At 61.4% G+C, this 88,685-nt stretch carries 84 protein-coding genes and 3 pseudogenes; 35 read left to right on the top strand and 52 right to left on the bottom strand.

Going from position 1 to position 88,685, the window contains the following annotated elements; all coding sequences use genetic code 11:
- Nucleotides 1–66 precede the first annotated feature (66 nt).
- On the bottom strand, nucleotides 67–408 hold the full coding sequence (locus AZSI13_RS13965) for a LysR family transcriptional regulator (protein ID WP_201262397.1): 342 nt from the start codon (nucleotides 406–408) through the stop codon (nucleotides 67–69).
- 98 nt (nucleotides 409–506) lie between these two features.
- On the opposite strand from AZSI13_RS13965, the gene AZSI13_RS13970 reads away from it, so the two are divergent.
- Nucleotides 507–1,319, top strand: a complete 813-nt coding sequence (locus tag AZSI13_RS13970; RefSeq protein WP_109041794.1) for an NAD(P)H-dependent oxidoreductase — start codon at nucleotides 507–509, stop codon at nucleotides 1,317–1,319.
- A gap of 66 nt (nucleotides 1,320–1,385) precedes the next feature.
- On the opposite strand, the gene AZSI13_RS13975 is transcribed toward AZSI13_RS13970, so the two are convergent.
- Nucleotides 1,386–2,414, bottom strand: a complete 1,029-nt coding sequence (locus AZSI13_RS13975; protein WP_109041795.1) for a LysR family transcriptional regulator — start codon at nucleotides 2,412–2,414, stop codon at nucleotides 1,386–1,388.
- A 172-nt stretch (nucleotides 2,415–2,586) separates the two neighbouring features.
- Between AZSI13_RS13975 and AZSI13_RS13980 the strand changes: the two genes are divergently transcribed.
- On the top strand, nucleotides 2,587–3,012 hold the full coding sequence (locus AZSI13_RS13980) for an alpha/beta hydrolase (RefSeq protein ID WP_109041796.1): 426 nt from the start codon (nucleotides 2,587–2,589) through the stop codon (nucleotides 3,010–3,012).
- A gap of 77 nt (nucleotides 3,013–3,089) precedes the next feature.
- On the opposite strand, the gene AZSI13_RS13985 is transcribed toward AZSI13_RS13980, so the two are convergent.
- The 11 genes from AZSI13_RS13985 to AZSI13_RS14030 all read right to left on the bottom strand — a co-directional run bounded on the left by AZSI13_RS13985 (nucleotide 3,090) and on the right by AZSI13_RS14030 (nucleotide 16,716).
- Nucleotides 3,090–3,917 (bottom strand): hypothetical protein, encoded by an 828-nt coding sequence (locus tag AZSI13_RS13985; RefSeq protein ID WP_109041797.1) that lies wholly within the window; start codon nucleotides 3,915–3,917, stop codon nucleotides 3,090–3,092.
- A 90-nt stretch (nucleotides 3,918–4,007) separates the two neighbouring features.
- Nucleotides 4,008–4,439 (bottom strand): hypothetical protein, encoded by a 432-nt coding sequence (locus tag AZSI13_RS13990; protein WP_109041798.1) that lies wholly within the window; start codon nucleotides 4,437–4,439, stop codon nucleotides 4,008–4,010.
- On the bottom strand, nucleotides 4,423–5,310 hold the full coding sequence (locus AZSI13_RS13995; protein ID WP_109041799.1) for a DUF6731 family protein: 888 nt from the start codon (nucleotides 5,308–5,310) through the stop codon (nucleotides 4,423–4,425). The genes AZSI13_RS13990 and AZSI13_RS13995 overlap by 17 nt, the downstream gene beginning before the upstream one ends.
- A 442-nt stretch (nucleotides 5,311–5,752) precedes the next feature.
- Nucleotides 5,753–6,817, bottom strand: a complete 1,065-nt coding sequence (locus AZSI13_RS14000; RefSeq protein ID WP_109041800.1) for a DNA-binding protein — start codon at nucleotides 6,815–6,817, stop codon at nucleotides 5,753–5,755.
- 337 nt (nucleotides 6,818–7,154) lie between these two features.
- Nucleotides 7,155–8,204 (bottom strand): DMT family transporter, encoded by a 1,050-nt coding sequence (locus AZSI13_RS14005; RefSeq protein WP_109041801.1) that lies wholly within the window; start codon nucleotides 8,202–8,204, stop codon nucleotides 7,155–7,157.
- Between the two features lie 374 nt (nucleotides 8,205–8,578).
- Nucleotides 8,579–9,196: a flagellar basal body rod protein FlgB gene (gene flgB / locus AZSI13_RS14010; RefSeq protein WP_235609783.1), complete on the bottom strand. Its 618-nt coding sequence runs from the start codon at nucleotides 9,194–9,196 to the stop codon at nucleotides 8,579–8,581.
- A gap of 406 nt (nucleotides 9,197–9,602) precedes the next feature.
- The gene (locus AZSI13_RS14015) at nucleotides 9,603–12,785 is read right to left on the bottom strand and encodes a CusA/CzcA family heavy metal efflux RND transporter (RefSeq protein WP_109041803.1); all 3,183 of its coding nucleotides are present in this window, start codon (nucleotides 12,783–12,785) and stop codon (nucleotides 9,603–9,605) included.
- A 16-nt stretch (nucleotides 12,786–12,801) separates the two neighbouring features.
- Entirely contained in the window at nucleotides 12,802–14,406 is a 1,605-nt protein-coding gene (locus AZSI13_RS14020; RefSeq protein ID WP_109041804.1) for an efflux RND transporter periplasmic adaptor subunit, read from the bottom strand.
- Nucleotides 14,407–14,415: 9 nt separating this feature from the next.
- Nucleotides 14,416–15,633 (bottom strand): TolC family protein, encoded by a 1,218-nt coding sequence (locus AZSI13_RS14025; protein WP_201262398.1) that lies wholly within the window; start codon nucleotides 15,631–15,633, stop codon nucleotides 14,416–14,418.
- A gap of 228 nt (nucleotides 15,634–15,861) precedes the next feature.
- Nucleotides 15,862–16,209 carry a cation efflux protein, CzcI family gene (czcI, locus tag AZSI13_RS17335; RefSeq protein WP_133247321.1) on the bottom strand — a complete coding sequence of 116 codons (348 nt, stop codon included), beginning with the start codon at nucleotides 16,207–16,209 and terminating at the stop codon, nucleotides 15,862–15,864.
- Between the two features lie 132 nt (nucleotides 16,210–16,341).
- The gene (locus AZSI13_RS14030; RefSeq protein ID WP_109041805.1) at nucleotides 16,342–16,716 is read right to left on the bottom strand and encodes a DUF4148 domain-containing protein; all 375 of its coding nucleotides are present in this window, start codon (nucleotides 16,714–16,716) and stop codon (nucleotides 16,342–16,344) included.
- A gap of 145 nt (nucleotides 16,717–16,861) precedes the next feature.
- Between AZSI13_RS14030 and AZSI13_RS14035 the strand changes: the two genes are divergently transcribed.
- The gene (locus AZSI13_RS14035; protein WP_109041806.1) at nucleotides 16,862–17,545 is read left to right on the top strand and encodes a heavy metal response regulator transcription factor; all 684 of its coding nucleotides are present in this window, start codon (nucleotides 16,862–16,864) and stop codon (nucleotides 17,543–17,545) included.
- Nucleotides 17,546–17,556: 11 nt separating this feature from the next.
- Entirely contained in the window at nucleotides 17,557–18,873 is a 1,317-nt protein-coding gene (locus tag AZSI13_RS14040; RefSeq protein ID WP_165833535.1) for a heavy metal sensor histidine kinase, read from the top strand.
- Nucleotides 18,874–18,905: 32 nt separating this feature from the next.
- Here AZSI13_RS14040 and AZSI13_RS14045 read toward each other — a convergent pair whose 3' ends face one another.
- Nucleotides 18,906–21,053 (bottom strand): cation-translocating P-type ATPase, encoded by a 2,148-nt coding sequence (locus AZSI13_RS14045; protein ID WP_201262404.1) that lies wholly within the window; start codon nucleotides 21,051–21,053, stop codon nucleotides 18,906–18,908.
- A gap of 181 nt (nucleotides 21,054–21,234) precedes the next feature.
- Here AZSI13_RS14045 and AZSI13_RS14050 point away from each other — a divergent pair, with 181 nt between their 5' ends.
- From AZSI13_RS14050 to AZSI13_RS14085, 9 genes are all read left to right on the top strand, one after another.
- Nucleotides 21,235–21,570 (top strand): YnfA family protein, encoded by a 336-nt coding sequence (locus AZSI13_RS14050; RefSeq protein WP_109041809.1) that lies wholly within the window; start codon nucleotides 21,235–21,237, stop codon nucleotides 21,568–21,570.
- A gap of 22 nt (nucleotides 21,571–21,592) precedes the next feature.
- A complete protein-coding gene (cadR, locus tag AZSI13_RS14055) occupies nucleotides 21,593–22,057 on the top strand; it encodes a Cd(II)/Pb(II)-responsive transcriptional regulator (protein WP_109041810.1) in 465 nt (154 codons plus the stop codon).
- A gap of 4 nt (nucleotides 22,058–22,061) precedes the next feature.
- Nucleotides 22,062–23,345, top strand: coding sequence for a site-specific integrase (locus tag AZSI13_RS14060; RefSeq protein WP_109041811.1), 1,284 nt, complete (start codon nucleotides 22,062–22,064; stop codon nucleotides 23,343–23,345).
- A 6-nt stretch (nucleotides 23,346–23,351) separates the two neighbouring features.
- Nucleotides 23,352–26,354 carry a Tn3 family transposase gene (locus AZSI13_RS14065; RefSeq protein WP_109041812.1) on the top strand — a complete coding sequence of 1,001 codons (3,003 nt, stop codon included), beginning with the start codon at nucleotides 23,352–23,354 and terminating at the stop codon, nucleotides 26,352–26,354.
- Between the two features lie 75 nt (nucleotides 26,355–26,429).
- Nucleotides 26,430–26,762: a hypothetical protein gene (locus AZSI13_RS17340; protein WP_133247322.1), complete on the top strand. Its 333-nt coding sequence runs from the start codon at nucleotides 26,430–26,432 to the stop codon at nucleotides 26,760–26,762.
- Nucleotides 26,763–26,904: 142 nt separating this feature from the next.
- Complete coding sequence (locus AZSI13_RS14070) at nucleotides 26,905–27,303, top strand: alpha/beta hydrolase fold domain-containing protein (RefSeq protein ID WP_268807536.1); 399 nt, start codon at nucleotides 26,905–26,907, stop codon at nucleotides 27,301–27,303.
- A gap of 60 nt (nucleotides 27,304–27,363) precedes the next feature.
- Nucleotides 27,364–28,626, top strand: a complete 1,263-nt coding sequence (locus AZSI13_RS14075; protein WP_109041814.1) for an efflux RND transporter periplasmic adaptor subunit — start codon at nucleotides 27,364–27,366, stop codon at nucleotides 28,624–28,626.
- A 25-nt stretch (nucleotides 28,627–28,651) separates the two neighbouring features.
- Complete coding sequence (locus AZSI13_RS14080) at nucleotides 28,652–31,855, top strand: efflux RND transporter permease subunit (RefSeq protein ID WP_109041815.1); 3,204 nt, start codon at nucleotides 28,652–28,654, stop codon at nucleotides 31,853–31,855.
- Nucleotides 31,856–31,859: 4 nt separating this feature from the next.
- Nucleotides 31,860–33,326, top strand: a complete 1,467-nt coding sequence (locus AZSI13_RS14085) for an efflux transporter outer membrane subunit (RefSeq protein ID WP_109041816.1) — start codon at nucleotides 31,860–31,862, stop codon at nucleotides 33,324–33,326.
- A 98-nt stretch (nucleotides 33,327–33,424) separates the two neighbouring features.
- Here the strand turns inward: AZSI13_RS14085 and guaA are convergent, their stop codons facing one another.
- Both guaA and guaB read right to left on the bottom strand, forming a co-directional pair.
- A complete protein-coding gene (guaA, locus tag AZSI13_RS14090; protein ID WP_109041817.1) occupies nucleotides 33,425–35,059 on the bottom strand; it encodes a glutamine-hydrolyzing GMP synthase in 1,635 nt (544 codons plus the stop codon).
- Nucleotides 35,060–35,155: 96 nt separating this feature from the next.
- Entirely contained in the window at nucleotides 35,156–36,616 is a 1,461-nt protein-coding gene (gene guaB / locus AZSI13_RS14095; RefSeq protein ID WP_109041818.1) for an IMP dehydrogenase, read from the bottom strand.
- Nucleotides 36,617–36,682: 66 nt separating this feature from the next.
- On the opposite strand from guaB, the gene AZSI13_RS14100 reads away from it, so the two are divergent.
- Entirely contained in the window at nucleotides 36,683–37,162 is a 480-nt protein-coding gene (locus tag AZSI13_RS14100; protein WP_109041819.1) for a DUF4124 domain-containing protein, read from the top strand.
- Nucleotides 37,163–37,234: 72 nt separating this feature from the next.
- Here AZSI13_RS14100 and AZSI13_RS14105 read toward each other — a convergent pair whose 3' ends face one another.
- The 11 genes and pseudogenes from AZSI13_RS14105 to mnmH all read right to left on the bottom strand — a co-directional run bounded on the left by AZSI13_RS14105 (nucleotide 37,235) and on the right by mnmH (nucleotide 45,702).
- Entirely contained in the window at nucleotides 37,235–37,558 is a 324-nt protein-coding gene (locus AZSI13_RS14105) for an RnfH family protein (protein WP_109041820.1), read from the bottom strand.
- Nucleotides 37,551–37,982: a type II toxin-antitoxin system RatA family toxin gene (locus AZSI13_RS14110; RefSeq protein WP_109041821.1), complete on the bottom strand. Its 432-nt coding sequence runs from the start codon at nucleotides 37,980–37,982 to the stop codon at nucleotides 37,551–37,553. Before AZSI13_RS14110 ends, AZSI13_RS14105 begins: the two co-directional genes overlap by 8 nt.
- A gap of 146 nt (nucleotides 37,983–38,128) precedes the next feature.
- A pseudogene (gene ftsB / locus AZSI13_RS14115) lies at nucleotides 38,129–38,410 on the bottom strand (cell division protein FtsB); the annotation flags it as partial.
- A gap of 70 nt (nucleotides 38,411–38,480) precedes the next feature.
- Nucleotides 38,481–39,764 (bottom strand): phosphopyruvate hydratase, encoded by a 1,284-nt coding sequence (gene eno / locus AZSI13_RS14120; RefSeq protein ID WP_109041823.1) that lies wholly within the window; start codon nucleotides 39,762–39,764, stop codon nucleotides 38,481–38,483.
- 46 nt (nucleotides 39,765–39,810) lie between these two features.
- On the bottom strand, nucleotides 39,811–40,101 hold the full coding sequence (locus tag AZSI13_RS14125; RefSeq protein WP_109041824.1) for a DUF1330 domain-containing protein: 291 nt from the start codon (nucleotides 40,099–40,101) through the stop codon (nucleotides 39,811–39,813).
- 8 nt (nucleotides 40,102–40,109) lie between these two features.
- On the bottom strand, nucleotides 40,110–40,403 hold the full coding sequence (locus tag AZSI13_RS14130) for a Dabb family protein (protein WP_109041825.1): 294 nt from the start codon (nucleotides 40,401–40,403) through the stop codon (nucleotides 40,110–40,112).
- Nucleotides 40,403–41,242 carry a 3-deoxy-8-phosphooctulonate synthase gene (kdsA, locus tag AZSI13_RS14135; RefSeq protein WP_109041826.1) on the bottom strand — a complete coding sequence of 280 codons (840 nt, stop codon included), beginning with the start codon at nucleotides 41,240–41,242 and terminating at the stop codon, nucleotides 40,403–40,405. The genes AZSI13_RS14130 and kdsA overlap by 1 nt, the downstream gene beginning before the upstream one ends.
- Nucleotides 41,243–41,252: 10 nt before the next feature.
- A complete protein-coding gene (locus tag AZSI13_RS14140; RefSeq protein ID WP_109041827.1) occupies nucleotides 41,253–42,893 on the bottom strand; it encodes a CTP synthase in 1,641 nt (546 codons plus the stop codon).
- A gap of 161 nt (nucleotides 42,894–43,054) precedes the next feature.
- On the bottom strand, nucleotides 43,055–43,837 hold the full coding sequence (locus AZSI13_RS14145) for a 3-hydroxybutyrate dehydrogenase (protein WP_109041828.1): 783 nt from the start codon (nucleotides 43,835–43,837) through the stop codon (nucleotides 43,055–43,057).
- 217 nt (nucleotides 43,838–44,054) lie between these two features.
- Nucleotides 44,055–44,597: a hydrolase gene (locus AZSI13_RS14150; RefSeq protein WP_109041829.1), complete on the bottom strand. Its 543-nt coding sequence runs from the start codon at nucleotides 44,595–44,597 to the stop codon at nucleotides 44,055–44,057.
- Between the two features lie 49 nt (nucleotides 44,598–44,646).
- Complete coding sequence (gene mnmH / locus AZSI13_RS14155; protein WP_109041830.1) at nucleotides 44,647–45,702, bottom strand: tRNA 2-selenouridine(34) synthase MnmH; 1,056 nt, start codon at nucleotides 45,700–45,702, stop codon at nucleotides 44,647–44,649.
- Between the two features lie 89 nt (nucleotides 45,703–45,791).
- Between mnmH and selD the strand changes: the two genes are divergently transcribed.
- Complete coding sequence (selD, locus tag AZSI13_RS14160; protein WP_109041831.1) at nucleotides 45,792–46,832, top strand: selenide, water dikinase SelD; 1,041 nt, start codon at nucleotides 45,792–45,794, stop codon at nucleotides 46,830–46,832.
- Here selD and AZSI13_RS14165 read toward each other — a convergent pair.
- Entirely contained in the window at nucleotides 46,819–47,457 is a 639-nt protein-coding gene (locus AZSI13_RS14165; RefSeq protein ID WP_109041832.1) for an arylesterase, read from the bottom strand. The two genes, selD and AZSI13_RS14165, sit on opposite strands and share 14 nt — an antisense overlap.
- Between AZSI13_RS14165 and AZSI13_RS14170 the strand changes: the two genes are divergently transcribed.
- Nucleotides 47,456–48,133, top strand: a complete 678-nt coding sequence (locus AZSI13_RS14170) for an ABC transporter ATP-binding protein (protein ID WP_109041833.1) — start codon at nucleotides 47,456–47,458, stop codon at nucleotides 48,131–48,133. The two genes, AZSI13_RS14165 and AZSI13_RS14170, sit on opposite strands and share 2 nt — an antisense overlap.
- A 3-nt stretch (nucleotides 48,134–48,136) precedes the next feature.
- Here AZSI13_RS14170 and AZSI13_RS14175 read toward each other — a convergent pair whose 3' ends face one another.
- Nucleotides 48,137–48,736: a TetR/AcrR family transcriptional regulator gene (locus AZSI13_RS14175; RefSeq protein WP_109041834.1), complete on the bottom strand. Its 600-nt coding sequence runs from the start codon at nucleotides 48,734–48,736 to the stop codon at nucleotides 48,137–48,139.
- A gap of 190 nt (nucleotides 48,737–48,926) precedes the next feature.
- Here AZSI13_RS14175 and AZSI13_RS14180 point away from each other — a divergent pair, with 190 nt between their 5' ends.
- Genes AZSI13_RS14180 through AZSI13_RS14195 form a run of 4 tightly spaced genes read left to right on the top strand, consistent with a single transcriptional unit; the run spans nucleotide 48,927 to nucleotide 53,123 of the window.
- Entirely contained in the window at nucleotides 48,927–49,676 is a 750-nt protein-coding gene (locus AZSI13_RS14180; RefSeq protein ID WP_109041835.1) for an electron transfer flavoprotein subunit beta/FixA family protein, read from the top strand.
- On the top strand, nucleotides 49,676–50,605 hold the full coding sequence (locus tag AZSI13_RS14185) for an electron transfer flavoprotein subunit alpha/FixB family protein (RefSeq protein ID WP_109041836.1): 930 nt from the start codon (nucleotides 49,676–49,678) through the stop codon (nucleotides 50,603–50,605). The genes AZSI13_RS14180 and AZSI13_RS14185 overlap by 1 nt, the downstream gene beginning before the upstream one ends.
- A gap of 21 nt (nucleotides 50,606–50,626) precedes the next feature.
- Nucleotides 50,627–51,292, top strand: coding sequence for an energy-coupling factor ABC transporter permease (locus AZSI13_RS14190; protein WP_109041837.1), 666 nt, complete (start codon nucleotides 50,627–50,629; stop codon nucleotides 51,290–51,292).
- A 37-nt stretch (nucleotides 51,293–51,329) separates the two neighbouring features.
- Nucleotides 51,330–53,123, top strand: a complete 1,794-nt coding sequence (locus tag AZSI13_RS14195; RefSeq protein ID WP_109041838.1) for an acyl-CoA dehydrogenase — start codon at nucleotides 51,330–51,332, stop codon at nucleotides 53,121–53,123.
- Between the two features lie 63 nt (nucleotides 53,124–53,186).
- Here AZSI13_RS14195 and AZSI13_RS14200 read toward each other — a convergent pair whose 3' ends face one another.
- The 4 genes from AZSI13_RS14200 to AZSI13_RS14215 all read right to left on the bottom strand — a co-directional run bounded on the left by AZSI13_RS14200 (nucleotide 53,187) and on the right by AZSI13_RS14215 (nucleotide 59,637).
- Nucleotides 53,187–55,601, bottom strand: coding sequence for an EAL domain-containing protein (locus AZSI13_RS14200; protein ID WP_109041839.1), 2,415 nt, complete (start codon nucleotides 55,599–55,601; stop codon nucleotides 53,187–53,189).
- A 185-nt stretch (nucleotides 55,602–55,786) separates the two neighbouring features.
- The gene (locus tag AZSI13_RS14205) at nucleotides 55,787–57,064 is read right to left on the bottom strand and encodes a carbohydrate porin (RefSeq protein ID WP_201262399.1); all 1,278 of its coding nucleotides are present in this window, start codon (nucleotides 57,062–57,064) and stop codon (nucleotides 55,787–55,789) included.
- A 161-nt stretch (nucleotides 57,065–57,225) separates the two neighbouring features.
- Nucleotides 57,226–57,930, bottom strand: a complete 705-nt coding sequence (locus tag AZSI13_RS14210) for a hypothetical protein (protein ID WP_109041841.1) — start codon at nucleotides 57,928–57,930, stop codon at nucleotides 57,226–57,228.
- A gap of 60 nt (nucleotides 57,931–57,990) precedes the next feature.
- The gene (locus AZSI13_RS14215) at nucleotides 57,991–59,637 is read right to left on the bottom strand and encodes an electron transfer flavoprotein-ubiquinone oxidoreductase (protein WP_109041842.1); all 1,647 of its coding nucleotides are present in this window, start codon (nucleotides 59,635–59,637) and stop codon (nucleotides 57,991–57,993) included.
- Nucleotides 59,638–59,771: 134 nt separating this feature from the next.
- On the opposite strand from AZSI13_RS14215, the gene AZSI13_RS14220 reads away from it, so the two are divergent.
- From AZSI13_RS14220 to AZSI13_RS14245, 6 genes are all read left to right on the top strand, one after another.
- Complete coding sequence (locus AZSI13_RS14220) at nucleotides 59,772–60,182, top strand: thioesterase family protein (RefSeq protein WP_109041843.1); 411 nt, start codon at nucleotides 59,772–59,774, stop codon at nucleotides 60,180–60,182.
- A 71-nt stretch (nucleotides 60,183–60,253) separates the two neighbouring features.
- Complete coding sequence (locus AZSI13_RS14225) at nucleotides 60,254–62,224, top strand: acetoacetate--CoA ligase (RefSeq protein ID WP_109041844.1); 1,971 nt, start codon at nucleotides 60,254–60,256, stop codon at nucleotides 62,222–62,224.
- A gap of 165 nt (nucleotides 62,225–62,389) precedes the next feature.
- Nucleotides 62,390–63,064 carry a paraquat-inducible protein A gene (locus AZSI13_RS14230; RefSeq protein ID WP_109041845.1) on the top strand — a complete coding sequence of 225 codons (675 nt, stop codon included), beginning with the start codon at nucleotides 62,390–62,392 and terminating at the stop codon, nucleotides 63,062–63,064.
- Entirely contained in the window at nucleotides 63,061–63,720 is a 660-nt protein-coding gene (locus AZSI13_RS14235; RefSeq protein ID WP_109041846.1) for a paraquat-inducible protein A, read from the top strand. Before AZSI13_RS14230 ends, AZSI13_RS14235 begins: the two co-directional genes overlap by 4 nt.
- Entirely contained in the window at nucleotides 63,713–65,284 is a 1,572-nt protein-coding gene (locus AZSI13_RS14240; protein WP_109041847.1) for an intermembrane transport protein PqiB, read from the top strand. Before AZSI13_RS14235 ends, AZSI13_RS14240 begins: the two co-directional genes overlap by 8 nt.
- 2 nt (nucleotides 65,285–65,286) lie before the next feature.
- Entirely contained in the window at nucleotides 65,287–65,886 is a 600-nt protein-coding gene (locus AZSI13_RS14245; protein ID WP_109041848.1) for a membrane integrity-associated transporter subunit PqiC, read from the top strand.
- A gap of 120 nt (nucleotides 65,887–66,006) precedes the next feature.
- Here the strand turns inward: AZSI13_RS14245 and AZSI13_RS14250 are convergent, their stop codons facing one another.
- Both AZSI13_RS14250 and AZSI13_RS14255 read right to left on the bottom strand, forming a co-directional pair.
- Nucleotides 66,007–66,612 (bottom strand): chemotaxis protein CheD, encoded by a 606-nt coding sequence (locus AZSI13_RS14250; protein ID WP_109041849.1) that lies wholly within the window; start codon nucleotides 66,610–66,612, stop codon nucleotides 66,007–66,009.
- A gap of 62 nt (nucleotides 66,613–66,674) precedes the next feature.
- The gene (locus AZSI13_RS14255) at nucleotides 66,675–67,142 is read right to left on the bottom strand and encodes an Rrf2 family transcriptional regulator (RefSeq protein WP_109041850.1); all 468 of its coding nucleotides are present in this window, start codon (nucleotides 67,140–67,142) and stop codon (nucleotides 66,675–66,677) included.
- Nucleotides 67,143–67,279: 137 nt separating this feature from the next.
- Here AZSI13_RS14255 and ccoG point away from each other — a divergent pair, with 137 nt between their 5' ends.
- The gene (gene ccoG / locus AZSI13_RS14260) at nucleotides 67,280–68,695 is read left to right on the top strand and encodes a cytochrome c oxidase accessory protein CcoG (RefSeq protein WP_109041851.1); all 1,416 of its coding nucleotides are present in this window, start codon (nucleotides 67,280–67,282) and stop codon (nucleotides 68,693–68,695) included.
- A gap of 173 nt (nucleotides 68,696–68,868) precedes the next feature.
- Here the strand turns inward: ccoG and AZSI13_RS14265 are convergent, their stop codons facing one another.
- From AZSI13_RS14265 to mltG, 9 genes are all read right to left on the bottom strand, one after another.
- Nucleotides 68,869–69,321, bottom strand: coding sequence for a ribonuclease HI family protein (locus tag AZSI13_RS14265; RefSeq protein ID WP_201262400.1), 453 nt, complete (start codon nucleotides 69,319–69,321; stop codon nucleotides 68,869–68,871).
- Nucleotide 69,322: 1 nt separating this feature from the next.
- A complete protein-coding gene (locus AZSI13_RS14270; protein WP_109041982.1) occupies nucleotides 69,323–70,099 on the bottom strand; it encodes a hypothetical protein in 777 nt (258 codons plus the stop codon).
- Nucleotides 70,100–70,107: 8 nt separating this feature from the next.
- Complete coding sequence (locus AZSI13_RS14275) at nucleotides 70,108–71,193, bottom strand: TRAP transporter substrate-binding protein (RefSeq protein ID WP_109041853.1); 1,086 nt, start codon at nucleotides 71,191–71,193, stop codon at nucleotides 70,108–70,110.
- A 104-nt stretch (nucleotides 71,194–71,297) separates the two neighbouring features.
- On the bottom strand, nucleotides 71,298–71,936 hold the full coding sequence (locus AZSI13_RS14280) for an ankyrin repeat domain-containing protein (RefSeq protein ID WP_109041854.1): 639 nt from the start codon (nucleotides 71,934–71,936) through the stop codon (nucleotides 71,298–71,300).
- Between the two features lie 49 nt (nucleotides 71,937–71,985).
- Nucleotides 71,986–72,768, bottom strand: coding sequence for a TatD family hydrolase (locus AZSI13_RS14285; protein WP_109041855.1), 783 nt, complete (start codon nucleotides 72,766–72,768; stop codon nucleotides 71,986–71,988).
- 21 nt (nucleotides 72,769–72,789) lie between these two features.
- On the bottom strand, nucleotides 72,790–73,176 hold the full coding sequence (locus tag AZSI13_RS14290; protein WP_109041856.1) for a PilZ domain-containing protein: 387 nt from the start codon (nucleotides 73,174–73,176) through the stop codon (nucleotides 72,790–72,792).
- Between the two features lie 21 nt (nucleotides 73,177–73,197).
- Nucleotides 73,198–74,226 carry a DNA polymerase III subunit delta' gene (holB, locus tag AZSI13_RS14295; RefSeq protein WP_109041857.1) on the bottom strand — a complete coding sequence of 343 codons (1,029 nt, stop codon included), beginning with the start codon at nucleotides 74,224–74,226 and terminating at the stop codon, nucleotides 73,198–73,200.
- Nucleotides 74,223–74,834, bottom strand: a complete 612-nt coding sequence (gene tmk / locus AZSI13_RS14300) for a dTMP kinase (RefSeq protein WP_109041984.1) — start codon at nucleotides 74,832–74,834, stop codon at nucleotides 74,223–74,225. Before tmk ends, holB begins: the two co-directional genes overlap by 4 nt.
- A 13-nt stretch (nucleotides 74,835–74,847) precedes the next feature.
- Nucleotides 74,848–75,843, bottom strand: coding sequence for an endolytic transglycosylase MltG (gene mltG, locus AZSI13_RS14305; RefSeq protein ID WP_109041858.1), 996 nt, complete (start codon nucleotides 75,841–75,843; stop codon nucleotides 74,848–74,850).
- A 322-nt stretch (nucleotides 75,844–76,165) separates the two neighbouring features.
- Here mltG and AZSI13_RS14310 point away from each other — a divergent pair, with 322 nt between their 5' ends.
- Nucleotides 76,166–77,185 carry a folate-binding protein YgfZ gene (locus AZSI13_RS14310; protein WP_109041859.1) on the top strand — a complete coding sequence of 340 codons (1,020 nt, stop codon included), beginning with the start codon at nucleotides 76,166–76,168 and terminating at the stop codon, nucleotides 77,183–77,185.
- A gap of 151 nt (nucleotides 77,186–77,336) precedes the next feature.
- On the top strand, nucleotides 77,337–78,095 hold the full coding sequence (locus tag AZSI13_RS14315; protein WP_109041860.1) for an NRDE family protein: 759 nt from the start codon (nucleotides 77,337–77,339) through the stop codon (nucleotides 78,093–78,095).
- A gap of 203 nt (nucleotides 78,096–78,298) precedes the next feature.
- Here AZSI13_RS14315 and AZSI13_RS14320 read toward each other — a convergent pair whose 3' ends face one another.
- Together AZSI13_RS14320 and tadA are read right to left on the bottom strand one after the other, a co-directional pair.
- Nucleotides 78,299–78,781, bottom strand: coding sequence for a L,D-transpeptidase (locus tag AZSI13_RS14320; protein ID WP_109041861.1), 483 nt, complete (start codon nucleotides 78,779–78,781; stop codon nucleotides 78,299–78,301).
- Nucleotides 78,778–79,251 (bottom strand): tRNA adenosine(34) deaminase TadA, encoded by a 474-nt coding sequence (gene tadA / locus AZSI13_RS14325; RefSeq protein ID WP_109041862.1) that lies wholly within the window; start codon nucleotides 79,249–79,251, stop codon nucleotides 78,778–78,780. The genes AZSI13_RS14320 and tadA overlap by 4 nt, the downstream gene beginning before the upstream one ends.
- Nucleotides 79,252–79,369: 118 nt before the next feature.
- Between tadA and AZSI13_RS14330 the strand changes: the two genes are divergently transcribed.
- Both AZSI13_RS14330 and AZSI13_RS14335 read left to right on the top strand, forming a co-directional pair.
- Nucleotides 79,370–80,248, top strand: coding sequence for an SAM-dependent methyltransferase (locus AZSI13_RS14330; RefSeq protein WP_109041986.1), 879 nt, complete (start codon nucleotides 79,370–79,372; stop codon nucleotides 80,246–80,248).
- Nucleotides 80,249–80,330: 82 nt separating this feature from the next.
- On the top strand, nucleotides 80,331–80,489 hold the full coding sequence (locus tag AZSI13_RS14335) for a hypothetical protein (RefSeq protein ID WP_235609784.1): 159 nt from the start codon (nucleotides 80,331–80,333) through the stop codon (nucleotides 80,487–80,489).
- A gap of 89 nt (nucleotides 80,490–80,578) precedes the next feature.
- Here AZSI13_RS14335 and AZSI13_RS14340 read toward each other — a convergent pair whose 3' ends face one another.
- The 3 genes and pseudogenes from AZSI13_RS14340 to AZSI13_RS18415 form a co-directional block, all read right to left on the bottom strand.
- A complete protein-coding gene (locus tag AZSI13_RS14340) occupies nucleotides 80,579–81,679 on the bottom strand; it encodes a response regulator (RefSeq protein ID WP_109041864.1) in 1,101 nt (366 codons plus the stop codon).
- Nucleotides 81,680–81,730: 51 nt separating this feature from the next.
- Nucleotides 81,731–82,282 carry a response regulator gene (locus AZSI13_RS18410; protein WP_369406674.1) on the bottom strand — a complete coding sequence of 184 codons (552 nt, stop codon included), beginning with the start codon at nucleotides 82,280–82,282 and terminating at the stop codon, nucleotides 81,731–81,733.
- A gap of 75 nt (nucleotides 82,283–82,357) precedes the next feature.
- Nucleotides 82,358–82,585: pseudogene (locus tag AZSI13_RS18415) on the bottom strand (response regulator); the annotation flags it as partial.
- A gap of 153 nt (nucleotides 82,586–82,738) precedes the next feature.
- Here AZSI13_RS18415 and AZSI13_RS14350 point away from each other — a divergent pair.
- Nucleotides 82,739–83,236, top strand: coding sequence for a GNAT family N-acetyltransferase (locus tag AZSI13_RS14350; protein WP_165833537.1), 498 nt, complete (start codon nucleotides 82,739–82,741; stop codon nucleotides 83,234–83,236).
- A gap of 22 nt (nucleotides 83,237–83,258) precedes the next feature.
- On the opposite strand, the gene AZSI13_RS14355 is transcribed toward AZSI13_RS14350, so the two are convergent.
- Complete coding sequence (locus tag AZSI13_RS14355) at nucleotides 83,259–85,214, bottom strand: PhoX family phosphatase (RefSeq protein ID WP_109041867.1); 1,956 nt, start codon at nucleotides 85,212–85,214, stop codon at nucleotides 83,259–83,261.
- A 169-nt stretch (nucleotides 85,215–85,383) separates the two neighbouring features.
- Here AZSI13_RS14355 and AZSI13_RS14360 point away from each other — a divergent pair, with 169 nt between their 5' ends.
- From AZSI13_RS14360 to AZSI13_RS14370, 3 genes and pseudogenes are all read left to right on the top strand, one after another.
- Entirely contained in the window at nucleotides 85,384–86,091 is a 708-nt protein-coding gene (locus AZSI13_RS14360; protein ID WP_109041868.1) for an ankyrin repeat domain-containing protein, read from the top strand.
- 237 nt (nucleotides 86,092–86,328) lie between these two features.
- The gene (locus AZSI13_RS14365) at nucleotides 86,329–86,646 is read left to right on the top strand and encodes an antibiotic biosynthesis monooxygenase (protein ID WP_109041988.1); all 318 of its coding nucleotides are present in this window, start codon (nucleotides 86,329–86,331) and stop codon (nucleotides 86,644–86,646) included.
- A gap of 62 nt (nucleotides 86,647–86,708) precedes the next feature.
- Nucleotides 86,709–87,449, top strand: a pseudogene (locus AZSI13_RS14370) (23S rRNA (adenine(2030)-N(6))-methyltransferase RlmJ); the annotation flags it as partial.
- 109 nt (nucleotides 87,450–87,558) lie between these two features.
- Here AZSI13_RS14370 and AZSI13_RS14375 read toward each other — a convergent pair.
- Nucleotides 87,559–88,191 carry an ACP phosphodiesterase gene (locus tag AZSI13_RS14375; RefSeq protein WP_109041869.1) on the bottom strand — a complete coding sequence of 211 codons (633 nt, stop codon included), beginning with the start codon at nucleotides 88,189–88,191 and terminating at the stop codon, nucleotides 87,559–87,561.
- A 7-nt stretch (nucleotides 88,192–88,198) separates the two neighbouring features.
- Entirely contained in the window at nucleotides 88,199–88,591 is a 393-nt protein-coding gene (locus tag AZSI13_RS14380) for a nucleotide pyrophosphohydrolase (RefSeq protein ID WP_109041870.1), read from the bottom strand.
- Between the last annotated feature and the right edge of the window lie 94 nt (nucleotides 88,592–88,685).

The raw sequence follows: 88,685 nt of genomic DNA on the forward strand, positions 1-88,685 counted from the left end.
ACGATGCGTCAACCACCCCATGTGGGTCAATTTTATGTTGATGGGTGTTGTCTTAGCGGGTCAGTTTTAGGTTGTTGTTGACAGCGTGATGTAGCGCACGCCCAATGCAGCCGTGCATGAGACCCGAACCGTTCCCGACAATTGACCTCTGGCCACCGCAACATCCTCACACGACTGCTCAACCATTTGCAGGACCTGATAGGTACTGTCGTAGAAGCGCCGGCCTTCGTCGGTCAAGGTGACCCGTCGGGTCGTACGTGAGAAAAGCTGAACCCCTAACGCCTCTTCCAATTCGCGCACGTGCCGCGTAATGGTGGGCTGACCTGTATCCAGCTCTCGCGCAACCGCCGAAAAATTTCCCCGCTCTGCAACCCGTGCAAAGGTCCGCAAGCGTTCAAGGGTGACCATCGATTTATCCATACTCGGAATATATCTTATCGTTTGATGCTAGATATGAAGATTGTCCCGATCAAACTACGCTGCCTCCTATTCAAACGGAGGACTCCATGAACGTAGTGATCGTCTTTACCCATCCTGACCCACACTCACTCAACGCCTCAATGCTGAATGTCTGCGTTGATGAACTGAAGCAGCTGGGCCATGCTGTACAGGTTTCCGATTTATATGCGATGAACTTCAACCCGGTGGTCGCACGCAGCGACTTTCCCCTGCTGCAACCAGATGAGCGGCTGAAGGTCGCGCAAGCATCAAAGACCGGGTACGCCAGTAGCAACCTGACCGATGACGTGCAGGCTGAAATTGCCAAACTGAAATGGGCCGACGCGATCATCTTCCACTTCCCCCTGTGGTGGTACTCGATGCCCGCGATTCTCAAGGGTTGGGTAGACAGGGTCTTTGCCTGTGGATTTGCCTATGGCGTCGGAGAGCACAGCGACGCCAAGTGGGGGGATCGTTTCGGTGGAGGTTCTCTGGCAGGCAAGCGGGGCATGGTCATCACCACGACAGGAGGCTGGAAGGAGCATTACTCGCCTCGAGGCATCAATGGCCCCATGGACGACATTCTCTTCCCCATCAATCACAACGTCCTTTTCTACACCGGGGCCGCCGTCCTGCCGCAATTCGTCGTCCATTCAGCCGACCGCCTCCAGATGGGGGACTTTCCGGTAATCGAGGACGCACTGCGCACGCGAATGAGAGGCCTCTTTACGGACCCAACGATCGCTTATCGCCAGCAAAACACCGGCGACTACGACATTCCGAGCTGTGAATTGCGCACCGCGCTGGGAGCCCCCGGGGCTTCTGGATTTTCCCTGCATCTGAAGGACAACAGCCCGGACAAAGCCCCCCGCTTCGACTGACGGCAAGGCGCCCTGCCCCTTGGGCTGGTATCGCGTATCACCTTGCCGCAACCAGCCCAGACCCGATTAGCCAACGCCTGAAAAGCCGCATTCCGCCAGGTTGCGTTGTTCGATCATGTCGCGCACCGACAAGTTGCTGTCACCCTGGTCCGGGATGACCGAGGCTTCCACGTGGCAATCACCATCGGCGCCGTTGAGAAGCGGGCACTGGGAGAACAGTTCGGCCGCCCAGTCCGAAAATGCGCGGACCTTCGGCGACAGATGGCGATTCTGGGGATACAGCACCGACAACGGGAGCTTTGCCGGCCGCCACTGGGGCAACACCTCAATCAGCTCCTGCCGTTCCAGGTGCGGTAGCGCCATAAAACGAGCGGCCTGGACCAGGCCAAAGCCCTGCAAGGCCAGGGCCATATAGGCTTCCGCATCATTGACGGCAACGGAACCCTTGACCTTGAAATGGGTGACGGAACCGTCGATGACGTAATCCCAGTCGATGATGCGGCCGGTACGGTTGGAAAAATAATGGACGGCCTGATGATGCTCCAGGTCACCCAGCGACCGGGGCGTGCCGTAACGCTCCAGATACGCAGGTGCCGCGCAGGTCATGAAGCTGAGGCTGCCGATACGGCGGGCCACCAGGGAAGAATCCAGCAGCTCCCCGCCGCGGATGACGCAATCCACCGCCTCCTGCACCAGATCCACCGGCCGGTCGCTCATGCCGATGACCAGTTCGATGTCCGGATACCGGTTGCGGAAATCGCAGAGCCTTGGCACCAGCACCCGGCGCCCGATGGTGGTCGGCACATCGATGCGCAAGCGGCCCTGGGGACGCTGGGCCACATCGCGAAAGGCCGCTTCCATCTCCTCCAGTTCCCCCAGGATACGGGCGCAACGCTCGTAATAAGCCGCACCATCCGGTGTCAGGCTGACGCTACGGGTGGTGCGATTGAGCAAGCGGACCTTGAGGAAATTCTCCAGCCCCTGCACCGTCGTGGTGACGGTAGCCCGGGGCAGATTCAGATTGTCAGCCGCCCGGCTGAAGCTGCGGGCATCCACCACGGCCATGTACACCCGCATGGCTTGAAATTTATCCATGGATCATCCTTCCGCAATCAAGGCTGCGCCGGGAGAGCCAGCCCACGGTGAGCTCATTCACCGGCAACTATTCGTTACTGGCGAATAGTATTGTTAATTTATCAATATTTATTCTCCAAAATTAAACACCGAGAATGCGCCCACTGTAAACAAGTTCCCTACGGGGTTCCCCATGGACGCATCCCCTCCCCTGCCTTCAGCCCTCCCCGGAAAGCTGAGTATCCGCCAGCAACAACTGCCCGGCCCCCTGGGGCCCCTGACGGTGCGCATCTATCAGTCTCTGGATGGCGCCAGCCCGGCCCCTGGAATCCTCTACCTGCATGGTGGTGGTTTCGTCGCGGGCGGCCTGGAGGAAGCGGATTTCCCCGCCCGCCAGATTGCCGAACAGACTGGGGCCCTGGTGCTGTCCCTCGCCTATTCCCTGGCCCCCGGCAAGCCGTTTCCCGCCGCGCCGGAAGATGCCTACGCCGCCCTGTGCTGGCTGCACCGCATGGCGCCAGCCCTCAACGTGGATCCGGCCCGGCTGGCCGTGGTGGGCGATGATGCGGGTGGGAACCTGGGGGCAGCCCTGGCCCTGATTGCCCGGGACCGTAATTGAGGGTCGGCCGGGATTCATGCGAAATCCTCGACAAACTCTGCTAACCATCTGGTTTAGCGTAAAAAATCTGGCGTCGATTATTTCAACTGATGGCGCCAACCAGCCTTGTGGCTCAACAGTGGCGGATCAAACAACGTACCGCACACCACGTTGAATAAGTGATTCGAGTTTATTAACCCGCCACAGAATTCTGGCTCAGTCGCGATGGTCATACCCGTCATTCTCGGGAAAATCCACGACATGAACGGACTTTCTGGATCAAGGCATGCCTGGATTTCGTCTTGGCCAACCAGTTGAAGCTTGTCGCCTCCTCCGCATGGGTCCGGACTTTCGGTGAAATAATCCAAGTCGATATCGAGGATAACTGAATCGTGCTCTTGCCCAATAATCGCCTCGGTTAGTTGCTCCACGGAGTCATAACAGCGGACCAGATGCTTCCGCCCTTCGATATCCACGAAATCCTCCGGGCATTCATCACGTTGCTTTTGCACAACGTGGATGTCTCCAATCAGATTGAGGTAAGCCGCAGCCAGGATGTGGCCATCGTTTAAGGCATGTAACTTATCCCAGCAAAAAAAACCGACAGCCTTGTAGTCGGCTGTATTAAGCATGCTGAGCCACTCGCATTCGAGCTCGCAGGGTTGAGCAAGATCTTGATGCCAATCTAGAGAAATCAGTGTTGGTGGATTGTGCTGCTCAGATTGCTTGTTGCGCCACTTGAGCCAATAGAAGAATGCAAAACGATGATCCTGAACGATCGCTACTTCGATTGCACGCCCCCTATCGATCGGATGTGCAACGATGTCGTAGTAGGTTCCAGGTGGACGAATGTACTCGTTGGACTCCATGTATCCCTCTATTCTGATAAGCATGGTGGCGTTGAAACCATGCAACCAGATGCTCACGCTTGGGTAGCTTGAGTATTCTCATCAATACTTCCGCTTAGGGTCGAGTGGTGAAGGCTGCGCTCAGGGACTACGTTAGTATGCTTCCCGCTATTGGCCGATCTCTGTTAGAACCAGCCAAAAGCGCCATCCAACATCGCAAAGTAGCAAGCACGAAAACACGAATATTCCAGAGGCAAATATGGCCCCGTCAGCGATACGAGCATTTAACATGCTGGCGGCGATGGCAATTACCATCGAAATCCCGAATGCGGTGGTGTTCATGAAGAAGCGGTTGAGCAGTACGACGAAGTGCCCCGTCTTCTGCATGTTCCGTATCAGGCGAGTGCCAGAGATAGATGCCAGAATCGCCATGGCTGCGAGCAGAAAGCCAAGCATAGTTGCCGAGACCTGCGCCAATAGACCTAGCAGTGTTCGTAGGTCCTGAACCGCCATTCGGGGGGCCGAAAATAGCCCCCATCGCCAGACGAAATAGGCGAATACAACAGCGAGCAGGAAAGCAAGCTTAGTCGAGTGCTTCATCACCGGTTGCCAAGTATGGCGCCAGTCCGGTGCACGCCCGTTTGGCAGCAATCATTTCGCCAAATAGCTGGTCCGAATTGGGGCGACCTTCATTTATGTCTAACGTGACGCGGTCAAATACCCGGTCGGCAAATAGGTCAATAGGGTGGTCAACGTCAGAAACTCTGACGCGCAGGCTCTTGGTTTGGGACGATTGGAGCATCAGGCGGATCTGGTCCTTCACATTGGCGATAAGCCCCGTGTTTTTTGATCTTGTGAGGAATTTGGCCTTGAATCGGGTTGCGCCAGTGCTATTCATGAAATTGATGCTGTCTCTCGTCCAGGTGTCCTCTGGATTGGGCGCGTAGGCTCTACCCCGAGGCCGCGCAATTTCGTATTCCACTGACTTGATGACCCCCCCTTGGAGCAGCGCCAACGCATCGGGCGTTACTACCTCATCGAACGAAACGGTGTGTTGGCCGCCGCTAAGGTGCGTGAAGTACCTTGCCAGCGCGAATACGTCCGAACCTTCCATCGATACTTGGTATGAGATGACTTCGAGCCCTGAATCCTCTACGAACAGGAGGAAATGATTTTTTTCGATAACTTCATCGTCCGGGCCAAGTGCGGGAGGATGCTCAACTGCAGAGGTTCGTTGCCCAACAAGAGGAAGCTCATCCCTGAAGCGAACGAAATAGGCGGAATAACACTGGTTCGAAACGACTTGGTGCACTCGTACTTGGTGAACTGTGCTGCCTGCCTCCCTGATCTGGCCCATTTTTTCTGGGGATTGCGCAATTAGGTCCAGAAGTGAAGCGATCGTTCCTTGCTTTCCATCAGCGCCAACGCGGGGAATGTAATACCTGACGGTGTAGGTTTTTGTCTTCGACATGTAGTTCAAGTTGTCAATAAGCTGATGGCATGGAACGATATATTAAAGGCATGGTGAATGCCAAGGTGAATTGCCCCTGAATTTGTAGACACCCTTGAGTCCAGGCTGATCGGGATAAAGGCCATGGGAACCTCCCAATTGCTGCTATATAGTCGATAGCATATCCATGCATTGGGCATGGTCCGATGGCCGCAGAGGGTCGGAAGCCGCCGTAAAGAAATGGCCGGTATGTAACCAAAACCGGCCATTTTTCGTTAGGTACGCTACCGAAACCACTGACTTGGTTGAGGGGCTGTGCGACTGCCCTCATGCCACTGAGTGGCAGAGGTTGGGAACGCGACTAGGTGGCCGCCCTTTGATGCAATTAAATGGCAACATTCATGCGAGCTGGCAAGCAGCGTCCAGGCTGGTTAAAAAAACCGAGCGACGCTGATCCCCCTCATTACTTTTCCTGGTCAAAGAGCGATTCTTGCTTCTCGGCACGGCCCTTGTGCTGTCCGCTGCCTTTCATTGCGACGGTGAGCCTTTGCAGGATTTGTTCGTGGCTGGCTAACACTGCTTTCGCTGCGGTCAATTCTGCCTCCAGGCGGAGTCCGATCTGATTCGCTTCCTGTAACTTCTCTGCACAGCCTTGGTTTTCTGCGACCAGTTCATCTATATGTACAGCGCTCTGCGCCAAACGCTCTTCCATCTGTTGATTCTTCAGTTCGAAGACCGCCAATTGTTCCCGGGCGGTACGTAGCGGTCGAATTTCGGTTTCCAGACGATGCAACTCGCTACGAAAATGGGTCTGCTCGCTGGAAAGACGGGCATTGTCCTCATGGCTGCGGATGAGTTCCTGCTGTTTCGCATTCACCGTTTCCTTGGCTCCACGCAGTTCCCCCTGCAAGAACTGAATCTGCTGTTCGAACTGCCGCTGATCCTGCTCACGTTGCTCCTTCGCCGCTGTGCGGAAATGCTCCAGCGCCTCCCGGGCATGCTGATGCTTTTCTTCCAGCGATATGCGGTGCGTTTCTTCCTTTGCCAGTTGCCCCTCCATGTCCTCGATACGCTGCGTCATTTGCGCCCGAACGATTCTCTCTTCCTGAAGCGTGCTCTGGGTTTCGCTGTGGGTGGTCTTCTCTGCCGACAACTCCAATACCTGACGCTCAGACTGGCTGCGGAAGGAATCGACTTCATTACGTAACGCGATGATGGTGTCGTTCAGCGCCGAAATTTCCGCCTTGTGCTTATCGGTCAGCGCCGCCATGCGCTGATCGGCTTCCAAATGCAGACGTTCGGCCAGCCTGGCTGACAGGTCTTGAATGGCATCACTGACCGCAACCTGGGTACCGGTATTCCCGCCTTCCTCTTCCTCGATCTCCTTGAGGTAGCGGTGAATCGTACCTTTGGAGCCCGTGTTGCCCAGCTCGCTACGGATGGCGTCAATCGATGGATAACGCCCCATCGCCAGCAGGTTGTTACGCGCTCTGATAACTTCTGATTTGTAGATTCCGGCTCTGGCCATGGCATCCTCGAATTTCGTACTGTATTACGTACTACGATAGTACATACTGAATTTCGATAGCGCAAGGTGAGAAATTGACGAAATATATGAAGTGATAATGGTTTGTTATTTGGTGTGATGGTATTTTTTAGGAAATCATGACTCGGAAGCCGTACGAAGCAGAGGAAGCAGCCGCTATTCAGGCCCTCTCGCTCTCGAGTGGCTTAGGCCTAGAAATTCGCTCAGGCTGTGCCTGCGACTGCTTAGGGAGGTGAACAAGTCCTCGGGGCTGAGACAAAAGCCCATAAGTACAGGAACCGCAAGTTTGTGGAGCGAGGTGTGCCACATGCACTCCGGCTCAGTGACGGTGGCCGTGGTGCATGTCAGGAAAATGCGGGTGGCTGTGCTGCAACGCCATATGGACATGGCTGTGACGATGGCGGGTACCGGCCGCCACAGGCGGGTCATGGGGATGGTCGTGATGGGGATCGTCGCCATGGTAGTGGGGGTGCTCGTGGCTGCCAGACTCGTGCACATGGGTGTGCTCGTGGCGCTCGGTCAGGTGCAGCCACACCCCCAGCAGCATCAGGGCACCGGCCAGGGCGAGTTGGGGAGTGACGGGCTCCTGCAGCAGGGAGATTGCCAGCAGCGTGCCGAGAAAGGGGGCCACCGAGAAATAGGCACCGGTACGTGCCGTCCCTAGGTGGCGCAGGGCCACCACGAACAGGGTGAGGCTGGCGCCGTAGCTGGCTAGCCCCAGGAACAGGGCTCCCGTGATAATGCCAGGAGCTGGCCACGGAGCATGGAGCGCCAGGGCTAGCGCTAGGTTGGTGGCACCTGCTGTCAGCCCTTTGGTCATGGCGATGAAGGAAGCATCGGTCAGGGACACCTTGCGCGTCAGGTTGTTATCCACCGCCCAGGCCAGGCAGGCCCCCAAGACCAGCAAGGCGGCCTGGCTGCCGGCGAAGCTGGCCTCCCCCGGCCAGGACAGGACCAGGGCGCCGGCAACGATGGCCACCATACCGAGGGCGACCCGACGGTCAAAGTTCTCATGGAAGACAAACCAGGCCAGGAGGGCGGTGATTACCCCTTCGGCATTGAGCAGCAGGGAAGCACCGGAGGCCGGCATCCGCGCTAAGCCGAGTAGCAGCAGGACCGGGGCCACTACGCCGCCAGCCAGGGTGGCTCCGGCCAGCCAGCCCCGCTCAAGTACTGGAAGGGACACCGCCGGCACCCGCCAGAGGCGGCGAAGCAAAAGGAGACCAAGACCTGAGCCCAGGTACAGCAGGGCCGCCAGTAGCCAGGGGTTGGTATGGACTAACAGCAGCTTGGCTAAAGGGGGGTTGGCACCGAAAAGGAGCGCCGCGATCAGAGCTGCGGCGATACCACCCATGTCGGCCCGCTTCATCAGGATTGCTCCCGGTCAGTGGTCTTCAGATGGCAGGTGCAGGTCCCTGAGGAGTAGCCTATATCCGCTGTCATCGACTCCCCCCCCAAAAAAATCTTGCCCTCTACTTTAAGATAGATTTAAAAACTAAAAAACACATCTATTAATTCCAATTTTTTATAACCGAAATAACGAGTTAAGAAACTTTACAATACGAATCCATCGCCTTTCCTGCCAAGTAGCAAAAATCAATAACAACAAAAATATGAACAGTGCTAGAACCCCTACGACAATCAGCAAAAAAACATCATCCTGCCGCATATGGTTGAGCATGTGATAAATACTTCGATGCAATCGATTGACACCTTTTAGCCAGAAATTAATTTACAAAATTTTTATTTTAAATTCCTAAGCAACTCAGCCATATCCTTGAACTCGCCTCCAACACGATCCAAGGTGAATTGGTACATCACAGCATTTTCAGCAAAGTGCTGTCGCTCAATATCCATTTCAACAGTATTGCCATCAGCACTACTTTGATATGGGGTGCGATATTTCAAATTAAATGCATTAACCTTGCCTAAGGCAACTCCCGACATGTGGCTAGAGTTTGATTTTGCCAATATCATCGGCTCACGATTCATTACACCGATTGATTCATCAATTTCAATATCTTGAGCCTTGTATCCAGGAGTATCGGAATTGGCAATATTTGAAGCAATCAACTGTTGCCGATAGGCTCGTATATTCAGCATATTCTCCTGAAATTCAGATCTTCCGCCACGTACACTATTATTGGTTGGAAAGTGCATGGAGCTAGGAGTGTTGTTTTGGAAATTTGATTTGATACCAGAGTTGTTTATTGAATAACCCTGCTCTGCTTTTCTAGAAGAAATTTGTTCTAGGGTTTTTGAAAAGCCTTCTTGATTATGATCTTTGTCATTGCTGAGTACTCCCCTGGAAGTTGTAGCTCCAAGAGAGAGCTGAAAATTTAAACCAGGAATGTCAGTCATGCCCAACCTTTCTTCCTAGATATTTATTCTTAACATGCCGGCCATGTCATGCCCCATTCTCACTGCTAGGAATTTCTCTGTTTCCCTGGACGCTTTGCCAATCGGCCAGACAGGATTTTTGCACATGGCTTTTTTTATATTTCTTCTTTAAGTGCCATTCTATTAAGAAGCGGCTACCTAAAAATATAAGCACCAGCGCTACAAAAACAAAAGGGCCGTCATGAAATAGTTCAGAGTGAGAATTGTGAGGCATCGTATGTTCGGCCCAATCCTATCGATCAAAACTTTAGACGCCTTTGCTCTTCATGCTTTAGCACTACGTCTTTGCATATAAAGATTGATTAGATGGAATAGTGTCCAGCTAGTCACATGACGAACCAGACACAGATTCCACTAGAATCAATGGTTAACTTTTCGAATCGTCAGGAACAGATGTGAAGTCAATTTCTTCAGCATCTTTTCCATGGACGAGGCGATAGAGGAGAGGCAGCACAAGAAGCGTCAAAGCAGTCGACGAAAGAATCCCACCAATCACTACTGTTGCAAGCGGACGCTGGACCTCTGCACCAGTTCCTGTGGCAATTGCCATTGGGACAAAGCCAAGAGAGGCAACCAAGGCTGTCATCAATACAGGACGCAAGCGGGTCAGTGCGCCTTCATGAATTGCTTCATCTAAAGTTCGCCCCTCCTCTCGCAGGTTTCGAATAAAAGAAATCATTACTAGGCCGTTCAATACCGCCACACCGGACAGCGCAATGAAGCCGATTCCTGCAGAGATCGAAAGTGGAATATCCCTCAACCACAGCGCCACAACCCCGCCAGTTAGCGCGAATGGAATGCCAGTAAACACCAGTAGTCCATCCTTCACATTGCCAAACATGGCGAACAACAGTGTGAAAACCAGCAGCAATGCGACAGGGACCACAATTTTTAGGCGTTGGGAGGCCGATTCCAGTTGTTCGAAGGTTCCACCCCAAACGGTCCAATAGCCAGCCGGTATTTTTACCTCGGACAAACGGCTCTGTGCCTCGGAAACAAATGAGCCGATATCTCGTCCCCGAACGTTGGCACTGACGACCACTCGGCGCTTGCCATTCTCGCGACTAACCTGATTGGGGCCCGGAGCCAAATCCAAGCTAGCTACCTCCCCCAAGGGGATATACGTCGTTCGCCCTTCCATTCCACTTACACCAACATTCGCTCTCGGTAAGGCAATCGGAAGGCGTTTCAACGATTCGAGGTCTGAGCGCAGTGTGTCGGGCAAACGAACAACGATATCGAAGCGACGGTCTCCTTCGAACATCGTTCCTGCTTCTCGACCACCTATGGCGGTAGAAATTGCATCTTGGACATCACCGATGTTGAGTCCATAGCGAGCGGTCTTGTCCCGATCAATATTCACCGTCAACATAGGCAATCCCGTCGTCTGTTCCACCTTGACTTCGGATGCACCGGGAAGCTTTTCGAGGATGGCGGCAATTTTTCCTGCCGTATCGTTCATGACCTCCATATCGTCGCCAAAGACCTTGATGGCAACGTCACTGCGGACCCCTGAGATCAATTCGTTAAAACGCAACTGGATGGGCTGAGAAAACTCATAGGTATTGCCTGGCAACTGGCCTACGCTCTTTTGAATGGCTGCCAGCAGTTCATCTCTGGTTTTTTTGGGTTCTGGCCACTGAGCTTCAGGCTTCAACATGATGTAGCCATCTGAGATATTAGGTGGCATTGGGTCAGAGGCAATTTCCGCCGTCCCGGATCGAGCAAATACACGCTCAATTTCCGGGAAATCTGTCTTTAGCCGCTTTTCCAGTTGCTGTTGCATTGCAACTGATTGAGATAGGCTGGTTCCCGGGATGCGTAGTGCCTGAATTGCAAAGTCGCCTTCATTAAGGCTGGGAACAAATTCACTCCCCATGCGGGTTGCAAGCAGACTGGAGAGAATCACCATTACGGTGGTGAAGACCAAAACAACCGGCTTGTTTTCCATGACATAGGCCAGAGCAGGCTCATACCAACGCTTGGCCATCCGCATCAGGATGTTCTCCTTCTCTGCGACCTTCGTGCCGATGAACAATGCAACCGCTGCCGGAATGAATGTGACGGATAGGATCATGGCACCAACCAGAGCAGTCACTACGGTGAACGCCATAGGATGGAACATCTTTCCTTCGACACCGGTGAGTGCAAATATCGGCAGATATACGATCATGATGATGAGCTGGCCAAATAACAGCGCCCGGCGTGCTTCCTGAGATGCGGCAAAGACCTCATGGAAGCGCTCCGTCCGAGTTAGCGGCCGCCCGTGACGTTCCTGTGCATGAGCTAGGCGACGAACGCAGTTTTCCACGATCACAACTGCGCCATCGATGATGATCCCGAAGTCGAGAGCCCCTAGGCTCATCAGATTGGCACTGACGTGGTAGGACACCATGCCTGAAAAGGTGAACAGCATGGAGAGTGGAATCACCATTGCTGTGATCACTGCCGCCCTAATGTTCCCCAAGAACAGGAACAGGATGGCGATAACCAGGATTGCTCCCTCCAGAAGGTTCTTCTTGACGGTATTGATCGCTTTGTCTACCAGAACAGTCCGGTCATAGACGGTTACCGCATGGACACCTTCAGGCAAGCTGCGGTTGATTTCAGCCATCTTCTGATCGACAGCTCGTGATACCGTCCGGCTGTTCTCACCAATCAGCATGAATACGGTGCCAAGTACAATTTCCCGGCCGTTATCCGTTGCTGCACCTGTACGGAGCTCTCGGCCGATACCGACTTCCGCTACATCACGAATGCGGATCGGGACTCCCTGAACATTGCCGAGAATGACGTTCCGGATATCCTCAATGGTTCGTACTTGTCCTGGTGCTCGAATCAAGTATTGCTCACCACGCTTCTCTATATAGCCAGCCCCGACGTTGCCGTTGTTGCGGTCAAGAGCTGTAACTACGTCTTGAAACGTCAGCCCATAGGAAGCCAGCTTCTCTGGGCTGGGGGCAACCTGGTATTCCTTGGCGAAACCGCCAATCGAGTTGATTTCGGTAACCCCTGGAACATTGCGCAATTGCGGCTTGATGATCCAGTCTTGGATTTCGCGCAAATCAGTCGGCGTATAAGGCGTGCCATCTGCTTTCTTTGCAGCATCTTCGGCTTCAACAGTCCAAAGATAGATTTCCCCAAGGCCAGTTGAGATGGGCCCCATGGCTGGAGCAATTCCAGCCGGCAACTTCTCCTTGGCCTCTTGAATGCGCTGATTGACCAGTTGGCGGGCAAAATAGATATCCGTCCCATCTTTAAAGATCACGGTTACTTGAGACAATCCATAACGTGACATGGAACGGGTCTGCTCCAGATGAGGCAACCCGGCCATGACGGTCTCGACCGGGTAGGTCACCCGTTGCTCCACCTCCAGCGGCGAATAACCGGGAGCAGAAGTGTTGATCTGAACCTGGACGTTGGTGATGTCCGGTACCGCATCGATTGGGAGACGCTGATAGTTGTAGATTCCAAGTCCAGCTATCCCAAGCACGGCTAAGAGGACCAGCCACCGGTTCTCAATGGCAAGTCGAATGATGCGTTCAAACATGTTGTCTTCTCCCGGCTCAGTGGCTATGTTCGGCACTGCCCTTGCCGAGTTCAGACTTCAATACAAAGCTACCGGATCCTGCATATGGGGTCCCCGCCTTTAGGCCACTAAGCACCTCCACCAACTTGCCGTCAGAGCGTCCCAAGGTGACAGGTTGTGCAATAAAGCCATCCGCAACTCTGGTGAAGATGATGGATTTGTCTCCGATCATCTGAACCGCATCAGCCAGAACACTCACCGGAACATCCGCCTCACCTGAAACGACTTCCACATTGACAAATAGGCCTGGGCGCCACGCCATATTTGGATTGGACAGGGTCACACGCGCCTTGGCTGTACGGGTATCCTGCCCAAGTAGAGCTCCCACATAGGAGATGCTGCCTTCGGCTTTTGAGTCGAAGGCAGTGGCCTTAACTATGACCTTTTCACCAACACGAACTATGTTCAGATCCTTGGCCGGAACCACGATTTCTGCCCAGACGGAAGATAGGTCAGAGACCGTAAAAATACTGGCATCTTCCTTGACGGCCTCGCCGAGTGCGATGTGCTTCTCGACGACCATGCCATCAAAAGGAGCCCGGATTTCATAGCGGTTGAGGCTCCCCGATACGCTTGAGCCGGCTCCCAGGGCAACCAGCTTCTGCTGGCTGTTCGCGACGGAAATTTCAGCTTCCCGCAGTACCTGCTGTGCTTGAAGGTAGTCTTGCTCCGCCGAAATTTTTTCCTCCCAGAGCTTCTTTTCCCGCTCATAGGTGGACTTAGCCAGAGTTAGGCGTTTCTGAGCAGCTAACAACTCGCTACGTTGCTCGGAGAGTCCCGTGCTTGCGATTACGGCTAGTACTTGTCCACGCTTGACTGGTTGCCCAAGATTGGCAGGAACGCTCTCTACAACACCGGCTAACCGCGGTACGACGTGCGCGGTCCTATCTTCATTGAAGCGAATCTCTCCCGGCAATTTCGCAGAGGTTCTAATTTTTGCAGGGGCTGCCTTCTGAATAGAAATACCGGCAGATTTAACCTGCTCTTCCGTCAGTTCGATTTTTCCTTCTTCCTGTGTATACATAAACAGGAACGGAGCATTTCCTAGCCTAGCAACAATCGCTGCCTCAAATACATGAGGTTCTGCGATCGGGCTTGTGCTTTTCAGGTAGTCCTTTTCTGACTGGAAAGTGATCTCCTGCTTTTCCCCATCTGGCCGTGTCAGAGTCACTGAAACGTTAGCGGCAGTTGGTACCAACGGCTTGTCTTGTTTGAACAGCCAAACCCGGAAATGCGGCTCTCCCCCCTCTTCAGCCAATAGCAATTCCAAACCGAATCCATCCTCGGTAAACAACTTACCCCCATGGACTCCAGTTTTTGGGCTGCCTTCATGATGTTCTGCATCGCCGTGCTCCTTGGCGTGGTCATGGCTATCGCCAGCCTTTTCACCATGGTGCTCGGCATCGGCATGCCCCTTGGATTCCTCATGGTTGTTATGCTCATGCTGTTCTCCGGCCGGCTTGGACGGACCGGATACCAGGATCCATCCACCGGTAATCAAGCCCAGGGCCACAATCACAGCAATGGTGACACCCTGCTTTTTAGGGATATTCAACGCGTTCTTTTTAAAATTGATCTTCACAACTGGCTCCTACGGACGGCTAGGTACGACGGGCGATATTGAATTGGTGGAACCAAGGACACGCTCCAGCTCTGCGGCAGTCCGGTGGGCCTCGGATAAGCTTCTCAGGTACTGAGCTCTCGCCTGGAAAAAGGTCCGTTGAGCATCCAGGACTTCCAGAAAGCTAAATTTCCCAAGCTCGAAACCCTTGCTGGCAGCCTCATAAGCACTGCGAGCACCAGGTAGGATTTCGCTTTGCAGGGTTTGCGCTTCGACGACGAGTGCCTTTAGACGCTCCTGGTTTTGCGCAATCGCGGTGCTTAAGCGGATTTCTGTAGCACTGAGGTCGTCTCGTGCCTTGTCGGCTCGCCGAAGCGCTTCGAGCAGGTTGCCCTGATTGCGATCAAATATCGGGAATGGGATTGAAACGCCAACAATAGTCTGATCACGCCCAAGATCTTCAGCTCGCTTTGAGCCCACGCTAATAGTGACATTGGGTATCTGGCGGGATCGCTCAACGTCGGCAAGTGCCGCGAAGCGATCAGCCTCATGGCGGGCTCTGACAAGTACGGGAGAATTATTCAGACGCTGCCCGATCTCTTCGGCTGGAAATACTTCCGGCAAGATGTCAGTTTTCCCTTCAGCCTGCTCAAAGCGCGGTGCTGTGCTTCCCCATGTTGCTGCTAAGCGGTTGCGCGCAGTGATCAGGTCACCTTTGGCTTGATTCATCTCAACCCGAGCGGCTGCCTCTGCAACACGGGCCTTGGTTTCTTCTACCGGAGAGATTTTCCCAGCGATAACCCGTCGTGATGCAGCCTGAGTAGCTCGCTGAGCGAGATTGAGCAAATCCTCAACTTGTCGAACTCGCTCTTGTGCTACCAAGACGTCAAAGAATGATCCAACCACGGTCGCTCTGACATCCAAGCGCTTGGCAGCTAAGTCAGCTGTCGCCACATCCCTTCCCCGTTCGGCAGAGGCAATTCGAGCTGCACGCTTGCCACCCAATTCAATCAATTGGTTGATCTGAACAGTAGTGGTACGGGTTGCCTTGTTTTGGGTATCTTCAACTAAGGTTGAAATATCCGGGTTTGGCAGTATGCCGGCTTGAACCACAGTTCCTTCTACGGCACGCAATTCGTTGGCCGCTGCGGATAATTCGGGATTGAATGCCAGGGCAAGATTAATTGCAGCAGCGAGATTCAAGGTACCTGTTGGTTCCTTGAGAGGAGTTGGCGTGGCGGCACTCAACGACGGTGATTTCTCCGCCTGAGCCCAGAGATGGGTGCTAGTAAGCACCATAACTCCGAAAAGGCCTCGGACCAGTAATGCGGTAATTGTGACTCTTGGGTGCATCCGATTCTCCAGTGACGAAAGACACATAGGGAATCGGCGGGGCGCCATCCGGTAAGCGGCATGGCGAAAGTAGCAGCTGATGCTGCTACAGACAGGTGGGCAACAACAACCCAGCCCCGCCGATTAGGCGGGGATGAACCAGTTGGGACGTTCGGGTTGGTCGCCGTATAGCGACACCTGGTAATGAAGGGGCTGCAGATGTTCAGCCACAATCTCAGCTATCGGCACGACCTTGGTCGTACTCGTCATGGCTGCAAGACAACCTGCATGGCACACTGCACAATCACTGTCGACGCTGGCAAGTGACCCCTTGGCATCTTTTGCACCGTCATCAGTCTGATGTTTGTGCTCATGGTGACCAAGGTGCTGAGCCGCAGGATCGGTTTCATGCGAACAATAAGCAGCCGCCATCGCCCAAGTAAATTGGAGTGGTAGGAACACCAGGAGAAAGATGGAAAGCCAGCGACGCATGAAATCAATCTTAGCAGAAGTAGTACTACCCCTGAAGCGAAGTATCGAAGGGAATTTGATGGTATGCCATCAGCAATTAAGCGATGGCCAAGATCGTCTCTTTGCCATCGCTTGAGTGCAAACCCTGATATTTTAGGGGCGATACAACTCGTCACGCTGCTTCCGCTCTTCAGGGGTCATCTCCAGGGAAGGCTTCGGCGTCTTGTGGTCGAGTTTGTCAGCATCTTGCCATTTACCATCACGATAGGCATATTCGTGCTGGACTAGTGCCCACCCCTGGTCGCCACCCACATAGCGGTATTGGCCATCGGCGCTGACAGGATTGCGTTTGAACTCTTCCAATTCCTTCTGGACTTGTTGCGTCGTTTTGCCACCGGTACTGTGCGACGGGTAAATCGCCGTAGCACCACCGGCACCACTGTGGATCACGGACTCCGCAGATGCCATCCCCGATGCGACAAAGCCGGCGCAAAGAATGGTGATGGAAAGTACTTGTTTGGTTTTCATGTCAGGGCTCCTTGTAGCAAATGTCGTTTCAATAGTTTTTTGAAATGCCAGTCAGTTAGCTGGCATGGCTCAACTATATGAAATGGCCTCTGACAGAACGCCAACAGGAAGTTTACAAAATTGACATCATTCGATTCGTGAAGAAATGAAACTATTGGTTATCGAAGATGAGAAAAAGCTTTCCCAGTATCTACAGAAGGGATTGAGTACCGCCGGCTTCGTCGTGGACCTTGCTCACGATGGCATCACTGGGCTTCACATGAGCCTAGAGTTCGATTACGCGGCCATCATCCTCGACTCCATGCTACCCGGCATGGATGGGCTTTCGATATTGGCCGCTTTGCGCACCAAGAAACAAACACCGGTCTTGATGCTGACCGCACTGGGTAAAGTGGAGGACCGGGTTACCGGTTTGCAGGCCGGCGCCGATGATTATCTGGTTAAGCCATTTGCCTTTTCTGAGCTGATTGCCCGAATCCAGGGACTGCTACGCCGGTCGGCGCCGCAGCAGCCGGAAGCCCCGTCGAACCGTCTGACATTGCACGATCTTGAAATGGACCTGGTTCGTCGTAAGGTTCTCAGGAACGGTCAACGTATCGATCTGAGCGCCAAGGAGTTTCTGCTGCTTTCTCTATTTCTCAGGAAACAAGGCGAGGTGCTGTCGCGAACCGAGATTGCCGAGCAGGTTTGGGATATGAATTTCGACAGCAACACCAACGTAGTTGAAGTTTCAATCAAGCGACTTCGCGCCAAAATGGATACACCTTTCGAGACACCGTTGCTACACACCGTACGCGGCATGGGCTACATCCTCGAACTACGCGAATGAGACCCAAAAGGATGAGCAACCCAACGCTGAGTGGTCGCCTCATACGCTGGCTCGCTTCGCTGAGTTTGGGGGTCCTGGGATGTTTGTGCCTCGGAGTTTATTTCTCGGTCAAAGCCAACCTTGAAGCACAACAGGATCTGCGTCTTGAAAAGCTAAGTACGGCGATTCATCACCTGTTTGAAGAAACACCGGCACACCGGCAACCAGGGGCGCTTGAGCACGACCTGGAAGATCTTCTGAAAATCAATCGGGACTCCCATCTCAAGTTAATCGATCGGCAGGGTGGGGCACGCTTCATTTCGACGCCGAGTGCATGGCCATCAAAAGCTCGTTTTTATTCGCTTGCGCTCCCCGACAAAGCCCAGAGGACAAATTTCTCTATTGCCGAGTTGGCGCTCGATATCGCACCCGATGAGGCGATTCTGGCTCGCCTCGCAGTCATCCTCTGGGGCGCTGCATTAATCGGAAGTACCGCAATCACACTAGGTGGCTACCTGATCGTTTATTTTGGACTGGCTCCCATTCGGACGCTAGCTGAGCAAACGCACAGCCTCGTGGTCCTTTCCCTCGACAAGCGGTTAGAGACAGAAGGGATTCCTGCCGAGCTACAAGTTCTCGTCGATCAATTCAACGATTTGCTGAACCGATTGGAAAGAGCTTATCAACAGCTCGAAGGGTTCAATGCTGATGTGGCGCACGAACTGAGAACCCCATTGGCAAACATCATCGCCAGTAGCGAGTTGGCCTTGCGTGGTAACGACAAGGACGAGCACCTGCGCGATTGTATCGGTTCGAATCTCGAAGAAATGCACAGGCTGTCGGGCATCATCAATGACATGCTATTCCTGTCACATGCCGACCGGGGTGCCAAAGCCCGGCGGATTCCCGTCCCAAGCCTTGCCCAGCTTTGTGCCGAAGTAGCCGACTACTACGAAGCGGTACTGCTCGATTCCGACCTCCAATGGTCTATCGAAGGTGATGCATCAGGACAGTACGATGCAGCACTGCTGCGGCGAGTTCTATCCAATCTTCTGAATAATGCGGCCCGGCATGCCGATCACGGAAGTTCAATCGTGATTCGTATTGCTATGGAAAATAACGGACAGGTCAAGCTCTCGGTGATCAACCGAGGTGAACCGATTCCTGCTATGAGCCTGGCTCATATCTTTGATCGCTTTTTCCGCGTAGATGCATCGCGTAGCCAAGGCCATCAGAATCATGGACTGGGCCTCTCCATCGTTAGCGCGATTGCCCGGATGCATGATGGAAAAGCCTTTGCAGAATCCGCCCACGGCAAGACTGAAATAGGCGTACGGCTGGCCTGCTGATGGGGCCCCGCTGTCGACCACCAAAGGTGGTTTTAGTCTTTGGTTTGCGGTACTGAGACTCGTAACATACGTAGGCCGTTCGCAACGACCAGCAGGCTGGCTCCCATGTCGGCAAATACAGCCATCCACATGGTTGCGCTACCAAACAGCGCCAATCCCAAAAATACGACCTTGATCCCCAACGCCAAGGAGATGTTCTGCCAGAGTACGGCATGCGTACGTCGCGACAACCGAATTGTTTCCGGAATCCGCCGCAAATCGTCATTCATGATCACCACATCGGCAGCTTCCATGGCCGTATCCGTACCGGCGGCCCCCATGGCAACACCGATATCGGCTCGTGCCAAGGCGGGCGCATCGTTGATACCGTCGCCGGTCATCGCAGTCGGGCCAAGACGGACCTGTAGTTCCTCAATCGCGGCCAGCTTGTCTTCCGGAAGCAGATTGCCTCGTGCATCATCGATGCCAGCCTGGCGAGCAATACTGGCCGCAGTCGCCACGTTGTCACCGGTGAGCATGACCGATGTGACACCAAGGCGATGCAGATCAGTGATCGCTTCCCGAGAACTCTCCTTGATGGTGTCGGCTACCGCAAAGATGGCCAGGACCCGATCCTCGGTAGCCAGCAGGGTAGCCGTTCGCCCTTGGTTTTCATGAACGGCTAGACGCGCCTCAATCTCCGGGCTGCACAACCCCCGATCCTCGATAAGACGGTGGTTGCCCAGTATCAAGGTATGTCCATCCAGGCGGGCTTCTATGCCGCGCCCTGGAAGAGCAGTGAAGTCGGTAAGGCCGTTTTCGGGCAGCTTTAGGCCGGCAGCGATAGCCTTTGACACAGGATGATCCGAATGACCAGCCAAGCTGGCGGCCCAGGAAAGAACCTTCATCTCCGGTTCAGAGGGGGTCAGCACCTCCTTAGCCACTAGCCGAGGCTTGCCTTCAGTGATCGTGCCTGTCTTGTCGAGAGCGATTGCGCGCAGTTTGCGGGCCTCTTCCAGATAGACGCCACCTTTGATCAGGATACCGCGCTGAGCGGCTGCGGCTAGTCCGCCGACAACTGTAACCGGCGTAGCGATGACCAGCGCACAGGGACAGGCAATCACCAGGAGAACCAGCGCTTTGTAGAGCGCCTGTGTCCACGTCCAGTCGAGCAACCAGGGACCTCCGGTGGCCACTGCTACGGCTATCACAAAGATTGTCGGCGTATAGATGGCGGCAAAGCGATCAACAAATCTCTGGGTGGGGGCCCGCGTGCCCTGAGCTGCCTCCACGGCATGGATGATGCGTGCCAATGTTGTGTTATTGGCGGCAGCCGTCACCTCAAATTCCAGCGTGCCGGTCTCGTTGATGGTGCCGGCAAAAACAGGATCACCGGTGGATTTGTCTACCGGAATGCTCTCGCCGGTAACCGGCGCCTGATTGACTGCGCTACTGCCTCCCGTTACCCGTCCATCCAGCGGAATGCGGGTACCAGGCTTTACCCGTGCCTGCGCTCCGATGACAACCTTGTCGGCCAGAGTTTCCAGCCAGGAGCCGTCGTTCTGGCGAATCTCAGCGGTTTCCGGGGTCAAGGCGAGCAACCCTGTGATGGCATTGCGTGCCCGATCAACGGAACGGGCCTCAATTAATTCGGCGATAGAGTAGAGCGCCATGACCATGGCAGCCTCCGGCCATTGACCGATTAGGAATGCACCGGTCACAGCGACACCCATCAGGGCGTTCATGTTCAACTGACCCCGGCGCAATGCGGCCAGTCCTTTGCGATAGGTGGAAAATCCGGAGAAAGCTATGGCAGCCGCGGCCAACGCCATCCCCAGCCCTTTGAACGGCAGGGTATCGGGTGCAAAGAAATCCAACGCCTCGGCACCGATGGCCAATGCCAAGGCGATGAGCGCCTTACTGATCTCGCCGAGGCCCGTTGGTGTTTCAGCCTTCTGTTCCATTCCGATGGGCTGCACTTCAAAACCAAGCTGGCGAATGGCCTGTAGGGCGCTTTCCAGGGGAGGCTGCTCTCCGTCGATGGTCAGGGTCCGGGCCGCCAGTTCGAAGCGTAGTGACCGAATCCCCTCGATTCCTGCTAATACCTTACGGATATCGCTTTCTTCGTTCGGGCAGTCCATGGCGGGAATCCGAAAAGCTCGCGTATTCCCCAAGGAGGTGGATATGGCGACATCCGACATATCCTGAATGGAGGTTGTGCCGGCCGCACAGTTACCTGAACATGTGCAACGTTCAGATTCATTGGATCGGTGTTTTTCAGCATGGGTGAGCATGACAATCTCCTAGTTGTTGATGCCATTAAAAACCCTTGAGTCACTTCAAGGTCAAGCGGCTACAATAAAAAGAGCCAAGGAGAAGGGCATGTTGGAGTTCCTGAAGATATTGAGTCTTTTCATCGTCACCGCGCTGGCTGAAATCGTCGGTTGCTACTTGCCCTGGTTGGTGCTGACGCAGGGGCGACAGCGTTGGCTTCTGATCCCGGCTGCCGTGTCACTGGCTTTATTTGCTTGGCTCCTTACATTGCATCCAGGCGCCGCTGGTCGCATCTACGCTGCTTATGGCGGCGTCTATGTTGCGATCGCCTTGCTGTGGCTATGGCGGGTTGATGGAATCCCCCTGACACGTTGGGACCTGCTGGGCAGTGCCATATGCCTCGGCGGCATGGCTATCATCGCGCTACAGCCGAGCAGGGCTTGATAGGCGAACTAGGGAGGCTGCAATGAAAATTGGCGAACTGGCGCGTTTGGCGAGAAGTAATGTGGACACAATCCGCTACTATGAGCGCGAAGGATTGTTGCCGGAGCCTGGGCGGAGCGAGGGGAATTACCGTATCTATGGGTCAATGCACCTGGAGCGACTGACGTTCATTCGGCATTGTCGTGGCTTGGACATGACACTTGATGAGATTCGAACACTGCTGCACTTCAAGGAATCGCCAGAAGAAAACTGTGGTGAGGTAAACCGCTTACTGGATGAGCATATCGGGCATGTCGTCCGTCGAATTGGTGAACTCCAAGTGCTGGAAAAGCAGCTTCTTGAGCTGCGCAGCCGTTGTCCCGACGACCGTCGCCCCTCAACTTGCGGGATTCTTGAAGGACTGTCTCAATCAGGAATCGGCGTGGAGCCGACGGGAAATCACATTTCCGGCGTACACGGCACCGCATTAAAGTCCCCCAAGGTATAGAGGGATGAGTCAGGTCGATCTCTACCTTGGCGCGGCCGAACGGGCCAATACCCGGCGCAGCTATGCATCAGCCATCCAGCACTTCGAGATTGAGTGGGGAGGCTTGTTACCGGCAACTATCGACTCGATTGCCCGCTACCTGGCTGCGTATGCCGAATCACTGTCACTGAACACACTGAAGCACCGCCTTGCGGCGCTGTCCCGCTGGCACCAGGATCATGGCTTTCCGGACCCGACCAAGGCTCCGAAGATTCGGCAACTCTTGAAGGGCATTCGGACCCTGCATCCGGCCCAGGAAAAGCGGGCCAAGCCGCTGGAACTGGAAATCCTCCACGGTGTTACCGACTGGCTGACGACGGCCACGGCTGCAGCTGTCCGCCAAGGAGATACTGCCGGCACCCTGCGACTTAAGCGGGATCGGGCCCTGGTTCTCCTCGGGTTCTGGCGCGGGTTCCGCTCCGATGAACTGGCCAACCTTCGCATTGAATTCATCGAAATCAAACCCGGTGAGGGGCTGACCTGCTTTTTGCCCCGCAGCAAGGGGGATCGCAACCTGGAAGGCCGGAGCTACTCTTGCCCAGCCTTGTCCCGGCTGTGTCCAGTCGAGGCGGTCGAAGACTGGCTGGCCTTGTCCCAACTGACAGCAGGGCCGCTATTCCGCAAGATTGATCGCTGGGGGCACCTATCCGAGGCCGAACTGACCCCGAGCAGCATCATTCCTATACTTCGAAGGTTATTGAGCCAGGCAGGTGTGGCCGATGCCGACGCCTTCAGCAGCCACTCGCTGCGCCGTGGCTTCGCCCAGTGGGCGGGCATGAGCGGCTGGGACCTCCGGGAGCTGATGAATTACGTGGGCTGGCGTGATGTGAAGGCTGCCATGCGCTATCTGGATGGGGTCAGCACCGATCAGAAGGCGCGTTTCGAGCAGGGCTTGGATCGGGTGCTCCCAGAAAAGCAGCCTGTTTTGCCCCCGCAACTGCCAAGCCTGCCCAAGGTCACCCTCACAACGATCGAGGTTTCCATCGATCTGTCCGCCTTCAACGGCGGTCGACGCGGTGTCGCCAATGCCTTACGGGACATGGCGAGTACCTGCCTTGCCCGATTTCAGGCGCAACCGCTGGACCAGGATGGTCGTCGATATCAAATCTCCGTCCCGACCCCATCGACAGATGTCCTGGACGATCATCTCTACGCATTGCTCGATGAACTCCATCGTATTGCCGACACCCGTGAGTGCTTTCTGGAGGTAGTCTGCCGCGATCCGGCCACTGGCAGGCACTGGGATTGATGCTACATGACCCAGCTTCACGAGACCGCATATCCCCGCTTGAAAGCTGATCCATCGGCACAGGATCTCGCCGAGATTTATACCCTGACGCCCGATGAAATCGCTTTCATCGACAAGACCGTAAAGCGGCCCGTTGCCCGCGCAGCAGTCTTCATCTACCTGAAACTGTTTCAGCGCCTTGGGTACTTTGTCCATATCAAGGATGTGCCGGCGGCGATTCGCCAGCATATTGTGGCCCAAACGGGGCACCGACCAGCAAGGTTTGACGAACTCCGACAGTTCGACCGTACGACAACGCGCACGGCATTGATCGCAGCACTTCGACGCTACCTGAATGTTCGTCCTCTGGACGACCAAGGGCGTGCCTGGTTGCGACATATCGCTGAAACAGCAGCAGACAGCCGGCATGTTGTAGCAGACATCGTCAACGTAATGCTTGAAGAACTGGTTCATCATCGCTACGAATTACCTGGTTTCTCCACGCTTGATCGGCTAGCCATCCAGGCCCGGGAGAAAATCCACGATGTCCATTTTGCGAGTATTACCGATCAACTTGATGCCAAGGTAAAAGCCTTGATCGACAGCCTGTTCAAGGTCAAGTCGGGCGATACCAGCAGCACCTGGAATCTACTCAAGCGAGAACCGAAGAAACCGACCAATAAGGAAACCCGCTCCTACCTTCAGCATATCCGTCGGCTCCAGCTACTGGTCGACCAACTGCCAAAACCGGATATCCCCGTCCCAAAGCTCAAGCAGTATCGCTATATCGCCCGCTCGTTGGATGCGACGGAAATGGCGGAACTGAGGCCACAGAAACGCTACGCACTGGCCGTCATCTATATCCGTTCGCAATTTGCCCAGACGCTCGACGATGCTGCCGACCTATTCGTCCGTATGCTTCAGAACCTGGATAACCAGGCACGCAACAAGCTAGGCGAATACCAGCAGGAACACCAGCAGCGGACCGACCGCCTGATCGGGCAATTGAAAGAGATGTTGCTGGCCTATCGGATCGACGGTACGGATCATCAACGCGTGGAGGCCATCGGTGGCAGCCTGATAGCCAATGTCGATGACCTGGTAGCCATCTGTGATGAGCACATGGCTTATGCGGGGCGTAATCATCTGCCGTTCCTCGTCCAACCCTATAAGGTTGTTCGTGCCCAGTTGCTAAACTGCATCGAGATCGTCAATCCCCAGAGCAGCAGCGAGGATGACACCTTGATCCGGATGATGGCAGCGTTGCAGGCGCTGCGTGGCACCCGCCATGAAATCGTCCCACTGTCCTTAGTTGGGCTGAATGCTGAGGAAGATTTCCTATGGCTACCTACGGCTTGGCGAAAACTGGTCGTCTCTGAACGTGCCGATGGGCAGATCGTTGCCCTCAACCGCCGTTACTTTGAGCTGGCGGTCCTGTATGCGATCCGTGATGAATTGAAATCGGGTGATCTGTTCATCCAGCATGGCGAGCGCTACGACGACTACCGGGAGCAACTGGTTGACGACGATACTCTGAATTCTGAGTTGGCCCAGTACGGCGAAGTGACCGGTGTCGAAACCGACCCCAGAGCCTTTACGGAGACCTTGAAGGCGGCTTTGTTGGAGACCGCCGAAGCCGTCGATGCAGAGTTTCCGGACAACGCCTATGCCGAAATCGTCGATGGTCGGCTAATCCTGAAGAAGCCACCAGCCAGCGAACTACCGCCTGGCATCAGGACAATCGACCTGCTGATCACTGAGCATCTGGAGAACATCAGCATTGTTGACGTACTGATCGACACGGAGCGCTGGCTGCAACTGCACAAGCTATTCCGTCCCTTGATGGGAACAGAGAGTCGGATCGAGGAATTGCGTCCAAGAGTAATCAGTACCTTGTTCTGTTATGGCTGTAACCTTGGGCCCACTCAGACAGCACGTTCAATTCGAGGGATGAGCCGCAAGCAGATTGCCTGGCTCAACATCAAGTACATCACGGAAGAGGTACTGGAAAAGGCCATCGTCAAGGTTATCAACGCCTATAACAAGTTCGAATTGCCCAGCTACTGGGGTTCAGGCAAGCATGCCTCGGCCGACGGCACGAAATGGAACCTCTACGAGCAGAACCTGATTTCCGAGCACCACATCCGCTACGGCGGCTATGGCGGCATCGGCTACTACCATGTCTCCGACAAGTTCATCGCGCTGTTCAGTCACTTCATTTCCTGCGGCACCTACGAGGGTACGCACATCCTCGATGGGTTGATGACCAACACCTCAGATGTCCGGCCGGATACCATCCATGGCGACACCCAGGCCCAGAGCTACACGGTGTTTGCGCTTTCCCATCTCTTAGGCATTAAGCTGATGCCGCGCATCCGTGGCATCAAGGATCTGGTGTTTCATCGGCCCGAGAGTAACAAGAGGTTCGTCCATATCGATCGTCTTTTCAGCGACGACATCAACTGGCAGATGATCGAAACCCATCTGCCAGATATGCTGCGCGTGGCTGTCTCGATCAAGCTTGGAAAGATTTCAGCATCGGCTATCCTGCGCCGCCTCGGTACTTACAGCCGAAAGAACAAGCTGTATTTCGCCTTTAAGGAACTCGGCAAGGTAGTCCGAACCATGTTCCTGCTGAAATATGTTGGTGACGTTGAACTGCGCCGGCTCATCCACGCAGAAACCAACAAGTCGGAGCAATTCAATGGCTTTGCGAAAAAACTCTTCTTCGGTGGAGAAGGGGAGATCGCCGAAAACCTGCGCCACGAACAGCGCAAGGTCATCAAATACAACCATCTGATCGCCAACATGGTCATCTTGCACAATGTGGTGGGGATGAGTCGGGTCCTAAAGCAACTACGAGCCGAAGGTTCTCTGATCAACCAGGAAGTGTTGGCTGGGCTGGCGCCATACCGGCTGGAGCACATCAATCGTTTTGGTGACTACGTGCTGGATTTCCGACGTAAGGCCGCGGTGCTAGATGATGGGTTCCGAATTTTGGAGGCTGAATCAGCAAACCAAGGTCAATGACTATTGATTTCTTCAGGAAAAATCCCAATATCATGAATTGCCATGCACGTGCGTGGTTACTTTTGGGAGATGCTCATGAGCAAGACACTGACCACCAATGGTTCCGTTACGATGAAGAATCTTAATGGGACCTCGGACAAGGACTGTAAGTGCGGATCTTGGTTGGACCACTGGAAGGTCTTCACCAAGGTTTCCTCAACGCCAACATGTCATGTAGCGGGGTGCAATTCACTGGCGGAGGTAGGGGCGCACGTAATACTGCCGAAGCTTGATAATGAAGCACTTCGAAAACTCAACTACATTGCACCGATGTGCAAGTCGCACAACGGCCAGCCAGACACAGAGTTCAGATCCAAGCCCGACAGCATTTTCGTCAGCGCAAATAAGGCGCTGACCTGCGGAACCTAAGCCTCAATTGATGAGAAGAGGGTAAGGCCAGTCAAAACCAGCCTTACCCAAAACCAAGTTATTTTCCTTTTACGAACAATAAATTAAGTTGTTTTTTTGAGGATTTCGCGCGATTCCCGGCCGACCCTCTAATTGTGATGCTCTGGCCGCCCAGGTGCTCCTCGGCCCCATGCTGGATCCCAGCATGACCCTGCTGGGGGATGCCGAGCGTCTGCGCTCCGACCTCCAGCCCCAGACCTGCGCCCAGCGTTACGCCCAATACCTGCCAGGTTCCGTGGAGCGACTTCACCCCTACGCCGCTCCCCTCGCCTGCCGTCGCCTCCAGGGCCTGCCCCCGGCCTACATCGCCACGGCCAAATGCGACGTTCTGCACCGGGAAGCCGAACAGTACGCCGCTGCCCTGATCGCCGCTGGCGTACCCACCCAGATCACCCGTTTTGACGTCAAGCACGAGGAATTGCCCCGGCATGCCCCCTTGCTGGCTGAAGTCTCGGCCTTCCTCCGTTACCGCCTGGCGTCCCAGGCGACCGCTCGGGGCTGATGCCCTGGCTGCGCCCTTCCGCATTTCATTTTCCAGCTTTCACATTCCGAAAGGTCCGCCATGTTCCCCTCCAAGCGCCTCACCCTCCCCCCCTACTCCCGGCGTACCGCCATCAGCCTTGCCCTGGCCGGGATCGTCACCGTTACTGCCGCTGCCTGGGGACTCAGCAGTGGTAACGAAGCGCACGCCAATACGCCCCCCACTGCCGCCACCGTGGATGTTGCCGCCGTGCTCAGCCGCAGCATTGTGGATTGGCAGCAGTTTTCCGGCCGCCTGGAGGCGGTGGACCGGGTGGACATCCGCCCCCAGGTCTCCGGCATTCTCACCGCCGTACATTTCAAGGATGGCGCCGTGGTGCGCAAGGGCGACCTGCTGTTCACCATCGACCCGCGCCCCTTTGCCGCCGAGGTGGCCCGGGCCCAGGCCCAGGTGGCTGCAGCGGAATCCCGGGCCGCCTATACGGCGACGGAACTGGCCCGGGCCGAACGACTTTTGGCCGACAACGCCATCGCCAAGCGGGATTTCGAAGAAAAGCAGAACCAGGCCCGGGATGGCGCCGCCAGCCTGCAAGCGGCCCAGGCCGCCTTGAAGGTGGCCCGGCTGAACCTGGAATACTGCGAAATCCGCGCCCCCATCGATGGCCGCCTGTCCCGGGCGGAGGTCACTCCGGGCAACCTCGTCACAGCCAATGCTGGCGCGCCCCTCAGCAGCATCGTGGCGGCAGCGCGCATCTACGCAGCCTTCGAGGTGGATGAACAGAGCTTCCTCAAGTACATCAATGCAGCCAGCAGCGGCCAGACACCGGACCTACCGGTCAGCCTGGGGCTGGCCAACGAAGTCGGCTACTCCCGGGAAGGCCGCATCCACTCGGTGGACAACCGCCTCGATACCGCCTCCGGCACCATTCGGGTGCGCGCCCTCTTCGACAACCCGGATGGCCGCCTGATCCCCGGCCTCTACGCCCGCATCCGCCTGGGGGGCAGCCAGGAGCGCAATGCCCTGTTGATCAACGAAAAGGCCGTCGGCACTGACCAGGATAAGCGTTTTGTCCTGGTGGTGGGGGCCGACAACAAAGCCGAATACCGGGAAGTACGGACTGGCGCCACTCAGCACGGCCTGCTGGTGGTCGAGCAGGGGCTGCAGGCGGGTGAGCGCATCGTCGTCAATGGCCTGCAACGCATCCGCCCGGGTGACCTGATCAATCCACAGACCACCCCCATGCCAGGGGGGGATGCAAACGACGGGGGGCAGGAAGCGGCCAAGGTCCCGGCTGCCGCCCAGACCCCAACCGACTCCCCCGCCGCTACGGGCAAGGCCGGTTGAGCCCAGGCCCCAACAGGAAAACCCCATGAATATTTCCAAGTTCTTCATCGATCGGCCCATCTTCGCCGGCGTGATCTCGGTCCTCATCCTGCTGGCCGGGATTCTGGCCGTTTTCAATCTGCCCATTTCCGAGTACCCGGAAGTGGTGCCGCCTTCCGTGGTGGTACGGGCCCAGTACCCGGGGGCCAACCCCAAGGTGATCGCCGAAACGGTGGCCGCACCCCTGGAAGAATCCATCAACGGCGTGGAAAACATGCTGTACATGCAGTCCCAGGCCAACAGCGATGGCAACCTCACGGTGACCGTCAATTTCAAGCTGGGGGTGGACCCGGATAAAGCCCAGCAACTGGTGCAGAACCGGGTTTCCCAGGCCCTGCCCCGCCTGCCGGAAGACGTGCAGCGCCTCGGCGTGACCACCCTGAAAAGCTCCCCCACCCTGACCATGGTGGTGCACCTCACCTCGCCGGACGGGCGCTACGACATGACCTATCTGCGCAACTACGCGCTGATCAACGTCAAGGACCGGCTGGCCCGCATCCAGGGCGTCGGCGAGGTGGGTCTGTTCGGCTCCGGCAACTACGCCATGCGGGTCTGGTTGGACCCGGGCAAGGTAGCCCAGCGTGGCATGACCGCAACCGAGGTGGTGCGCGCCATCCGGGAGCAGAACATCCAGGTGGCGGCCGGCACCCTGGGCGCTTCCCCCAGCCTGCCGGACGTGCAGATGCAGCTCAATGTGAACGCCCAGGGCCGTCTGAAAACGGCGGAGGAATTCGCCGACATCATCGTCAAGACCTCCCCCGACGGCGGCATCACCCGCCTGGGCGATGTGGCCCGGGTGGAGCTGGCGGCGGCCGAGTACGGCCTGCGGGCCTTGCTGGACAACCAGCAGGCGGTGGCCATTCCCATCTTCCAGGCACCGGGGGCCAATGCCCTGCAGATTTCCAGCGCCGTGCGGGAAGCCATGCAGGAACTGTCCCGGGATTTCCCGGACTCGGTGCAGTACGACATCGTCTATGACCCCACCCAGTTCGTGCGGGCCTCCATCGAGGCGGTGGTGCATACCCTGCTGGAAGCCATCGCCCTGGTGGTGCTGGTGGTCATTGTCTTCCTGCAGACCTGGCGCGCCTCCATCATCCCCTTGCTGGCGGTGCCGGTCTCCATCGTCGGTACCTTCTCCCTGATGCTGGGCTTCGGCTATTCCATCAACGCCCTCTCCCTGTTCGGCATGGTGCTGGCCATCGGCATCGTGGTGGACGACGCCATCGTCGTGGTGGAGAACGTGGAACGCAACATCGAGGCCGGGCTGACGCCCCGGGAGGCGACCTATCGGGCCATGCGGGAGGTTTCCGGCCCCATCATCGCCATTGCCCTGACCCTGGTGGCCGTGTTTGTCCCCCTCGCCTTCATGACCGGGCTGACCGGCCAGTTCTACAAGCAGTTCGCCATGACCATCGCCATTTCCACGGTGATTTCGGCCATCAACTCCCTGACCCTCTCCCCGGCCCTGGCCGCCCTGCTGCTGAAGGGCCACGGCGAGCGGCCGGACTGGCTAACGCGGCAGATGGACCGCTGGCTGGGCGGCTTCTTCCGCCGCTTCAACCAGTTCTTCAACCGTTCCTCCGACCGATACGGCCATGGCGTTACCCATGTCATCTCCCACAAGGCCGGCGCCATCGGTGTCTATCTGGCCCTGCTGGCCGGGGCGGTGGGGCTTTCCTACCTGGTGCCGGGAGGCTTTGTGCCCGGGCAGGACAAGCAATACCTAGTCAGCTTCACCCAGTTGCCCAACGGCGCCTCCTTGGACCGCACCGAAGCGGTGATCCGCAAGATGAGTGAAATCGCCCTGGCGCAACCCGGGGTGGAACACGCCATCGCCTTCCCCGGCCTTTCCATCAACGGTTTTACCAATAGCTCCAGCGCCGGTATCGTCTTCGTCGGCCTCAAGCCCTTTGATGAACGCAAGGGCAAGGAGCTCTCGGCCGGTGCTATCGCCGCCGCCCTCAACGAGAAGTACGCAGCGATTCCCGATAGTTTCATCGCCGTCTTTCCGCCGCCGCCGGTCATGGGGCTGGGCACCGTGGGCGGCTTCAAGATGCAGATCGAAGACCGGGGCGCCCTGGGCTATGCCGAACTGAACAAGGCAGCCAACGACTTCATGGCCGCAGCCCGCCAGGAGCCGGCCCTGGGGCCCATGTTCTCCAGCTACCAGATCAACGTGCCCCAGATCGACGTGGATCTGGACCGGGCCAGGGCCAAGCAGTTGGGGGTTTCGGTAACCGACGTCTTCGACACCATGCAGATTTACCTGGGCTCCCAGTACGTCAATGACTTCAACCGTTTCGGCCGGGTTTATCAGGTGCGGGCCCAGGCCGATGCTCCCTTCCGGGCTCACCCGGAGGATATCGGCCAGTTGAAGACCCGTAACCAGGCTGGGGAAATGGTTCCCCTCTCCTCCCTGGTCAAGGTCCGCCACACCTTTGGCCCGGAAATGGTAGTGCGCTACAACGGCTACACCGCCGCTGACATCAACGGCGGCCCCGCCCCCGGCTATTCCTCGGCCCAGGCCGAAGCCGCCGCGGAACGGGTGGCCGCCGCCACCCTGCCCCGGGGTATCAAGTTCGAGTGGACCGACCTCACCTACCAGAAAATTCTGGCCGGCAATGCGGGCTTCTGGGTCTTTCCCATCAGCGTGCTGCTGGTCTTCCTGGTGCTGGCGGCCCAGTACGAAAGCCTGACCTTGCCCCTGGCGGTGATCCTGATCGTGCCCATGAGCCTCTTTGCCGCCCTGGCCGGGGTCTGGCTGACCGGTGGCGACAACAACATCTTCACCCAGATCGGGCTGATGGTGCTGGTGGGGCTGGCCTGCAAAAACGCCATCCTCATCGTTGAATTCGCCCGGGAACTGGAGATGCAGGGCAGTACGCCGATCCAGGCCGCCATCGACGCCAGCCGGTTGCGGCTGCGGCCCATCCTGATGACCTCCATCGCCTTCATCATGGGGGTGGTACCCCTGGTGCTATCCAGCGGTGCCGGCGCCGAGATGCGCCACGCCATGGGCATCGCCGTGTTCTTTGGCATGTTGGGCGTCACCCTGTTCGGCCTCTTCCTCACACCGGTGTTCTACGTGGTGCTGCGCACCCTGGACAAGAAGCACAAGCTCCATTCCGCCACCCATCACGATGCCCCGCTGGTGGCCGGCCCCTCTGCCTACCATGCTTCCCAGGAGTAAGGTCATGACGACACCCACTTCATCTTCCCTTCCCGTCGCCGGATTGCTGGCATCCCTCCTGCTGCTGGCAGGCTGCTCGGTGGCACCGCCCTACCAACGGCCGGTCGCTCCGGTGCCCGAGGCCTATAAGGAAGCCACGGTCAACACCGCTGAGACACCCCACGCCGACGGATCATGGAAGCTGGCCCGGCCAGCGGATGAAGCTAGCCGCGGTGCCTGGTGGGAGGTCTTCCAGGACGAACGCCTCAATGCCCTGGAAGCGGAAGCCCAGGCCGCCAACCAGGATCTCAAGGCCGCCGCCGCCCGCCTCGGCCAGGCCCGGGCCCTGGAGCAGAATACCCGGGCAGCCCGCTATCCCCAGGTCAATGTGGGTCTGGGCCCGACCCGCCAGCTTGCATCGCCAGCGGCCCAGGGCTTGCCTGCCGATGCGGACACCTCCCCAGTCACCCTGTGGCGAGGCCAGGCCACCTTCGCCTATGAGGCCGACCTGTTCGGGCGTATCGGCACGACTGTGGACGCGGCCCGTTTCGACAGTGAACGCCAAGGCGCCCTCTTCCACAGCACCCTGCTGGCCCTGCAGGCCGATGTGGCCCAAGCCTATTTCATGGTACGGGAGCTGGACGCCCTGCACGCCCTCTACCGGGACACCATGAAGCTGCGGGAGGAAACCCTTGCCCTCTTCCAGCGCCGCTTCGACGCCGGCGACATCAGCGACATGGAACTGGCCCGGGCACAAACCGAGCTGGCAGCGGCCCAGGCGGAAGCGGACGGGGTCGTCCGCCAGCGGGCAGTGGCCGAACATGCCCTGGCCATCCTGCTGGGCAAGACACCGGCGGAGTTTTCCCTAGAAGCTCTCCCCTTGGGACGCATTGCCATCCAGCTACCCGCTGGCCTGCCCTCCTCCCTGCTGGAACGGCGCCCCGACATCGCTGCTGCCGAGCGGGCCATGGCAGCCGCCAATGCCCGCATCGGTGCGGCTCAGGCGGCTTTTTTCCCCAGCCTCAATCTGACCGGCAGCATCGGTTATGAGGCCCATCGGGCCGGTGACCTGTTCAAGAGTGCCAGCCGGGCCTTCGTCCTGGGGCCTCTGGTGGGCACCCTGCTCAGCCTGCCGGTGTTCGATGGCGGCGCCCGGGCTGCCGGGGTGGATCGAGCCAACGCCGTCTATGACGAGGAAGTGGCCCGTTATCGACAAACCGTATTGCAGGCCTTCAAGGAGGTGGAGGATGGCCTAATCAATCTGCGCCTGCTGGAAAGCCAGCAACAGGCCCAATCCCGGGCCGTTTCGGCCGCCGAACGGGCCGCCCGGCTCTCCCACATCCAGTACCGGGAAGGCGCCATCAGCTACCTGGGGGTCATCGACGCCGACCGCAGCGCCCTGCAACAGCGACGCGCCAGCGTCACCCTGGATGGCGAACGGGCCCGGGCTACCGTCAGCCTCATCCGCGCCCTTGGCGGGGGTTGGGGTTAGTCCCGAGACCTGAAGGCCCCATTAGCAGGCAAATCCCAAAGAAAAAGGCCCCGCGACTGCGGGGCCTTTCTTTTCCGGGGAAGGATGGTGCCGCCGGATCATTCCCACTCGATGGTGGCGGGCGGCTTGCCGGAAACGTCGTACACCACCCGGTTGAGGCCGCGCACTTCGTTGATGATGCGATTGGAAACCTTGCCCAGCAGCTCGTAGGGCAGATGGGCCCAGTGGGCGGTCATGAAGTCACTGGTAACCACAGCGCGCAGGGCCACCACGTTTTCGTAGGTGCGGCCGTCGCCCATGACGCCCACGCTCTTCACCGGCAGGAAGACGGCAAAGGCCTGGCTGGTCAGGTCGTACCAGCTCTTGCCGATATCGGCCTCGGTGCAGGCACCGGCAGCCACGTCGCGCTCGGTGGCCAGAGTGGCACGCAGTTCGTCGATGAAAATGGCGTCGGCCCGCTGCAGCAGATGGGCAGCCTTCAGGGTGACCTCGCCCAGGATACGCACCCCCAGGCCGGGGCCGGGGAAGGGATGGCGATAGACCATCTCCCGGGGCAGGCCCAGGGCCACGCCCAGTTCCCGCACTTCGTCCTTGAACAGTTCGCGCAGGGGCTCCAGCAGCTTGAGGTGCATGTCTTCCGGCAGACCGCCCACATTGTGGTGGCTCTTGATGGTGTGGGCGCCCTTCTTGCCTTTGCCGGCGGATTCGATCACGTCCGGGTAGATGGTGCCCTGGGCCAGCCACTTGGCGGCGGAGAGCTTCTTCGATTCGGCCTGGAAGACCTCGACGAATTCCTTGCCGATGATCTTGCGCTTCTGTTCCGGATCGGAGACGCCGGCCAGCTTGCCCATGAAATCGTCCACCGCGTCCACGCGGATGACCTTGACGCCCAGGTTGCGGGCGAACATGTCCATCACCATGTCGCCTTCGTTAAGGCGCAGCAGGCCGTGGTCCACGAAAACACAGGTGAGCTGGTCGCCGATGGCCTTGTGGATCAGGGCCGCAGCCACGCTGGAGTCGACACCGCCGGAGAGGCCCAGGATCACTTCTTCCGTACCCACCTGGGCGCGAATCGCGGCCACGGCCTCGGCAATGTAGTCGCCCATGACCCAGTCGGTACCGCAGCCGCAGACGCCGTGCACGAAGCTTTCCAGGATGGCCCGGCCCTTCAGGGTGTGGGTCACCTCCGGGTGGAACTGAACGGCGTAGAACTTGCGCTCCTCGTCGGCCATGCCGGCGATGGGACAGGAGGGGGTGGAGGCCATGAGCTTGAAGCCCGGGGGCAGTTCCATGACGGAGTCGCCGTGGCTCATCCACACCTTGAGCATGCCTTGGCCTTCTGGGGTGGTGAAGTCGGCGATATCCTTCAGCAGGGCGGTATGGCCGTGGGCGCGGACTTCGGAATAGCCGAATTCCCGGGCCTTGCCCGCGGCTTCGGCGGTCATCACGGTGCCGCCCAGCTGCTGAGCCATGGTCTGCATGCCGTAGCAGATACCGAGGACGGGAATACCCAACTCGAACACCACCTTGGGAGCCCGGGGGGTGTCGCCCTCGGTGACGGAGCTGGGGCCGCCGGAGAGGATGATGCCCTGGGCGCCGTAGCTGCGGATGAACTCATCCGAGACGTCGTAGGGGTGGATTTCGCAGAAAACCTTGGCCTCCCGCACCCGGCGGGCAATGAGCTGGGTGACCTGGGAACCGAAGTCGAGGATGAGGATTTTCTGGTGGGCCATGATGGGTCTGCTATGTAGACGATTGGACGATGTGGTCTGAAATTAAAAAAGGGCGGCCTAGCTTGACACTGGCCGCCCTTGCTTGGTCCCGGAGGATCAGTCCTGGTGGTAGTTCGGTGCTTCCTTGGTGATCTGCACGTCATGGACGTGGGATTCACGGACGCCGGCAGCGGTGATCTCGACGAACTCGGCGGTTTCCCGCATCTGGTCAATGGTGCCGCAGCCCACATAACCCATGGAGGCGCGCAGGCCGCCCATCAGCTGGTGGATTACGGCCAGCACGGAACCCTTGTAGGGCACGCGGCCTTCGACGCCTTCAGGCACCAGCTTGTCCACGTTGGCAGTGTTGTCCTGGAAGTAGCGATCAGAAGAACCGGCCTGCATGGCACCGAGGGAACCCATACCGCGGTAGGACTTGTAGGAACGGCCCTGGAACAGCTCCACTTCACCCGGGGCCTCTTCGGTGCCGGCGAACAGACCGCCCAGCATGACGCAGTTGGCGCCAGCCGCGATGGCCTTGGAAATATCGCCGGAGAAGCGGATGCCGCCGTCGGCAATCATGGGCACGCCGGTGCCCTTGAGGGCTTCGGCCACATTGGTGATGGCGGTAATCTGGGGCACGCCCACACCAGCAACGATGCGAGTGGTACAGATGGAGCCGGGGCCGATACCGACCTTGACGCCGTCGGCGCCATGATCAACCAAGGCCAGGGCGGCAGCGGCGGTGGCGATATTGCCGCCGATCACTTCGACGTGGGGGAAATTCTTCTTGACCCAGCGCACGCGGTCCAGCACGCCCTGGGAGTGGCCGTGGGCGGTGTCGACGATCAGCACGTCCACACCGGCGGCGGCCAGCAATTCAGCCCGTTCCTCGGTACCGGCACCGACGCCGATGGCCGCACCGACACGCAGGCGGCCGGCTTCATCCTTGTTGGCCAGGGGATGCTCGGAGGTCTTGAGGATGTCCTTGACGGTGATCAGGCCCTTCAGTTCGAAGTCGTCATTGACGACCAGCACGCGCTCAATGCGGTGCTCGCGGATCAGTTCCTTGGCCTCCTCGATGCTGGCACCTTCTTTAACGGTAACCAGACGCTCCTTGGGGGTCATGATCTTGGTCACCGGCTGATCCAGCTTGCCTTCGAAACGCAGATCCCGGTTGGTGACGATACCCACCACCTTCTTGCCATCCAGCACCGGCAGGCCGGAAATCTTGTGCAGACGGGTCAGGGCCACCACTTCGCCGATGGTCATGCTCGGCGTAATGGTGATCGGGTCCTTGAGGATACCGGCTTCGTGGCGCTTGACCTTGGCCACCTCAATGGCCTGGGCCTTGGGGGAGAGGTTCTTATGCACGATACCGATGCCGCCTTCCTGGGCAATCGCAATGGCCAGGCGAGCTTCGGTCACGGTATCCATGGCGGCGGATACCAGCGGCAGGTTCAGGGAGATGTTGCGGGTCAGCTTGGTAGCCAGACTGACGTCGCGGGGGAGGATGTTGGAGTGGGCGGGGACAAGCAGGACGTCGTCGAACGTCAAGGCCTTCTGGATAACACGCATGGCTTTGATCCGGAGTCTCAAAAACGTATTATACGGGACTGGGTAACCCTCGAAAAGAGTCTCCGCATGTCAGTCTTCAAATCCCGTCGATTTTCTGCCGCAGTCTGGTTTGCCGGTATGGCTGCGTTTGGTCTTTCCACTTCCGCTGCCATGGCCGGAGGCCTGTATACCTGGAAAGATGAAAACGGCCTGACCGTCATGTCCGACAAACCTCCTGTTGGTAAAAACCAACAGAAGCGGGTCATCAACGTCCCCGAACCCACCTCCCCGGCGGCGCCCCCCAAGACCTTTGCCGACCGGGAAATGGAATTCCGGCGAGACCAGCAGGCACGCCAGGAAAAAGCCAAGAAGGCCGATGAAGAAAAGGCCCAGGCCGCCAAAAACAAGGAAGGCTGCGAATCCGCCCGCCGCAACCTGCAACTCTACCAATCCGGTGAACGCATCGCCCGCCGTACCGACAGCGGCGAACGGGAATTTCTCGACGAAGATCAGCGGGCAGCCGAAGCGGCCAAGGCACAAAAGGCCGTCAACGAGTGGTGCCGCTGAATCCTCCAACCCTCCTGTGAGCAGGCGTAAAAAAGGCGGCCAAGGCCGCCTTTTTTCATGGACAGGGCGTTGTTACTCCCCGCCCCCTTCGTCCCCCGCCCCCTTCTTCATCACTTTGCCTTCGGCAGCACGCTGCTTGCGCACCTCTTTCGGGTCGGCAATGAGGGGGCGATAAATCTCCACCCGGTCCCGGTCCCGCAGCACGGCATCGGGCTTGGCCAGCTTGGCGAAGATGCCAAGCTTGTTCTTGGCCAGATCGATCTCGGGATATTTTTCCAGCAGTCCGGAAGCTTCGATAGCCTGGCGCACCGTGGCGCCCTCCTCCAGCTTGACGGCAACAAGCGCCTGTTTCTGCTGCAGGGCGTAGACCACTTCGACGTTGATTTTTTCAGCCATAGATTTGGGCCGCACGTTTGACGAAAGCGTCCACGAACGTATTGGCAATGTGGTTGAAGACGGGGCCGATGACTTTTTCAAATAGCTTGCTGGAGAATTCGTAGCTCAGGGTGAATTCGATCTTGCAGGCTTTTTCAGCCAGGGGCTTGAAGTGCCAGCGCCCTTCGAGACGACGAAAAGGCCCGTCCACCAGACGAATATTCATCCACGACGGCACTTCCTTGTCATTTTCGGTCGTGAAATGGGATTTGACGCTGTGGTAATTGATGAACAGGGTAGCCGCCGTCTTCTTGGCATCACGAAATTTCAGTTCCGTGGAACTGCACCAAGGGAGGAACTGCGGGTAATCCTCGACCCTATCCACCAGATCGAACATCTGCTGGGCCGAAAACTCGATCAAGACTGATTTTTCCACCAGAGCCATGGGCGGCCAACTTCCAAAATCCTTGCGGGAGGGGCGATTCTAACAAAAGCACGCCCGGACTGCGGTGCCTAACGGGCCGTCTTTTCCGGCTTCGCCAGCGTCTTGCCGGGTCTGGGCAGGGGCAAGGGTGGCACATCGTCGGCCGACTTCTCGGGGGGGCGCTCGGGCAATTGCAGGAAGACCTCATCCTGACGAATCATGCCCAGTTCAAAGCGGGCCCGTTCCTCGATGGCGTCATAGCCTTGCTTCAAATCCCGTACTTCGGCGTCAAGGCCGCCGTTGCGCACTTCCAGCTTGCGGTTGGCTTCCTTCTGCTGCTGCAACTGCCGGTCCACATCCCAGACTTTCAGCCAGCCGCCTTTACCCAGCCACAAGGGGTATTGGAGGAAGGCAATCAGGGAGAGGAGTCCGATGGTCAGCCAGCGCATGGGGAGACAGGGGCAGATAATAAAAGGGCCGGGAGTTTCGACTTCCCGGCCCACATTGCCTTTTGCAGCCTTACTTCAGGTTGTAGAAGGCTTCACGACCGGGGTAGGAAGCGGTATCACCCAGATCCTCTTCGATACGCAGCAACTGGTTGTACTTGGAGATGCGGTCGGAGCGGGACAGGGAACCGGTCTTGATCTGGCCGGCGTTGAGACCCACGGCGATATCGGCGATGGTGCTGTCTTCGGTCTCACCGGAGCGGTGGGAGATGACGGCGGTGTAGCCGGCGCGCTTGGCCATTTCCACGGCAGCGAAGGTCTCGGACAGGGTGCCGATCTGGTTGATCTTGATCAGGATGGAATTGGCGATGCCCTTGTCGATGCCTTCCTTGAGGATCTTGGTGTTGGTGACGAAGAGGTCGTCGCCGACGATCTGCACCTTCTGGCCCAGACGCTCGGTGAGCAGCTTCCAGCCGTCCCAGTCGCCTTCGGCCATGCCGTCTTCAATGGAAACGATGGGGAACTGGTCGGCCAGGTTGGCCAGGTAGTCCACGAACTGGGCGGAGGTCAGCTGCAGGCCTTCACCGGAGAGGTGGTACTTGCCGTCCTTGTAGAACTCGGAAGCAGCGCAGTCCAGGGCGATCAGCACATCCTGGCCGGGGGTGTAGCCGGCGTTTTCGATAGCCTGCATGCACAGCTGGATGGCTTCGGCATGGCTGCCCAGGTTGGGGGCAAAGCCGCCTTCGTCGCCCACGGCGGTGGAGAAGCCCTTCTTGTCCAGCAGCTTCTTCAGGGCGTGGAAGATTTCGGCGCCACAACGCAGGGCTTCGCGGAAGGAGGTCGCGCCCACGGGCATGACCATGAATTCCTGAATGTCCAGGCTGTTGTTGGCGTGGGCGCCGCCGTTGATGATGTTCATCATCGGCACCGGCATCTGCATGGGAGCCATGCCGCCGAAGTAGCGGTACAGGGGCAGGCCGGCCTCTTCAGCAGCGGCCTTGGCCACGGCCATGGAGACGGCCAGCATGGCGTTGGCGCCCAGGCGGGACTTGTTCTCGGTGCCGTCCAGGTCGATCAGGGTCTTGTCGATGAAGGCCTGTTCCTGGGCGTCCAGGCCGATGATGGCCTCGGAGATTTCGGTATTGACGTTCTCCACGGCCTTCAGCACGCCCTTACCCAGATAGCGGCCGGCTTCGCCGTCGCGCAGTTCGATGGCTTCGCGGGAACCGGTGGAGGCGCCGGACGGCACCGCAGCGCGGCCCATGACGCCGGATTCCAGCAGAACGTCCACTTCAACGGTGGGATTGCCACGGGAATCCAGGATTTCGCGGGCAACGACATCAACGACAGAGCTCATGTTTCTCCCTTTGCTCTTAAAAGTTACAAACTGAAAACGGTGGGAATCAAATGCCCTGGACCACCAGCATGTTCATGCTGGCGGCGTCCTTGCGGACATCCCGGGCGGCCCTGTATTCGGGCGAATCATAAAATCGTTTGGCCTGCTCGGCGCTCTCGAACTCGACGATGACCAGCCGGGGCGGCTTGCTCCAACCGCCTTCCAGCACTTCGCTGGCACCGCCACGCACCAGGTAACGGCCGCCGTACTGGGCGATAGCCGTCTGGGCAAGCTGCTTGTAGGTCTCGTAGGCCACCGGATCGGTGACGCTGGCTTCGGCAAGAAGATAGGCGGCCATGACGGGGCTCAGAGTTTCACGTCAGAGAAGAGCAACATGCCAATCTCTTCCCAGCGCCGCACGATACCGGCGTGGACATCGTTCTCGTAATAGGCCTGGAGGGCGCTGGCAGTTTCAAATTCAGCGTAGACGGCATAATCCCAGGCCTGGGGATCCGGGGTGATGTTTGGGCCATGCTTCCAGGTGACGATGCCCGGCACCACCTTGGGCAACTGGTCCAGTTCGCTGAGCAGGGCCAGCACCCGGGGATCGTTGGTGGCGATGCCCGGCTTGGTCTTGAACAGGACGACGTGGGCCAGCATCAGAGGCTCTGCTCTTCCAGGGGGCCAGCCTTCACCAGGCGGTCGATATCCACCAGCACCTTGAGCAACGAGGCCATGCGGTCCAGGGGCCAGGCATTGGGGCCGTCGGACATGGCACAGGCTGGGTTCGGATGGGTTTCCATGAATAGGCCAGCCACGCCCACGGCCACGGCAGCCCGGGCCAGCACCGGCACGAACTCGCGCTGGCCGCCGGATGCCGTACCCTGCCCGCCGGGCAGCTGCACGCTGTGGGTGGCGTCGAACACCACCGGGCAGGCGGTGTCGCGCATGATGGCCAGGGAGCGCATGTCCGAGACCAGATTATTGTAGCCAAAGGAAGCACCGCGCTCGCAGACCATGATGGTGTCGGCACCGCCATTGGCTTCCTTGGCCTTGTCCACCACGTTCTTCATGTCGCCGGGGGCCAGAAACTGGCCCTTTTTGATGTTCACCGGCTTGCCGGAAGCGGCCACGGCGTGGATGAAATCCGTCTGGCGGCAAAGGAAGGCCGGGGTCTGCAGCACGTCCACCACGGCGGCCACTTCCGGCACTTCGGCTTCGGTGTGCACATCGGTCAGCACCGGCACGCCAATCTGCTGGCGCACGGTTTCCAGGATCTTCAGACCGGCATCCAGCCCCAGGCCGCGGAAGCTCTTGCCGGAGCTGCGGTTGGCCTTGTCGTAGGAAGCTTTGAAGATGTAGGGGATGCCCAACTGGCCGCAGACTTCCTTCAACTGGCCGGCCACGTCCAGGCACAGCTGCTCGGACTCGGCGACGCAGGGGCCGGCGATGAGGAAGATGGGCTGGTCGAGGCCGACCTCGAAGTCACACAGTTTCATGCACGAACCTTCACTTGCCGCCGGACTGGCGCTGGGTCAGGGCCGCCTCGACAAAGGACTTGAACAGGGGATGGCCGTTACGCGGGGTGGACGTGAATTCCGGGTGGAACTGGCAGCCGACGAACCAGGGGTGAACATCGGCGGGCAGTTCGACCATTTCGCACAGGTCGGTACCGGGGGCGCGACCGGCGACGATCAGGCCCTTGGCTTCCAGCTGGGCCAGCAAGGTGTTGTTCACTTCGTAGCGGTGGCGATGGCGCTCGACGATCTCGGGAGCACCGTAGATCTGGCGGGCCCGGGTGCCGTCGGCCAGCTGGCACAGCTGACCGCCCAGGCGCATGGTGCCACCCAGGTCGGAGTTTTCATCACGCTTTTCCACCTTGCCGGAGGCATCCTGCCATTCGGTGATCAGGCCGATCACCGGGAAGGGGCTGCTCTGGTCGAATTCGGTGGAGTGGGCACCGGCCAGGCCGGCCACATCCCGGGCGAATTCAACCACGGCCAGCTGCATGCCCAGACAGATACCCAGGTAGGGCACCTTGTTTTCCCGGGCGTAGCGAATGGCCGCAATCTTGCCCTCGGTGCCGCGCTTGCCGAAGCCGCCGGGCACCAGGATGGCGTCCATGTCCTTCAGGGCACCGCAACCGTTCTTCTCGATGTCTTCGGAATCCAGGTAGTGGATATTGACCTTGGAGCGGGTGTGAATGCCGGCGTGCTTCAGGGCCTCGATGAGAGACTTGTAGGACTCGGTCAGATCCACGTACTTGCCGACGAAGGCGATATCCACCTGATGGTCGGGATGCTCCAGGGCTTCCACCAGACGGCCCCAGACGGAAAGGTCGGCGGCCTTGGCCAGGATGTCCAGCTTGTGGCAGACGATCTCGTCCAGCATTTGGTCGTGCAGCATGGCCGGGATCTTGTAGATGGAATCGGCGTCCAGCACCTCGATCACAGCTTCGCGCTGGACGTTGCAGAACAGGGCGATCTTGCCCTTTTCATCTTCCGGGATTTCCCGGTCGGCACGGCACAGCAGCACATCGGGCTGAATACCGATTTCCCGCAGTTCCTTGACGGAATGCTGGGTCGGCTTGGTCTTCAGCTCGCCAGCGGTGGGAATGTAGGGCAGCAGGGTCAGGTGCAGAAAACAGGTGTTATTGCGGCCTTCCTCGAAACCCATCTGGCGGATGGCTTCCAGGAACGGCAGGGACTCGATGTCGCCTACGGTGCCGCCCACCTCGACGATGGCCACGTCGGCCCCTTCAGCACCACGCTTGATGTGGGCCTTGATCTCGTCGGTGATGTGGGGGATGACCTGCACGGTCTTGCCCAGATACTCGCCGCGGCGCTCTTTTTTGAGCACCGTGTCGTAGATCTGGCCGGTGGTGAAGTTGTTGCGCTTGCCCATCTTGGCGCTGGTAAAGCGCTCGTAGTGGCCCAGGTCCAGGTCGGTCTCGGCGCCGTCTTCGGTGACGAACACCTCGCCGTGCTGGAAGGGGCTCATGGTGCCCGGGTCGACGTTGATGTAGGGATCAAGCTTGAGGTGGGTGACGGTGATTCCACGGGATTCGAGAATCGCACCCAGGGAGGCAGCGGCAATTCCCTTACCCAGGGAAGAAACCACGCCGCCAGTGACAAAGACGTATTTGGTCATGACGATATAGCTGCGGGAAAGCCGAATTGTAGCCGATAACCCCGACGCCTTCCAAACCTGCCGCCATCATGCGGAAAACGGCGGGGAACGCACGGGTATCCGGGCAAATAAGGGCGAGCCCGGACAAAACCGCCGCCTCGCCCTCCCCGCCCGGCCCGGTCTCAGCGGGCCGTCCAGGCGCCATCCATGGGCAAGGCCGCCCCGGTCATGCCGGCGCCGGCCGGAGAGCAGAGAAAGAGAACGAACGCCGCCAGGTCGTCGGCCTCCAGGAAGCGCTTGTTGGGCTGGGCCGCCAGGATGACATCGCGAATCACCTGCTCTTCCGGCAGCTGGTGCACCTGGGCCTGAGCCGCCACCTGCTTTTCCACCAGGGGCGTGCGCACATAGCCAGGGCAGACGGCGTTACAGGTGATGCCGGTCTCCGCCACCTCCAGGGCCACCGCCTTGGATAGCCCCACCACCGCATGCTTGCTGGCCGTGTAAGGCGCCTTGAAGGGCGAGGCCACCAGGCCATGGGCCGAGGCGATATTGACGATACGTCCCCAGTTGCGCGCCTTCATGCCCGGCAGCACGGCCTTGGTGGCATGGAAGACGGAGGAGAGGTTGATGGCAATGAGTTGATCCCACTTTTCTTCGGGAAACTGATCCACCGGCGCCACATGTTGGATACCGGCGTTGTTCACCAGAATATCCACCCCACCCAGCTGTTCCTTGGTGGCCGCCACCAGGGCGCGCACCGAGGCCGGGTCGGCCAGGTCGGCGGAGGTATAGGCCACCGGCACCCCGAACTCGGCCGCCAGCGATGCCCGCAAATCTTCTGCCTCGGCGGCCGGGCGGGAGCCGTTGAGCATGACGGCCGCACCGGAGCGGGCCAGGGCCCGGGCTACGGCCAGGCCGATGCCGGAGGTGGAGCCGGTGACGAGGGCGACTTTTCCGTTGAGCATGGACATCTCCTTCAGGGGAAATCAGGATCAGGGCCGAATTTCAGCCGATTCAGTCGATTCAGCTAAATCAGGCCATGGCAACCCATTCGCATCACACCTGGCGGCAAGGCGCGCCAGGTAAGGACGCTGGGGCTGATGGCCGGGAAACGGGCGTCTTTACAGCCTCTCCAGGCAGACATCTTGCGGATCGCCATCTGGTGCGCCTGCCAGGGCAAGGTTAGCGGATGAATTCCCGGCTAACGGCCCGGAACAAATCGGTACCAGCCCGGTGCAGCCACTCAAAGGCCACCATCTCCCGGGAGACAATGACGCAACCCGCCTGGCGCAAGCGCTCCAGGGCCAGGGCCTTATCTTCCGGGCGGCGCGAACCGACAGCCTCGGCGACAACGAAAACCTCCTTGCCACGACCCAGCAGGTCCAGGGCCGTCTGCAAGACGCAGACATGGGTTTCGGTGCCGGTAATCACCACCTGGCGGCGGGCAAACGCCGGTTCGTTCTCCAGGCAGCCATCGGCCACGGCGGAAAAGTGGATCTTCTCAACGACTTCTTCCGGCGCCAGTTTGTCCGCCAGGGCCGGCACCAGGGGCCCCAGCCCCTTGGGGTACTGCACCGTGGCCAGTACCGGTACGGTCAGGCGACGGGCCACTTCCACCAGCCACAGATTGTGGGCGGTCACCGCCGCAGTGTCGTGGATGGCGGGTGCCAGGCGTTCCTGGATATCGATCACCAGCAACAGGGATTGGTCGGCCTTGATCAGCATAGGGTCTCCGCAGGTTGCGATGGAAGGGATGACGCGGCCGACCAGCCTATCACGCCCCGGCGGCCGAGCGCAGCCGCTGCGCCAGCCGGAGGATGGCCGCATCACTCAGATCGTCCGTCAGGAACGGGGAATGGGGGCGACGGCCCTGGTAGTTCTGCCCCTGGGAGCGGTGATAGTGGGGATCGTAGTGCTTTTCCAGCAATGCCTGCACCAGGGTGGCCCAATCCCCCTGCTGCGCCAGCGCCTGCCAATGGGCAACGTTTTCCCGTCCTTGCAAGGCCTTCAGGCTTTCCAGGCGTTCGATCAGCCAGGCCGGATCATTCAGAAAGTAGTCGTAATCCCGCAGCAGAAAGGCCACCCGGGCTTCCTGGGTGGCCGCCACTTCCAGGCACTCACCGCCCCGAATGGCCAGCAGCAGGCTATCCGGCAGATGCAGGCGGCCAATCTTGCGGCTCTCGGCCTCGACAAAGACGGGATGGGCCGCTTCAAAGCCGGCCAGGGCCTGCCACAGCTGGGTCTCGAAGCCCTTCTGGGCCGGCTGGGGCTCCCCGGGCAGGACCCCGAGGACCGACCCCTTGTGGGCCGCCAGGGTTTCCAGATCCAGCACCTGGGCGCCCTGTCGGGCCAGGGCCTGGAGGATGCGGGTCTTGCCGCTGCCGGTGGCGCCGCAGATGACGCGGTAGGAAAAGCGGGGCGCCAGGGCGTCGATCTGTTCCATGACGTGCTGGCGGAAGGCCTTGTAGCCCCCGTCCAGCTTGTCCGCCTTCCAGCCGATCTGGCGGAAGATGATCTGCATCGCGCCGCTGCGCTGGCCACCGCGCCAGCAATAGATGAGAGGGCGCCATTCCTTGGGCCGGTCATGGAAGCGCTCCTGCAGGTGGCGGGCGATGTTGATGGAAATCAGGGCCGCCCCCACCTTCTTGGCCTCGAAAGGGGAAACCTGCTTGTACAGGGTGCCGACGGTGATCCGCTCCTCGTTGGACAGCACCGGGCAGTTGATGGCCCCGGGCACATGGTCCTCGGCAAATTCGGCGGGAGTGCGGACATCGATGATCTCATCGTATTCCGCCAGTTGGGCGACGCTGGCAAGGCCGGACTGTTTCATGGTCGGGGGTGGCAATTTTCGCAAAGAGGCGCCATTCTAGCGCCCTTCCCTGCCCTCCCTCTTTTTCCCGCCCCTGCGGCGGCAAAGCCATGGACGATATCAAGCTCACTTCCTTTTCCCACGGCGGCGGCTGCGGCTGCAAGATTGCCCCGGCCGTGCTCTCCCAGATCCTCGCTGCCACCCCGGCCGCCCTCATCCCGCCCCAGTTGCTGGTGGGCACCGAATCCTCCGACGATGCGGCGGTCTATAAGCTCAACGACAGCCAGGCCCTGGTGGCCACCACCGACTTCTTCACACCCATCGTGGATGACCCCCACGATTTCGGCCGTATCGCCGCCACCAACGCCATATCCGACATCTACGCCATGGGCGGCACGCCCATCCTGGCGCTGGCCCTGGTGGGCATGCCCCTGGACAAGCTGCCCCTGCCGGTGATCGAACGCATCCTGGCCGGCGGCGCCTCGGTCTGCGCCGAGGCCGGCATCCCCATCGCCGGCGGCCATTCCATCGACGTGCTAGAACCCATCTACGGCCTGGTGGCCCTGGGCCTGGTGCATCCGGACAAGGTGAAAAAGAACAATGCCGCCCGGGCCGGCGATCTGCTGATCCTGGGCAAGCCCCTGGGCGTGGGCATCCTTTCCGCCGCCTTGAAGAAGGGCAAGCTCTCTGCCGACGGCTACGCCCAGATGATCCGTTTCACCACCCAGCTCAACCGGGTCGGCACCCAACTGGCGGAACTGCCGGCAGTGCATGCCATGACCGATGTCACCGGCTTCGGCCTGGCCGGCCATCTGCTGGAAATCTGCCGTGGTTCCCAGCTTGCCGCCGAAGTTAACTTTGCGGCCCTGCCCGCCATTGCCGAGGCTGTCACCCATGTACAGGCGGGCATTGCCACCGGCGCCTCCACCCGCAACTGGGCCGGCTACGGTCAGGATGTGGAACTGGGCACAGGGCTGGGGGAATGGCAGCAGAAATTCATCACCGACCCCCAGACCTCCGGCGGCCTGCTGGTAAGTTGCGCCCCGGAGGCGGCGGAAGCCGTGCTGACCACCTTCCGTCAGGCGGGCTTTGGCGAAGCTGCGGTGATCGGCAGCCTAGCCACGGGCGAGGCCAAGGTCAGCGTGCGCTGAGCAGGGGCGACAGCCCCTTCCAGACGTTATCCAGCAGCCGGGGCTGGGCCTCGGCCAGGGGGTGGAGGTTGTCGGCCTGGAAGAGTTGGGGCTTGTCCGCCACCCCGTCCAGCAGGAAATCCACATAGGCCAACTTCTCCTGCCGGGCCACTTCACCAAAACTGCGGTGGAATTCCTCCGCATAGGGTCCGAAGTTGGGTGGCAGGCGCATGCCCACCAGCAACACCCGGGCCTTTTGCCGCCGGGCCGCCGCTACCATGGCCTTGAGGTTGTCCCGCATTACCCCCAGAGACAGGCCCCGCAGGCCGTCGTTGGCGCCCAGCACCAATACCAGCACGGCCGGCTGGTGCTTGCTCAGGGCCGCCTCCAGGCGGGAACGGCCGCCCGCCGTGGTCTCGCCGGAGATGCTGGCATTGACGACGCTATAATCAAGGCGCTTTTCCTGCAGCCGTGCCTGCAACAGGGCCGGCCAGGCTGCCTCCTGGCGAATACCGTAGCCCGCCGAGAGGGAATCGCCGTAAACCAGGATGATCCCTGCCGCCCGGGCCCCTGGCAACGAAAATAAGGCCAGTAGCAGAAACAGCCCTGATAGGGCAGAAAATCGTATGAGGGAATGAAACCGCATGGTTGAGCATCCGTTGGTGGAAGTGGTGGCGCTGACCAAGACCGTTAGCAATGGAGACGCGCCCCTGACGATTTTGCACGATATCGGTTTCACCGTGAGTGCGGGGGAAACCGTAGCCATCGTCGGCGCCTCCGGCTCCGGAAAATCCACCCTGCTGGGCTTGCTGGCCGGCCTGGACAGCCCCAGCAGCGGCACGGTGCGCCTCGATGGCGAAGACCTCAATCAGCTGGATGAAGATGCCCGGGCCCGCCTGCGCGGTCGCATGCTCGGCTTCGTCTTTCAGTCGTTCCAGCTGTTGCCTTCCCTCACGGCCGAAGAAAACGTCATGCTGCCCATGGAGCTAGCCGGCATCAAGGAGGCTGGCCCCAAGGCCCGGCAATGGCTGGAGCGGGTCGGCTTGAGCCAGCGCCTGCGCCATTACCCCAAGCACCTCTCCGGCGGCGAGCAGCAGCGGGTCGCCCTGGCCCGGGCTTTTGCCCTGGAACCCAAGCTGGTACTGGCGGATGAACCGACGGGAAATCTGGATGGGGCCACCGGCCACCAGATCATCGACCTGATGTTCGCCTTGAATGCGGACCAGGGCACCACCCTGGTGCTGGTCACCCACGACGACGAGATTGCCGCCCGCTGCGGGCGGCGCCTGCGCATGCAGGATGGACGCCTGACGCCCGGCTGAGGCCTAAGCCCCGGAGGGTAGCTTGCTGGCGCCGGCGATGCAGTCGGCGATCCAGTCCCGCAGGGCATCCAAATCCGGGTCGAAGTGCTGGTAGCTCATCAGGCTCTGGCCGAACACATAGGCGTAGAGCAGCAGGCTGCGGCTCTTGGCCTCCTTCTCCGACAGGCCGCAGGCAACAAAGAGCTTGCGGGTGCATTCCAGGCGCCAGGTATCCACCTCTTCGACGATGGCTGCCGCCTGTGCATCCCGGCGGGCCCAGTCGCGCACGGCCAGTTCGATGGGAATGCCCTTGCGGTTGCGAGCCAGGGTATAGACCTGGATCACGTGGTAGATCTGCACCTGTTCCTTGCCGGGCAGCGCCGTGGTCTGCTTGATGATGTCCTTGATGCGGCCTTCCTTCCAGGTGTTGAGGACGGCCATGAGGAGATCGTTGCGATCCTTGAAATGCCAGTAGAAGCTGCCCTTGGTCACCCCGAAATTCTTGGCCAGGACCTCCACCCGCAGACCGTCCGTTCCCTGGTCGGCAAGGACGTCGATGGCGGCCTCGATCCAGTCGCCACGATCAAGCTGGGTGCGGACTTTTGTTGTTTTTTCCTGTTTCATCTCGGGCCGTTGACAAGGGTTTTTCCGTACGCTACCGTATGCTGATCCATACCAGCGAGTATGGGCCTATTCTGCGGTTCCACCCCGGGGCTGTCAAACTCCCGGCCGCAGGTGCGGAGCCGTCCCCAAAGGGGGGTGGGCGGAGTAGGATACTAGATTAATCAGTTCGTACGATCCCAAGGAGGATACATTGAAAGTCCTGGTACCCGTAAAGCGCGTGGTCGACTACAACGTCAAGGTTCGCGTCAAGAGCGACGGCACCGGCGTTGACCTGGCCAATGTCAAAATGTCCATGAACCCCTTCGACGAAATCGCCGTTGAAGAGGCTGTTCGCCTGAAGGAAGCCGGTGTGGCCACTGAAGTGATCGTGGTTTCCGCCGGTGTGGCTGGTTGCCAGGAAACCCTGCGCACCGCCATGGCCATCGGCGCCGACCGTGGCATCCTCATCGAAACCGATGCTGACCTGCAGCCCCTGGCCGTGGCCAAGCTGATCAAGGCTGTGGCCGACAAGGAACAGCCCCAGGTGGTGATCTTCGGCAAGCAGGCCATCGACGACGATGCCAACCAGACCGGCCAGATGTTCGCCGCCCTGCAAGGCTGGCCCCAGGCCACCTTCGCCTCCAAGGTCGCCATTGCCGGCGGCAAGGCCACCGTCACCCGCGAAGTGGATGGCGGCCTGGAAACCCTGGAACTCTCCCTGCCGGCCGTGGTGACCACCGACCTGCGCCTCAACGAGCCGCGCTACGCCACCCTGCCCAACATCATGAAGGCCAAGAAGAAGCCCCTGGACACCGTCAAGCCGGAAGACCTGGGCGTTGATGTGGCTCCCCGCCTGAAGACCCTGAAGGTGGCCGAGCCCGCCAAGCGCCAGGCTGGTGTGAAGGTGGCCGATGTGGCCGATCTGGTGAACAAGCTGAAGAACGAAGCAAAGGTGATCTAATGACTATTCTCGTCATCGCCGAACACGACAATCAATCCCTCAAGGCCGCGACCAAGAACGCCGTTGCCGCCGCTGCCAAGATCGGTGGCGAAATCCACGTGCTGGTAGCTGGTGCTGGCTGCGCCAATGCTGCCGCCGACGCAGCCAAGCTGGCCGGTGTGACCAAGGTGAAGGTAGCTGACGCTGCCTACTACGCCGACCAGACCGCCGAAAACCTGGCTGCCCTGATCGTCGCCAACGCTGCCGGCTACAGCCACATCGTCGCCCCCGCCACCACCAGCGGCAAGAACTACGCTCCCCGCGTGGCCGCCCTGCTGGACGTAGCCCAGATCTCCGACATCGTCGGGGTCGAATCCTCCGACACCTTCGTGCGCCCCATCTACGCCGGCAACGCTCTGGCCACCGTGCAATCCACCGATGCCGTGAAGGTCATCACCGTGCGCACCACCGGCTTTGAGCCCGTCGCCGAAGGCGGTTCTGCCGCCGTAGAAGCCATCGCCGCCGCTGCCGACCTGGGCAATACCAAGCTGGTTTCCCGCGAGCTGACCAAGAGCGAACGCCCCGAGCTGACCGCTGCCAAGATCATCGTTTCCGGTGGCCGTGGCCTGGGCAATGGCGAGAATTACAAGGCCCTGCTGGAACCCCTGGCCGACAAGCTAAATGCCGCCCTGGGTGCTTCCCGCGCAGCCGTGGATGCCGGCTTCGTGCCCAACGATTACCAGGTGGGCCAGACCGGCAAGATCGTCGCCCCCCAGCTGTACATCGCTGTCGGCATCTCCGGTGCCATCCAGCACTTGGCCGGCATGAAGGATTCCAAGGTGATCGTGGCGATCAACAAGGATCCGGAAGCCCCCATCTTCCAGGTGGCCGACTACGGCCTGGTGGCTGACCTTTTCGAGGTCGTGCCCCAACTCGCCGCTGCGGTCTAAGGAAAACCGCCGGAGCCGGGCATGAACCTGCCGGACAGCCTCCTTGATTCCACCTGGCTCTGGCTAGGCTGGGGGCTGTTTGCAGTGGCCATGCTCGGCGCGGCGGTGCGGGCGCCCTGGCAGCGGCTGGCCGACAACACCCAGTCCAACGTCTGGCTGGGCACCATCGTTGTCCTGACCCTGCTGTGGAGCATCAAGGCCGGGGTTCTCCCCGGCCTTAACCTGCATCTGCTCGGTGCCATGGTGTTTACCCTCGAATTCGGCCCTTGGCTGGCCTTTCTGGGGCTGTCCCTGGTGCTTTCCGGCATCACGCTCAACGGTGCTGCCGGCTGGGAAAGTTTCGGCCTCAATGCCCTGCTCATGGCCGGCCTGCCGGTCCTCATGGCCCACGGCATCTACCGCTTCAACCAGAAGCGGCTGAGCAAGAACCCCTTCGTGTATATCTTCGCCAATGGCTTTTTCGGTTCGGCCCTGACCATTCTCGGCACCGGACTCGCCGCCACCTTGCTGCTTGTGGCAGGCGGCGCCTACCCGCTGGACAAGCTGCTCGAAGAATACCTGCCCTACTTCCTGCTGCTGGGCTTTTCCGAAGCCTGGCTGGCCGGAATGGTCGTCACCATCCTGGTGGTTTATCGCCCCCAATGGATTGCTACCTTTGACGACACGATTTATCTCGCCAAGAAGTAAAAGCAAGCACAACCATTAATCAAAGGAGAAAGCGCGAATGAGCCAATACAATGCCCCCCTGCGTGACATGCACTTCGTCATGAAAGAGCTGGCCGGCCTGGAGCAGGTTGTTCAACTGCCCGGCTATGAAGAAGCAGATATCGACCTGTCCGACGCCATTCTGGAGGAAGCCTCCAAGTTTGCCGGCAACGTCCTTTCCCCCATCAATTTCAGCGGTGACCAGGAAGGTGCCAAGTGGCATGACAAGAACGTCACCGTGCCCGCCGGCTTCAAGGAAGCCTATACCCAGTTCGCCGAGAACGGCTGGACCGCACTGGCCTGTTCCCCCGAATACGGCGGCCAGGGCCTGCCCAAGCTGATTTCCACCGCCGTCAATGAAATGTGGAAGTCGGCCAACATGGCCTTCTCCCTCTGCCCCATGCTCACCACCGGTGCTATCGAAGCCCTGATGACCGCCGGCTCCGACGAGCTGAAGCAGAAGTACCTGCCCAAGATGGTGAGCGGCGAATGGACCGGCACCATGAACCTGACCGAGCCCAATGCCGGCTCCGACCTGGCCGCCGTGCGCACCCGCGCCGAACCCCAGGGTGATGGCACCTACAAGATCTTCGGCCAGAAGATCTTCATCACCTACGGCGAACACAACATGACCGACAACATCATCCATCTGGTGCTGGCACGCCTGCCGAACGCACCGGAAGGGGTGAAGGGTATCTCCCTGTTCGTCGTGCCCAAGTTCATGGTCAAGGACGACGGTTCCCTGGGCGAGCGCAACGACGCCTACTGCGTCTCCATCGAACACAAGCTGGGCATCCACGCCAGCCCCACCGCCGTTCTTGCTTTTGGCGACCACGGCGGCGCCGTTGGCTACCTGGTAGGCGAAGAGAACCGCGGCCTGGAATACATGTTCATCATGATGAACGCCGCCCGTTTCGCCGTCGGCATGGAAGGTGTTGCTCTGGCCGAGCGCGCTTACCAGCAGGCTGTGTGGTACGCCAAGGACCGCATCCAGGGTACTGAACTGGGCGTCAAGGGTGGCCCCAAGGTCTCCATCCTCAAGCACCCGGACGTGCGCCGCCTGCTCATGAGCATGCGCGCCCAGACCGAAGCTGCCCGGGCCCTGGCCTACGTGGTAGCGGCTGCCCTGGATGCCGCCAAGCATCACCCGGACGAAGCCACCCGCGCGGCCAACCAGGCCTTCGCCGACCTGATGATTCCCGTGGTCAAGGGCCACAGCACCGAGATGTCCATCGAAGTGGCCTCCCAAGGCGTGCAGGTGCACGGCGGCATGGGCTTCATCGAGGAAACCGGCGCTGCCCAGCATCTGCGCGATGCCCGTATCACCGCCATCTACGAAGGCACCACCGCCATCCAGGCCAACGACCTGATCGGCCGCAAGATGGCCCGCGAAGGCGGCGCCACCATCAAGGCCGTGATCGCCGAAATGCGCAAGCTGGATGGCCAGCTGGCCGAGCAGAGCGGTGCCGACTTCCTCGCCATCCGCAAGCGCCTCACCGCCGGCATCGCTGCCCTGGAACAGGCCGCCAACTGGATCGTCGCCACCTTCAAGGAGGACATCAAGGGTGCCCACGCTGGTTCCGTGCCCTTCCTGCGTCTGCTGGGCATCGTTGCCGGCGGCTGGCAGATGGCCCGTGCCGCCCTGGTGGCCCAGGCCAAGATCGCCGGTGGCGACAGCGACCCGTTCTATGGCGCCAAGATCGTCACTGCCCGCTTCTACGCCGACCACCAGCTGACCCAGGCCCAAGGCCTGGCCGAATCCATCGTTGATGGTTCCGTCGGCACCCTGGCACTGGCCGAAGAGCTGTTCTAAGCAACAAACCGTTGCCACCCAAAACGGGCCCTGCGGGGCCCGTTTTCCTTTCTGCCGCCGGGATCAGGCCGCCCGGGCCTCGTGATCCAGGTGGAAGCGCCGGGTCAGGCTGGCCATGGAACTGATGTTGATGTCCGCCACCAGCACTCCGTCGATGACGCTGCCCTGACATAAGGGCACGGCCAGGGTGATACAGAAATCCTCCGTGGCGGAGGAAAGATAAATCTCCGAGACATAGGGCTGGCCCCCATCGGCCACGTGGCCGTAGTAGGTCTGCTCGCTGCGGTCCACGCCCACACCGCCCGCCTTGATGCGGCCGTACATATCGGGGTTGATCCAGTTCGGATAACGCTGAATGCCGGCGCCATCCAGCTCGAAAACCATTTCGAAGAAGGGATAGCTACGGAACCAGGCATCCAGGGCGTGGGGGTCGCGGCTGCGGGGCGCGGCGATGAAATCGGCCAGGGCGGCAATGGCATTCTCCTTCCACTGGCCCAGGCCATGGTTGCCTTGCTGCTTGATGAGGGACGGCGGCAGGCCTTCCACGACGATGACGCTGCCCTGCTCCACCTTGCCCACCTTCTTCAGGGCCGCAGCCCGTTCCGCTGCCGACACCGCATTGGCCAGACGACCGGTGCTGGCATTGACCACGGCCACGGAAATGCTGGCGATGGGATGGGCGAGACCGTCCTCGGTGAGGAAGTGGCCCCGGGCGATGTCCTCGTGGTCATAGAGGTGGGCAGCCAGGGCCTGGAACTGCGCCATGATGGAAAGCAGCTCATCCACCAGTGCCGAAGTCATGTTTTCCAGGATGAGGATGAAGTCGTCGCCGCCGATATGGCCCAGCAGGCATTCGGGGCGGCCGACAAAAGTGTGACGCAGCAACTCGGCCAGGGTGCGGATCATGGCATCGCCGCGGATGAAGCCGTAGCGATCGTTGTAGGCCTTGAAGTGGTCCAGGTCGATATACACCAGGCAGCCCCCCTGCTTCTCCCCCAGGCGTGATTCCAGGGTATGGCGCAGGCTGGGGCCAGTGGGCAGGTGGGAGAGTGGGTGCAGGTTGCTGCCGTTTTCCCGCCGGGCCAGCATCTGCGCGATCAGGGTCATGGGATGGATCACCCCCAGGTACTGGCCCTCGTTGGAGGTCACCACCCAGGGGTCTGAATCCTTACGGTCGTGATAGAGAATGCGGGCCAGCGCCGGTGTGGTCAGCCGATGGGGCAGATTGCGCGCCACCGGCTCGCACAGCTTGCCCAGGCTGCGGGCTGCGGCCGAAAGCACCCGCCCCCGGCGCACCAGGCCGATGGGCTGGCCGTCGTCGGTGACGATGGCCAAGGGCAGGCTGGGAGACTGGGCGAAGACCTGGCGGGCTTCATCCACCGAGCTGCGCAGGTCAATGGACTGCCACGGGTCCATCAGGTCGGTCAGTTGGAAGCGGTCCCGCGGACGGCTGCGGCAGGCCTCATCCTGGCGCGGCAGGGGCGCTACCTGGGGCGCCGTGGCCACCTGGGGCTGGGCGAAGTAGAAACCCTGGGCATAGCTGATGCCCATGTCCCGCACGAAATTCACATCCTCCGAACGCTCCAGCCCCTCGGCGATGACCGTAGCCCCCAGGCGCTGGGCCATGGAAACGATGGCCTCCAGCAGGACGGAGCGCACCCGACTGCCTTGGGCACCATGCACGATGCTGCGGTCCACCTTGATGAAATCGGCCCGTACCGCTGCCAGGGTGGAGAGACCGTTGAAGCCAGCCCCCATGTCATCCAGGGCGATGCGAAAGCCCAGGGCCCGCAGGGCCTCGCAGCTGTCGGCGAGCACATTGGGGTCTACCCGCTCCGACTCCACCACCTCGATGACCACCTCGCGTCGGTCGATTCCTAGGCGATTGAGGTGCTCGACCACGCGCTGGGACCACTGGCGATGCAGCAGGTTTTGCGGCAGGACGTTGAGGAAAAGGGGCGTGCCCGGGGGAATACGGGCCGCCTTGGCCTCCAGGGCCATGAACTGGCATTCCAGGTCCAGGTCTGCCTCCCGGCCCAGCTGCTCTGCCAGCTGGAAGGCTTCACCGCCGGTAAGCAGGCGCCCCTGGGGATTTTCCAGGCGGCAGAGGGCCTCCAGGGCGAAGACCTGACCATCCTGGGTCATATCCACCAGGGGCTGAAAGTGCATCCGCACATAGGGCCGCAGATCCCCCAGCATCCAGGCGTGGAGCCGCCGGGCATAGAGGGTGTTGAATGGCAGGGCCATCTGCAGGGCGCCCACCAGGCCCGCCCCCTCCTCCTCTGCACTACAGAACAGGGCCAGGGTTTCCTTCAGGGTTTCCCGGTTGGTTTCAGCCGCAATGGCCTCCACCAGGCGATCCAGGCCGGCACTGTCGGGCGCATCGAAGCGCCACACGTGGCGCTCCACCTGGCGCCCGCCCAGACTGGGCCACAGGGCGGGAACATAGGGACCATCATATTTGAGGAACAGGCACATGGCGGGAGCGGGTATCGACGAAGGTAATACCCATGCTTAGCAAGCCTCGGACCAGGCCCTGCCCAGGCTGAAAACAGCCCCCAGATTGGTGCAGGGAGCAAGCATGTCCCATTGACTCCCCAACATAGTGCATTTGCCGCACCGGCACGGGGACTGCTTCCCCAATCCCGTTGCCCAGGATCTCGCTAGAACTCGCCGTGCAGGCGCAGGCCGAACACATTCACCGGGCCCCGGTCGGCGTTGTAGGCCGGGTTGCGGTAATGCTGGTAATCCAGGGTGATGCTGGTGTTGCCGCCCAGGCCCAGGCTGTAATAGGCCTCGGTAATGGCCTCCGGACGATAGTTGAGACGGCCATCACCGATGAAGAAGGAAATGCCGCCAGCCTCGAGAAACTGGCGCCGCTCCCGGGAGAGCGTATTGCGCAGCCAGGCCAGACCCACCGTATCCTGGGCTCGGCCCCAGCGGGAACCCTTGAGGGCCAGGCCGGTGGAAAAGGAGCCATCAGCCTCGGTAAAGGCATAGGTCTCGGTGCGGCCATCGGCCTGCATGGCCCTCAGGAAGGCACCCAGATCCTCATTGATGGCCTGTTCCACGTTGATGCCCAGGCCGTACTTGATCTTCTCGCCGTTGCGCACCTGGAAGAAGGTCTGGGGATCGCCCCCCGGATGGGCCCGCAGATAGTCCAGGGCGTCCTGGTAACGGGCCAGGTTGGCCCGGTTGCGCCAGGCCAGCACCCGTACCTTGCCGGGCTGGCCGAAGAGCTCGTGGGGCCGCTCCACTTCCACCTGGTCGCCATAGTGTTTGCCGATGGCCCGGTCCACCGGCAGCATGTTGGGCTCCCGGGGGCCGGTCATGCGGCCCAGGCGAAAGACCCAGCCATCCTCCCGATACCATTCCAGGGCGAAGCCCCAGCCGAAACCCCGGGCATCGGCCGCGTAGTCATAGGCAGCATGGGTCATGTTGCCCCAGTTCATGAACTGGGTGCGGGGGTCCTTGGCGTAGGCGTTGTCGTCGAAGACATCCAGGGTGGAAAAATTGCCGGCGGTGAGCACCACCCGGTTCTTGTCCACCAGGCCGGCCATCTGGTTGAGGTCGGCCTCCACCTTTTCCCGCTCCCCCCCCAGGTTCCAGGTCTGGCGCAGGAAGAGGCGCTGGCGGTAGATCTTGGGCGAGGTGCCGGCGGTACGGGTGATTTCGCCGTTGTAGAAACCGCCGATACCGGTGAGGTTGCCGAAGGGCACGCCCTGGGTCATTTCCGGGTTGAAGTACAGCTCCCCGTTCTCCCACGGGCGAAAGCCCAGGTGGGCAGTGGCCGTGAAGGTGTAGCTGTTCTCCGCCGCTGTCGGCAGGCTGTTGGGGCCGCTATAGGCAGCGTTGAAGCTGGGCTTGTGCTGCCAGACATAGGTGGTCTGGAAACGGGCCGTCCAGCTCTCCTGTTCCGGCAGCAGGGCAGCATCCGCCATCGCCCCGTGGGCCCAGCAAGGTGCCCCGAGCCCCAACAGGAGCATTGCCCAGATACGTTTGCAAACCATGCCAATCTCGCCGATCAATGGCCGGAACGGCCAAAAGGGGCGGATTGTATTGCGTTTTCGTTACGTACGGATGACACCTCATCTATTCGGGCTCAGAACATCCGGGCCGGGGTCAGCCGCAGGCCGATGGAAAACCACTGGCCATCCCGCCCGCCATCCACCTGGCGACCCACGGTGGCATCCACCTGGACCCGCTCGGGAACGACAAAGAAGCGGATGCCGGTCTGCCACAGAGGACGCTCCCGGTCATCGCCGAACATCTCGGCGATGATGCTGCTGCGCGCGTTGATGGCCAGCTCACCGCCCATGCCCCAGGTCAGCCGGTGCTGGCGGCTGGCCTTGTCTCGCAGCCAGCCCAGGTTACCGTGCAGCACCAGGCGATCATCGAGAAAGGAGATGGAAACTGGCACATAGGCGTAGGTATTCCCCAGCAGGTTGGGGCCTGGATTGATGGAAGGATGGGAAACCTGCCCCACCGCCAGCCCCCAGCCCCAGTCATTGGTTTCGAGGGCCTTGAACAGGGTTTTGGCCTGCAGCACGTAATCGTTGCTGCGGCTCTGGCCGTCCCCCCGGGCCGCCCCCATACCGGCGGTGATTTCCAGGTTGCCGCCGGGGTTGCAGGCCGGCAGCAGCCACAGCTCCCGGCTTTGGGGATAGAGGCGGGTCCAGCTTTCCAACTGGCAACTGCCGGCCGTGGTCAGCCGGGCATCGTCGGTGACGAAGGGCCGGGCGCCATGGGCCAGGGGCGGCAGCAAGCCGAGAAGGCTGAAGAGTAAGAGAAGAATGCGGCTGGTCATGAAATGAAAAGCGCCGTCACGGAGGACGGCGCAGTATGGGGGGCAGTGATTACGACCGAATTACATGTTGGGGTAGGTCGGCCCTTCGCCCCCCTGGGGCACCACCCAGTTGATGTTCTGGGTCGGGTCCTTGATGTCGCAGGTTTTGCAATGCACACAGTTCTGGGCGTTGATCTGCAGGCGGGGATTGGAACCATCCGCCTCCCGCAGGATTTCATACACGCCGGCCGGGCAATAACGCTGCTCGGGAGCATCGTACTCGGCCAGATTCACCCGGATGGGTACGGAAGCATCCTTCAGGGTCAGGTGGCAGGGCTCGTCTTCCTCGTGATTGGTATTGGAGAGGAAGACGGAAGACAGCCGGTCGAAGGTCAGCACGCCATCGGGCTTGGGATAGGCGATGGGGGTGCAGTCCTTGGCCTTCTTCAGCTTGGTGTGGTCCGGACCGCTATGGTGCAGAGTCCAAGGCGCCTTGCCGCCGAAGAGCTTCTGATCCACGCCGAACATGAAACCGCCCAGGTGCAGGCCCTTGCTCATCCAGGGCTTGAAGTTGCGGGCCTTGTACAGCTCGTCGTAAAGCCACGAAGCCTGGAACTTCTCCGGGTAGGCCGTCAGTTCGTCGTAGCTACGCTCGGCGGCCAGGGCCTCGAAACAGGCTTCCGCAGCCAGGGAGCCGCTCTTGATGGCGCAGTGGGAGCCCTTGATGCGGGAGGCGTTGAGGAAGCCGGCATCGTCGCCAATCAGCACGCCGCCCGGGAAAGTCAGCTTGGGCAGGGACTGCAGGCCGCCGGCGGTGATGGCCCGGGCGCCGTAGGAGACACGCTTGCCGCCTTCGAGGAATTCGCGAATCTTGGGATGGGTCTTGAAACGCTGCATCTCTTCGTAAGGAGAGAGATGGGGATTGTCATAACCCAGGCCCACCACGAAACCGACGGAAACCAAGTTGTCCTCCATGTGGTAGAGGAAGCCGCCGCCGTAGGTGTCGTTGTCCATGGGCCAGCCGCCGGTGTGCACCACCAGGCCGGTCTGGTGCTTCTCAGGCTTGATCTCCCACAGTTCCTTGATACCGATGCCGTAAACCTGGGGATCAGCGTCGGACGCCAGGTTGAATTTGGCCTGGATCTGCTTGCCCAGGTGGCCGCGACAGCCTTCGGCGAAGAGGGTGTACTTGGCATGCAGCTCCATGCCCAGCTGGAAGGCAGGGCCTTCGCTGCCGTCCTTGAGGCGGCCCATGTCGCCGGTGGCCACGCCCTTGACGGAGCCGTCTTCGTTGTAGAGCACTTCGGCACCGGCGAAGCCCGGGTAGATTTCCACCCCCAGGTTCTCAGCCTGCTGGCCCAGCCAACGGCAGACGTTGCCGAGGGAAATGACGTAGTTGCCTTCGTTGTGGAAACAGCCGGGCAACAGGCTGTTGGGGACCTTCCAGCCGCCGTCTTCGGAAAGGATGAAGAAACGGTCTTCCGACACCGGCGCATTGAGGGGAGCGCCCTGCTCCTTCCAGTCGGGAATCAACTCGGTCAGGGCCTTGGGGTCCATGACGGCGCCGGACAGAATATGGGCGCCGATTTCGGCGCCCTTTTCGATCAGACAAACCCCCATGTCCTGCCCCTTTTCGGCGGCCAGCTGCTTCAGACGGATTGCGGCGGCCAGACCAGCCGGGCCACCACCGACGATCAGCACATCATATTCCATGGATTCGCGTTGCATGTCCTCGCTCCATTCACCTTGTTGTTATAGGGATTTCATGGGGTTGAACCCCGCCAAAATTTGCAAATACTATACGCTAACGTATGGTAGGGTATCAATGGCCTTTTCAACCACAAACCACAGAAGAAATTACCATGGAGACAAAGCGTAAGCTCATTTTAACCAGCCTTCAGCCCATCCGCTGGGGCGACATGGATGCCTACGGGCACGTCAATAACACCGTCTATTTCCGCTACATGGAGCAGGCCCGCTGCGAGTGGCTCGAGCAGCTCGGCTACACCGTCGGCCCGGTGGGCGAAGGCCCGGTCATCGTCAATGCCTCCTGTACCTTCCTGGCCCCCCTCACCTACCCAGGCACCGTGGAGGTGAAGCTCTTTGCCGGACATCCCGGCCGGTCCTCCATCCCCACCCACTACGAATTGCGGTTGGTGGGCGATGATACCTTGTACGCCACCGGAGAATCCAAGGTGGTGTGGATCGACACCGGCAGCGGCAAATCCGCTCCCATCCCGGAAAGCCTCCGGGCCAGCCTGGAAGGTTTGTAAGCCGGCAGCACGCGTTACCCGGGGGCGGGGGCAACGTACCTCCGTCTCCCCATAAAAATGATGGAGACAAGATGAACACCGCCCACGATCTGCTGTGGCGGCCCGGCCCCGAACGGGTGGCCGCCGCCAACCTCACCTGCTTCATGGCCGCCGCCAGCCAGGCGGCCGCCGCTCCCCTCAACGATTACGATGCCCTCTGGCAATGGTCTGTGGATCAGCCCGCCGACTTCTGGTCCCTGCTGTGGGACTTCTGCGGTGTGGTCGGTGACAAGGGCAGCACCGTCCTCGAAGACGGCGACAAAATGCCCGGTGCCCGCTGGTTCCCGCAAGGCCGCCTCAACTACGCGGAAAACCTGCTGCGCTTTGACGGCCCGGAGGACGCCCTGGTCTTCTGGGGCGAGGACAAGGTCAAGCGCCGCCTCTCCCGGGACCAGCTGCGAGCCCAGGTTTCCCGCTTCCAGCAGTTCCTCCAGGACGCTGGCGTGCAGCCCGGGGACCGGGTGGCGGGCTACCTGCCCAACCTGCCGGAAACCCTGATCGCCATGCTGGCTGCCGCCTCCCTGGGCGCCATCTGGTCCTCCGCCTCGCCGGACTTCGGCGTCCAGGGCGTGCTGGACCGCTTCGGCCAGATCGGCCCCAAGGTCCTCATCTGCGTAGACGGCTACTGGTACAACGGCAAGCCCGTGGATTGCCTCACCAAGAACGCCGAGGCCGCCGCCCAGCTGCCCAGCCTGGAAAAGGTGGTGGTGGTGCCCTACCTGGCGGTCACGCCCGACATCGGCGCCATCCCCAAGGCCGTGGCCTGGGATGCCGCCCTGGCGCCCTTCTCCGCCACGGCGCCGGCCTTTGCCCGCCTGCCTTTCAGCCATCCCCTCTTCATCATGTATTCCTCGGGCACCACCGGCGTGCCCAAGTGCATCGTCCATTGCCACGGCGGCGCCGTGCTGCAGCACCTCAAGGAACACCAGCTGCAGGGCGACGTGAAGCCCGGCGACCGGGTCTTCTACTTCACCACCTGCGGCTGGATGATGTGGAACTGGCTGGTCTCGGGCCTGGCCTCCGGCGCCACCCTGCTGCTCTACGACGGCAGCCCCTTTGCTGATCAGGGCAAGGTTCTCTTTGACTACGCCGATGCGGAAGCCATGACCCACTTCGGCACCTCGGCCAAATTCATCGATGCCGCCGCCAAGATGGGCCTCAAGCCCCGGGAGACTCACCAGCTGCAAGCCCTGCGCGCCCTCTTCTCCACCGGCAGCCCCCTGAGCCCGGAAGGCTTCGACTACGTGTACCGGGACATCAAGCCGGAACTGCAGCTGGCCTCCATTTCCGGCGGCACCGACATCATTTCCTGCTTCGTCTTAGGCGCCCCCACCCTGCCCGTCTACCGTGGCGAAATCCAGTGCCGGGGTCTGGGCATGGCGGTGGAGGTGTTCGACGACGACGGCAACCCGGTGCGCCGGCAAAAGGGCGAACTGGTATGCACCAAGCCCTTCCCGGTGATGCCCGTGGGTTTCTGGAACGACCCCGACGGGGCCAAGTACCACGCCGCCTACTTCGAGCGCTTCCCCAACGTCTGGTGCCACGGTGACTTCGCCGAACTGACCGAACACAACGGCATGGTCATCTACGGCCGCTCGGATGCCACCCTCAACCCGGGGGGCGTGCGCATCGGCACGGCGGAAATCTACCGCCAGGTGGAACAGCTGGAGGAAGTGGTGGAATCCCTGGTCATCGGCCAGGACTGGCCGCCGGGCAAGTACGACGACGTGCGTGTGGTGCTCTTCGTCAAACTGCGGGAAGGCCTCTCCATGGACGATGCCCTGATCGCCCGCATCAAGGAGCAGATCCGCCGCAACACCACGCCACGCCACGTGCCGGCCAAGGTGGTGCAGGTGCAGGACATTCCCCGCACCAAGAGCGGCAAGATCGTGGAACTGGCGGTACGCAACGTGGTGCACCAGCGGCCGGTGAAAAACGTCGAGGCCCTGGCCAATCCTGAGGCCCTGGAGGAGTTCCGGGATCGCCCCGAGCTGGCGGATTAATCCCAAACCTTCCACCCGTCATGGGGAGATGCGCTAGTATCTCCCCGTAAGGTGATGATTTCGCCTTGCCCCCCTGGAAGCCCGCGATCAGCGGGCTTCCTTTCCTCTTGTTGAACGCACCGGAATCCTGGCAGGAAACGCCGCATTGCTGAAAACCGCCCAGTCATGCACTCAGAACCGCTCCCTGCCTTCGCCCCCGAATCGCCCCCTACCGCCCTGATCGCCTGCCCGGAGTGCGATCTGCTGCTACAACCTGTTCCCCTCATCCAGCCACGTAGCCGTGCTCAATGCCCGCGCTGCGGTGCCCGCCTCTACAGCTTCTACAATGACCGCCTGGAAAAGCTCCTGGCCTTGTCCTGCGCGGCCGTGATCATGCTGCTGACGGCCTATGCCTTCCCCATCGTCGGTCTCAACATCCAGGGCACCTATATCGAGACCACCGTATTCGGGGCCATCGACAAGCTCTGGCAGGAAGAAAGGGAAGTGCTTAGCGGGCTGGTTTTCGTCACCACCGTCATGATGCCCAGCGTGGAATTGGGCGCCATCCTCTGGCTGGTCATTCCCCTCTGGCGCGGCGTACGTCCGCCGGGGTTTGCGCCGGTTTTCCGGGCCTTCCAGATGGCTCACCCCTGGGCCATGGTGGAGGTGTTCATTCTCGGCGTGCTGGTGTCCCTGGTGAAACTCTCGCACCTAGCCGACGTCCTGCCCGGCCCGGCCATCTGGTGCTTCGGCTGCCTGATGCTGCTACTGGCGGGCCTCGCCTCCCTGCTTGATCCCTATACCCTGTGGCACGCCTGGGAAGACGCCCGGGCTACTCCCGCCGAGGCAATGGAGCCATGACTACCCGGCAAAGCGCTGCCCGTTGCGGCCTAGCCCTCTGCGAGGTGTGCGGGCAGATGAGCCCCTTGCCTCCGGCCCAGACGCCGACCCGGGCCAAGCCGCGCTGTGCCCGCTGCCGCAGCCCCCTGCACCTGCGCAAGCCCGACAGCATCAATCGCACCTGGGCCTTGCTGATCGCCGCCTACCTGCTCTATCTGCCAGCCAATCTCCTGCCCATCATGGAAACCCACTCGCCCTTCGGCACGGACGAAGACACCATCCTCAGTGGCATCATCTTTCTCTGGCAATCCGGCTCCTGGCTGCTGGCCCTCATCGTCTTCAGCGCCAGCATCGTGCTCCCCCTGGTCAAGCTGCTCTCCCTGACCTATCTGCTATGGACCGTGAAGCGAGGCTCCACCCGCAATCCCCTCGGGCGAGCACGGCTCTACCGCCTGCTGGAACTGATCGGCCGCTGGTCCATGCTCGATGTCTATGTGGTCACCCTGCTGGTGGCCCTGGTCCAGGTTCAATCCCTGGCCAGCATTTCCCCGGGCGCGGGAGTAGTCGCCTTCGGCGCCGTCGTCGTACTCAGCATGCTGGCCACCATGGCCTTCGATCCCCGCCTGATCTGGGATCGCGCAGCGGAAAGAATTACCCAGGAATCCCCCCATGCTTGAAAACCAAGAAAATCCCGAACAGGCCCAGGTCAAGGTGGCCAAGCCACGCCGGTTACCCACCCTGGTGTGGATCATCCCTCTGCTGGCGGTAGGTCTCAGCCTCTTTCTCGGGGTCAAGGCACTGCTGGAGCGGGGGCCGGAAATCACCCTGCAATTCTCCAAGGCGGAAGGGCTCGAAGCCAACAAGACCCGCCTCAAGTATAAGGACGTCAACATCGGCACCGTCCGCCAGGTGGTGCTCAGCGAAGATCGCAGCGCCGTGCTGGTAAAAATCCAGGTCCATAGCAATGCCAAGAACCTGCTCTCGGAAGACAGCCGCTTCTGGGTGGTGCGACCCCGGGTCACGGTGGGCGGCATTTCCGGGCTGGCGACGCTGTTGTCCGGCGTCTATATCGCTGTTGATCCCGGCCGTTCGGACGAAGAGAGCCGCGAATTCGTCGGTCTGGAAGAGCCCCCCGCCATCACCAGCGACACCCGGGGGCGCCAGTTCCGCCTCAGCAGCGACACCCTGGGTTCCCTGGATATCGGCTCACCCGTGTTCTTCCGGCGCATCCAGGTAGGCCGGGTCATCGGCTATTCCATGATGAAGGACGGCAAGGGCGTGGACATCAAGATTTTCGTCGATGCCCCCTATGACCGCTTCGTCACCAGCGATTCTCGCTTCTGGCACGCCAGCGGCATCGACGTGGGCATGGGATCGGAAGGCATCAAGGTCAGCATGCAATCCGTAGTCAGCCTGGTGATGGGGGGGATCGCCTTCTCCTCGCCGGAGGAGGCCTCGGAAACCCCGCAGCCGCCAGCCCAGGCTGCCTCGAATTTCACCCTGCATCCGGACCAGGCCGCCGCCCAGCGCCAGCCCGACAGCAACTATCAGAAATACCTGCTGGTTTTCCACGAATCCGTACGCGGGCTGCTCCCTGGCGCCCCCCTGGATTTCCGCGGCATCACCGTGGGCGAGGTGTCGAGCATCCGCATGGAGTACGACAAAGCCCACCACGAGCACCCGATGATCGTCGAGGCACTGCTCTACCCCGGCCGCTTCTCCCGGCAGAAGGGGGAAGCGGCGACGAGCCCGCCCAGCGAACAGCAAACCCGCGCCATGCTCAACGACATGGTAGCCCGCGGCTTCCGCGCCCAGCTGCGGACCAACAGCCTGATCAGCGGACAACGCTATGTGGCCCTGGACTACTTCCCCAAGGCACAGGCGGCCCAGATGGTCTGGGCCAAGCCGGCGCCTTACCTGCCGACCCAGCCCGGCAGCCTGGACTCCCTCCAGGACCAGCTTATGACCATCGCCTCGACCCTGCAAACCACGCTGCAACACGCCGACAAGCTGATCTCCCACCTGGATCAGGAGATCGCCCCGGAGTTCTCCACCACCCTGAAGGATGCGAGAAAGACCCTGGAGCAAGCCAACAAGGTGCTGGCCGCCGACAGCCCCATGCAGCAGGAAATGCGCGACACCCTGCGGGAAGTCGGCCGGGCGGCCAGCTCCGTGCGCAACCTGGCCGATTTGCTCGAACGGCAACCCGAGGCCCTGCTCAAAGGTAAAAAGGAAGACTGACCATGCCCCATTTCCTGCGCGTGCTATCCGCCCTGTTCGCGGCGCTGCTCCTCGGCGCCTGCGGCACCACGCCGAAGGCCCAGCATTACATCCTGGATGACGGCACGACGGCCCCCGGCCCCAACGCCCACCCCAGCGTGCTGCTGCTCACCGCCACCCTGCCGGAACTGCTGGACCGCCCCCAACTGGTGCTGCGGGGCTCCCAGAACCAGATCACCTTCAGCGAACAGCAGCGCTGGGCAGAGCCCCTGCGGGTCGGCATTCCCCGGGCCATGGCCGCGGACCTGGGGCGCGCCCTGGCATCCGCCCAGGTTGCCGCCCTACCGGCCGGCGCCCCCCTCTTCGATGCCGATTTTCGCCTGACCCTGCACGTACAACGCCTGGAGGCCCAGCCGGGTAACGGTGTTGACCTGGACATGCTATGGGTACTCCAGCCCCGGGAAGGCAAGGAAATTCGAGGCCGCAGCCAGATCCACGAAAAGCTGGAGGAGCCATCCTTCCCTGCCGCGGTAGCGGCACAACGCCGGGCCCTGGGCCGGGCCAGCAGCGAAATCGCCGCGGCTATCCGCCAGCAGGCGCCGGCAGCGCCCCAAAGCCGATAGGGGCAACAGCCCCATAACGGCTGCAAATACGGGGATGAGAGAAAACGGGAAGCGTTGCGGGAATGGATCGTTGTCCGGCCTAAGACAGGAACAACGAAAATGCCGAGCGGATCAGAACGCTCAGAAGAGTTCGACCTGGGGCCCCGAACGGGGTTTGACCAGGCTCTGCTCGTAGGCCTGCTCTTCCTTCACCACACGGGTAGCCACATCCTGGGAAATGGGATTGCGGCGGCAGAAGACGTCGCCGGTACTGGCGACAAAAATCACCTTGCGCGACCAGGGGCCCAGCACGTCGGAAGCCACCACGGGAATGCCTTCCCGCTGCAGCCATTCCTTGGCAAAGGCCACATTGCGCTCGCCGATGGCCATGCGAATGGCACTGACGATGGTGCCGCCACCGAAAATCTTGGCCACCAGGCGCCCCTTCTGCCCGCCCCGGTTGAACAGGGCATTGACCAGCACTTCCATGGAATAGGCACCGGAAAGGATGGTGTCGGCATCCAGATCGTCGGTTTTCTCCCGATGGGGCAGGAGGAAATGGTTCATGCCACCGATTTTCAGCTTCGGATCGTAAAGGCAGACGGCCACACAGGACCCGAGCAGGGTGGAAATGGGTCGATCCACCGCCACCGACCAGCCCCCCGGATGGATGTTGAAAGCCAGCCGCTCCAGCTCCTTGCCGGAGAGGGTCGAATAGTCGCTAGGGGTGGCGAGAGAGATGGGCATTGCATGCCAGGGGGTCGAAGAGGGCTTCATTCTAGCGGAATGGCCAGCCCAAGCCACAGGAACTACCCCGCACGCCCCTCCGGCACCAGCGGTACGGCGGCACTCAGGCCGATAATGCTCTCCAGGCTTTCAGGCTGGCGCAGCAGATCGGCCAGGGTGTAGGCATCGAGGACCCGGAACATGGCTCCCAGGGCTTCCGCCAGGATGGCCCTGAGGCGGCAAGCGGGCTGGATGCGGCAGTGGGATTCACCGGAAAAGCACTCCACCAGCTCTATCCGCCCTTCGGTGTGGCGAATGACCTGGCCCAGCACGATGTCTTCCGGCGTCCGTCCCAGGCGGATACCGCCGCCTTTACCCCGGACGGTCTCCAGGTAGCCGGCCTTCCCCAGTTGATGCACCACCTTCATCAGGTGTCCCCGGGAGAGATCAAAGGCCGCCGTGATTTCCCCCACCGTGGCCAGACGGTCGGGCTGTAGTCCAAGGTAGATGAGGACCCGCAGGCTGTAGTCGGAAAAGCTGCTGAGCTTCATGGCTGTTCACACCGAAAGATATATTTTCTGTATTGATTCAGGTTGTCGCCCCTGATACATTTAAAAGATATACGAAATTTCAATCTTTTTGGGCTGGCGATCTGGTTTTGCCGCCCAATTTCGAGTAGCGCCTCCCCATGTCTCAAGACTCGCCGCAGAAAAAGCCCACCAAGATCATTCCCATCCAGGCCATTACCGAAGCCGACGGCAAGGTTTACCCCCGTTCCGTCACCGGCTGGTTCGCCAACTGGCGCTGGGGCCTGGTCTGGCTCACCCAGGCCGTCTTCTATGGCCTCTGCTGGCTGCCCTGGAACGGTCGTCCGGCCGTACAGTTCGACCTGGATGCCCGCCGCTTCTACATCTTCGATCTGGTGCTGTGGCCCCAGGACACCATTTACCTGGCCGTCCTGCTGGTGCTCTCGGCCCTCGCCCTCTTCCTGTTCACCACCCTGGCGGGCCGCCTGTGGTGCGGCTACAGCTGCCCCCAGACGGTCTATACGGAAATATTCCTGTGGATGGAAAAGGTCATCGAGGGCGAACGCCCCCAGCGCATGAAGCTGGATGCTGCCCCCTGGAGCCCCCGTAAGGTAGGTATCAAGACCGCCAAGCACGCTGCCTGGCTGCTCTTCTCCTTCTGGACCGGCATCACCTTCGTTGGCTACTTCGTGCCCATCCGGGAATTGCTCGGCGACCTGTGGCAACTGCAGCCTACCCTCAACGAAGGCTTCTGGATCGCCTTCTACGGCTTCGCCACCTACGGCAACGCCGGTTTTCTGCGGGAGCAGATGTGCAAGTACATCTGCCCCTATGCCCGCTTCCAGTTCGTCATGTTCGATCCGGACACCCTGATCATCACCTATGACGCCGAGCGGGGCGACCCCCGGGGTACCCGCAAGAAGGGCGCCGACGCCAAGGAAAAGGGGCTGGGTGACTGCATCGATTGCAGTATCTGCGTCCAGGTGTGCCCCACCGGCATCGACATCCGGGACGGCCTGCAGAACGAGTGCATCGGCTGCGCCGCCTGTATTGACGCCTGCGATCAGGTGATGGACAAGATGGAATACCCCCGGGGCCTGATCCGCTATTCCACGGAGAATGCGGTGAAGCAGCACTTCGGCCGACAGGAGATCATCCGCCGTGCCCTGCGCCCCCGCACCATCGTGTACGCCAGCATTTTCTTCATCCTGTGTGCGGCCACGGCCTGGTCCCTGGCCACCCGGGTACCCCTCAAGGTGGATGTGCTGCGGGACCGCGCCGCCCTGGCCCGGGAGGCGGACGACGGCAGCATCGAAAACAACTACCAGCTGCAACTGGTCAATGCCAGCGAACAGCCCCGCCGCTACGTGGTGCAGGTGGCCGGCCTGGAAGGCATCCGCCTCAGCCAGCCCGCCGAGGTGGCCCTGGCTGCCGCCTCCACCGGCAGCCTGACCCTGCAGGTGAAGGTGGATGCCGGTGTCGCCGACAAGGGCGCCCATCCCATCACCCTGACGGTGCAGGATGCGGAAAACCCCGCCGTCAGCGTCACGGAAAAAACCAAGTTCTGGATGCCCTGAGGGCCCACGGCCAGGCCCCGCCTGGCAAGGCTTTCAACCGGTAACAATCCCCATCGTCCCCTCCTCCGGCTGCAGCAGCAGCCCGGAGGAGCCGGACCCGCCGGGCTGGCCGAAGTTCTCACGGCCTTTTCCCGGCGCCGGCCGCTATCTCGGCTTCAATCCCGGCATCGCCCCTAACGACGGCCCCTGCGGCGGCGCGCCTTGGGGGCCGGCGGCGCAGTGTTCAGTCCCAGGGCCAAGCGGGAGAGGCGGTCCGCCTCGCCGTTGCGGTGCCGAGGCACCCAGAAGAACTCCACCCCACCTTCGAAGCGCCCCAGGCTGACGCTGAGGCGCTGCAACAGGGCCACCAGCCGGGGCACGGCCGTGTGGGCGCCTCCCTGCAAATGCTGTACGGCAAAATCGCTGTCGCCCCGGATGGTCAGGCGGCGGGCGCCGGCGGCATAGGCCATGTCCAGGACCTGGCCCAGGGCCAGCAGTTCCGCCTCGTTATTGCAGCCGCTGGCGCCGGCCCGACGCGACAGTTCCAGGCGCTCACCGGCGGGTGACAGCAGCAGCCCCCCCAGGCCCATGGGCCCCGGGTTGGGGGCCGCAGCACCGTCGAACCAGGCCTGCCAGCAGTCTGTCACCTCAATGCACCGTGCCTTGGGCCCGGTTGCTCTGCTGCCATTCCAGCACGGTGCGAGCCGCATTGCCCATCACCTGCTGGCGCTGCTCTTCCGGCAACTGGCGCGACAGGGCACCGAACAGCTCCTGGGTCATTTCCTGGCCCAGACCTTCGGCCGCCAGGGCGTGGGCCAGGCAGCGGATCTGGATGTCGGCCAGGGTATTGGCCAGGATCATCCAGCCGTGTTGCGGCATGGCCTGGGGTAAGGAAAGCATCATGCCCCCCAGCTGCTGCAGCACTTGCAGGGCCTCGCCCCGATTTTCCGTGGCAATCATGGTGTGCCAGAGGGCCAGATGCAGGCCCTGGCGCAGATCGGACTTGAAGCTGAAGGCCGTCGTTTCTTCGTGGCTCAGGCGCTCGAAGAAGGCCTGGTAGCCCTCGTTCTCGCCCGCCCCGTCAAGGCCCGCCCGCAGCCCCGCCACCAGGGCGGAAAGGCCGGTGGTGGCCGAAGGGCCGTAAACCTGGGAATAGGCCAGCCCCCACTGGTCGAGGCCGCTCAGCAGCATGGCCTGGCGCAGATGGCGGGCGCCATGGCCCTCTCCGTCACTATCCCGCTTGTCGTTGGCCCAGCCCATGAGGCGCTGGACGATCTGGGCAATGACCTGGGGCCGCTCCTCCCCCTGGCCCTCCAGGGTCTGGCGGAAGGCCAGGGCAAAAGCTTCCTGGGCCAGGCGGGCAGCTTCCCGTTGCAGGGCATGGGGGGCCAGGTCGGCCACGGGGTCGTTCAGGGTCTGTTCCATGGAGGCTTTCATTTCTGGTTTTTTTGCGAATACATGAAGGTTTCAATGCCGGTTTCGCCAATGGCGAACCAGGCTTGCTGCTGGCTGCGGAAGCGCTGCCAGTCGGCATAGATTTTCCGGAAGGCCGGGTTGCGTTCGGCCTCCTCGGCATAAAAGGCAAAGGCAGCCTGGTAAGCGGCCTTCATCAGGTCGTCGGGAAAGCGGCGCAGCTTGACGCCTTGGGCCAGCAGTCGCGACAGGGCCGGTGGGTTCTTGGCGTCGTACTCCGCCGTGGTCAGCAGATGGGCTTCCGCCGCCGCCACTTCAAAGGCCTGCTGGTAGGCCTTGGGCAGCTTTTCCCACTCCCGGGCATTGACGATGAAACTCAGCTGGGCGCTGGGCTCCCACCAGCCCGGATGGTAGTAGTAGCGGGCCACCTTGAAGAAGCCCAGCTTCTCGTCGTCGTAGGGGCCGGACCATTCGGCAGCGTCGATGGCGCCCTTCTCCAGGGCCGGATAGACGTCGCCCCCGGGAATGGTCTGGGGCACGGCGCCCAGGCGCGCCATGATCTCGCCGCCGAGGCCGGGAATGCGCATTTTCAACCCCTTGAGGTCCGCCAGGCCGTGCAGTTCCTTGCGGAACCAGCCCCCCATCTGGGCTCCGGTGTTGCCGCCGGGGAAGTTGATCACCCCATATTCCCGGTACAGCTCCCGCAACAAGGCAAGGCCGTTGCCGAAATGCATCCAGGCCGTCTGCTGGCGGGTGGTAAGGCCAAAGGGCAGCACACTGTCGAAGGCAAAGGCGCGGTTCTTGCCGACGTAGAAGGACCCCAGGGTATGGCCGCATTCCACGGTGCCCTGCTGCACCGCATCCAGGGCCTGCAAGCCGGGGACAATCTCGCCGGCGGCAAAGACCCGGATCTGGAAACGGCCATCGGTGAGGGCGGCCACCCGGTTGGCCAGCACTTCGCCGGCACCGTAGAGCGTATCCAGGCTCTTGGGATAGCTGGAAGTGAGGCGCCAGCGGACGGTGGCACGCTCATCCGCAGCATTTGCAGCAGGGCTGGCAGCCAGGGCGGCAGCACCGGCGCCCAGGAGGAAATCACGGCGTTCCATGGGGTTCTCCCGCAGCGGGGTTGGATTTGTTGCCGGCGGTGAAGGGGCCACAGTTCTGGGCTGATTCCAAAGCCAGGCCAGCCTTTCGAGCCGCGCCCCGGGCCTTATTCGAGGACGGCGCCTGCCTTGCGCAGCAAGTCGGCAATTTCCGTGTTGTTGGCCGCCACCGCCCACTTCAGGGCAGTGCCGCCGGCTTCGTTGATCTTGTCCACATCGGGGTGGTGCTTGAGCAGCAGGCGCACCACCTCCGGGTGGCCGTTGCGGGCCGCCACCATCAGGGCGGTGGTGCCGTTATCGCTGGCGCCATTAACCTCGGCGCCGTGCTCCAGCAGGTAGGCCATGATGTCGACGTGGCCGTTGAAAGCCGCATAGACCAGGGGCTGCCAGCCTTCGCTGCGGTTCACCGGCGCCCCGCCGGCCACCAGCAGCTTCACCACCGGCAGGAAGCCGCGGAAGCTGGCCAGCAGCAGGGCATCGTCGCCGTAACGGTTACGGGCCGCCACCTTGGCCCGGCGCAGGATCAACTGGTCTACCAGTTCCGCATTGCCATTGCGGGCAGCCAGCATCAGCAGGGTGCTGCCTTCGGCATCGGCGGTATTGGGGTCCATACCCCGGTCCAGCAGGGCCACCGCCTCGTCCGTGTGGTTATCCAGCACCGCCTTGAGCATGTCGTCGTAGATGCCGGCCTGGGCCGACAGGGGGAGCAGCAGGCAGAGCAGCAGGGAAGTCAGGAGCTTGCGCATGGTGTTTCCTCGGAAAGCAGGCAGGGAAAGCAAGGGGCAATACCCCGAATCAGGACGCCAGGGCGGCCCGGGCCGCGGGGAAGCAGCGGAAGAAATTGTCGGTGGTGGCCTGCCCCACCGCTTCCAGATCAAGGCCCCGCAGGCGGGCGATTTCTTCCGCCACGTGGCGCACGTAGGCGGGCTCGTTGGTCTTGCCGCGGTAGGGCGTGGGGGCCAGGTAGGGGGCATCGGTTTCCACCAGGATGCGGTCCAGGGGCGCCCGGGTGGCCACGTCCTTGACGATGGTCGCGTTCTTGAAGGTGACGATACCGGAGAAGGAAAGGTAGAAGCCCTGATCAAGGGCTTCCCGGGCCACGTCCCAGTTTTCGGTGAAACAGTGCATGACGCCGCCCACGGCCCCCGCCCCCTCCTCCGCCATCAGGCGCAGGGTGTCGGCGGCGGAATCCCGGGTGTGGATGACCAGGGGCTTGCCGCAGGCCTTGGCAGCGGCGATGTGGTTGCGAAAACGCTGCCGCTGCCACTCCGGCTTGTCCTTCTGCCAGTAGTAGTCCAGCCCGGTCTCGCCGATGGCCACCACCTTGGGGTGGGCCGCCAGGGCCACCAGCTGTTCCACCGTGGGCTCTGCCGCATCGGTGTATTCGGGATGCACGCCAACGCTGGCCAGCAACTGGGGGTTACCTTCGGCCAGGGCCAGCACCCGGGGAAAATCCTCCAGGTTCACGCCGATGCAGACGGCGGCCTGAACCTGGTTATCGGCCATCCTGGCCAGCAGCTCCGGCAGGCGGGCGGAAAGATCGGGGAAATCCAGGTGGCAGTGGGAATCGACAAACATCCGGCAGCTTTATCAGGGAAATCAGAGGGTATGGGTGGTACGGCTGGACTGCAGCAGGCCGCCCAGCAGGCCTTCGATCTTGCGCCGCGCCTCGACGCCGCTCTCATCGCTGTTGAAATGGATGCCGATCCCCTGGGCCTTGCTGTTCTGGGCCCCCGCCGGGGTCACCCAGACCACGCTGCCGGCGATGGGCAGTTTGGTGGGGTCTTCCATCAGGGAAAGCAGCATGAACACCTCATCCCCCAGGCTGTAGTGGCGGCTGGTGGGAATGAAAATGCCGCCATTCTTGAGATGGGGCATATAGGCAGCGTAAAGCGCCGACTTGGAATTGATGTTGAGGGAGAGGACGCTGGGGCGGGCAGCAGCGGCACTGGCGGCGGCGGCAGGCGTGACAGGAGTATCCGACATGATGTCCTCGTTGCAGGCGGTTTATTGGTGGAGCGCCCGGTAGGCGAAAAACAGTTCTTCAAGCACCAGCCTGGAGTTCAGCGGATGCTCAGACTGAGCTTTAAACTTAACCAACAATCTATTGAATGCAATGATTTTTATAATATTCATCGCTTTCGCAAGCTGACTTATTGTAGCGGCATCGGCCTGAAAATAGCGCGGCGGCTGACCTACGGCGCTCAAGGCCAGGTCGCCGCCCCACTTCTGCAGCCACTCCACGGTACGCTTCATGGTCAGGGCGCCGGACTTGTCGGCCTTGAGGGCTTTATCCACGGCCGCCGCAGCGGCGATGGGGTCCAGGTTGCGGCCCTTCTGCAGTTGCCCCAGCAGCGCATCGAGCAGACTGCGCTGGCCGCTGCCGGCCAGCTCGGCCGCCAAACGCGGCGCGCCGCCAGCCAGAGCCAGCCAGCGCACCGGCTCGGCGACCTTGCGGGAAGCCAGCCAGGCGGTGGCGGATTCAGCGCTGGGCAGGGGCACTTCTACCGTCTGGCAACGGCTGCGAATGGTGGGCAGGAGGCGGTCGGCCTCGCTGGAAACGAGCAGGAACAGGGTACCGGGCCGGGGCTCTTCCAGACTTTTGAGCAGGGCGTTGGCGGTGTTGCGGTTCATGGCCTCGGCCGGGTGCAGCAGCACCACCCGCACACCCTGGCGATGGGTGCCGACATGGAGGAACTCATCCAGGCCTCGCACCTGATCAATGGTGATCTGCTGGCTGGGCTTTTTCTTGCCCGTTTCGGCATCTGCCTCGGCCTCTTCGCCGCTCAGGGCCTCCGGCTGCACCAGGCGGAAATCCGGGTGGTTGCCCTGGCTTAGCCAGTTGCAGGCCGAACACTGGCCGCAGGCCTGGCCATCCATGGCCGGCTGCTCGCACAGCAGGCCGGCCGCAAAGGCCTGGGCCAGCTCGAACTTGCCCACGCCCCGCTGGCCAATCAGCAACAGGGCGTGGGGCAGCTGGGCGCGCCGGCCCTGGAGCCGGTTCCAGGCAGATTCCTGAAGTTGAATAACGTTCATAAACAAATCGTTGAAATCAATTCTTCAATTGATTTCTTGATATCAGCCAGAGGTCGGTCTGCGGCAATGACCTGGATGCGGCCGCCGGAACGGGCAGCCCGTTCCAGATAGGCCTGACGCACCCGCTCGTGGAAATCCGCCTTTTCCTGCTCGAAGCGGTCCAGCACCCGTTCCTGGCCGATACGGGCCTGGGCGACGGCCAACGGCAGGTCGAAGAGCAGGGTCAGATCCGGTTGCAGGTGGCCGTGCACCCAGTTTTCCAGGGTTTCCAGCTTCTCCCGGGCGAGGCCACGGCCGCCGCCCTGGTAGGCCACGGTGGCATCGGTGAAGCGGTCGGAGATGACCCAGGTACCAGCCGCCAGGGCGGGTTCGATGACCTCCGCCAGGTGTTCGCGGCGGGCGGCAAACATCAGCAGGGCCTCGGTTTCCAGATGCATCGGCTCGGACAGCAGGAGACCCCGCAGCTTTTCCCCCAGGGGGGTGCCGCCGGGTTCCCGGGTGGTGACCACCGTTTTTCCCCTGGCCCGCAGCCAGTCGGCCAGCCAGGGAATGTGGGTGCTCTTGCCGGCGCCGTCGATGCCTTCAAAGGTGATGAATTTTCCGCCCATGGTCATCCTGAAATCAGCGGCCGCCCCGCTGGTATTTGTTGACTGCCTGGTTGTGGGCTTCCAGGGAGTTGGAAAAATGACTGCTGCCGTCGCCCCGGGCGACAAAGTACAAGGCGGGGCTGGAAGAAGGGTGCAGGGCCGCCTGCAAAGCCGCCTGCCCGGGCAGGGCAATGGGCGTGGGGGGCAGGCCCGGCCGGGTATAGGTGTTGTAGGGAGTGTCCGCCAGCAGGTCGGCGCGCCGCAGGTTGCCGTCGAACCGCGGGCCCATGCCGTAGATCACCGTCGGGTCGGTCTGCAGCAGCATGCCCTGGCGCAGGCGATTGACGAAAACGGCGGCAATATGGGGCCGGTCGGCGGCCTTGCCGGTTTCCTTCTCCACGATGGAGGCAAGGATCAGGGCCTGGTAGGGGTGCTGCAGGGGCAGGTTGGGGTCCCGCGCTGCCCATTCTGCCGCCAGCCGCTTCTGCATGGCCCGGTAGGCCCGGGCCAGCAGGTCCAGGTCGCTGGACTGCTTGCTGAAGAGATAGGTATCAGGGAAGAACAGGCCTTCCGGATGAGCTTCGGCGGCACCGATGCGCTGCAGGATTTCCCGGTCCGTAAGGCCCTGGCTGTCGTGGCGCAGATCCGGCTGGGCATTGAGTTTTTCGCGCAGCTGGCGGAAGTTCCAGCCTTCGATGATGGCCAGCTCGGCCTGGCTGACGTCGCCCCGGGTCAGTTTCTGCAGCAGTTCCCACAGGGTGATGCCCCGTTCCACTTCGTAGCTGCCGGCCTTCAGGCTGGCTGCGCTGCGGCTGGCGCGAACCAGGGCTTCAAAGAGCCAGGGGGGAACGTCCACGCCGGCGTCGGCCATCTGGCGCGCTGCCGAGCGGGCGCTGCTGCCCGGCTGCACCTGAAAATCCAGGGGCGAGGTGCTCAGACCGACCGGCGCCAGGGCCACCCAGGCCAAGCCGGCGCCGGCCAGAACGGCCAGCAAAAGCAGCAGGGAAACGAGTCGCCGGAACAAGCGCATGGGTCGCGGGGTCAGAGGTCAGTTAGTCAAGGTCAGCGCGCACAGCGGCCCCGGGCAGGGACGCCGGAAAGCCCGGCCCGCCAGCATCGGGCCGCCCAAAGGCGCGGTGGACGAAGGCGATATAATAGCCCAAGCCCCGTCTTCGCCCCAGCCTGGGCCCTGTCGGCGCAGCTTGCCGGCCCGGGCAGCGCTTCGGACAGCCGGGTCAGCCAATGCCTACATGGACGGCAGGAAGCGCCCGCTGGCCCGTCGCCCGCGCTACCATAGCTTCCCTCTTCTGCCCCGACACCCCATCTTTCATTCTTCCCACGGACTCCTGCCCATGAACGCTCTCTGGAAAAGCACGCTGGAAACTGCCGGCGCCAAGTTTGACGGTGATTTCGTCACCGATTTCGGCGATGCCGCCGCCGAACGCCAGGCCGCCCTCACCGGCCCGGTGCTGGCTCCCCTCTCCCACCTCGGCCTGATCGCCGTTGATGGCGAGGAGGCCAAGTCCTTCCTGCACAACCAGGTCACCAGCGACGTCAATCACCTCAAGGCCGACGGCGCCCAGCATTCCGCCTGGTGCACCGCCAAGGGCCGCATGCTGGCCAGCTTCCTGCTGTGGCGTGACGGAGATGCCTACCAGGTGCAGCTGGCCGCAGAACTCCAGCCCGCCATCCAGAAGCGCCTGCAGATGTACGTGCTGCGGGCCAAGGTCAAGATCGCCAGCCGCAGCGACGAGGTGGCCCTGCTCGGGCTGGCCGGGGCCGGCAGCGCCGCCCTGCTGGAAAAGGCCGGCCTGCCCGTGCCCGGCGAGACCCTGGTGGTGGCTGAAGGCAATGGCGCCAAGGTGATCCGCCTGGAAGGCAGTGAACGCTTTGAAATTGCCGTCGCCGCCGACGGCGCCGCTGCCCTGTGGGCCGCCCTGGCCACCGGCGCCCGCCCGGTGGGCACGCCGGTCTGGCAATGGCTGCAGATTCAGGCCGGCATTCCCCACATCGGCGCCCCCACCCAGGAAGCCTTCGTGCCCCAGATGGCCAATTTCGAGCGCATTGGCGGCGTCAGCTTCCACAAGGGCTGCTACCCCGGCCAGGAAATCGTGGCCCGCACCCAGTATCTCGGCAAGGTCAAGCGCGCCCTCTACCGCGCCAAAGTGGCCGGCCCGGTGCAGGACGGCGCCGCCCTCTTCTCCGCCCTGGCCGATGAAAACCACGGCGGTACCGTAGTCAACGCCGCCCCGGCCGCCGACGGCCAATGGGAACTGCTCGCCGTGATCCCGGAAAACTGCGCCAGCGGCGGCCCGGTGCACGTGGGCGGCCCGGACGGCCCAGTGCTGGAACTGCTGCCGCTGCCTTACTAAAAAATCATTGCCACAGAGAGCGCAGAGAACACAGCGTTGCCCCCGGGTATTTTGAACCCGGCAGGCTGAAACTGGCGCCGTTGGCCTTTTGGCGCACATCCGCTCTTCCCGCTGTGTTCTCTATGGCCTCTATGGCCAAGAAGGCTGCCCCATGTGCCTCATTCTCCTCGCCTGGCAGGTGCATCCCGACTACCCCCTGGCGGTCTGCGCCAATCGGGATGAATTCCATGCCCGCCCCACGGCGGTCGCGGATTTCTGGGCCGACGCCCCCCAGGTGCTGGCCGGGCGGGATTTGCAGGCCGGCGGCACCTGGCTCGGCATCAGCCGCAGCGGGCGCTTTGCCGCCGTCACCAACTACCGGGACCCGACGGCGCCGGAAGGCCCGCGTTCCCGGGGCGATCTGACCCGGCAGTTCCTCACCGGCACGGCGTCGCCCGACACCTTCCTGCAAGGCCTCAACCCGGACGACTACGGCGGCTTCAACCTCTTTCTCGGGGATGACCAGGGGCTGTGGTACTACGCCAACCGGGAACGCCGCATCCGCCCCCTGGCGCCGGGCATCTACGGGCTTTCCAACCATCTGCTGGATACCCCCTGGCCCAAGCTAGTGGAGGCCAAGGAGCGCTTCGCCCAGGCCCTGCCCCGCCTGCCGGACACGGCGCCCCTCTTCGAACTGCTGGCCAACCCCACCCGCTGGCCCGACGAACACCTGCCCGACACCGGGGTTTCCCTGGAATGGGAGCGCATTCTCTCCGCCATTTTCGTCGCCGCCCCCGGCTACGGCACCCGGGCCTCCACCGTGCTCACCCGGGCCAAGGACGGCCAGGTGTGCCTACTGGAGCGCAGCTTCAACGAAGCGGGCGTGCAGGGGGAAGTGCAGCGGGAATTCCGCATCGGCACCAAGGGCTGACAAGGGCTGACAGGAGAGGCAGAAGGGACGGGCATCGCCGCCATGGCACCGCGCAGAGGCGCGTCGTTGCTTGACCTACAGGATGGGGTAACGGAGATGACCGACTGGCGGGCGTTCCAGGACATTCATGAGCGACACCCGCCGCCAAAGCAAAAAACACCTGCGCCGGACCCGGTAGAACACCGGCCCGGCAGCGCCGCGGCTCAGTCCTCGGCGATCTCCACCTCGGTATAGGCGGGTACCCGCTCGAACAATTCCACGATGTCGTCGTTGCCCATGCGGATGCAGCCGTGGGAGACCGGCGTACCCAGGGCTGCCTCGTCGGCAGTGCCGTGGATGTAGATGTAGCGGGCCATGGTATCCACCTCGCCGAGGCGATTGACACCGGGCTCCCGGCCACACAGCCAGAGGATGCGGGAAAGAATCCAGTCCCGCTGCGGTTCGGCGGCCTGGAGTTCCGGGGTGCAGATTTCACCGGTGAAACGACGGCCGCGAAAGACGGCCCGGGGCGGCATGTCTTCGCCAATCTTGGCCCGCACGTAGTGTCGGCCCCGGGGCGTCTGGAAGCTGCCGCTGACTTCCCCGGGCCCCCGGGCAGCGGTGGAAACGGGATAGGTACGCAGCAAGGCGCCCTCATCGTCCCGCAATTCCAGCACCTGCCGCGCCAGGGAAACCCGCAGTTTCATTGGGCCGCCCCCGCCTTGGCCGCCCGGCGCCGCTCGGCGAAGAAGCCGGAGAGCAGCTGGGCGCATTCTTCGGCGAGGATGCCGCCGACGATTTCCGTGTGGTGGTTGAGCTTTTCCACCGCGAAAAGGTCCAGCACGCTGGCGTGGACGCCGGTCTTGGGATCGGCAGCGCCATAGATCACCCGGGCGATGCGGGAATGCATGATGGCCCCGGCACACATGGCGCAGGGCTCCAGGGTGACGAACAACTCGCAGCCGGGCAGGCGGTAGTTGCCCAGGTTGCGCGCCGCATCCCGCAGGGCGGAGATTTCGGCGTGGGCCGTGGGGTCGCTGTCGCCGATGGGGGAATTGAAGCCCCGGCCGACAATGCGCCCTTCCAGCACGACGATGGCCCCCACCGGTACTTCCCCCAGGCAGCCGGCAGCGTGGGCCTGGGACAGGGCTTCGCGCATGAAAAATTCGTCGTTCATGGAAAAAAGGCAGGAAAGTGGCAAGAACAGGGGGATGGAACTGACAGTTTACCCCATGGCCCGGCGCCCCAGCGCCTATAATCGCCCCTTCGCTCCTCCTGCCGTACCGCCCTGCCCCATGCCTGCCAAGCCCAAAGCGCCCGCCCAGCCCGTCGCCATTCCCGAAATTCGCCCCGGGCAGTCCATCGAACTGCTCAAGGAACTGCACATCCTGACGCGGGACGGCAAGCTCAACCAGGACACCCGGCGCAAGCTGAAGCAGGTCTATCACCTCTACCAGTTCATCGAGCCCCTGCTGGCCGAAACCCTGGCCGACACGCCCAACTTCACCCTGGTGGACCACGGCGCCGGCAAGAGCTATTTGGGCTTCATCCTCTACGACCTGTTCTGCAAGGCCCAGGCTCCGGAGGCCCGCATCGTCGGCATCGAGACCCGCGACGAGCTGGTCACCCGCTCCCGGGACCTGGCCCAGCGCCTGGCTTTCCCGGGCATGGAATTCCACAACCTGTCGGTGGCCGACTCCATCACTTCGCCCCTGTTACCCCCGCAAGTGGATGTCGTTACCGCCCTGCACGCCTGCAATACCGCCACGGACGACGCCATCCGCTTCGCCCTGGCCAAGGAAGCCCGCTTCATCGTACTGGTACCCTGCTGCCAGGCCGAGGTGGCCACGGTGCTCAACCAGCACAAGGGGGAGCGCCTTAAAGAGAGCGTGCTGACGGAAATCTGGCGTCACCCCATCCACACCCGGGAATTCGGCAGCCACCTGACCAACGTGCTGCGCTGCCTGCAGCTGGAAGCCCACGGCTATCAACTGCGGGTCACCGAACTGGTCGGCTGGGAGCATTCCATGAAGAACGAACTCATCATCGCCACCCGCAAGGGCAAGCCTCGGCGGGAAGCTGCCGAGCGCCTCAACCGCCTGCTGGCCGAACTGGGCCTGGAGGCGCTGCAGTCCCGCTTTTTCACCCCGGCCCCGACACCTCATTCCGTCTGATTCAGCCTGATCCACGTAGCAAACCATAAAGGAAATCCAATTGGCCAAAACCAACTTTCAATTCGAAAAACGCCAGAGGGAATTGGCCAAGAAGCAAAAGAAGGAAGAAAAGCTGCGTCGCAAGCAGGAAGGCACCGACCGGGATGAAACCGAGGATGCGGCGGGTGATGTGGAAGGTGGAGCCGCCAACGGTGCAGCGAAAACCGGCGCAGCCCCCGCAGCCCCCGCAGCCGGCAGCTGAAACAGCCCAGGCGCCGTCCCTGTGGCACTCAGGTTCTCAGGCGCTTTGCAGCCGTTTCTCCCCTGGGACATTCCTGGGACTCAGCAGTACTAGCCGACACTAGCGGGAGCTCCCCGAGTCCTGCCCCATCGCCGAACCGTCCGGAGACTTCCGGCGCTTCGGCGATTTGTTTTTGTCCTGGAGCCGGTCCCGGCCCAGGCTCTCCTTCCAGATGCCCGCCACCGCCGCCCATACTGCCCATACTGTTTTCTGACGACATGGACCTTCAGCTCATGCCAGACGATATTCAGGGTGGACTCCAACCCCTCATGGATATCGACCCATTGCCAGGCGTTTTCCCCAACATGGGAAAAATTGCGCAGGTCCTGGACGATCTTGCGCACCCGGGCGATGCCATCCCGGCACTCCACCAAGAGGTCGCCCACATCCTGCTTCAGGTAGTCGTAATTGAGGGATTGCCGGAGTACCGCGACTGCTTCGAACAGCTCCGCATTTTCGGGAACGGCGGCGATTCGCTCATAGGCGGTGATGATGGAAAAGATTTCTTCCAGATATCCCCCAAGACACCCCAGATTGGCGTCCACATACCCGATGGGGTTGTTGATTTCATGGGCGATACCGGCAGAAAGCTGCCCCATGGCAGCCATCTTTTCCGACTGCAACAGCTGCAACTGGGTCTGCTCCAGGGCATGGGCCCCTTCTGCCACCGCATCGGCGAGGCGGGAGTTGTTCCGCCTCAGCATATCCCGGGCCGCCTTGGCATCCAGCTGGGCGCGAATGCGGGAAAGGGCAATGGCCAGACGAATCGGTTTGTGGATGTAATCCACCGCCCCCAGTTCGAAGCCCATCACCTCCTGCTCCTCGTCCTGCAGGGCAGTGACAAAAATGACCGGGATGTTTTTGCTTTCCGGGTTGTCCTGCAGGCGCCGGAGAACTTCGTAGCCATCCATCTCCGGCATCATGATGTCCAGCAGGATGAGGTCGGGGCGAGGGGCCGTGAAGACGGCCTCAAGCGCCCGTTTTCCCGAAGAAACCGCCCGAACACGATAGTGGGGCTGCAGCAGCGCCCCCAGCACCTTCAGGTTCAGGGGCTCATCATCCACAATCAGGATGGTGCTCTTGTTGCGATTGGAATCCCCCTCCCACAGGGCACGAGCGCCCTGGTCGAGTGGCTGGCCGTTGCCATCCATCCAAACGCCCCCCGTTCGCCTCGGACCGGCTCGCTTACCCCCGCACTTGCCTCAATCGGCCGCGCCGATGTCCCGGGCCTTGCACATCTTCGCCAGAATACGGTTTTCAGCCTGCAGACGTTGCCGTGCCAGCGCCTGGGCAACCACGGCACGCAGCTCGAAATCGGTCCAGGGCTTGGCGATATAGGCATGGATGTGGGCCAGATCAAGCGCGATGACGATGCCCTCCATGTTGGCCGTATCGGAAATCAGGATGGTGGCGCACTCGGGTTGCTTTTCCGAGAAGTTAACCAGGAACTGGGCGCCGTCCATGCCTTGCAGGTCGTAATTGGCGATGACGCAGGAAAAGCTCAGGTCATCGGCCATGCGCAGGCCATAGAGGGGCGAATTGGAAATCTGCACACTGATGCTGCCGGGGTTGAGGCGGGGCACACGGGCATGAACTTCCTCCTGGACCTCGCGGAAGACGTCATCCAGACGGCTGTGCTGGGTCAGGGTGCGGGCCAGGGCATTGGCGGAATTGACATCACTATCCATGACCAGAATCTGGTCCACCGGATTGATGGCGCCTGCCGGCAACTCGATGCCGTTATCCCGCAGCATCTTGGCCAGACGGCGGTTTTCCAGATTGGCTTGGCGGAAGGCAATGCCCTGGGCTACGGAGCTTTTCAGGAAATAGGCGCTCCAGGGCTTGGGAATAAAGCGGTAGATATGGGTTTCGTTGATCATCCGGACCAGGGCATCCAGATCGGTCTGTCCCGACAGCACCACCCGCACACAGTCGGGTTGCAGCGCCGCCAGGGCCTTGAGGAAGGCCAGCCCGTCCATGCCCGGCATGCGGTAGTCGGAGATGACCAGCTCGAACTCCTGCTCCTCGGCCCGCTTCAGCGCCGCCAGCGGATCGGCATGAGCTGCCGCAGGGTTGAGCCCCCTTGTTTGCTCCGGGCTAAAATGGGCACCTTACTGCTGTTGCAGCCCCTCCCCGGCCCCTTTCCTTTTCCCTGAATGTCCCAACCGTTCCTTCATCAATCTTCCTCGCTTTCATGGAGCCTGCGGCCCATGACCCTAGCCGACCTGCCGGCTGTGCTGGAGATTCAGGCCCAGGCCTACGATCCCTTCTTCCACGAATCCGAAGCGGCCTTTCGCGGCAAGCTGGGGGCCTTTCCCGCCTGGTGCTGGGTAGCGGAAGAAGCACAAGGAAAACTGGCCGCCTATCTCTTCGCCCAGCCCGCCCGCCTGGGCCGGCCGCCCTGCCTGGGGGATGGAGGCAGAAGCAGCGGGGGGGATGCCGATGGCGGCGCCGATACCCTGCACCTGCACGACATGGCGGTCAGCCCCCTGGCCCGGGGGGCAGGATTGGCGCGCACCTTGGCCACCCATGCCCTGGCCGCCGCACGGCGGGCCGAGCTCGGCCATGGGCGCCTGCAATGGGCCAGCCTGATTGCCGTCCAGGGCTCCGTACCTTACTGGGCGCGTCACGGCTTCGTCGCCGGCCCGGTATCCCCCGATCTCTCCAGCTACGGCCCGGGAGCGGCCTACCTGATCCGCTCCCTGTAGCCGGCAGCCGCCGCTGCCTGGGTCAGCTCCCCACCACGCCGCCGTCTTCCCGCCGGATCACCACGGTGCCGGATCGGGGCCGGCCGGCGGGGGTTTCCGGGAACTGGCCATGGGGCCAGTGGGAAATGGCGGTGGCCTTTTCCGGATCGGACCGCTCGCTGGCCGGTTCCCCCGGGTGCTGGATATTCACGAACAGGGTCTTGCCGTCCGGCGTGCTGGTGATGCCGGTGATCTCGCAGCCCCGAGGGCCAGTGAGGAAGCGCTTGACCTGGCCCGTCGCCACATCCGCCACCAGCATCTGGTTGTTGCCCAGGTTGGCATAGTCGCCCTGGTTGAGGACGCTGGTGGACACGTCGGTCTGGATCCAGAGCCGGCCTTCGACGTCGAACCACAGGCCGTCCGGGCTGCCGAAGGCATCGCCCTGGATGTTGCCGCGGCGGGCGGCATCCGGATGCAGGGGGTCGCCGGCCAACAGGAAAATGTCCCACTCGAAATCCAGGCTGCCCGCGTCATGCCGGCCCTTGGCCGGGGCCTCGCGCCAGCGCACGATGTGGCCGAAGACGTTGTCGGCCCGGGGATTGGCGGCGTTGAGCCCAGGCACTTCACTGGTGCCGCGCTTGACGTTGTTGGTGAGGGAGACATAAACCTCGCCACTCTTGGGGTGAACGGCAATCCATTCAGGCCGGTCCATCTTCGTCGCGCCCACCTGATCGGCGGCCTGGCGGGTGCGGATCAGCACCTGGGCCTGGTCGGCAAAGCCGTTTTCCGGCGTCAGACCGTTCTTGCCGTGCGCCAGGGCCACCCAGTGGCCCTTGCCGTCTTCACCGAACTTGGCCACGTAAAGCGTGCCTTCGTCCAGCAGGCTGGCGTTGGCAGCCCGGTCGCCGGGCTGGTAAATGCCTTTGGAGACGTACTTGTAGATGTACTCGAAACGCTCGTCGTCGCCCATGTAGACCACCACCCGGCCATCCGCCGCCAGGGTCACGGTGGCGCCCTCGTGCTTGATGCGGCCCAGGGCCGTGCGCTTGACCGGCGGCTGCATGGGGTTCCAGGGGTCGATTTCCACCACCCAGCCAAAACGGTGGGGCTCGTTGGGGTGCCGGGTGGCGTCGAAGCGCTCGTCGAACTCGTGCCAGCGGTAGCCGGCGGTCTTGTCGTTGATGCCGTAGCGCTTCTCGTCCGGCGTCGCACTCTTGCCGGCCTTGAAGTAGCCGTTGAAATTCTCTTCGCAGGTCAGGTAGGTACCCCAGGGCGTGTGGCCCATGGCGCAGTTGTTGAAGGTGCCGAAGATGAGCTTGCCGTGAGGGTCCTGGGCCGTCTTCAGGCCGCTGCTGCCGGCGGCGGGGCCGGAGACGGTGATGGCACTCTGGGCGGTGATACGGCGGGCGTAGGCGGAAGGCCGCACCAGTTGCCAGCGACCGCCCTCTTCCTTCACTTCGATGACCGAAACCCCGTGGGCTGCCTGGGATTTAGCCACTTTCTCGGCGGACCAGTCGCGCATGCCGCCGACGTGGAGCAGGCCATCATCCGTATATTCGTGGTTGATGCACATCAGGCCGCGGGTGGAAGACTGCTTGCGGCCTTCGACGAAGGGGAAGAAATGCATGCCGTCGTGGTGCATCCCCGCCTGCACCGCCTGTTCGCCGGCATGGTTGCTGGCATCAGGGAGAAAGGCCGGCCCGTCGAACAGGGGATCTCCCCAGGCAAACAGCAGGTCTAAGCGATAACCGGGCGGCACCTGCACCCGGTCTTCCCGGGAAACGGCAATGGCGTCGAATCCCATGGCGGGCCGGGCAGTGCGAATGGCCCGCCCGGCACCGGCGGCGGCACTCACCGCAGCAGCCGGCAAGGGCAATCCGGCCAGGGCCGCAGCCCCCAGGCTACCCGCCAGCATCTGTCGACGACCCGGGCTGGGCAGGTCGAGCAGATGGGGATTGGCGCTGGCATTGCTGCAGCAGGCGTCGTCGAATTCCTTCATGGGCGCATCCTGTCGATGGGAAAACCCTATTTTTCAAGGACTTTGTGACAAACAGGTCACAAGCCCGTGACAGGTGCCCACCCCTGAAATGCCCACGCCATGAAAAGGGGCTTGCCGCCGACCCGGGATTGCCGGAGAATTTCGTGACTTATTTCACAAAAGTACTGCCATGAACCCTTTTGAAGCTCGCCGCCGCCGTGAATGGATGCTCATCGGGCTCGTCATGATGACGGCCCTCATGGCCAACCTGCCTCGGGACATCACCCGGGCCCTGAACCTCGACACCACCTATCTGGTGGGTCTGCTGGGCATGCTGGTGTTGCTGGCCCTATTTCTCTACGTACGCTTCACCTTCTTCCTGCTCTACGCTCTGCTGATCATCGGCGCCAACCTGCCGACCCAGTGGGCGGAAGGCCTGGGCATCTCGAAAATGCCCATGCTCATCGCCCTCGGCTTCATGGTGGCCGCCTCCCTGGTGAATCACGTCACCCGGCTGGTGCCCTCGGGCCTCGAACCCAAACCCAAGAGCCGCAGCGTGGAAGGCAGCAAGGCCCTGAATAACGCCATCGTGCGCAACAACGTGAACCTGGCCCAGCGCATCCTGGCCATGGACATCGACCCCAACCAGGTGGATGACGAAGGCCTGCTGCCCCTGCAAAAGGCGATTGAAAGCGGCAGCCTGGAGCTGGTGAACCTGCTGCTCAAGGCCACCGCCAACCCGGCGCTGCCCTGCAGCAACGGTGTTTCCCTCCTGCATTTCGCCGAAGGCCTGGGCCACGCGGCCATTGCCGACAGCCTGCGGGCGGCCCTGGCGGCTGCCCAGGACCAGGGCGAAGCCCGCCTCGGCCCCGAATCCGGCTTCGCCAAGACCTTCTGAGACACTGGCGGCCCGCTTCTTAGCAGCCTCTTAGCTCCTTCTTAGTCGCCTCTTAGCCGCTTTTACCCACCTCTTACCCGCTTATCACGCGCCGCTTGCTCCGCCGCTTGCTCAATTCCCCTGACTTCCCCTCCCGCCCCGGTTCCGGCAAGGTCGGGAAGGAGGACAGGCAGGAAATAAACGGCGCTGCGGGAGGTGCTCTCCGCTAAAATGCAGGCTCTTTTTCTGGAGCCTGCCATGTTCCTCGCCATGAACCGTTTCCGCATCGCCAAGGGGCGGGAGGCGGAATTTGTCGACCACTGGCGCCAGCGGGAAAGCTATCTGGCGGAAGTGCCCGGTTTCCAGGGCTTCCACCTGCTGCAGCTGGAACCCCTGGGGGATGAGCCGGCAGACTTCACCCTGTTTGCCTCCCACACCCAGTGGGAATCCGAAGCGGCTTTCGAGGCCTGGACCCAGTCCGAGGCCTTCCGCAAGGCCCACGCCAATGCCGGCAAGACTCCCCGGGAACTCTACCTGGGGCCGCCGCAACTCGAACTTTTCAAGAGTGTTCTCTGATGCTGAGCTATCGCCACGCCTTCCACGCCGGCAACCACGCCGACGTTCTCAAACACCTGGTGATGCTCCAGCTACTGGACTATCTGACCCAGAAAGATAAGCCGCTTTATGTGGTGGATACCCACGCCGGCGCCGGGGCCTACGACCTGAAATCCGACTACGCTCGCAAGCTGGCTGAATTCCAGGGCGGCATCGGCCGCCTGTGGAACCTGCCGGCCGAGCAGCTGCCGCCGGCCCTGGCCGACTACGTCAGCCGGGTGCGGGATTTCAACGGTGACGGCGCCCTCAACCATTACCCCGGTTCCCCCTGGCTGGCCTGGAAAGCCCTGCGGGACATCGACCGCCTGCGCCTCTACGAGCTGCACAGTACCGACAGCCGCCTGCTGGCCAGCAACTTCCAGGAAGCGGGCCGCCAGGTGCAGGTTCATGCCGGTGACGGCCTGGCGGGTATGAAGGCCCAACTGCCGCCCCCCTCCCGCCGCGGCCTGGTGCTGATCGACCCCTCCTACGAGGTGAAAACCGATTATCAGGAGATCATCCGCGCCCTGCAGGACGCCCTGAAGCGTTTCTCCACCGGCACCTACGCCATCTGGTACCCCTGCCTCAACCGGCCCGAATCCCGCCAGTTCCCCGACAAGCTGAAGCGCCTGCCGGCCAAGGACTGGCTCCACGTGGCCCTGCACGTGCGGGCTGCCGATGCAGATGGCTTCGGCATGGCGGGCAGCGGCATGTTCATTCTCAACCCGCCCTGGACCCTGGCGGCAGCCATGAAGGAAGTACTGCCGGTACTGGTACAGCACCTGGCGGAAGAAGGCGATGCCGGCAAGGGCGCCCGCTTCATTCTGGAAAGCGGCGAAGGTGGCAGCCTGGGAGACACGCCGGTACGCCCGGAGCGCGTGCGGCCGACGGTGTTCAATCCCCGCAATAGCGGCGCTGTGCCTGGCAAGACGCCGCAAAGGCCCGGGCGTCCGGCAGGAAAGCCTGGAAATCCGCCGCAAACCCCGCGTAATCCTGCAGCAACGCCGCGCCCGCCCCGCAAAGGGCCTGGCGGGCGCTCGGGTGCTTGAAGCGCAGGGACATGCGATTCAGGGCGTAGGCGATGGTCTCGGCCTCCCGGTAGGAAGCCAGCCAGTCGTCTGCCCGCATGTGGGGCAGGATGCCCGCCAGCCGGGGTGGCAGGGCCGCCCCCAAGGCCGCGGCTTCGGCATAGACCTGGGCTGAAAACATCTCCAGTTCGGGAGCCAGACCCGCGGCCGCAGCCCACTCGGGCCAGGCCCGGGCGAGGAAATGGTCGTAGAACAGATCCACCATGATGCCCGCCACCCGGCGCCGTTCGGGGCTGATGCGGGCCTTGCTGGCGACGAAGGCGGGGTGGGTTTCGGCAAAGCTGTCGATGCGCCGATGCAAGGCCACCCCGGCCAGAATGCCGGTGTCCAGCCCCTGGCTCCCCGCCACCAAGGGGCCTTTGACGAAATCACCGATGAAGCCCCCCAGCCGGTCATCCGCCGAGGCGCCGCCCAGGTAGGCGTGGGCGAGGAAGTTCATGGGCGCCCTATTCCAGTTCGGTGTATTTGCGCGAAGAGCCCCGGGATTTTTCCACCGGGTATTTAGCGTCGTTCTTACGGATTTTGGCCAGGGCCGCCGCCTTTAGGTCAATACCGGCTTCCGCCGCTACCAGCAGCAGGTAGAGCAGCACATCGGCGCATTCGTCGGCCAGGGCTTCCCGGCCGGCCGGATCGGCCACCCGGGCGACCATGTCGGCATCGCTCTGCCACTGGGTCAGTTCCAGCAATTCCGCCGCCTCCAGGTTGAGGGAGACGATGAGGTGGCGCAGGCTGTGGAACTGCTTCCAGTCCCGGGCATCGCGGAAGGCAAGGATGGCCTCGGTGAGGTGCTGCAAATCCCCCTGCGGGTCGGCAGGGCGTGGCTTTTCTGCTAAGGTCATGGGCTTTTCAATGTTCGACGGGGCAGGCCCGATTATGCCCCCGATGCACCGGATCATGACTGCCTCTTCCCCTGCGACCTCCCCCCCCCCCGCC

Source organism: Azospira sp. I13 (genome assembly GCF_003112695.1).
Lineage (GTDB): Bacteria > Pseudomonadota > Gammaproteobacteria > Burkholderiales > Rhodocyclaceae > Azospira.

What these genes read in the sequence shown, in the direction of transcription:
- ccoG (WP_109041851.1), top strand. Translation starts at nt 67,280, where the DNA reads ATGTCTCAAGACTCGCCGCAGAAAAAGCCCACCAAGATCATTCCCATC.
- AZSI13_RS14045 (WP_201262404.1), bottom strand. Translation starts at nt 21,053, where the DNA reads ATGTCGGATGTCGCCATATCCACCTCCTTGGGGAATACGCGAGCTTTT.
- AZSI13_RS14175 (WP_109041834.1), bottom strand. Translation starts at nt 48,736, where the DNA reads ATGAAACAGGAAAAAACAACAAAAGTCCGCACCCAGCTTGATCGTGGC.
- AZSI13_RS13970 (WP_109041794.1), top strand. Translation starts at nt 507, where the DNA reads ATGAACGTAGTGATCGTCTTTACCCATCCTGACCCACACTCACTCAAC.
- AZSI13_RS13995 (WP_109041799.1), bottom strand. Translation starts at nt 5,310, where the DNA reads ATGTCGAAGACAAAAACCTACACCGTCAGGTATTACATTCCCCGCGTT.
- AZSI13_RS14130 (WP_109041825.1), bottom strand. Translation starts at nt 40,403, where the DNA reads ATGCTGGCCCACGTCGTCCTGTTCAAGACCAAGCCGGGCATCGCCACC.
- mnmH (WP_109041830.1), bottom strand. Translation starts at nt 45,702, where the DNA reads ATGAAACAGTCCGGCCTTGCCAGCGTCGCCCAACTGGCGGAATACGAT.
- AZSI13_RS14145 (WP_109041828.1), bottom strand. Translation starts at nt 43,837, where the DNA reads ATGCTCAACGGAAAAGTCGCCCTCGTCACCGGCTCCACCTCCGGCATC.
- AZSI13_RS14040 (WP_165833535.1), top strand. Translation starts at nt 17,557, where the DNA reads ATGAGCAACCCAACGCTGAGTGGTCGCCTCATACGCTGGCTCGCTTCG.
- AZSI13_RS14085 (WP_109041816.1), top strand. Translation starts at nt 31,860, where the DNA reads ATGACGACACCCACTTCATCTTCCCTTCCCGTCGCCGGATTGCTGGCA.
- AZSI13_RS14035 (WP_109041806.1), top strand. Translation starts at nt 16,862, where the DNA reads ATGAAACTATTGGTTATCGAAGATGAGAAAAAGCTTTCCCAGTATCTA.
- AZSI13_RS14195 (WP_109041838.1), top strand. Translation starts at nt 51,330, where the DNA reads ATGAGCCAATACAATGCCCCCCTGCGTGACATGCACTTCGTCATGAAA.
- AZSI13_RS14210 (WP_109041841.1), bottom strand. Translation starts at nt 57,930, where the DNA reads ATGACCAGCCGCATTCTTCTCTTACTCTTCAGCCTTCTCGGCTTGCTG.
- AZSI13_RS14285 (WP_109041855.1), bottom strand. Translation starts at nt 72,768, where the DNA reads ATGTTTGTCGATTCCCACTGCCACCTGGATTTCCCCGATCTTTCCGCC.
- AZSI13_RS14340 (WP_109041864.1), bottom strand. Translation starts at nt 81,679, where the DNA reads ATGGATGGCAACGGCCAGCCACTCGACCAGGGCGCTCGTGCCCTGTGG.
- holB (WP_109041857.1), bottom strand. Translation starts at nt 74,226, where the DNA reads ATGAACGTTATTCAACTTCAGGAATCTGCCTGGAACCGGCTCCAGGGC.
- guaA (WP_109041817.1), bottom strand. Translation starts at nt 35,059, where the DNA reads ATGGCCCACCAGAAAATCCTCATCCTCGACTTCGGTTCCCAGGTCACC.
- AZSI13_RS14330 (WP_109041986.1), top strand. Translation starts at nt 79,370, where the DNA reads ATGCCTGCCAAGCCCAAAGCGCCCGCCCAGCCCGTCGCCATTCCCGAA.
- mltG (WP_109041858.1), bottom strand. Translation starts at nt 75,843, where the DNA reads ATGCGCTTGTTCCGGCGACTCGTTTCCCTGCTGCTTTTGCTGGCCGTT.
- AZSI13_RS14220 (WP_109041843.1), top strand. Translation starts at nt 59,772, where the DNA reads ATGGAGACAAAGCGTAAGCTCATTTTAACCAGCCTTCAGCCCATCCGC.
- AZSI13_RS14185 (WP_109041836.1), top strand. Translation starts at nt 49,676, where the DNA reads ATGACTATTCTCGTCATCGCCGAACACGACAATCAATCCCTCAAGGCC.
- AZSI13_RS14050 (WP_109041809.1), top strand. Translation starts at nt 21,235, where the DNA reads ATGTTGGAGTTCCTGAAGATATTGAGTCTTTTCATCGTCACCGCGCTG.
- AZSI13_RS14365 (WP_109041988.1), top strand. Translation starts at nt 86,329, where the DNA reads ATGTTCCTCGCCATGAACCGTTTCCGCATCGCCAAGGGGCGGGAGGCG.
- AZSI13_RS14190 (WP_109041837.1), top strand. Translation starts at nt 50,627, where the DNA reads ATGAACCTGCCGGACAGCCTCCTTGATTCCACCTGGCTCTGGCTAGGC.
- kdsA (WP_109041826.1), bottom strand. Translation starts at nt 41,242, where the DNA reads ATGAAACTGTGTGACTTCGAGGTCGGCCTCGACCAGCCCATCTTCCTC.
- AZSI13_RS13965 (WP_201262397.1), bottom strand. Translation starts at nt 408, where the DNA reads ATGGTCACCCTTGAACGCTTGCGGACCTTTGCACGGGTTGCAGAGCGG.
- AZSI13_RS14275 (WP_109041853.1), bottom strand. Translation starts at nt 71,193, where the DNA reads ATGGAACGCCGTGATTTCCTCCTGGGCGCCGGTGCTGCCGCCCTGGCT.
- AZSI13_RS14140 (WP_109041827.1), bottom strand. Translation starts at nt 42,893, where the DNA reads ATGACCAAATACGTCTTTGTCACTGGCGGCGTGGTTTCTTCCCTGGGT.
- AZSI13_RS14165 (WP_109041832.1), bottom strand. Translation starts at nt 47,457, where the DNA reads ATGCGGTTTCATTCCCTCATACGATTTTCTGCCCTATCAGGGCTGTTT.
- AZSI13_RS14205 (WP_201262399.1), bottom strand. Translation starts at nt 57,064, where the DNA reads ATGGCGGATGCTGCCCTGCTGCCGGAACAGGAGAGCTGGACGGCCCGT.
- AZSI13_RS14240 (WP_109041847.1), top strand. Translation starts at nt 63,713, where the DNA reads ATGCTTGAAAACCAAGAAAATCCCGAACAGGCCCAGGTCAAGGTGGCC.
- cadR (WP_109041810.1), top strand. Translation starts at nt 21,593, where the DNA reads ATGAAAATTGGCGAACTGGCGCGTTTGGCGAGAAGTAATGTGGACACA.
- AZSI13_RS14225 (WP_109041844.1), top strand. Translation starts at nt 60,254, where the DNA reads ATGAACACCGCCCACGATCTGCTGTGGCGGCCCGGCCCCGAACGGGTG.
- guaB (WP_109041818.1), bottom strand. Translation starts at nt 36,616, where the DNA reads ATGCGTGTTATCCAGAAGGCCTTGACGTTCGACGACGTCCTGCTTGTC.
- AZSI13_RS14380 (WP_109041870.1), bottom strand. Translation starts at nt 88,591, where the DNA reads ATGACCTTAGCAGAAAAGCCACGCCCTGCCGACCCGCAGGGGGATTTG.
- AZSI13_RS14255 (WP_109041850.1), bottom strand. Translation starts at nt 67,142, where the DNA reads ATGAAGCTCAGCAGCTTTTCCGACTACAGCCTGCGGGTCCTCATCTAC.
- AZSI13_RS14230 (WP_109041845.1), top strand. Translation starts at nt 62,390, where the DNA reads ATGCACTCAGAACCGCTCCCTGCCTTCGCCCCCGAATCGCCCCCTACC.
- AZSI13_RS14005 (WP_109041801.1), bottom strand. Translation starts at nt 8,204, where the DNA reads ATGAAGCGGGCCGACATGGGTGGTATCGCCGCAGCTCTGATCGCGGCG.
- AZSI13_RS14360 (WP_109041868.1), top strand. Translation starts at nt 85,384, where the DNA reads ATGAACCCTTTTGAAGCTCGCCGCCGCCGTGAATGGATGCTCATCGGG.
- AZSI13_RS14060 (WP_109041811.1), top strand. Translation starts at nt 22,062, where the DNA reads ATGAGTCAGGTCGATCTCTACCTTGGCGCGGCCGAACGGGCCAATACC.
- AZSI13_RS14290 (WP_109041856.1), bottom strand. Translation starts at nt 73,176, where the DNA reads ATGTCGGATACTCCTGTCACGCCTGCCGCCGCCGCCAGTGCCGCTGCT.
- AZSI13_RS14075 (WP_109041814.1), top strand. Translation starts at nt 27,364, where the DNA reads ATGTTCCCCTCCAAGCGCCTCACCCTCCCCCCCTACTCCCGGCGTACC.
- AZSI13_RS14065 (WP_109041812.1), top strand. Translation starts at nt 23,352, where the DNA reads ATGACCCAGCTTCACGAGACCGCATATCCCCGCTTGAAAGCTGATCCA.
- AZSI13_RS14350 (WP_165833537.1), top strand. Translation starts at nt 82,739, where the DNA reads ATGACCCTAGCCGACCTGCCGGCTGTGCTGGAGATTCAGGCCCAGGCC.
- AZSI13_RS14320 (WP_109041861.1), bottom strand. Translation starts at nt 78,781, where the DNA reads ATGAAACTGCGGGTTTCCCTGGCGCGGCAGGTGCTGGAATTGCGGGAC.
- AZSI13_RS14245 (WP_109041848.1), top strand. Translation starts at nt 65,287, where the DNA reads ATGCCCCATTTCCTGCGCGTGCTATCCGCCCTGTTCGCGGCGCTGCTC.
- AZSI13_RS14105 (WP_109041820.1), bottom strand. Translation starts at nt 37,558, where the DNA reads ATGGCTGAAAAAATCAACGTCGAAGTGGTCTACGCCCTGCAGCAGAAA.
- AZSI13_RS14355 (WP_109041867.1), bottom strand. Translation starts at nt 85,214, where the DNA reads ATGAAGGAATTCGACGACGCCTGCTGCAGCAATGCCAGCGCCAATCCC.
- AZSI13_RS14235 (WP_109041846.1), top strand. Translation starts at nt 63,061, where the DNA reads ATGACTACCCGGCAAAGCGCTGCCCGTTGCGGCCTAGCCCTCTGCGAG.
- AZSI13_RS14310 (WP_109041859.1), top strand. Translation starts at nt 76,166, where the DNA reads ATGAACGCTCTCTGGAAAAGCACGCTGGAAACTGCCGGCGCCAAGTTT.
- flgB (WP_235609783.1), bottom strand. Translation starts at nt 9,196, where the DNA reads ATGACTGACATTCCTGGTTTAAATTTTCAGCTCTCTCTTGGAGCTACA.
- czcI (WP_133247321.1), bottom strand. Translation starts at nt 16,209, where the DNA reads ATGCGTCGCTGGCTTTCCATCTTTCTCCTGGTGTTCCTACCACTCCAA.
- AZSI13_RS14200 (WP_109041839.1), bottom strand. Translation starts at nt 55,601, where the DNA reads ATGTGCCTGTTCCTCAAATATGATGGTCCCTATGTTCCCGCCCTGTGG.
- selD (WP_109041831.1), top strand. Translation starts at nt 45,792, where the DNA reads ATGGACGATATCAAGCTCACTTCCTTTTCCCACGGCGGCGGCTGCGGC.
- AZSI13_RS14110 (WP_109041821.1), bottom strand. Translation starts at nt 37,982, where the DNA reads ATGGCTCTGGTGGAAAAATCAGTCTTGATCGAGTTTTCGGCCCAGCAG.
- AZSI13_RS14080 (WP_109041815.1), top strand. Translation starts at nt 28,652, where the DNA reads ATGAATATTTCCAAGTTCTTCATCGATCGGCCCATCTTCGCCGGCGTG.
- AZSI13_RS14280 (WP_109041854.1), bottom strand. Translation starts at nt 71,936, where the DNA reads ATGCGCAAGCTCCTGACTTCCCTGCTGCTCTGCCTGCTGCTCCCCCTG.
- AZSI13_RS13990 (WP_109041798.1), bottom strand. Translation starts at nt 4,439, where the DNA reads ATGAAGCACTCGACTAAGCTTGCTTTCCTGCTCGCTGTTGTATTCGCC.
- AZSI13_RS14150 (WP_109041829.1), bottom strand. Translation starts at nt 44,597, where the DNA reads ATGCTGATCAAGGCCGACCAATCCCTGTTGCTGGTGATCGATATCCAG.
- AZSI13_RS14125 (WP_109041824.1), bottom strand. Translation starts at nt 40,101, where the DNA reads ATGGCCGCCTATCTTCTTGCCGAAGCCAGCGTCACCGATCCGGTGGCC.
- AZSI13_RS14015 (WP_109041803.1), bottom strand. Translation starts at nt 12,785, where the DNA reads ATGTTTGAACGCATCATTCGACTTGCCATTGAGAACCGGTGGCTGGTC.
- AZSI13_RS17340 (WP_133247322.1), top strand. Translation starts at nt 26,430, where the DNA reads ATGAGCAAGACACTGACCACCAATGGTTCCGTTACGATGAAGAATCTT.
- tmk (WP_109041984.1), bottom strand. Translation starts at nt 74,834, where the DNA reads ATGGGCGGAAAATTCATCACCTTTGAAGGCATCGACGGCGCCGGCAAG.
- AZSI13_RS14250 (WP_109041849.1), bottom strand. Translation starts at nt 66,612, where the DNA reads ATGCCCATCTCTCTCGCCACCCCTAGCGACTATTCGACCCTCTCCGGC.
- AZSI13_RS14375 (WP_109041869.1), bottom strand. Translation starts at nt 88,191, where the DNA reads ATGAACTTCCTCGCCCACGCCTACCTGGGCGGCGCCTCGGCGGATGAC.
- AZSI13_RS14170 (WP_109041833.1), top strand. Translation starts at nt 47,456, where the DNA reads ATGGTTGAGCATCCGTTGGTGGAAGTGGTGGCGCTGACCAAGACCGTT.
- AZSI13_RS14270 (WP_109041982.1), bottom strand. Translation starts at nt 70,099, where the DNA reads ATGGAACAGACCCTGAACGACCCCGTGGCCGACCTGGCCCCCCATGCC.
- AZSI13_RS18410 (WP_369406674.1), bottom strand. Translation starts at nt 82,282, where the DNA reads ATGCTGCGGGATAACGGCATCGAGTTGCCGGCAGGCGCCATCAATCCG.
- AZSI13_RS14000 (WP_109041800.1), bottom strand. Translation starts at nt 6,817, where the DNA reads ATGGCCAGAGCCGGAATCTACAAATCAGAAGTTATCAGAGCGCGTAAC.
- AZSI13_RS13975 (WP_109041795.1), bottom strand. Translation starts at nt 2,414, where the DNA reads ATGGATAAATTTCAAGCCATGCGGGTGTACATGGCCGTGGTGGATGCC.
- AZSI13_RS14315 (WP_109041860.1), top strand. Translation starts at nt 77,337, where the DNA reads ATGTGCCTCATTCTCCTCGCCTGGCAGGTGCATCCCGACTACCCCCTG.
- AZSI13_RS14100 (WP_109041819.1), top strand. Translation starts at nt 36,683, where the DNA reads ATGTCAGTCTTCAAATCCCGTCGATTTTCTGCCGCAGTCTGGTTTGCC.
- AZSI13_RS13980 (WP_109041796.1), top strand. Translation starts at nt 2,587, where the DNA reads ATGGACGCATCCCCTCCCCTGCCTTCAGCCCTCCCCGGAAAGCTGAGT.
- AZSI13_RS14030 (WP_109041805.1), bottom strand. Translation starts at nt 16,716, where the DNA reads ATGAAAACCAAACAAGTACTTTCCATCACCATTCTTTGCGCCGGCTTT.
- AZSI13_RS14215 (WP_109041842.1), bottom strand. Translation starts at nt 59,637, where the DNA reads ATGCAACGCGAATCCATGGAATATGATGTGCTGATCGTCGGTGGTGGC.
- eno (WP_109041823.1), bottom strand. Translation starts at nt 39,764, where the DNA reads ATGAGCTCTGTCGTTGATGTCGTTGCCCGCGAAATCCTGGATTCCCGT.
- tadA (WP_109041862.1), bottom strand. Translation starts at nt 79,251, where the DNA reads ATGAACGACGAATTTTTCATGCGCGAAGCCCTGTCCCAGGCCCACGCT.